The sequence below is a fragment of the Paraburkholderia sp. J11-2 genome, from assembly GCF_905220185.1.
In the GTDB taxonomy this organism is placed as follows: Bacteria; Pseudomonadota; Gammaproteobacteria; order Burkholderiales; family Burkholderiaceae; genus Paraburkholderia.
In genome coordinates, this window is record NZ_CAJMYY010000001.1 from 1 (window position 1) to 115343 (window position 115343).

Consider the following 115343-nt stretch of genomic DNA (forward strand, 5'->3'; position numbering starts at 1 on the left):
TGCTGCACCTGGCTCGAGATCAGGCTCGACAGCTGGCCCGTGCTCAGACCCGCCACCTGACCCGTCGTCAGCGAGGCGATTGCCAGCGTTGCCAGCTGCGCCGTGCTCAGCGCGTTCAGCGCCGTCGTGGTCAGCGACTGCACCTGCGTGCTGGTCAGCGAAGCGATGCCTGCCGTGCCAAGGCCGTTCACGAGCTGGCTCGTGCTCAGCGCCTTGAGGTCAGCCGAATTCAGCTGGCGCACCTGCGTCGAGCTCAGCGCCGCGAGTTGGCCCGTGCTCAGACCCGAAACCTGTGCGCTCGTCAGCAGGTTCACCGACAGCGTCGCCAACTGCGACGTCGTCAGCGCGTTGAGCGCCGTCGAGGTCAGCGATTGCACTTGCGACGAGCTCAGCTGGCCAATGCCTGCCGAACCCAGCGCCTGCACTTCAGCCGTGTTCAGCGCGTTCAGGTCGGCCGTGCTGAGCTGTGCGACCTGGCTGGAAGTCAGCGCTTTGATGCCCGCCGAACCCAGGCCGTTCACGACCTGGTTCGTGCTCAGCGCCTTGATGTCGGCGCTATTGAGCGCATCAACCTGGGCCGAGGTGAGATTCGACAGTTGAGCCGTGCTCAAACTGGCGATCTGGAACGTCTGCAGCGTGCCGATCGCGTCTGTGCCAAGACCGACGATGGCGCTTGCATTGATCGCTGCGATCTGATTCGTCTTCAGCGCGTGCAGCGCCGAAGTGGACAGTCCCGCAAGTTGATCGGAGTGAAGCTGGTTGATCGCTGCGCTGCTAAGCGAAACGATCGCCGATGCACTGATCGCGTTGAGCTGGCCCGAACTGAGGCTGCTCATGTCCGCTGTTGTCAGTGCTGCGACATCGGCCGTAGTAAACGTCGCAAATTGCTGTGTTGACAGCTGCCCGACCTGCGTCGGTGATAGCGACGAGATGATCGAAGTCATGTTTTATTTTCCTTCCGATTGCATCCAGTGAGGTTCGCGTGTGGCCCAACTGCAGCCTTTGCCGCCGACAGTCACACCAAACCAAAAAGTGTCGGCCCTTTGTAAACAATGGCCACTGCCCAAGCTCTCAGCGCTAGAGTGCAGCCTCCGTGCATAACGGCACCGGCCAGGGCGAGTTAAGGGTTTGGAAGAAAAATTTGGTAAGAACTTCAGAATATTGGTAAGGATGTCGATGAGATGACCACTGCCGACAATTTGCGTTGGAGCGGCGCAAACGTTTCAACAGAGAAAATCGATGCTTTCAGAGGGGAAACTGCATGACTGGCGGCCGTTCGGCGGCGATTGCCGAAGGCAAGCACCATGCGATGCCAGGTCGATTCGACACGCTTTCGAAGGCGTGTTCGGCCCTGTCATTTCCGATATATTTGCGGCGGCCGCCCAAGCCGGGCGCGCAGGAACGCCGGCTTCAGGTCATTTTCGCGCCGTAAGTCTTACCAATTACCACCGCAGTAAGTAATACGTGTCGCCGCACGAGTCATCGATGACGGCAATGCGCAGCCACAACCTTACAGTTGAATAACGCGATCGATCATGCGCACTGGAATTGTCACAATACAAAAGAACCGGGCTCCCTGGATTCCGGAATGGATTGCGTTTCATCACCTGGCCGGTTTCAACCAATTTTATTTTTACGCCCACAACTGCACCGACGATACGGCGCAGGTATTGCAGACTTTGGGCCAGTTTTACGACATCAAGTCGTTCACGCTTACCACGGATCAAAATCACGTCCAGCTCAGCGCCTATCAACATGCCTATGAGAATTTCGGGCACGAGTGCGACTGGCTTGCGTTTATTGATGGGGACGAGTTTTTGTTTCCGGTTGCGGACCCAACGATCGGCGCGGCGCTCGACCGATTCAACTACGAGAGGATTTCCGCAATCGGCGCGTATTGGGCGTGCTTTGGAAGTTCAGGCCACGTTGTCGAACCCGCGGGCCTGATCGTCAAGAACTACCGACACCGGTTCGCCCTCGACGCGCCGGCCAACCGGCACGTCAAGAGCATCGTGAGAGGAAGGCAAAATACGTCGGTCGGTCCCAACGCCCACCTTTTCAACACGCCATACGGAACCGTCGATGAAAACATGCGGCCGGTAACCACGGGGGCGGCCCCTTACGATCCCACCCACCAGTATTTCCGGATCAATCACTACGCCTGCCAAAGCCTTGAGTTTTTCCGCAAATTCAAGCAGCGCTCAGGCGCGGCAGATGCAGGCCAGGCATTCGTCAGGCCCGATAGCTGGTGGACCGAATACGATCGCAACGACTGCTCCGACGCTTCGCTGGAGGCGTGGTACCCCCAACTGGAAGCCGAAGTTCAGCGCATCGGCTTCACTGATTTCGCCGGGCGATTTACGCCGCCTTCCGACGCTTGACCTTGGCTCGCGGAGCCGGCGGCGCTTGATCGGCTAACGGCTCGGCAATCGCTTTGACCACGTACTGAAACGCGATGGCGTCCTGCTTCGCCTGTTCCGGGTCGACGCCGGTCGCTTGAGCCATCTGACCAATGGCGGCCAGTACCAGAGGATCGGGCTGATGGAAGATGCGGGCGCGCATATCGACGACCTGGAATCCACTCGAGTGGAACAGATCGATCAGCGTTAGCCGCGTGAACCAGCGAATATGTGTACGGTCCAGCAGCCCCGAGTCCTGATAGATGAACCGGCCCGAGTTCAAGCAAGTCTGCAGACTCCAGTTCTGTGCGTTCGGCACACAGGCGATCACCTCCACAGGACCGCTCGCGTTCTGCCTGATCTTCTTCAGAAGCTTCCACGGATCGTACAGGTGCTCGAGCGCGTCGGCGAATACCCAGCTCTGGGCCGCGGAAAGGTCGCTGAAGGTCTCGTCGTCCAGCTTTTCGACGTTGCCGCAAATCACGTCCGTGCAATGGCGCCTGGATGCCTGCGCATATTCCTCGACAATTTCGATCCCGACGTAGCGGCAATCGGCATTGATCTCGCGATAAGCGCGTGCCAGCGCGCCGCTGCTGGATCCGACCTCCGCCACGCAGGCGGCGTCCTTGCGCATCAAATGAAGGACATCGGCATTGTGAATGTCGTTAATCGGTGTTTGCTGGATGTCTTGAACGGGTTGCACCGCGAACCTCTCGTAGGAGCGACTGGATTGAATAGCGTGTGGGGACTAGGCCTGCGCCGCGCGCTGGGCAGCAAGACGATCGAGCAGACTGGCTCGCATCAGGAAAAAGGCCGTGAGGAATTCTGGATGCCCGGTTTCCGTGGCCGCGCGTTTGAGCGCGTCCATTGCGACGAGATCCAGGGCATTGCCCATTAGCGGAGAGTTGTATGAAAACGGCAGTTTCATTCCGTTGAAACTGCGCACTTTCCATTGCGGCTCAGTCCCGAGGATCAGTGAAGCGATTCGCTCGACGAGAAAAACCTTTGCCGGCGCAGCCTTGTGGTCGTATTTGACATCGCCGCTCAGCAGCCGGCCGAACTCGCTGGTTTCGTCCTCCGCGAGATTGAACAGAAGCTCGCATTTTTCCAGCCAGCGGCGCCAGAACGCCGGCTTCGCGACGAGGTAATTGCAGAAAATCGTGCTGGCTGTGCTCATGACGACGCCATCGACATCAACGCCCGGCGCGACCAGCGCGAGCGCCTGCTTGATGATTTCGTCGCTCCCGGCGTGCAGAAACTTCATCTGCTCGAAAACGTTTAGAAAAAGCGCAGAGTGATCGAAAAATGGCGAAAACGTCACGACATCGACGTCATCGTGAGTTTCCGCGAGAAATTGCATGACCTGCGCGGAACTCAAACCCGTCTTGCCGGCGAATTTGGGTGAAAGAAATCCGTAGCGCGTGTTTTCGTCGAGCGATTCGCGCATCAGAAAACGTCTGATCGGCCAGTATTCGTACCAGTCTGGCCGCTCTCCCGTGTTGTCGAGCGGGAGAAAGCCGGAATCGAGACCCGCGTAAGTTTCCGGAGAATAAAAGATCTGAAAGACGCGATTGTTCATTGCCCGCACGCTCGTCGCCGCGACCGACTCCTGCGGGACGGCTTCTTCCGGGGTGGCGTCCCCGCTCTGGGGGTGGATATCGGACATGGGCAAACTGGCGCTGTTCTGGATGCAATTGGGCTGCGGGGCAGTCTAAGGCATGCCCTTGCGCCGCAATCCTCCAAGCTGGCACCGAGTTCACCGGTAATTCATCGTTTGACGCCGCACCCATGCGCAAGCGCAAGCGAGCTTCCCCGGCAGGCCGGATAGCGGCAAATCTGAAGAGGGAAGCGACGGGCGGGAAAAGCGGTAGATTCTTGGCGCGCCCGGCTGGGATCGAACCAGCAACCCCTGCCTTCGGAGGGGCGGATATCAGGTTCACGGCAGTTTGTCGCAGTTCATAAGCCATTGATTTATAAGCACTAAGGTTCGTGACGATTCACCTCGTTTCACTTAGAATTTCCGTACGGTTTCCGTACGGAGAGAATCTTGAGCACCGCAAGAACCCCCAACATCACCTCTAAAACCGCTCGCTGCGCCCTCGCGCCGAGACGTGAACCCTACTGGAGCCGCCTGAGCGCTGGCGTGTATCTCGGCTATCGCGCCACGGAATCCGGCGCCGGTACGTGGATCGCGCGCCGCCGCAATGACGAGGGCAAGCAGGACTATCACGCGCTCGGACATCACGAGTCATTCGATGACGCGAAGGCCGAAGCCGAGGCATGGGTGCTCTCGGTCAGCCACGGCGTGAGCACAAAGGGCGTGACCGTGAGGCAGGCATGCGCCGACTATGCCGCCGATCTGAAGGTGCGCCGCAGCGTGCAGAGCGGGAAGGATGCCGAGGGCCGCTTTCGCCGCCTGGTGGATAACGAAATGATCGGGAAGCTCACTCTCGACAAGCTGCGCACGACGCACGTCCGGGCATGGCTCCACGTTCAGGTCGACGACGCCGAGGACGCTGACGAGCTTCGCCGCGCGAAGGATTCCGCGAACCGCAACCTTGCGAGCCTGAAAGCCGCGCTCAATTTCGCCCTGAAGAATCGGCTCGTGATGACTGACGCGGGCTGGCGAACGGTTGCCAAGTTTGAGGGCGTAGGACGCCGTCGCGAGGCCGTGCTGACGGCCGATCAGGTCGGCAAGCTGCTCGCCTGTCTGGCTGACGATCTGCGACCGCTCGTTGAAGCACTCGCGCACGCGCCGAGTCGTCCGGGCGAGGTCGCAAACCTGCGCGTGCGCGACTTCGATCCGCATCAAGGCACGCTCGCGTTCGAGGGCAAGACCGGGCGCCGCGTCGTGCCACTGTCTACGGCGGCAGTCGCATTCTTCACGAAGCAGGCGCGAGGCAAGCTTGCGGGGGCGTTGCTCTTCGCTCAGGCGCACGGTGTCGCCTGGAATCGCCACGCGTGGAAAAAGCCGTTTCGCGAAGCCGCCGACTCCGCGGGACTGCCCGATGACGTGGTGATGTACTCGTTGCGGCACACGGCAATCACGAGCCTCGTCGTCGCGGGCATCGATAGCACACTGATTGCGCGTCTCGCCGGGACTTCGGTCGAGATGATCGCGAAGCATTACGAGCACGCCGATGATGGGCGCGTGCGCAACATGCTCGACAACGTACCCGCATTGGTTCGCTAGTGCTCATCGGTGTTAATCTCGGTTCTTGGGAGTGCGTGGAGCCGCGATGTGCACCGATGAGACCTATCAGGAGTACGCCGCCGAGCTTGCGGAAAAGCTCGACCTGCGCGACCACTTACGCCGCATGATCGACGGCGCTAGGCAAACATGGGATTTGCCTATTGGTCCACGGGAAGCGACCGAGTACCTTGCTGCGCTCGACGAGGATATCTGCGCGCTGTCCATGTGGATCTTCGCCCGCGACGCTCAGACCGAGCTCGCCTTGACCGAAGCGCCGACACTATCGCAACGTGCCGCGGGTGAGATTGCCCGCCGACTTTGGACGCCGCCGAGCGAGCGCGCCGATCTGGAGCGCTGGCGCGTGAGCTTCCCTTGCCAACACGAGCGCCCGTTGCGCAAAGCGCTCACGAATACCGAAAAACGCCACATCGAGATCTGTGATGCCGTATGCGCGCGCATCGAGAGGGGCATGACCCGCAATAAGGCAATCGAGGAAGTTGCCCCGCTCTATCATCTTGGCAAGCGCACTGTCGAGCGGGCATACGACGATCAACGGGAACGCGTCAAAGCGATGCGGCAACAGGCCGAACTGATGCGGCAATTTTCCCTCATCGCCAAGAATCAGGGATAAGCCCCCGACAAAAACAAGTCCGCCAAAACGGCGGGCCTTTCCTGTTCGTTTTCAAACCTGACTCCGCTCCCTAGATTCCACTCATGGAGGCTCACTTGAGCTTCTAACAATCGAGGGGAACAAAGTGGAAGCTCAAAACAACTTCACCATCGCCGAATTCTGCGACCTCGTTCGCATTTCGAAGGGCGCCTATTTCAAGCTCAAGAAGCTCGGCCTTGGTCCCGATGAGTTGCATATCGGGCGCCGCGTGATCATCACGCCCGCTGCGCGCGCTGCTTGGGAAGCGAAGATGACCTCGCGCCAGTCCGAAGCCGAAGCCGCTTAAACGGGGGTGTGAGATGACGCTCAAACACCCGTTCCAAGATCAGCGCGTGCGCGTCATCGCCGGCCAGTATGAAGGCCGCACTGGCCGCGTTGTGTGCGTGCGCCTCGACCACGGCGAACATGGCTTCTGCGAGATCGAATTCGATCAGCCTCCTAGCGCGAACCCGACCAAGCGCAAGCTGAAGAAGGCGCTCGAAAACGACCTCGTGCCCTGCCACTACATCGACCGCGCGGGGGTGATCTGATGCTCACCATGCGCGAGATGATGACGGCGCTCTACGCGTCCGGTGGCCCGTACAGCATGTTGGCTGGCGAATGGCTTCAGAGCGAGGACGACATCGATATGACTGTCGAACTCCTATGGGAAGCGCTGGACTCCTACGCGGGCGGCGCTAGCGCTGAAGAGGCGGTCGGAAAGATCGCCCGCGCTATCGGCTATCCGCTCGACGGGGGTGCGACGTGAGCGAACCCATCGCACTGCCTGACGGCACCTTCGCGCCCACGCCTGAAGAACTCGCGGCCGAACGTGAAACGGTGGAGGCCGTGGTCCATCAGAAGATCGCCGACAGCGAGGAAACGCGCCGCGAGATGCAGGACCGCCAAGGCGATCCGCCTGACCCGCTCGCATGCGCGACCGCTGTGGCCGAATTTCAGGACCGCCGCGCGAACGTCGTCGAGATACCCGCGGCTCGTGTGAGCGCTCGCCGCCGCAAGCCGGTGCGCGCCACTATGTCGGAACTGCTCGACGTGCTGGCCGCAGATGATCCGCTCAGCGGTCTCGTGCGCCTCGACGAGATGCGTGGGCGTCTTGTGATTTCCGCCCCGCGGCCGTGGGGCAATGCGCCGTCTCTCTACTGGACCGATGCGGACACAACGAACCTCCGAGCGTATATCGAGCGCCGCTACAAACTCATCGCTTCGAAGGAACACGCGTCAGATGCCGTCCACGTTCACGCGCTGCGCAACCGCTATCACCCCCTGCGCGACTGGCTCAACTCGCTCGTGTGGGATGGCGTCAAGCGTCTCGACGGGTGGCTCATCCACTACTGCGCCGCCGACGATACGGAATATGTGCGCGAGGTAGGGCGCCGCTTTCTGATTTCCGCTGTCGCTCGCGTGCTGTCGCCCGGTTGCAAGGCCGACTGCATGCTCCTGATGGAGGGTCCGCAAGGGTGCGGAAAGTCGATGACGGCACGCACGTTGGCCAGTGATGACTTCTATAGCGACGCCATGCCGAATATGGATGACTCGCGCCACGTGGGCGAAACGGTCGCGGGTGTGTGGATTCTCGAACTGAGCGAACTCGCTGGCCTGCGCAAGCACGAGGTCGAAATCGTGAAGCAGTTTTTGAGCCGCCGCGAGGACACGTTCCGCGCGGCTTACGCGCGTGAAGCGCTAGTGGTCCCGCGCCAGTTTGTCTGCATTGGCACGGTCAACCCGGACGGCGAAGGAACCTACCTTCGCGACGAGACGGGCGGGCGCCGCTTCTGGCCGGTGGCCGTCTCCACGTGCGATATCAACGCGCTGGCCGCAGCGCGCGCGCAACTCTTCGCCGAAGCGGTCGCGGCATATCGCGCGGGTGAGTCTCACTGGATTGAGAGCGCCGACATGCGCGCAACTGCCGCCGCTGAAGCGCAGGCACGCACGGTCAAGAACCCCTGGCTCGGCCACGTAGCCGACTACTTGATGAGCCATCCCGGCATCGCGGAAGTGCGCACGTGCGACGTTTTCGTCGCCAAGACGGCGCGCGCGAGCACGTACCGCGACTCGACCGATCTGCGGTTCATTGCAGGTGCACTTCGCGAATTCGGCTTCACACAACACGAGAAGGCCAAGCTCATCGTGTGGCGTCGCCAGACGGGGGGTGGCGGCCCGTAGCGCGGACCATGACCGCGGACCGTGCGCGCCGTGACGCGCGCTGACGGTGGCCCTTTCGGACTATATGGTCCGCCGCCGCAAACCCACTTCAGCCAAGGCTCGCGACACCACGGCGGACTATGCGGACCATCAAGACTTAGTAGAGAACAGGAGGGGGTAGGGAGTGTGGGTGCGGATAAGAATTTTGGCCCGGTAGCCCCGCCATGCTCCCGCCGCTCGCGCTCGGCCAATGCCGAACCACTGGAGGAAACATGATCGATGGACTGATTTCCGGCTCCCTCGCGAAAGACGTCGAGAGCCGCACGGCGAAGAACGGCAACACGTACGCCCTCGCCTCGTTGCGCGTCCCGGCTGGCGACGGCGTGCTCCTCGCTCGCGTGATGGCCTTCGATGCCCTCGTGCGTGACGAACTGCTCGCGCTGGCAAAGGGCGACTCGGTGAGCGTGACCGGCCCGCTAGAACTCGGCATCTGGAACACCGACAACGGAGAGTCGCGCGTCTCGGTCTCGATGATCGCGCATGCGCTGGTCAGCGCATACCACGTGAAGCGCAAGCGTGCGCAGATCGGCAACGCGCGGACGGTCGCAACCGGGCGCAAGTCCGCGCACGGCAAGGGCTTACGTGCATCAGCTTCGCGTAGCAGCTCACGCAGCAGCGACTCGTTTCACGATGACAGCCTGAACGACCTTTAACCCCCAGCAAGCCCTTGGGAGACCCTAGCATGTCCCTTGCCGATAGCCTTATGCCGCTTGCGATGGCCAGTGCCGATCCGCCTATCAGGGCTTTGATGGCGACGCCTAACCGGAGATCGACGTGACACACCTCGATAAATTCAGCGACCGCCAGCGCGCGGCACTCGACCTGCTGCGCGAGACCGTGCGCCGCTATGCGACGGCGCAGAGCTTCGACGCGATCCACGTGAGCGATCCGCACGCACTAGCGCGCGGGCTGGCCGAAGCTCGCACCATCGTCGCGAGTGATCCGCACTTGCTGCGAGAAGCAGGACGCCAAATGTTCACGCAGTTCGACCTCGCGCCACCCAGCGAGGCTAAGCGCAAGAGCGTGCTCGCCATGTACCACAGCGACGCCGAGCTTTCGCAGTGGACGGTGCTCGCCCTCAAGTGGGTTGCGCAACTTGCCATGGCGATGGCCGACCGTAAGCCGCCGACGATGCAGTGACATTTGCCTCGGCGCACGCCGAGCGCGAGACTACCATTGACAAGCGATTGGCGGAGGCGGCGGGAGGGGCGGGTCAAAAGTCTAACTCGCCTCCGTCGAACACCCCGCCCAATGGTTTATCTTCAGAAATCGCATGTTTTATAGGGGTTGAAAATGCGCAGGACTGCCCACGAACTCAAGGTCATTAACGGCGCTGAACGCACGCCGAAGCGCCCGAAGAAGAGTGCCGTGGCGGGAACCGTACCGCAGGCCGAGACGCTCAAGCCGCCCGACTTTCTCGACGCCATCGCAAAGCGTGAATTCCGTCGCGTGGCAGCGCTGATGGCCGCGAGCGGCTCGCTCTGCGCGCTCGACCTCGCGCTGCTCTCGACCTATGCCGTAGCGTTCTCACGCTGGAAGCAGGCCGAGAGCGAGCTTCGCAACCTATCGCTGACGGTTCGCTCGAAAACCAATGTCGAATTCCAGCGCCCGCTGATCGGCATTGCGAATTCAGCGGCGCGCGTGATGAACGCGGCCGCAAAGGAACTAGGGCTGACGCCGACCGCACGGCGCACGCTCGGCATCGTGCCGAGCGAGCCGAGCGATGCTGCCGACCGCTATTTCTGAAATCCGACACAACGGCAAAAACCGCCGTGCCGGGGCGCGCGTGATGCGATGACGCCCGGTGTACCGGTGACGCGCTGGCCGCGCGTGCGCTGACTGCGTGATGCAGTACCTCTAGCGAACGACCGAAACGTGCCAATGAAGGAGGGATTGCAGGAGAGTCCAAATGGACCTGGAACAATTGAAGGAAGTGACACGCAAGGCGCTCGAAGAACGGGACGCGAAGCTCGAAGAACGCTTTCGCGCAATCGAAATCAACGCAATCGACCTCGGCCAGAAAATCGGTGGCCGCGACGAAGGTGGAACACGCAGTGCTTTGCGTGGCGGCTCGCTGGCGGAACTCATCACGAAAAGCGAACTCATCGACGCATTCCGCCGCAACGGGCAGAGCGCGCAAATGACGCTTGAGGCCGGGAGCCTCGTCAAGGCGGTCGCGCCGATGGTCTCGACGCTGGGCGACGCGGCAAACGGCCTGCCGGTGCCGCCCGCACTGCGCATTGCCGCCGCACTTCAACTGCCGACCTTCTGGCGGGCATTGCAGAGCACGCCGCTCGGCAGTACCAATGCCGTCGAAGTGATCGAGTACGCGCTCACAACTGGTGCAGCCGTGCAGGTTGAAGGGCAATCAAAGGTGGTGGCGGGCAATACGCCGACCGTGCGCACCTGCCCGATCCCGACCGTCGCCATCGTGAAAAAGTGCAGCGAGCAACTGCTCGACGATGTAGGTCAGTTGCAGCAGTTTCTCGACAGCGAACTCAGCAGCGCGGTCGATGTGGCAATTGACAATGAGGTGCTCCACGGCGACGGCTCGACCGGCCACGGCCTCGGACTCGATTCGACGGCTACCGCCTTTGCGCCCACTGCCGACGGCGCCAACATGCTCGACGCATTGTTGCAGGCCATCGGGCAACTGATGGCCGCAGGCGGCTCGCAGATTGTGGTCGGTATCAACCCGATGGACGCCGTGACGCTCGCCACGCTCAAGGCAAGCGGCTCGGGCGAGTACCTGCTCGATCCGTTGAATCCGCAAAAGGCGCTGTGGGGTGCGGCGCTGGCGGCCTCGCCTGCCGTGGCGGCGGGGACGTTCTACGCGGCGGCCTCGCCGCTCGGGGCGTGGATTGCCTCGCGCAACGATATCGTCGTGCGCATGGCGCTGGCCGAAGACGACTTCATCAAAAATCTCGTGAGCTTCCGCGCTGAGGCGCGCGTGGGTCCGGTGACTGAGCACGTCGCGCTGGTGCTCAAGGGCGTTTATACGACGCCGCCCGTCAGCGCGACGAAAACGAAACCCTGATGCGCATAGGCTGCTCCGTTGCCCCGCCTGCGGGCGGGACTTTTTCAACTAATCTGGACCCGCTGTAAATCCAGAGGCCAGAAGAGGTCTTGATCCGGCTCGCAAGGAAGCCAAAGACCCCAATTGGCCTGGCAAAAAAAAATCCCGCCAAGGCGGGATTCATTCTGGCTGCGATGGGTTTCGGGACAATATAGCTTGATTCCCAAGCCCCAAGACATTGACCAATGGGAGGTCGTAACTCGACTTCTGGATTACACCCTTCGAGACCAACTCTTCGAACTGGCGTCGTACTGGCGCAGTCTGCGCTTGCAGGTGAGCGCTACGCTGAAGCATAGCCGCCACGTTATCGGCGATCCCCATTGTCTCTCCTAGTTGAAAACGTTCCGCGCGTGCAACATCGAAGTCCAGCTCTGACGCTGCATATAGTCTACGATAATGTCGTGATACATGTTGATTAGTTCACGTTTCCCATTGTCGTTCGTATAGTCTTCGATCTCTAGCCGCAAGACCTTGCGAAGCGTATTGATCCCAATCATACGTCCGTGAGAGTGCCAGATGCTGTTGTTGCCGAGCTGGTCCGCAATCTCCTTAGCCCTCACCTCCTTCTCTTGGTCGGTAACCGGCTGACCGACAAGCGCTGGAGTCGTGCGATGGTGAGTCCAATTTCGAAACTTGTATTGCACGAGCCACTGCTTCAATAGGTTGACCGACAGATCACGTGCTTGTTCGTATCTTCGCAGCACCGCTAGGTCTTGACTCTGTGCGATAGCGAACTCAACACCAGTAAGTTGCTGGTCGCGGTCCTTCTGAAGCATTTCCTCGAACTTATCGAGATAGCCTAGCGCAGGAACCCAACGCCCGTCCTTTGCTTGCACCTGAGGATCGATAGGCCCCAAGGCTGACGAATAGTCCATATGAATCTTTTCACCGGACATGCAAAAGATGGTGCCAGCGGACATCGCCAAGTGCGGCACGACGAAATGAACCTCCTCGTACCAATGGCGCGTCATCTCGACCATGCGTTCGACCGCCTCCACCTCGCCCCCTGGCGTATTTAACACGATTGCGAGTCGCTGCCGCCGACTGACGTCCGCGGTTGGAATTCGCTCAAGCGTGTTACGAAAAAGGGGGAGAAACACGCTCGCAATCGGACCATAGTACGCCACAATGTCAGCGTCAAAGGTTGCCTCAAGCTCTCCGCGCTTTGCTTCCAGGGCGTTGATGATGACGCTATCAAAGTGGCGCATTGACACGTTCGTAAGTCCGTAGGCTTATTGATTGTTGTTAACGGCCTGCATTTCCAAAAGTGAACCGGCGCAGGTTTCCGTATAAATTCCGTACGCAAGAAAAAAGGGCCAAACGCATTCGCCTTAAGCCCTTGATTTCACAACACTTTCTTGGCGCGCCCGGCTGGGATCGAACCAGCAACCCCTGCCTTCGGAGGGCAGTACTCTATCCATTGAGCTACGGGCGCATTGACTTGCTGGCGCCGCCGTTTGACCGAGGAACCCGGAAAAAGCAGCGCCGAAGAGAGACCGAGAGAATAACCGGTTTCGATTAAACCGTCCACCGCGCGGCCTGGCTGCAGGTTATTCGGGGTCATATTGCACGGCGACTATGCACAGTTACGCTGCATGGCCCCGCCAGCCCTCCCGCTTCGGGTAAACGCCCGCTGAACTACGCCCGCACACGCCCACCAGCCGGAAAACCTTCCGTCTATAATCGTCGGTGTTTGATCCGCCGCATGGCCATTGCCGTCCTGCTGTACCGCTCACCATAAAACCAACGGGAGTCGAGACAAGCATGAGCGAAGCACCCCACGGAGCCCCGATCAAAACGCCCGGCCAGCTGATCGCCGCTGTCATCGCCGGGTTTGCCGTCCCCATCGTCATCATCATTCTGCTCGCGTATTACGTCGACAACACGACGCGCACCGGCGCGGGCACCGACGAACTCTCGACCCAGCAGGTCGCCGCGCGCATCGCGCCCATCGCGCAAGTCAACGTGCGCGACGCGAACGCGCCGCGCGTCTACAAGACCGGCGAGCAGGTCTTCCAGGCTGTCTGTTCCGCATGTCACACGTCCGGAGCCGCTGGCGCACCGAAGTTCGGCAACTCGGGCGACTGGGCGCCGCGCATCGCGCAAGGCTTCGATACGCTGTGGAAAACGGCGCTTTCGGGCAAGGGCGCGATGCCCCCGCGCGGCGGCACGAATCCCGACGACTACAGCGACTACGAAATCGGTCTGGCTGTGGCCTATATGGCGAACCACGCCGGCGCGAACTTCCAGGACCCGCCCAAGCCCGCACCGGGCGCGGCCAATGCGGCTTCGGGTGTGGCTGCCGCTGCGCCGGGTGCAGAGGCATCGGGCGCCGATGCGAACGCGGCCCAGGCGCAAGCCGCCGCGGCGGCGATCGCGGCCATTCCGCAAGCGTCGTCGGCTGCTGCGGCAGGCGGCGACTCGCAAAGCGCCGACGCTTCGCAGGCAGGCAAGGCGCTCTATCAGCAGGTCTGCCAGGCGTGTCACGCCGCGGGCGTGCTGGGCGCGCCGAAGTTCGGCAACAAGGCCGACTGGGCGCCGCGTCTGAAGGACTCGATGGACACCGTCTACAACTATGCGCTGCACGGCAAGGGCCAGATGCCGCCGAAGGGTGGCTCGACCGCGTCGGACGCCGACGTGAAGGCCGCTGTCGACTACATGGTCAGCTCGGTGAAATAAGCCGCCGCAGCGCCAGCGCGCGCAACGATCCCCGCCCGTAGCGATACGGCGCGGGGATTTTTATATCCATCGATAGAAAGGCCGTCGCGCGTCAGCGTACGGGATGCGCAAATGCGAGCGCGAATTCGAACGCACCCGACGCGTCCTGCGCAAGCGCACCGTAACGCGCGGCGAGCTCGCCAGCAGCGAGCCACGGATAGCTCAATCCGTCTTGCAGCCGCTCGAGCCGCGCACCATCCGGGTCGTCGATCACGTCCATCCGCGCGATGTGAATGTGGAATGCCGATACGCGCGGCCTGGCGTCGTTCGCATCGAACGTCCAGCGATAGGTGCCGTGACCGATGCGCAGCGCGCCTGCCGCGTCCTCACGCATCACGACGAGCCAGGGCAGCGCATCGATCGTGCGCTCGCGAACAACGAGTGCATCGGCCGCACCAAGGTAGTACGTGCGGCAGCGCGAATAACGCTCACCGAAATCGCTGACCAGCGTCTTTGCGATCGCCTCTGCGCCAACGCTACGCGCCGGAAACGTGATATTCGGCGTGGCCAGCGAGAACGTCAGTTCTGCATCCGGTGCGAACGCTTCGTGAATCCGTGCGGGCTTCGTGTTGTCCTTCGCGTCGATATACGTCTCGAGCGCGTGACGGTAATGCGGCAATAGTGGGTTTTCCATCGGCGGCAGCGAGCGGAACAGGGGCGTTCACTCTACTGCCGCCCGCGTCCCAATAAACCAAACACCCGCTGCACGTCAGGGTCATCACCCCTTCTGCAACAACGCCTTCAAGCTCGCCAGCCGGTCCTTTGGCGTCATCGGCGCCTCTTCGGCGGTTGGCGGCGGCGCGTCGTCGAGGCCCATTTCCGGAATGAAGCGCGACGCCTCGCACACCACCGTCTCGCGCGCCCGCTTGCGCTTCTTGCACCAGTTCAGATGCAGGCTGCGCTGCGCACGCGTGATCGCCACGTACATGAGGCGGCGTTCTTCTTCGATGCGCCCTTCGTCGATCACGTCGTCTTCCGAGCCGCCGCGGTGCGGCATGATGCCCTCTTCCACGCCTACGAGGAACACGTGCGGATACTCGAGCCCCTTTGACGCGTGCACGGTCGAAAGCCGCACGGCGTCCGGGTCCTCTTCCTTGCCTTCGAGCATCGACATCAACGCGACAGTTTGAATGAGGCCCATGAGGTTCTTGCCGGTGTCGGCGAGACCGTCGGCGTTGTCGTAGCCGGTCGCCTCACTGTCTTCGCCGATCTCCTGCTCGGGCTTCGTGCCCTTGCGCTTGAGCCACTCCATGAATTCGAGCACGTTCTGCCACTTCGACTGCGCCTGGCGCTCGTCGAAGGCGTCGTACAGATACGCCTCGTAGTGAATCGCGTCCATGAGCTCGTCGAGCACGACGGTCGCCGGGTCTTTATGCGCGCGCTCGGCGAGGCGCTGCATGAAGTCGCAGAACACGCGCATCGGCTCGACCTGGCGCGCCGAAAGCCGCGCCTCGATACCGCCCATGTACACGGCCTCGAACAGCGACACCTTCGCCTGCCCCGCGAACGAACCGAGCGCTTCGAGCGTGGTGTTGCCCACGCCACGGCGCGGCGTGGTGATCGCGCGGATGAACGCGGGATCGTCGTCGTGATTGGCGATCAGACGCAGGTAAGCGCAGATGTCCTTGATCTCGGCCTTGTCGAAGAACGACTGGCCGCCCGAGAGCACGTAGGGAATGCGCTCGCGGCGCAGCACCTGCTCGAAAATACGCGCCTGAAAGTTGCCGCGATAAAGAATGGCGTAGTCGCGAAACTGCGCGCGCCGCTCGAACTTGTGCGCCGAAAGCCGGAACACGACCGACTCGGCCTCGTGCTCTTCGTCGTTGCAGGGCGTGACGGTGATGGTGTCGCCCATGCCGTGCTCGGACCAGAGCTTCTTTTCGAAGAGCTTCGGGTTGTTCGCAATGACGTTGTTCGCTGCCGTGAGAATGCGCACCGTCGAACGGTAGTTCTGCTCGAGCTTGATGACGTGCAGCTTCGGAAAGTCCTTGCCGAGCTGCGCGAGGTTTTCGAGCGTGGCGCCGCGCCAGCCGTAGATCGCCTGGTCGTCGTCGCCCACGGCCGTAAACGCCGCGCGCGGGCCCGCCAGCAGTTTCAGCAGCTCGTACTGGCAGGCGTTGGTGTCCTGGTACTCGTCGACGAGCAAATAGCGCAGTTTGTTCTGCCACCGGTCGCGCACCTGCTCGTTCTTCGCGAACAACTCGGCAGGCAGGCGGATCAGGTCGTCGAAGTCCACCGCCTGATAGGCATGCAACGTCGCCATGTAGTTGCGATACACGATGGCCGCCTGGTGCTCGTCCTCGTTCGACGCCGTGGCCAGCGCCTGTTCGGGCATCACGAGACCGTTCTTCCAGAGCGAGACGATCGACTGGATCTTGCGGATGAAGCCTTTGTCCGTCGATCCCACCTGTTCCTGGATCATGGCGAAGCAGTCGTCGGAATCCATGATCGAGAACTGCGGCTTCAGGCCCAGGTGTTCGGCTTCCTGGCGCAGGATCTGCACGCCCAGCGAGTGGAACGTGCAGACGGTGAGCTGGTTGGCCGGCACCTTGCGGCCTTCCTTGCCGGGCGTGGTGAGCGTCTTGCCTTCGAGCAGCTTGCCCACGCGCTCGCGCATTTCGGCGGCGGCCTTGTTGGTGAAGGTGACGGCGGCGATATGGCGCGGCTCGAAGCCTTTCGCTTCGATGAGGTGCGCGATCTTCTGCGTGATCACACGCGTCTTGCCACTGCCCGCGCCGGCGAGCACGAGACAGGGACCGTCGAGATAGCGCACCGCTTCGTTCTGGGCGGAATTGAGGCCTGCGGACATCGTTGCTGGATTGGAAAAACGGGTGGTACGGCTGGGATGCGGGAATTCGTGGCGCCAAGGCTTCGGGTAATAACCGCCGAAGCGCGGCGCACCGCACGGCGCGAGGCGTGCGAACGTCGCAGCGGCCTCTCACGCGGGAGGTGCGATGTTAACACGGCCGGCGTTACGCCGATGCCGCCCCTCATGCTGTGCCACCTGGTCCCTTGCTTCGCCGCCCATCCGTCCCTCGCCGCGTTCCGCACGCTCTGCGCGCCGTGCCACAATAACGGGCTCCCGCCACCCGCACTCGCTGGAAAAAGGAAGCGCTAAATGACTGCACCGCTGCAAATCGGCCTGATGGGCTACGGCTTCGCCGGCCAGACCTTCCACGCCCCCGTGATCGCGCATAGCGGCGCCGCGCAGCTCGCGGCCATCGCAACGAGCCAGGGCGAGCGCGCCCAGGCCGACTATCCCGACGCCGCGATCGTGCCCGACCTCGACGCGCTGCTCTCGATCGACGCGATCGAATGCGTCGTGATCGCCACGCCCAACGACACGCACTACGAACTCGCGCGCCGCACGCTCGAGCGCGGCAAGCACGTGCTCGTCGACAAGCCGGTCACGCTCACTGCCGACGAGGCGCGCACGCTCGCGTCCATCGCGAAGCAGCGCGGCCTCGTGTTCGCGCCGTTCCACAACCGCCGCTGGGACGGCGACTTCCTCACCGTGCGCGAGCTGATCGCGCGCGGTGAACTCGGCCGCGTCACGCACTACGAATCGCATTTCGACCGCTTCCGCCCGCAAGTGAAGCAGCGCTGGCGCGAAGACGCCACGCGCGGCGGCGGCCTGCTCTACGATCTCGGCCCGCATTTGATCGACCAGACGCTCGCGCTCTTCGGCGCGCCCGAGTCGATCACCGCCTTCGTCCACACGCGCCGCGAAAACGCGAGCGCGCCGGACTACGTCCACCTCGTGCTGCGCTATCCGAGCCACGACGCCGTGCTGCACGCCAGCGCGCTCGCCGCGTACGCACCGCGTTTTGCGATTCATGGCACGCGCGGCAGCTATTTGAAGAACGGGCTCGACACCCAGGAAGATCAGCTCAAGGACGGCCTGCGTCCGGGCCAGCCCGGATTCGGCGCGGGCAACGAGGCCGGCCGCCTGCATGTGCTGCGCGACGACGGCCAGGAAGCCGATATCGAAGTGCCCAACGCAGCCGGCAATTACGCCGACCTGTACCGCGCGCTCGCTGCCGCGATCCGTGAGGGCAAGCCGTTCCCGGTGAGTCCGCAGGACGCCATTGACGTCATGGCGCTCATCGAGCTCGCCATGCAAAGCGCGCAGGAAGGCCGCACGCTGGCGTTCGCGCGCCGGTCCTGATCGCCCTGGCTTGCGCCTTCGGCGGCGGCGTCGACCTTGCATGGCGCCGACGCTGCTGAAAGGTCCACACAAATGGTTACATCTGGTTGCCGCTGCCGGGTCATCACGCGGCAATAGCCAGACGTTTGTAGACGTGCAGGCAAAAAGCTGCAACGACAAGACAAAGGAGAGTCTGAATGACCCGCTACACCCACGCGCTACGTTTTATCGCCGCTGGCGCGCTCGTCTCGACCCTCGCCGCGTGCGTGGTGAACCAGCCAGCGCCGCGCCCCGCGCCGCCTGGCCCCGCTGCGGGCCCAAGCGCGCACGAAGTCGCCGTCGATCGCCTGCATCAGGTCGATGGCCGTATCGACAACCTGGGCCATCGCATCGACATGCGCGTGAATCAGGGCTACTACCCGCCGCCGCAGGGCAACGCACTCCATCACCGCCTCGAAACGATCCGCGGTGAGGCGCACGACATGGCCGCACAGCATGGCGGAGGCATTTCGCCCGACGAGCAGCGCGTGCTGAACGAAGAACTCGACACGGCCGCCCGCGCCATCGGCGAGTAAGCATTACACGCGTTGGCGCCCCGGCCTGCAGGCACGGACCGCGCTCGCGGTTCGTGCACCGCTGCGGTCCACATTCGAACCGCCCCCGTTTTTAATCTGCGACGCACAACGCGTGCTGCCACCGGGCGCAAGCCAATGCCAACACGGCTCACGGCCCGCTACCCGCGCCGCACGCAGAATTTTTCCGCATTGACATAGCCCCGAGGCGTCGCGCACAATCGCTGCGCGCGCCGGGAGAGCGCGCCGCTTGTCTTAGCTTGTTTTCGCTAGTGCAATCGGCGCCGCCGAAGGGGCAACCCACAAACTCTCAGGCAAAAGGACCGTGCGCGCCGGACCGCTGATTCGCCGTCTTTGCGCTTTTTGCGCGACATAACGCGAAGCAGCTAATTAGTCCGCAACTCTGGAGAGCGGCAGTAGAACGAACGGCGGCGGAAAATTTCCCCCACGCGTTCAGGCTGCCCACCGAAGGGGCGCGCGCCAGCATCAACGGCGCAATCTCTCAGGTACCGAGGACAGAGGGGCCATGCAAGAACCGACCACGGGCATCGTGCCTGCGGCGCTTCCTGCATGGCCTTTTTCGTTTTCGCGCGACTATTCGCGACCGCCTGAGGCCCCATGACCGAACTCAAACGCACCCCGCTGAACGACACGCACCGCGCGCTGAACGCCCGCATGGTCGACTTCGGCGGCTGGGACATGCCCGTCAACTACGGCTCGCAGATCGACGAGCATCGCGCCGTGCGCACCGACGCCGGCATGTTCGACGTCTCGCATATGTGTGTCGTCGACTTTTCGGGCCCGAAGGCGCGCGAGTTCTTCTCCCGCGCGCTCGCCAACAACGTCGCCAAGCTCACCACGCCGGGTAAGGCGCTGTACTCGTGCATGCTGAACCCCGAAGGCGGCGTGATCGACGACCTGATCGTCTACTTCTTCGCCGACGACCAGTTCCGCACCGTCGTCAACGCCGGCACGGCCGAAAAAGACATCGCGTGGTTCGAAAAGCTCAACGCCGAAGGCGGCTTCGGCCTCACCATCACGCCGCGCCGCGATCTCGCGATCGTCGCCGTGCAGGGCCCGAACGCGCGTGAAAAGGTCTGGCAGGTCGCGCCCTCGTCGCGCAGCGCCACCGAAGCGCTCAAACCCTTCAACGCCGCGAAGATCGAAGCCACGCCGTTTGGCGAACTGATGATCGCGCGCACCGGCTACACCGGCGAAGACGGCTTCGAAATCGTGCTGCCCGACGCCGCCGTGTGCGAATTCTGGGACGCCCTGCAGCGCCAGGGTGTGAAGCCGTGCGGCCTCGGCGCGCGTGACACGCTGCGCCTCGAAGCGGGCATGAACCTCTACGGCCAGGACATGGACGACGGCGTCTCCCCGCTCGACGCAGGCCTCGCCTGGACTGTCGACATGAAGGAGCCGCGTGACTTCGTCGGCCGTGCGGTGCTGGAAGCGAACGGCTCGCGTTCGGCCTTCGTCGGCCTGATCCTGCAGAAGGAAAACGGCAAGGCCGGCGGCGTGCTGCGCGCACACCAGAAAGTGCTCACGCCGCATGGCGAGGGTGAGATCACGAGCGGCACGTTCTCGCCGAGCATGCAGGAATCCATCGCCTTCGCACGCGTGCCGCAAGGCGTGCAGCCGGGCGATGTCGTGCAGGTGCAGATCCGTGACAAAGCCCTTCCCGCAAGCGTGGTAAAACTGCCGTTCGTGCGCAACGGCAAGGTGCTCGCCGCCTGATCCGCGAGGATCCTGCCGCCGCGCACGCCCTCCCCTTTCAAGCAACAAAAACCGAACCACGCACTGGAGCAACCATGAGCATCCCGGCCGATCTGAAATACACCGAATCGCACGAGTGGATCCGCACCGAAGCCGACGGCACGCTGACCATCGGCATCACCGACCACGCGCAGGAAGCGCTCGGCGACATCGTCTTCCTCGAGCTGCCGGAAGCCGGCCGCGCGGTCGCCGCTGGCGACGCCGTTGCCGTGATCGAGTCGGTCAAGGCCGCCTCGGACATCTACGCGCCGGTCGCTGGCGAGATCATCGAAGCCAACACGTCGCTCGTCGACACGCCCGACCAGGTGAACGGCGCGCCGTACGAGTCGTGGCTCTTCAAGATCAAGCCCGCCGCCGACGCCAAGCTCGACTCGCTGATCGACGCCGCCGCCTACGAAAAGGCGATCGGCGCGTAAATCTCAACCGCACCGGCGCGGCGGCGGACTTAGCCAGTTCCGTCGCCCGCGCCAGCAGTAAAACCCGGAACCCCTATGAAGCTCGAACACCCGGATCGTCTGATGAACTCCCCGCTCTCGCTTGCTGCGCTCGAAGCGCACGACGCTTTCGCCGCCCGCCACATTGGCCCCGACACGGCCGACCAGCAGGCGATGCTCGACGCGCTCGGCTTCGCCTCGCGCGCCGCGCTGATCGATGCGGTGATTCCGGCGAAGATCCGCCGCACCGAGACGCTGCCGCTCGGGCCGTTCTCGCAGCCGCGCTCGGAAGCCGAGGCGCTCGCCGCCCTGCGCGCGCTCGCGGACAAGAACCAGGTGTTCCGCTCGTATATCGGGCAGGGCTACTACGACACGCACACGCCGGCCGTCATCCTGCGCAACGTGCTCGAAAACCCGGCGTGGTACACCGCGTACACGCCGTACCAGCCGGAAATCTCGCAGGGCCGCCTCGAAGCCCTGCTGAACTTCCAGCAAATGATCACTGACCTGACGGGCCTCGCGATCTCGAACGCATCGCTGCTCGACGAGGCCACCGCCGCCGCCGAAGCCATGACGCTCGTGCAGCGCGTGGGCAAGTCGAAGTCGAACGTGTTCTTTGTCGCCGACGACGTGCTCGCGCAGACCATCGAAGTCGTGAAGACGCGCGCGAAGCCGATCGGCATCGAGGTGAAGGTCGGTCCGGCCGCTGAAGCCGCTCAAGCGGGCGCCTTCGGCGTGCTGCTGCAGTATCCGGGCGTGAACGGCGACGTGCGCGACTACCGCGCGCTCGCGCAAGCCGTGCACGCCGCCGGCGGCGCGGTCATTGCCGCCGCCGACCTGCTCGCGCTCACCGTGCTCACGCCCCCGGGCGAATGGGGCGCGGACGTGGCCGTGGGCAACTCGCAGCGCTTTGGCGTGCCGATGGGCTTCGGCGGCCCGCACGCCGCATATCTCGCGGTGAAGGACGAATTCAAGCGCCAGATGCCGGGCCGTCTCGTCGGCGTGACCATCGACGCACAGGGCAACCCGGCCCTGCGCCTCGCGCTGCAAACGCGCGAACAGCACATCCGCCGCGAGAAGGCCACCTCGAACGTCTGCACGGCGCAAGCGCTGCTCGCGATCATGGCGAGCATGTACGCCGTCTACCATGGCCCGCAAGGCTTGAAGCGCATCGCGCAGCGCGTGAACCGCGTCGCCGCGATCCTCGCCGCGGGCGCGAAGCAACTGGGCTACACGCTCGTCAACGAAGCATTCTTCGACACGCTCACGTTCGAAGCGGGTCCGCGCACCCAGGCGCTGCACGACGCGGCGCTCGCGCGCGGCATGAACCTGCGCCACGTGAGCGAGACGCGTGTGGGCGTGAGCGTCGACGAAACCACCTCGCGCGCCGATCTGGCCGACCTGCTCGCCGTGTTCGCGCAAGGCGCGTTTGCCGGCGAAGTGCCTTCGCTCGACAAGCTCGACGCCGAACTCACGCAGAACGCCGCTTTGACGTTCCCGGCCGCGCTTGCGCGCGAAAGCGCGTACCTCACGCACCCGGTGTTCAACCGTCACCATTCGGAAACGGAAATGCTGCGCTACCTGCGCAGCCTGTCGGACAAGGACCTCGCGCTCGACCGCTCGATGATTCCGCTCGGCTCGTGCACGATGAAGCTCAACGCGACCTCGGAAATGCTGCCGGTCACGTGGCCCGAATTCGGCCGCATCCACCCGTTCGCGCCGGCTGAGCAAACGGTCGGCTATCGCGAGATGGTCGATCAGCTCGAACAAATGCTCGTGGCCGCTACCGGCTACGCCGCCGTCTCGCTGCAGCCGAACGCGGGCTCGCAGGGCGAGTACGCGGGCCTGCTCATCATCCAGGCGTACCACGCCTCGCGTGGCGAAGCGCATCGCAACGTCTGCCTGATTCCCGCTTCGGCGCACGGCACGAACCCCGCTTCGGCGCAGATGGCCGGCATGCAGGTGGTCGTGGTTGCCTGCGACGCGCAAGGCAACATCGATATCGCCGACCTGAAGGCCAAGGCCGGGCAGCACGCGGCGAAGCTCGCGGCGATCATGATCACGTACCCCTCGACGCACGGCGTGTTCGAAGAGAACGTGCGCGAAGTCTGCGAAATCGTGCACGCGGCGGGCGGCCAGGTGTACGTGGACGGCGCGAACATGAACGCAATGGTCGGTCTCGCGGCGCCCGGCCAGTTCGGCGGCGACGTCTCGCACTTGAACCTGCACAAGACTTTCTGCATTCCGCACGGCGGCGGCGGCCCGGGCGTAGGTCCGGTCGCGGTTGGCGCGCACCTCGCGCAGTTCCTGCCGAACCAGCTTTCGTCGGGCTACAAGCGCGACGACCACGGCATCGGCGCGGTCAGCGCGGCGCCCTATGGCTCGGCTTCGATCCTGCCGATCTCGTGGATGTACATCGCCATGATGGGCGCGGCCAACCTGACCGCCGCGACCGAAAACGCGATCCTCAACGCGAACTACGTGGCAAACAAGCTCGCGGCGCACTTCCCGGTGCTCTACAGCGGCCCGGGCGGCCTGGTCGCGCACGAGTGCATTCTGGACCTGCGCCCCATCAAGGACGCGAGCGGCATCAGCGTGGACGACGTGGCCAAACGCCTGATGGACTACGGCTTCCACGCGCCGACCATGAGCTTCCCGGTGCCGGGCACGCTGATGGTCGAGCCGACCGAGTCGGAGTCGAAGGAAGAGCTGGACCGCTTCATCGACGCGATGGTTGCAATCCGTGAGGAAATCCGCGCCGTGGAAGAAGGCCGCGCGGACAAGGAGGACAACCCGCTGCGCCACGCGCCGCACACGGCTGCCGTCGTGGTCGCCGACGGCTGGAAGCACGCCTACTCGCGCGAGCAGGCCGCATACCCGGTCGCGTCGCTCGTCGCGCGCAAGTACTGGCCGCCGGTTGGCCGCGCCGACAATGCGTATGGCGACCGCAACCTGTTCTGCTCGTGCGTGCCCGTTAGTGAATATGCGGGCGAATATGCCGACGAAACGGCAGGCGAATAAGCCTGGTCCCGGCCGCTGCGTTATCCCCGGATAACGCAGCGGCAGTCATCCCTCTCACATTTGCCGCCGCAAACCGCTAACATCACACACCTGTCAGCCTTGAATCAGGGAGTCGCGCATGGCGCGGAAGGTGGGAACGGATCTACTGCGGGTTCCACTGCGGGACTTGCCGCATACCGCAACGCGCAATTCGGTCCGGCAGACCCGGCACGCGCGCGGCACGTTGCAAAGCCGCCCGCAACGCGTTGCCGCCGCGCTGGCGTTCGCCTGCGCAACGCTTACCGGCACGTTCGCCGGCACAGCCCACGCGGCCATGAACTTCTGCGCGGCACCAGCGCTGCAATCGAGCGAGCGCACCAACGCCGACCCGGGCGTGAAGGCGCTCGTGGCCGAGGTGCTGACGCACGTGAACGACACGCCGCGTCCGCTGGCACGCCTTCACACCGAGGGCACGCTGCCGCACGAGGGTATCTACGATCAGAGCGTCGAGGCCGCGAAGGAACTCGACCTCATGCGCAACGCCGCGCTCGCGTGGCGCGCAACGAGCGACGAACGCTTCCTGAGGCTCGTGGACCGCTTTCTGCTCGCGTGGGTCACCACATACAAGCCGAGCTTCAATCCGATCGACGAAACGCGCTTCGAAGGGCTGATACTCGCCTACGACATGACTGCGAGCGCGCTGCCCGTGAAAACGCGCAATGCGACCATGCAGTTCCTGAACAGCTTCGCGAACGGCTACATCGCGCAGATCGACGCGCAGCCGCGCCCGCTCAAGGGAACTTTCGCGAACAACTGGCAGAGCCATCGGGTCAAACTGGTCGCGATGATCGCGTTCACGCTCGACAACCGAAAAATGATCGCGACGGCGCAGCGGCTTTTCGTGGAGCATCTCGGCGACAACGTCGCGCCCGACGGCTCGACACTCGACTTCACCGAGCGCGACGCGCTGCACTACGTAACCTACGATCTGCAGCCGCTCGTGACGGCCGCGCTCGCCGCGCGACGCCACAACCGCAACTGGCTGACCGAGCGCGCGGCCAACGGCGCCACGCTCGCGGCTGCGCTCGACTGGCTCACGCCCTATGCGCTCGGCCAGAAAACGCACGAAGAATTCGTCCATTCGAACGTACCGTTCGACGCGAAGCGGCGCGAAGCGGGCCTGCCCGGCTACACCGGACAGTGGGACCCGAAGAACGCCGCGGAACTGTTTCACCTGGCCGCGCGGCTCGACGGCCGCTTTGCGCCAGTCGCGCTGAAACTCGCGCCCACGCCACCCGCGTGGCTCGCCGTCTGTCTGCCGTTGCCGGCGCGCTAACAAGCGCACGGGTTGCGGCGGCGGCACGGAACTAACGATGCCGCCAAAAGCGTCGCATCCCCACAAACGTCAGACAAGCAGGAGCAGTACCCATGGCAGTAAGCGTTTTCGATCTCTTCAAAGTCGGCATCGGGCCTTCGAGCTCGCACACGGTCGGGCCGATGCGCGCGGCGCTGATGTTCGCCGAAGGACTCGAGCGCGACGACCTGCTCGCGCGCACCGCCGCCGTGAAAGTCGAGCTGTACGGCTCGCTCGGCGCAACCGGCAAGGGCCACGGCACCGACCGCGGCGTCATGCTGGGCCTCATGGGCGATGCGCCCGACACCGTCGATCCCGACACCATCAACGCACGCCTCGAAGCGGTGCGCACCTCGCGCCTGCTCGCGCTGCTAGGCCGTCATACGATCGGCTTCGTGCCGAAGGAGCATGTGGCGTTTTATCGCCAGGCGCTGCCCGAGCACCCGAACGGCATGAAGCTGCGCGCGCTCGACGCGACTGGCGAAACGCTGCGCGAGAGCACGTATCTCTCGGTGGGCGGCGGTTTCGTCGTCACGGCCGGCGCGCCGAACACGAAGGTGCTCGCCGCCGCGCAACAATTGCCGCATCCGTTCACCACGGGCGCGCAGCTGCTCGCGCTGTGCGCCTCGACGGGTAAGAGCGTCGCGCAGTTGATGCTCGAAAACGAGCGTGTCTGGCATAGCGACGAGCAGATTCGCTCAGGTCTCCTGCGCATTTGGGACGTGATGCAGTCGTGCGTCTCGCGCGGTTGCGGCGTCAACAATCCCGACGCCGACGGCACGCTGCCCGGCCCCTTCGCCGTGAAGCGCCGCGCGCCGCAGCTGTATCGCGCGCTCACCAGCAACCCCGAACGCGCGCTGCAAGACCCGCTCTCGATGATCGACTGGATCAACCTGTACGCGATCGCCGTGAACGAGGAAAACGCCGCGGGCGCTCGCGTGGTGACCGCACCGACCAACGGCGCAGCGGGCATCATTCCCGCCGTGCTGCACTACTACGTGCGCTTTACGCCTGGCGCGAACGAGCAAGGCGTGATCGACTTCCTGCTCACCGCAGCCGCCATCGGCATTCTCTACAAGCTCAACGCGTCGATCTCCGGCGCGGAAGTGGGCTGCCAGGGCGAAGTGGGCGTGGCCTGCTCGATGGCCGCGGGCGCGCTCGCAGCCGTCCTGGGCGGCACGCCGCTGCAAGTGGAAAACGCCGCCGAAATCGGCATGGAACACAACCTCGGCCTCACCTGCGATCCCGTTGGCGGCATGGTGCAGATTCCCTGCATCGAACGCAACGCCATGGCTTCCGTGAAGGCCGTAAACGCCGCGCGCATGGCGCTGCGCGGCGACGGCGCGCACTATGTCTCGCTCGACTCCGTCATCAAGACGATGCGCGAGACCGGCGCCGACATGAAAACGAAGTACAAGGAGACCTCGCGCGGCGGCCTCGCGGTGAACATCGTCGAGTGCTGATGCGTTAAAGCGCTGTCGCCTTGCCTGAGCTATCCAGACGTAATCACGTAACGATTGAAGGAGACTTGACCGCCATGCAGCAGCCGAACGCATCCGCCACCACCGAAGCCACCACCACCGGGGCTCGCCTCGTCGTCGATGCCCTCGTCGCCAATGGCGTCGAGCGCGTGTTCTGCGTACCGGGCGAGAGCTATCTCGCGGTGCTCGATTCGTTATCCGACGAAACCGCGAAGATCGAAACCGTGGTGTGCCGTCACGAGGCGGCGGCGGCGAACATGGCGGAAGCGATCGGCAAGCTCACGGGCAAGCCGGGCGTTGCGCTCGTCACGCGCGGGCCGGGCGCCACGCACGCCTCGATCGGCGTACACACGGCGTTCCAGGACTCCACGCCGATGATCCTGCTGATCGGCCAGGTCGCGCGCGAGCAGATGGACCGCGAGGCGTTCCAGGAGATCGACTATCGACGCATGTTCGGCCAGATGGCCAAGTGGGTCACGCAGATCGACGACGCGCGCCGCGTGCCTGAATATCTGAGCCACGCGTTCCATATCGCGATGTCGGGCCGGCCGGGCCCGGTCGTGCTCGCGCTGCCCGAAGACATGCTGAGCGGCACGATTCCTGCATCCGAAGCGCAACCCATCGCGCCGCCCGCGCAACGCGTGCAGGCCTCGCCTTCGGCCGCGCAGATGGAGCGCGTGCGCGAACTGCTCGCGGGTGCGAAGAAGCCATTCGTGATCGCGGGCGGACATGGCTGGAACACCCAGGCGTGTGCTGATTTCCAGCGCTTCGTCGAAAACTGGCAATTGCCGGTCGGCCTCGCGTTCCGCTTTCAGGACACGCTCAACAACGAGCATCCGAACTACGCGGGCGACGTGGGTCTCGGCGTGAATCCGGCGCTGGCCAAACGCATTCGCGAAGCGGACGTGCTGCTCGCGCTCGGTCCGCGTCTGGGCGAATCGACGACGGGCGGCTACACGCTCTTCGACATTCCCAAGACGAAGCAAACGCTCATTCACGTGCACCAGGGCGCGGAAGAACTCGGCCGTGTGTATGCAGCGGATCTGCCGATCGTCTCCGGCCTCGCGGAAATTGCGGCGCTGCTCGCCGAACTGCCCGCACCGGCTCAACCCGCGTGGGCCGGCAGCGCCGCCGAAGCGCACGAGGCATGGCACGCATGGCGCAAGCCGCTGCCGATGCCAGGCGACGTGCAACTCGGCGAAATCATGCAGCAACTGCGCGCACGCCTGCCCGACGACGCGATCGTCACGAACGGCGCGGGCAACTACGCGACATGGCTGCATCGCCACTTCGCGTATCGCCACTTCCGCTCGCAACTCGCGCCCACGAGCGGCGCGATGGGCTACGGCGTGCCGGCCGCGATCGCCGCGAAGTCGCTCTATCCTTCGCGCACCGTGGTCGCGCTCGCGGGCGATGGCTGCTTCATGATGGCCTCATCGGAACTCGCCACGGCGATGCAGTACGGGCTCAATGTCGTGTTCATCGTCGTGAACAACGCGCACTACGGCACGATCCGCATGCACCAGGAGCGCCACTATCCGAATCGTGTGCACGGCACGCAACTCACGAACCCTGATTTCGCGGCGTTTGCGCAGTCGTTCGGCGCGCATGGCGAAGTCGTCACGGCCACGGCGCAATTCGCAGGCGCACTGGAGCGCGCGCTCACGGCCGGCAAGCCTGCGCTGATCGAAATCCGCGTGACGAAGGAAGCGAGCACGCCTGCGGCGACGCTCGAACAGATTCGCGAGGCGGGCAAGAAAATGCGCGGAGAGTGACTGAAAAGGAATCCTGAATAAGCTCACCTTTCGAGCCGGACGGGTAGTCCTGAGCACACAAACAAAAGCCCCGCAGATCTTTCGATCGTGCGGGGCTTTTGACTTCAGCCGAACGTCAGGCGCTTACTTGCCGCCCACGCTTTGCAGCGTCGTCCACTTGCCGTCGACAACCTTGTACAGCGTGATGCCACCGTTCTTCAGGTCGCCGCGCTGGTCGTACGCGAGGTCCGACGTCGTGACAGCCGGCATGCTCGTCTTCGCGAGGAACGGCAGGTACTTCGCCGGGTCCGTCGAGTTGGCCTTCTTCATTGCCGCGAACATGGCCATTGCGCCGTCATAGGCGTACGGCGAGTACGTCTGGACGTCTTCGCCGAAGCGCTTCTTGTACTTCGCGACGTAGTCCTTGCCACCCGGCATCTGGTCGAGCGGCAGGCCGGCGAGCGATGCCACCGTGCCGTTCGCCGCGTCACCCGCGATCTGCAGGAAGGTCGGCGTGTGCACCATTTCGCCGCCCATCAGCGGAGCCTTGATGCCGAGCGACTTCATCTGCTTGACCATCGGTGCCGCTTGCGAATCCGCGCCGCCGAAGTAGACCAGGTCGGGGTTCATCGCCTTCGCCTTCGTCAGCACCGACTTGAAGTCGACGGCCTTGTCGTTGGTGTACTCGCGGTCGATGATCGTGCCGCCCGCAGCCTTCGCTGCCTTCGAGAACTCGTCGGCGAGACCCTGGCCGTAAGCCGTGCGGTCGTCGATCACGACGATCTTCTTCATGCCCAGGCTCTTCACTGCGAACGCGCCCGCGACCGAACCTTGCTGCGTGTCCGAGGTCATCATGCGGAACGTCGTGTTGAAGCCTTGCTGCGTGTACTCAGGCGCCGTCGCCATGGCGATCTGCGGGATGCCCGCGTTCGCGTAGATGCGCGAAGCCGGGATCGTCGTGCCCGAGTTGAAGTGACCGAGCATGCCCTTGATGCCGTCGTCGACGAGCTTCTGTGCGACCGTCGTGCCCGTGCGCGGGTCAGCCTGATCGTCGGCCGAGTCGAGCACGAAGTGAACCGGCTTGCCGCCGATCATGGGCTTCGTCGCGTTGATGTCTTCGACTGCGAGCGTGATGCCGTTCTGGAAGTCCTTGCCATAGTGCGCCTGCGCACCCGTCATCGGACCGGCGAAACCGATCTTCACGTCTTCGGCTTGTTGTGCGTGCGCAGTCCCCGCCAGCGACAGGGCGGCGACAAGCGTCGCGCCTGCCAGCTGCTTCATCGTGTGTTGCATTGCTTCTCCTTGGTACCAGGTATCGAACGAGCGGCTTCGGATTCGTGAGCCTTGCCGCTTCCTTGTCTTGAGACGACCGACAGTATGGCTTGTGGTTAACCGATCGTCATCAGATTTGCATTACCGCCTGCTGCTGCCGTATTCACGCTGACCGAACGTTCCGCGAGCAGTCGTTCGAGAGCGTAATCTTCATCGCCGTTGGCGAGTGCGTGCGCGGCCACCCCTTGCACCGAGACGATCGGGCCAGGACGCTTCGCCACTTCCTTCACGAGTGCGAGCAGCTCGTCGCTATCGCCTTCGAAGAGGACCGCATCGAAGTCGGCGTCGGCCGTCTTCTTGATCGCCACGTGCGCCTTGAGCGCCGCCGGGAGCGCGTTCACCAGCGCTTCGCCCGCCGCGCCCTGGAACAACGCGCGGTTGCCCGTTGCCAATGCAACGGCGAGTTGTGCGCGTGCGCCCGTTGCCGTGGAAGGCACGCACAGCACGGTGCCGCGCGCCGAAAGCGTGTACGTGTTGCGCTCGCCCGTCGGGCCCGGCAGCACCGCCGTGGCGCCTGCGAGCACGTATTCGAGGTAGCCGTCGCAGCGTGCCGCGAGCGCGGGCTCGCGCTCGGCGATGAGCCAGTCGCGCAGCGTCGTGAGCGCAGTCTGCGCCGATTGCGGCGCGCCGTTGTTGCCTTCTGCAGCTTGCGGCGCATCCACGACGAGCACATCGGCGAGCGACTTCGGCAGACCGGCCGGACGCTTCGCGAGCAAACGCGAGAGATACAGCGCGCCACCCGCCTTCGGACCCGTGCCCGACAGACCTTCACCGCCGAACGGCTGCACGCCCACCACCGCGCCGATGACGTTGCGGTTCACGTAGATATTGCCCACATGCGCGCGGCCGATCACATGCGCGATCGTTTCGTCGATACGCGTGTGAATGCCGAGCGTGAGGCCGTAGCCGGTTGCGCGGATCTGCTCGAGCAGCTTGTCGAGCTGGCTGCGGCGATAGCGCACCACGTGCAGCACCGGGCCGAACACTTCGCGCTTGAGTTCGTCGAGGCTGTCGAGCTCGATGAGCGTGGGCGGAACGAACGTGCCTTGTGCGCAGGTCTCGGGCGTCGGCATCTGCTGAACCTTGCGGCCCTTTTCGCGCATGCCTGCCACGTGCGTATCGATGCCGCGCTTCGCGTCGACGTCGATCACGGGGCCAACGTCGGTCGAGAGGCGGTCGGGGTTGCCCACCGCGAGTTCCTTCATGGCGCCCGTGAGCATTTCGAGCGTGCGGTCCGCCACGTCATCCTGCAGGCACAGCACGCGCAGCGCGGAACAGCGCTGGCCAGCCGAGTCGAACGCGCTTTGCAGCACGTCGGCCACGACCTGCTCCGCGAGCGCCGACGAATCGACGATCATCGCGTTCTGGCCACCGGTTTCGGCGATCAGCGGAATCGGGCGGCCTTCGGAGTCGAGGCGCTCGGACAGCGTCTTGTTGATGAGGCGCGCAACTTCCGTCGAGCCCGTGAACATCACGGCACGCGTGCGGTGATCGGCGACGAGCGCCGCGCCCACGGTTTCGCCGTTGCCCGGCAGCAGTTGCACCGCGCCCGCCGGCACGCCGGCTTCGCGCAGGATGCGCACGGCTTGCGCGGCGATCAGCGGCGTTTGTTCAGCGGGCTTCGCGAGCACCGTGTTGCCGGCTGCGAGCGCGGCGGCCACCTGACCCATGAAAATCGCGAGCGGGAAGTTCCACGGGCTGATACACACCACGGGGCCGAGCGGACGATGCGTGTCGTTCGAGAACTCGTCGCGGATCTGCGTGGAGTAGTAGCGCAGGAAGTCGATTGCTTCGCGAATTTCGGCCACGGCGTTCGGCAGCGACTTGCCCGCTTCGCGCACGATCAGGCCCATCAGCGTGTGCATTTGCGCTTCGAGCAGATCGGCGGCGCGCGCGAGGCAATCGGCGCGCGCTTCGACGGGCGTCGCCTGCCAGATCGGCGCGGCGGCCACGGCATGCGAAAGCGCGGCGCTCACGTGCTCGCTCGTGGCTTCCACGACGGTCCCGACGAGATCGCGATGATCGGCGGGATTGCGCACGTCGCGCGCGGCGCCGTCCGCGATGTCGTTGTCGGCGAGCATCGGCGCGGCGCGCCACGGGTGATGAGCGCTCGCCAGCAGCGCCGACGAAAGCGACGCAAGACGATGCTCGTTCGAGAGATCGAGGCCCATCGAATTGGAGCGCTCGTTGCCGTACAACTCGCGCGGCAGCGCAATCTTCGCGTGCGGCGCGCCGAGCGGCACGACCTTCGCGGCTTCGTCGATCGGGTTCGCGACCAGTTCGCTCACCGGCACGGTCTCGTCGGCAATGCGGTTCACGAACGACGTATTCGCGCCGTTTTCGAGCAGGCGGCGCACGAGATACGCGAGCAGCGTTTCATGCGTGCCGACCGGCGCGTAGACGCGGCACGGACGGTTGAGCTTGCCTTGCGCGAGCGGGCCCGTGACTTCTTCGTACAGCGGCTCGCCCATGCCGTGCAGGCACTGGAATTCGTACTGGCCGGGATAGTAGTTCTGGCCCGCGAGGTGATAGATCGCCGAGAGCGTGTACGCGTTGTGCGTGGCGAACTGCGGATACACGGCATCAGGCGCGCCGAGCAGCTTCTTCGCGCAGGCGAGGTACGACACATCGGTGTAGATCTTGCGCGTGTACACCGGGTAGCCTTCGAGGCCATCCACCTGCGCGCGCTTGATTTCCGTATCCCAGTAGGCGCCCTTCACGAGGCGCACCATGATGCGGTGACGGCTGCGGCGCGCGAGATCGACGATGTAGTCGATCACGAACGGGCAGCGCTTCTGGTAAGCCTGCACCACGAAACCAATGCCGTTCCAGCCCGCCAGTTCCGGGTCGAAGCACAGCGCTTCGAGCAGGTCGAGCGAGAGTTCGAGGCGGTCGGCTTCTTCGGCGTCGATATTGAGGCCGATGTCATAGCGGCGAGCAAGCACGGCGAGCGCGCGCACGCGCGGCAGCAGCTCGCCCATCGTGCGTTCCTGCTGTGCGCGCGAGTAGCGCGGGTGCAGCGCGGAGAGCTTGATCGAGATGCCCGGGCCTTCGTAGATCCCGCGTCCGCCCGCGGCCTTGCCGATGGCGTGGATCGCCTGCTCGTACGATGCGTAGTAGCGCTGAGCATCGGCTTCGGTCGTTGCGGCTTCGCCGAGCATGTCGTACGAGTAGCGGAAACCGCGCGCTTCGAACTTGCGGCTGTTGGCCAGCGCTTCCGAGATGTTCTCGCCCGTCACGAACTGCTCGCCCATCAGGCGCATGGCCATGTCCACGCCCTTGCGGATCAGCGGCTCGCCGCCCTTGCCGATCATGCGCGTGAGCGCCGAAGAAAGGCCGGTTTCGCTGTTCGTCGTGACGAGCTTGCCGGTGATCATGAGGCCCCAGGTCGCGGCGTTCACGAACAGCGACGGCGCATGGCCCACGTGGGACTTCCAGTCGCCCTTGCTGATCTTGTCGCGAATGAGCGCGTCGCGCGTAGCGCGGTCGGGAATGCGCAGCAGCGCTTCGGCGAGGCACATCAGCGCCACGCCTTCCTGGCTCGATAGCGAAAACTCGTGGATCAGGCCTTCCACGCCGCCGCCGGTACCCTTCGCGCGCAGCGTTTCCACGAGCTTGGTGGCGAGCTTCGTGACGTCGCCGGTGAGGTTGACCGGCAGGCGCGCCTCGCCGATCAGGAACGGCACGCACTCCGGCTCCGGGCGGCGGTACGCAGCCGTGATGGCCGCGCGCAGCACCGACTGCGGTTGCACGTTCTGCGCGAATTCGAGGAACGGGTGCGAGGCTGCGTCGTCGTCCTCGGCGGTAGCACCTTCCGCGAGATCGGTCGCACCGACATGCCCGTTGAGTTCGGGAGGCAGCTGGCCGTGCTCGATTTTCTCGAGGTAGGCAAAGATGGCTTGCTTGATGAGCCAATGCGGCGTGCGCTCGAGCCGCGTGGCGGCGTCCTTGAGGCGGGAGCGGAGGAGATCGTCGACTTTGACGCCAAGTGTGGTGCTAGCCATGTTTCCTTCGTATGCCGGCACATCCGCACCGGCGGTGACTAAAAAGTTGGCGAATCGTAACCCTACAAATAAAAAGGTGCAACCACTCTCTCAATATGGTTGCACCACTGTGGAAACCTTGTACAGCCGGGCTTTGCGGCCGATGGCCGCCCACCGGGCCGCGCGGGTTGCGCTCGGTATTTTCCCTGGTCCAGCAACACGCAGGACAACCCTAATCGATTCCGCGGCCGTGCCGTTATACAAACAGAGCGGGGGTTGTTCACAAGAAAGAGCGAAGGGACCGGAAAATGGAAAAGCTGCTGGTAATCGCAGGGATCTGGACGATGTGCGCCATGTGCGCCGTGCTTTTCATGCGCGGCGCGACGGCGCCGGATGAACGCCGCATGAGCTTGAAGCGCGCGGCGCATAGGGACGCGGCCGATACGGTCGGCCAGTAAGGAAGGGAACGGGAAGTCGATGCCGGGTGGCCCCGCTGTTGCCTTAGGGTGCACGTCAGCGGGGCCACGTCCGCGGCTAGATGTCGAGCGGATCGACTTCGAGATTCCAGCGCAGCACGCCGCGCAACGCGCGCAGCGCGGGCTGCCACGCGCGCAGCGTCGCCTGCAGCGCGGCGCGCGACTGGCTTTCCACGAGCAGTTGCGCGCGATGCACGTTCATCACCTTCACGATGGTGAGCGGCACCGCGTCATAGGCCATGACGCGCTCGGCGCCCGGAATCGCGGCGAGCGCTTCTGCTGCCTGGGCGAGAAACGCCAGCGCGGCTTCCAGCGTGCGCCCTTCGGCGCGCAATAACGCCTGATAGACGAACGGCGGCAGGTGCGCATCGCGCCGCTCCGCGATCTGCGTATTCGCAAAACCCACATAGTCCTGGCGCGCCAGCGCGTGATAGAGCGCATGGCGCGGATAGCGCGTCTGCACGAGCACCTCGCCGGGCAGTCCGGCGCGACCCGCACGCCCGCTCACCTGCATCAGTTGCGCGAACAGGCGCTCGCTCGCCCGGAAATCGTGCGAGAAGAGCGCATTGTCGGCGTTCAGCACGCCAACTAGCGACACGCGCTGGAAGTCGTGCCCCTTCGCGATCATCTGCGTGCCCACCAGGATGTCGACTTCGCCCGCGTGCACGTCGGAGAAAAGCGCCTGCGCGCTGCCCTTGCGGCGCGTGCTGTCGGCGTCGATGCGCAGCACCCGCGCTCCCGGCACCGCACTCGCAAGCGCCTCCTCGATTCGCTGCGTGCCGCGCCCCATGGGCGCGATGTCGACGTTGCCGCACTCGGGGCACGAATGCGGAATGCGCGATTCCCAGCCGCAGTGATGGCAGCGCAGTGCGCGCTCGGGCTTGTGCAGCACGACGTAGGCGCTGCAGCGCGGGCAACCCGCCACCCAGCCGCAGGCATCGCACGCGAGCGTGGGCGCGTAGCCGCGACGGTTCAGGAACACGAGGCTCTGCTCGCCGCGTTCGAGACGCGCCTTCATCGCCGCGACCAAAGGCCCGGAAAGCCCCTCGAACGAGGCTCGGCCGCGCCGGCGCTCCTCTTCGAGGTCGATCAGCTTGACGGTGGGCAGCACCGCGTCGGCAATGGCGCGGCGCGTGAGCGTGAGGCGCGTGTAGCGCCCCTGCTCGGCCTGCCACCAGCTTTCGAGCGACGGCGTGGCGGAGCCCAGCACGACCGGCACGCCGAGCTGCTTGGCGCGCCATACGGCGAGATCGCGCGCCGAGTAGCGCAGCCCTTCCTGCTGTTTGTAGGCGGGGTCGTGCTCCTCGTCGACCACGAGCATCTTGAGACGCGGCAGCGAGGCGAGCACCGCGAGCCGGGTGCCGAGCACGATGCGCGCGCGGCCCGTGTGCGCCGCAAGCCAGTTGCGGGCGCGCTCGCCTTCGGCCAGCCCGCTGTGAAGCGTCACGATGGCGTCGCTCGCGAGCATGGCCGCGAAGCGCGTGCGAAAGGCCGCCTCGAACTGCGGCGTGAGATTGATTTCGGGAACGAGCACCAGCGCCTGAGCGCCCGGATCGCGCTCGAGCAGCGCCGCGAGCGCGCGCAGATAGACTTCGGTCTTGCCGCTGCCCGTCACGCCATGCAACAGGAACGGTGCGAAGCCGCTCGCCGCGCCGATCGCCTCCACGGCGTCGGCTTGCTCGTCGCTCAGGCGCGGGATCTCAACAACGGCGGTGGCGTCCGCGGCGCTGCTGGCCATGCTTGCGGCCGAGCCGAACTCGATGCATTCATGCTCGACCCAGCCAGCGTCGCACCAGGCTTCGAGTGTCGCGATCGCCTTGGGATGCAACGCGCGCGCCGCGGCTGCGTCGAGTTCGCCGGCATCGGTTAGCGCCTGCGCGAGACGGCGCAGCGCCTGCGCGCGCGCCGGCAACGCGTCGGGCAGCGCGGCGCGCCCTTGCGGCAACAGCCGGTAGCGCTCCTCCGGGGCGAGGAGACGCGCCCAGCGCGACGGATCGCGCAACGCCTGAGGCAGCGCAGGCAACGCGACCTCGCCCAGGCCCCGCTGATAGTAGTCGGCGGCAAAGCCTGCCAGCGCGAGCCATTGCGCCGAAAGCGGCGGGCAGGCGGCGCACACAGCGCTCGCGTCACGGAGCTTGTTCGCGGGCACGTCGCTGTGAGCGTTCACTTCGCAGATGAGGCCGACCACATCGCGGCGTCCGAACGGCACACGCACCAGCATGCCGGGTTCGGGCGCGGTATCGAGGCTATAGCGATAGTCGTAGAGCGCGTCCAGAGGATGGTCCAGCGCCACGCGCACGAACGGCCCTGTCATGCTGCGCCCCCAGGGAAGTTCCGTACGCTAGCGCACAGACACGCAAACCTAAAGTAATACTTGAGATTTCGCGCTAAGTTTTGGATTCCGCAGAACAATCGCGCCCCCGAATCTGCGCCTGTGGATAACTTTGTTGAGAACTCGCCGGGCGTCGTCGCAGGGCGCCCGCGCAGGCTCGTTATGTGGGATACCGCACAGAGCGCCGTGGAGCGGCGAAAGCCTTGTCTGTCAAGGGTCTGATTGATTCTGCTCAGACTTAAGCGGGCGCCTGCGACAACCTTTCCCTCTTGCGCGCCGCAACGAGGCAAGTGTGCATAAGTCAAGTCTTGACAGGACCGCAATGGCGTCTGGGTGGCCTCTTGAGCCCGGTCATACCCTGATGCCCGGAGCCCAGCTTGATGCGGCGCACCAAAATGTCACGCACCGGCTGCGCGAATTGCGCGGCTGTGACGATGCACTTCGTCCACGAGTTCAGCCACGCTTTCGGGCGGCGTGAACTGCGAAATGCCGTGGCCGAGGTTGAACACGTGGCCCGGGTGCGCGCCAAAGCTGTCCAGTACCGCGCGCGCCTGCTCGCGAATCGCGGCAGGCGACGCGAATAGCACCGTGGGATCGAGGTTGCCCTGCAGCGCCACGCGATCGCCCACGCGTTCGCGCGCACGGCCAAGGTTGACGGTCCAGTCGAGGCCCACTGCGTCCACGCCCGTGTTGGCGATTTCATCGAGCCAGAGGCCGCCGCCCTTCGTGAACGTGATTACCGGCACGCGCTCGCCGTCGTGCTCGCGCTTGAGCTGCGCCACGACCTGAGCGATGTACGCGAGCGAAAAACGCTGATAGACGCCGTCCGCGAGCGCACCGCCCCAGGTGTCGAAAATCATCACGGCCTGCGCGCCTGCTTCGATCTGCGCGTTCAGGTAAGCCGCCACGGCCTGCGCGTTGACTTCGAGAATCCGCTGCATGAGGTCCGGCCGCGCGTACAGCATCGACTTCACCGTGCGGAAGTCGTCCGAGCCGCCGCCCTCGACCATGTAGCACGCGAGCGTCCACGGGCTGCCTGAGAAGCCGATGAGCGGCACGCGCTGGCGCCCTTGCGCATTGGTGAGCGCGCGGCGAATTTCGCGCACGGCGTCGGTCACATAGCCGAGCGTCGCGCCGATGTCCGGCACGGCGAGGCGCGCCACGTCTTCTTCCGTGCGCACGGGGTGCGCAAACTTCGGCCCTTCGCCCGCCTGGAACGAGAGGCCGAGGCCCATTGCATCCGGGATCGTCAGGATGTCGGAGAACAGGATCGCGGCATCGAGCGGATAGCGCTCGAGCGGCTGCAGCGTGACCTCGGTCGCGTAATCAGGATTCTTCGCGAGGCCGAGGAAGCTGCCCGCGCGGCTGCGCGTGGCGTTGTACTCCGGCAGATAGCGGCCTGCCTGGCGCATCAGCCAGATTGGCGTGTACTCGGTCGGCTGGCGCAGCAGCGCGCGCAGGAAGGTGTCGTTCAGGAGAGTGTGGGCCACGTGCTGGATGCGCGAAGTCGCGCCAAGGTTCGAAAGCGAGCGCCCATTTTACCGGAGCGGCCGCCCACCCATACCGCCGATGCCGCTGATGGGCGGCATCAGAAAGCGCAATAACACCGAAGTATAGGTCCTTGCATACCCAGGTAAGTCCGCGCTTATCGGTCAGGGCGCGCGAGGACTATGATCAGACGGCTTTCTAAACAATTACATCAATCAAAACCATAGAAGGAGACACGATGAAAAAAGTCGCCCTCGGCCTGACGATCGTTGGCGCCGCTGTGTTGAGCGCATGCGCCACGAGCCAATCCACCGGCACGCCGACCAACGGTATGCAGGCCGCCGCTCCTGCTACTAACGCTTCACGCCTCGATGAGATCCTCGCGCGCGGCACGCTGCGCGCCTGCACCACTGGCGACTACAAGCCCTACTCGTTCTACAGGCAGGACGGCACGTTCGAAGGCATCGATATCGACATGACGGAGTCGCTCGCGAAGTCGCTCGGCGTGAAGGCCGAGTTCGTGAAGACGTCGTGGTCGAACCTCATGACCGACTTCCTCGCGAAGTGCGACATTGCGGTGGGGGGCGTCTCCACGACGCTCGATCGCCAGAAACGCGCGTTCTTCACCGAGGCGTATCAAGTCGACGGCAAGACACCGATCGTGCGCTGCGACGACGTCAAGAAGTACCAGACCATTGCGCAGATCAACCAGCCTTCAGTGCGCGTGATCATGAATCCGGGCGGCACGAACGAGCGCTTTGCGAAGCAGTTCTTGCCGCATGCGAACCTCATCATGTATCCGGACAACGTGACGATCTTCAAGCAGATCCTCGCAGGCAAGGCCGACGTGATGGTGACCGACGCTTCCGAGACGATGCTGCAGCAAAAGCTCAACCCGGGCCTGTGTTCCGTGCATCCCGACAAGCCATTCCAGTACGGCGAGAAAGCGTGGATGGTGCCACGCGGCGACGTGGTGTTCCAGCAGTATGTCGACCAGTGGCTGCATCTTGCGCGCGCAAGCGGCGAATATCAGGCAATCTCCGACAAGTGGCTGAAGTGACGTGTTGACTCGCGCCACGTTGTTATGGCCCTTCGAATTGCTACGATGAGTTGCAAGACGATGCCGTAACACGAGGCGCGCAAAGTTTGCATTTCGCGCATGCGAGCGATGTCGACGCATTGCGCATGTGCGCAACCGGTAATTCCGTACGAAGCGCGTCACGCGCAAAAGGCCCATGCTGTGGGCCTTTCTTCATGCGATACGAATCCTCTCGCGCGAACGGCGATTCGGGCTGTCAAACCGCCTCGGAAAATAGCGGTAAAAATGACTTCCGTAAAACGCTCAGGATGGCAAAAAGAGGCTCTAAGCCTTATCTGGCGGGCGTTACAACCTGAAACACTTTGTTACCGCGAAGCCATCTTAATTCGCCCACAATGGCTTTCAACGGTTTCAACACGGATGTGGCTCGGTGCCAGTGTGAGCGGACACAAAACACCTGCCGGTCGGCACTACGCCGAAGCCCTCTCGAGGGGCATCCTTGTTGGAGCCGTGACCGGCGTCGCAGACGTTTCATGACCCGGCTCCTCCTTTGGTCTCCTCGCGCTAACCCCGTAGCGTGTGGTTTTTAGCGGGCTCCAGGCCCGCTTTTTTTTCGCCTGTATGTTTCGTTATTCAACAGGCATCGCTACGCACCCACTCCCTCCACCGCCAGATAATCGTTCGGTTTCCCGATTATTTTTGCGCGCCCATGCATCGCGCCGCGACGGGGCGATCTGTCCGCCGCGGCATTACGTCAAACCAGGCGTCAAGCCGTCTTCTGCTCGCTGATCTTGAGTTCGTCGATCATGCGCGCGCGCATCACGAACTTCTGCACCTTGCCTGTTACGGTCATCGGCAGTTCGTCGACGAAGCGGATGTACTTCGGGATCTTGTAGTGCGCAATCTGCCCCTGGCAGAACGCCTGAATGTCTTCAGCTGTTGCCACCTCGCCCGGCCGCAGCACGATCCACGCGCACACTTCCTCGCCGTACTTCGCATCGGGCACGCCGAATACCTGCGCCGATTGCACCTTCGGATGGCGGAACAGAAACTCCTCGATCTCGCGCGGATAGATGTTCTCTCCTCCGCGAATGAGCATGTCCTTCAAGCGGCCGACGATGTTGCAGTAGCCTTCGGCGTCGATCGTGGCGAGATCGCCCGTATGCATCCAGCCGTCGACGATCGACTCTGCCGTCTTCTCCTCATCGCCCCAGTAGCCCTGCATCACCGAATAACCCTTCGTACACAGCTCGCCCGTTTCGCCCACAGGCACGGTGTTGCCGAGCGCATCGACGATCTTGACTTCGAGATGCGGCTGAATGCGGCCCACGGTGGTCGTGCGCTTGTCGAGCGGGTCGGTTGTCGAGCTTTGGAACGACACCGGGCTCGTTTCCGTCATGCCGTAGGCAATCGTGATTTCGGCGAGATGCATCTTCGACACTACGCGCTTCATCGTCTCAATCGGACAAGGCGAGCCGGCCATGATGCCCGTGCGCAGCTTCGAAAGATCGAAGCTCGCGAACTCCGGATGATCGAGTTCCGCGATGAACATGGTGGGTACGCCATGCAGTGCCGTGCACCCCTCTTCCGAGACGGCTGCGAGCGTCGCGCGCGGATCGAAAGCCTCGCCTGGGAACACCATGTTTGCGCCCACCGAAACGCACGCGAGCACCGCGAGCACCATACCGAAGCAGTGATAAAGCGGCACCGGAATGCAGAGCGAGTCTTCCTCCGTGAGGCGCATTGCCTGGGCGATGAAACGCCCGTTGTTGAGCACGTTGCGGTGCGTGAGCGTCGCGCCCTTCGGATTGCCGGTCGTGCCGCTCGTGAACTGGATGTTGATCGCGTCGTCGGGCGATAGCGTCGCATCAATTGCGTCGAGCCACGCCGTGCCGTCGCGGGCAATGCGCTCGCGGCCCATCTCCACGAGTTCGCTGAAGCAGAGCATGCCGGGCGTGGCCGTGTCGCACATACGCACGACCGCACGCAGCTCGGGCAGGCGCGCGGCCTGCAGCTGGCCGGGGGCAGCGGTCGCAAGCTCCGGCGCAAGCGTCTGCAGCATCTCCAGATACTTCGAGGTCTTGAAGCTCTCCGCGGAAACAATGGCCTTGCAACTCACCTTGTTCAGCGCGTATTCGAGTTCGGCGAGGCGATACGCGGGATTGATGTTGACGAGCACCGCGCCGATGCGCGCGGTCGCAAACTGGGTGAGCAACCACTCGACGCGATTGGGCGACCAGATGCCAACGCGATCCCCTTTGACGATGCCTAGCTCGGCGAAACCGGCGGCGAGCACGTCCACTTCGGCGGCAAACTCTCGCCAGTTCCAGCGGATGCCCTGCTCGCGAAATACCGCGGCGGGCCGCTCGGGAAACCGCTTCGCCGTCTCCTGCAGGAAGGTGCCTAGGGTCGCGTCGCTGAGCGGCACGTCGATCGTGCCTCGTACGTATGAAAGCCCGTCTTTCGGCGCGATGAGCGGCTCATGTACACCGGGCGCTGCGGGCGCGCCTGCTGCGTCGATTGCCATGATGGCTGTCTCCTGGGGAGCGTCACTCCCGCGTTTGAAATGAATTTGAAATCCATTGTGCCACCGGCTTTCCCGGGGGCGGCATCAAGTCTTACCCGCGGAGCACGCATCTGGGCCGGCCGCGAACGCATGATTTGGCATTACCTTTCCGTAAACGTCAAGTATGTCAGAGCGTTTTTGTCGACCACCGTGGCTCAGGGCATTTATGCCGCGTTTTTCATCGCAATGCCATCGGGCCGTGCCCGTTCAGCTGCACGCAAATGCAAAAAGGGCTCCCCGATTGGGGAGCCCTTTTTGCTTCGGACTACGCGCCGCAAAGGCGCGTGTACGAGAACCAATTAATGCTGGTTCATCTTGCGCAGGCGCTGGATCGCCGCGAGTTGCGCGACCGCGTAGGCCAGTTCGGCCTGGGCAGTGGCGTACTCGAGGTTCGAGCCGGCGTTCTGCAGCGTCTCTTCAGCGCGCTTGCGCGCTTCCGTGGCCTTCGCCTCGTCGAGGTCCTTGCCGCGGATCGCCGTGTCAGCGAGCACCGTGACGGCGCCCGGCTGCACTTCGAGAATGCCGCCTGCGACGAACACGAACTCTTCACCGCCGTCTTCCGCCACGATGCGCACGGCACCCGGACGAATACGCGTGATGAGCGGCGTGTGGCCCGGCAGAATGCCCAGCTCGCCCGCCTCGCCCGGAAGCGCGACGAACTTCGCCTGGCCGTCGAAGATGTTCTCTTCGGCGCTGACGACGTCTACCTTGATGGTTGCTGCCATATGTGTCGACTCCTGTGAATTGGTTGCGGCGGCGGATAAGTCACACGTGACTTATCCGCCCGTTGGCAACTCAACCCTTACTGGATCTTCTTGGCCTTTTCGAAGGCTTCGTCGATCGTGCCGACCATGTAGAACGCCTGCTCCGGCAGGTGATCGCACTCGCCGCCAACGATCATCTTGAAGCCGCGGATCGTTTCCTTCAGCGGCACGTACTTGCCCGGCGAGCCCGTGAAGACTTCCGCGACGTGGAACGGCTGCGAGAGGAAACGCTGGATCTTGCGTGCGCGGGCGACCGACAGCTTGTCTTCCGGCGACAGTTCGTCCATGCCCAGAATTGCGATGATGTCGCGCAGTTCCTTGTAGCGCTGCAGCGTTTGCTGCACGCCACGCGTGATCGAGTAGTGCTCTTCGCCAATCACGTTCGGGTCGATCTGACGCGAGGTCGAGTCGAGCGGATCGACTGCCGGGTAGATACCCAGCGAAGCGATGTCACGCGACAGCACGACGGTTGCGTCAAGGTGGCCGAAGGTCGTAGCCGGCGACGGGTCGGTCAAGTCGTCCGCAGGGACGTACACGGCCTGAACCGACGTAATCGAGCCCTTCTTCGTGGACGTGATGCGCTCTTGCAGCTTGCCCATTTCTTCAGCCAGCGTCGGCTGATAGCCCACTGCCGAAGGCATACGGCCAAGCAGTGCCGACACTTCGGTACCGGCCAGCGTGAAACGGTAGATGTTGTCGACGAAGAACAGCACGTCGAGGCCTTCGTCACGGAAGTACTCGGCCATCGTGAGGCCCGTCAGCGCGACGCGCAGACGGTTGCCCGGCGGCTCGTTCATCTGGCCGTACACCAGCGCGACCTTGTCGAGAACGTTCGAGTCCTTCATTTCGTGGTAGAAGTCGTTGCCCTCACGGGTACGCTCGCCCACGCCCGCGAACACGGAGAAACCGCCGTGCTCCTTTGCGATGTTGTTGATGAGCTCCATCATGTTGACGGTCTTGCCCACGCCAGCACCGCCGAACAGACCGACCTTGCCGCCCTTTGCGAACGGGCAGATCAGGTCGATAACCTTGATGCCGGTTTCGAGCAGTTCCGCCGAAGGCGACAGATCTTCGAACGCCGGAGCCTTCTGGTGGATCGCGCGCGTGTTTTCGCTAACGATCGGACCGGCTTCGTCGATCGGACGGCCCAGCACGTCCATGATGCGGCCAAGCGTCGGCTTGCCGACCGGCACGCTGATGGGCTTGCCCGTGTTCTTCACCACGGTGCCGCGACGCAGACCGTCCGAAGCGCCCAGACAGATGGTGCGGACAACGCCGTCGCCCAGCTGCTGCTGCACTTCGAGGGTCAGGTCCGATCCTTCGAGAATCAGCGCGTCGTAGATCTTCGGCATGGTCTCGCGCGGGAATTCCACGTCGATCACCGCGCCGATGCACTGTACGATCTTGCCTTCTACCAAAGCAGTTGTACTCATCGATTTTCCTTTAGATACCTGAATTCTTCACTCGCTCACCGGTTCAACACCGGCGCGGTTTCGCAATCGGTTCGCGACTATCAGACGGCTGCTGCGCCGCCGACGATTTCCGAAAGTTCCTTCGTAATCGCGGCCTGGCGGCTCTTGTTGTACGAGAGCTGCAGTTCGTTGATGACCGTCTTCGCGTTGTCCGACGCCGCCTTCATCGCCACCATACGGGCCGACTGCTCCGAAGCCATGTTTTCCGCCACGGCCTGATAGACCAGGGCTTCGACATAGCGCACCAGCAGTTCGTCCACGACGGTTTGCGCGTCCGGCTCGTAGATGTAGTCCCACGCCGACTTCGGCGTCGTGCCGTCGTCGTTCGCTTCGAGACGCTCGGCCGACAGCGGCAGCAGTTGCTCGATCACAGGCTCCTGCTTCATCGTGTTGACGAAGCGCGTGTACGCGAGGTACACGGCGGAAAGCTTGCCTTCCGAGTACTGGTCGAGCTGCACCTTGATCGCGCCGATCAGCTTTTCGAGGTGCGGCGTGTCGCCGAGTTGCACAACGTTCGAGACGACCTTCGCGCGCAGACGGTTCAGGAAACCGAGGCCCTTGCTGCCGATCGCAGTTGCTTCGATCGACGTGCCGGATGCTTCCAGATCCTTGATCTTCTGCAGCGTCGCGCGCAGCACGTTAGTGTTCATCCCGCCGCACAGACCCTTGTCGGTCGTGACGAGAATCACGCCTGCGACCTTCGCACCGGTGTTTTCCACCATGAACGGGTGGCGGTACTCGGGGTTCGCACGGCTCATGTGCGCAGCGATGTCGCGGACCTTGTCGGCATACGGGCGGGCGGCGCGCATGCGCTCCTGGGCACGGCGCATTTTCGACGCCGCGACCATTTCCATCGCCTTGGTGATCTTGCGCGTGTTTTGCACGCTCTTGATCTTGCCGCGAATTTCCTTCATTCCAGCCATTGCTTGCTCCTTTGTCGACCCGAGTCAGCGCTTGCACACTCACTCGGGTCCCAGTCCGATTATCTAGATTGATTCCCGGACGGATCAGTATGCGCCGGACTTCTTGAAGTCCTTGAGAGCCGCGTGGAGCGCGTTCTCGTCGTCCTTCGAAAGGTCCTTCTTGTCCTCGATGCGCGCGACGAGGTCAGCGTGCTTCGACTTCAGGTATTCGCGCAGGCCCTTTTCGAACGGCAGGACGTCCTTGACGTCGATGTCGTCGAGGTAGCCGTTGTTCGCCGAGAACAGCGCAACAGCCAGTTCCCACACTTGCAGCGGCTGGTACTGCGGCTGCTTGAGCAGTTCCGTCACGCGGCGGCCGCGCTCGAGCTGCTTGCGGGTCGCTTCGTCCAGGTCCGATGCGAACTGGGCGAATGCAGCCAGTTCACGGTACTGCGCGAGGTCGGTACGGATACCGCCCGACAGCTTCTTCACGACCTTGGTCTGAGCCGCGCCACCCACACGCGACACCGAAACGCCGGCGTTGATTGCCGGGCGGATGCCTGCGTTGAAGAGGTCGGTTTCCAGGAAGATCTGGCCGTCGGTAATCGAGATCACGTTCGTCGGAACGAATGCGGTCACGTCGCCGGCTTGCGTTTCGATGATCGGCAGTGCGGTGAGCGAACCCGTCTTGCCCTTCACTTCGCCGTTCGTGAACTTCTCGACGTAGTCGGCCGACACGCGCGCGGCGCGCTCGAGCAGACGCGAGTGGAGATAGAACACGTCGCCGGGGTAAGCTTCACGGCCCGGCGGGCGGCGCAGCAGCAGCGAGATCTGACGGTATGCCCAGGCTTGCTTGGTCAAGTCGTCATAAATGATCAGGGCGTCTTGACCGCGGTCGCGGAAGTATTCGCCCATCGTGCAGCCGGCGTACGGCGCGAGGTACTGCAGCGCGGCCGATTCCGAAGCCGAAGCGGCGACGACGATCGTGTATTCGATCGCGCCCGTTTCTTCGAGCTTGCGCAGCACGTTCTGGATCGACGAAGCCTTCTGACCGATGGCGACGTAGATACAGATCAGGTCCTTGCCCTTCTGGTTGATGATCGTGTCGACGGCCACTGCGGTCTTGCCGCACTGACGGTCGCCGATGATCAGCTCACGCTGGCCACGGCCGATCGGCACCATCGAGTCGATCGACTTCAGACCCGTTTGCACCGGCTGCGACACGCCTTCACGCCAGATCACGCCCGGAGCGATCTTTTCGATCGCGTCGGTCATCTTGGCGTTGACCGGGCCCTTGCCGTCGATCGGGTTGCCGAGGGGATCGACCACGCGGCCGATCAGTTCCGGGCCCACCGGCACTTCGAGAATGCGGCCCGTCGTCTTGACGATGTCGCCTTCCGAGATGTGCTCGTACTCGCCGAGAATCACGGCGCCGACCGAGTCGCGCTCGAGGTTCAGCGCGAGGCCGAAGGTGTTGCCCGGGAATTCGAGCATTTCGCCCTGCATCACGTCCGACAGGCCGTGGATACGCACGATACCGTCGGTCACGGAGATCACGGTGCCCTGGTTGCGAACGTCGGCGCTCGCTTCAAGGCCCTGGATCCGGCTCTTGATCAGCTCGCTGATCTCAGAGGGATTGAGTTGCATTATTCGCTCCTGATGTTCAATTCTGTTGCGTGCCAGCCGCCGCGCCCGATTTTTGTAATCGAGGCGCTCAGGCGGTCAACGCCGCCTGCATGCTGGCGAGCCGCGCGCGGACCGAGGTATCGAGCACTTCGTCGCCGACCGTGACGCGCACGCCGCCGATGAGCGAGTTGTCGATCTCGACGGTCGGCTTCAGCTTGCATTTGAACTTGCGTTCGAGGCTGGCGACGAGGTCGTTCAACTGCGCGCCTTCGAGCGGGAACGCGCTGACGATCACTGCGTCAGCAGCACCTGCCTTGGCGTTCTTGAGCGCTTCGAACTGCGTCTGGATTTCCGGCAGCAGTGCCAGGCGATGATTCTCGATCAGCATCTGCACGAGGTTCTTCACCTCGGCCGATTCCTTGACCGGCGACTTCACCGCCGCGAGCAGCAGCTCGACGACCTGGGCATGGCTCACCTTCGGGCTCGTCGCGACCGACTGCACCTCGGGCAAGGCCGCAACCTGTGCCAGCTCCGAAACGAGCGTGGACCAGGCGGCGGTGTCACCAGCTTCGGCCACGCCAAACAGGGCTTCTGCGTACGGGCGGGCGATGGTTGCAAGTTCGGCCATGATCAGAGCTCGGCTTTCAGTTGATTCAGCAGTTCGGCGTGGGCCGACTGATCGACTTCGCGCTTCAGGATCTGCTCGGCGCCTTGCACAGCGAGTGCCGCGACTTCGGAACGCAGTGCTTCGCGTGCCTTGACGACCTGCTGGTCGGCGTCGGCTTTCGCTTGAGCGATGATGCGTGCCGCTTCGGCGTGTGCCTGGGCCTTGATTTCTTCTGCGACGGCCAGCGCGCGCTTTTCGGCGTCGGCGATACGGCTTTGACCCTCGTTACGGGCCGTGGCGAGCTCTTCGCCGACGCGCTTGTGCGCCGCTTCGAGTTCCGCCTTGCCCTTTTCCGCAGCGGCCAGGCCGTCTGCGATCTTCTTCGAGCGCTCGTCGAGGGCGTTGATCAACGGCGGCCACACGAACTTCATCGTGAACCACGCGAGGATCAGGAACACGACCATTTGCGCAAACAGGGTTGCGTTGAGATTCACGGTGTTTCCTTAATCGTTGCTATTCCGGGGAATTGAAACGGCAAGGCGCTCATCGGTTGTGAAACTCGATCAGCGCCTCGTCTCCCGTTCCGCCATGCGCCCACTACCCGTTATAGGTCAGGCGCAACCTTCCAGGGAACTTAGCCCGCGAGCTTCGAGAGCAGCGGGTTAGCGAACGCGAACAGCATTGCAACACCCACGCCGATCAGGAACGCTGCATCGATCAGACCAGCCAGCAGGAACATCTTCGTCTGCAGCGGGTTCATCAGTTCAGGCTGACGTGCGCAGGCTTCGATGTACTTGCCGCCCATCAGGCCGATACCGATACAGGCGCCGATTGCACCCAGGCCGATGATGATGCCGATACCGATGGCCGTGAAACCCTGGATGTTGGCGATGAAAGCTTGCATGATCACTCCTTTGTGAGATTTTCTGGAACTGGGGATTTAAAACTGCAAATCTGGTTTGACGAGCACTTAGTGCTTGTCGTGTGCCTGGCCGATGTACACCAGCGTCAGCATCATGAAAATGAACGCCTGCAGCAGAACGATCAGGATGTGGAAGATCGCCCAGACGCTGCCCGCAATCACGTGGCCGATGAAGCCAAGCACCGTCGTGTCCGCGCCGAAGCTCCACAGACCGCCCAGCAGCGCGATCAGCAGGAACAGCAGCTCGCCTGCATACATGTTGCCGAACAACCGCAGGGCGAGCGAAACCGTCTTGGCGACGAACTCGATGATGTTCAGTGCAAGGTTCGGGATCCACAGCAGCGGATGCGCGCCGAACGGGGCCGAGAGCAGTTCGTGTGCGAAGCCGCCAGGACCCTTGATCTTGAGGTTGTAGTAAATCATCAGCACGAACACGCCGAGCGCGATGCCGAACGTGCCGTTGAGGTCGGCCGTCGGAACGATACGCTGGTGCGGCAGCACTTCGGACAGGCCGAGCCAGCCGATCACGCGCGTGGGCAGATCGACAGGAATGAAGTCGAGCGAGTTCATGAGCGCGACCCAGATGAACACGGTCAGCGCGAGCGGCGCGATGAATGCGCGGTTGCCATGGACGATGGACTTGGACTGGTCCTCGACCATCTCGACCAGCATTTCGATGGCGCACTGGAAGCGGCCCGGTACGCCCGGGGTCGCTTTGCGCGCAGCGAGGCGCAAGATGAGGATCGTCACGACGCCACACAGGATCGACCAGAACAGCGTGTCGATGTTCCAGACGCTGAAGTCGACGATCGACGTCTGGTGCGAGGTCGCAAAGTTCTGCAAGTGGTGAGCAATGTACTCGGACGGACCCGGTCCGCTCGTTCCTTCGCTAGCTGCCATATCGTTAATGCCACCCAAATTGTCGAAAATCGTTTTCGGCCGCTCCCGCCGCAATACTGTATTGCGGGAACGCACCGCCGTGGATCGTGTCTTATCTGCTTCGCTTCGGCCGGCCGACTTCCACCTGCATCGCTTCGACGCCCTGAATTGAGGCGGCGCGATGTTGGTGGATCAGCGCCAGGCGAGCGCGATCCAATATGTCTTTAGTGCGATCAGGTACGTGACGAGCAAGGGAATCCACTGCACGTCGTGATACCAGAACGCGATGGCGACGAACATCGCAATCGTCGCCCCCATCTTGAAAGCTTCACCGAGCATCCAGTTCAGCACGGTGCCTGCACGACTCAACTGCCTGAGGCGTGCCGCGAACAGCGCGCCAGGAAACCAGCAGATCGCTCCGCCCAGGAACGCCGACAACGCAGCACTGCCCGGCGGCTTATAAAACAGCCACCACGCCAACGTTGCAACCAGGGACAAAACCACTTGCGCCGCCACGACACGAAACGGCGTGACGCGCGATGGGCGACTCACCTGCGCGCCGAAGATCTGCTCGGCTTCGGCCCGGGTGAGCGGAACGATGTCGTTATTATCTTGCTGGCTGGCGTCCAGCTCATCCCAGCGCGCGTTGTGATCAACGCGTCCGGAATGTTTTGCCGCTGCATCCTGCCCCCGGCTGGATGCTTCGACTTTGCCCGGCGGAACATCGGGCCCTTCATGCGCCTGCGGCGCTTCGTCTGGCCTCTGACCCACCATCGCTTTATTCCGGAAATTCGCCTGGCACGCTCTTTATTACAGCGCACTTACAGCATCGCCAACCAAATAAATCCGGGCGATTGTAAGCGATAGTTGCAGGCAATTCAAGACTTTAGGCCCTTCAATAACACCTGTGAAATGCGACTTCATGATGCGGGAAACGCGGCGCCGCGAAGGTGTGACCGGTAACTGTAAGGGACGAAGCAAGGAGAAAATAATCGTCAGGATGACCTGGTAATTTCGGGACCATCTGACGCGCAAACCTGACTATGCGCAGGATGTGGGATGTGGCGACGTCAGAACAGATGCAACAGCAGCGCGCCGCCTAGAAAGGCCGCGATCCAGAAAGGCACGGCGATCAGGTGAAACAGCAGCCACACGCCGCGCTCGCCGGAAAGACGCACGGCGATGAGATTCGCCAGCGAGCCGATGGCGACTCCGAAGCCGCCGACGCTCACGCCGAACGCGAGCGCGCGCCAGTCGTGCGTGAAGCCCGCGAGCACAATGGCCGCGGGCACGTTGCTGATAACCTGCGACAGCACCGCACCTGCGGCAAAAGCGCGCATAGGCGTTTGCAGCGACAACGACGTCAGTGCGTGGTGAATGGCGGGCAGCGCGGCCACACTGCGCAGCACGATGAACATCAGCACGAAGATCAGCAGCAGCAGCCAATCGATCTTGAGCACGATGCGAATGCGCCAGATCACGAAACCCGCGGCGACGGCGGCCAGCGCGACGCCTGCGTGGTGTGCATCGGCGAGCAGCACGAACGCGATGAAGAGCACGGCCGCGACGCTCGCCAGCGCGCGATCGACACGCTGCGGCGCGGCGTCTTTCGAGAGATCGAGCGGCGTGGACTTGAAGAGAAACGCGGCGAGCAGGATCAGCATCGCCATGAGAAACGCGCAAAGCGGCGCCAGCCCCACGACGAATCGTCCGAACGACACCCCGCTCACCTGCCAGAGGAACAGATTCTGCGGATTGCCGAGCGGCGTGAGCACCGAGCCCGCGTTCACGGCAAGCGCAATGACGATCACGAGACGTTTGAGCGGCAGCGGTGTGAGCTGGTGGAGCGAAAGCACGAGCGGCACCACGACGAAAAGCGCCACGTCGTTGGTCACGATCATCGATAGCACTGCGGCCAGCACGACGAGCAGCAACGCGAGCCCGCGTTCCGAGTGAATGTGGTGGACGAGCTTGTGCGCGAGCCAGGTCAGCAGTCCTGAATATTCGATGCCCTTCGTCAGAATGAGCAGGCCCGCGAGCGTCATCACCGTTTGCCAGTCGACGAGTGCGGGCAGCGAGGCAACGGGGCGCGGCGCGTAAATCTGCAACGCCACGAACGCCACGACAAGAATCGCGAGCACGGGCTCCGATGCGGCGAATGCGCCGATACGGCGCAACAGGCTGAAGGGCTCGCGCGCGCCCTGCTCCGATTCACGCACCGGCTTTATGCGCCGGCGCGCGGGTATGCCGTGGCGACGCGCATCACGTCGCCGTTTCGCCGCGCAAACGCAGCAGGATGCCGTCGAGCGCGTCGAGGTCGCCAAAGTCGACCGTGAGTTGCCCTCGCCCGCGTCGGCCGAGCTTGATCTTCACCGATGCGGCAAGCAGGTCCGACAACTCCTCTTCGAGGCGGCGCGTGTCGCGGCCACCGTCGTGCGCGGCCTTCGCTTTGACTGCCGGCGCGGCCTTCGTCGTCGCCGAAACGAGCTTCTCCGTTTCACGCACCGACATGCGCTTGTTGACCACCTGGTTGGCCAGCGTGATTTGCGTGGCGGCGTCCACCGCGAGCAGCGCGCGGGCGTGTCCCATGTCGAGATCGCCGGCAAGCAGCATGGTCTGCACGGGCGCCGCAAGATTGAGCAGACGCAGCAGGTTCGACACCGCGCTGCGCGAGCGGCCCACCGATTCGGCCGCCTGTTCGTGCGTGAAGCTGAACTCGTCGAGCAGGCGCTGGATACCCTGCGCCTCTTCCAGCGGATTCAGGTCCTCGCGCTGGATGTTCTCGATCAGCGCCATCGCGGCGGCGGCCTGGTCGGGCACGTCCTTCACGAGCACCGGCACTTCGGTCAGCCCGGCGATGTGCGCCGCACGGAAGCGTCGCTCGCCCGCGATGATTTCGTAGCGCCCCGGCGCAATCGGGCGCACGAGAATGGGCTGCATCAAACCCTGCGCGCGGATGCTCGCGGCCAGTTCCTGGAGCGCGCCCTCGTCCATGCGCGTGCGCGGCTGGTACTTGCCGGCCTGCATCTGCGTGAGCGGCAGCGTGTTAGGCGCGCCTTCGATCTTCACCGCTTCGGTGATGTCCGCGCTGCCGCCGAGCAATGCTTCCAGCCCCCGGCCCAGCCCCTTCTTCCGTGCTACTGCATTCATCGTGCTTCCCCAGTCTCTCGTCAGAGTGCGCGCACGCGCTCGATCATTTCCGCGCCGAACTGCACGTAGGCTTGTGCGCCGCGCGAAGCGCGATCGAATACCACACCCGGCAAGCCGTAGCTGGGCGCTTCGGCAAGTCGCACGTTGCGCGGGATCACGGCGTCGAAGACCTTGTCGCCGAAGTGCTCTTTCAATTGCTCGGAAACCTGCTGCTGCAGCGTGATGCGCGGGTCGAACATCACGCGCAGAAGACCAATCACCTTCAGGTCGCGATTCATGTTCGCGTGGACCTGCTTGATCGTATTGATGAGATCCGAGAGCCCTTCGAGCGCGAAGTATTCGCACTGCATCGGGATCACCACGCCATGTGCGGCGCACAGGCCGTTGAGTGTGAGCAGCGAAAGCGCCGGGGGGCAGTCGATCAGGACGAAGTCGTACTCGGCGTCGACTTCGGCGAGCGCAGCCTTCAGGCGCCGCTCACGCTGCTCGACCGTCACCAGTTCGACTTCGGCACCGGCCAGTTCACGGTTGGCCGGCAACACGTCGTAGCCAACCTGTTCGGGCCGCGTGCGCGCGGTGTTCACCGTGACGCCGTCGACCAGCACTTCATACACCGTGTTCTCGCACGCGGCCTTGTCGATGCCGCTGCCCATCGTGGCGTTGCCCTGCGGGTCGAGGTCGATGAGAAGGACACGTTGTCCCTGCGATGCGAGGCTCGCGGCGAGATTGACCGTTGTCGTCGTCTTGCCGACGCCGCCCTTCTGGTTCGCAACGCAGAAGATTTTTGCCATCTTTCGGGTGTCCCTTTTACTGCCTTAAAAAGTTTGCTTACGTTATGACGCAACCGCCTCGCGCACCACTCGGCCGATTGGCCATCGCCGGGTCGGTTCAGGCCGCGGCGACCGGCTCAACCGACACTTCGATCAGGTGACGCTCCGCATCGAGCATCGGCACATTCAGGCGGATTGTATTCAGCGCCTTGGTGCCCGACGGCAAGCGCTCAATCTCGCCTTCGGGGTGCACACCCTTCATCGCCCAGATCGCGCCGCCGTCCGCAACGAGATGACGGGCCAGTGTAACGAAATCGGCGAGATCCGCGAATGCCCGGGACACGATCAAATCGAATTTTTTTGGTACTTCCACGCCAGGACGCAGCGATTCGACTCGACCGGTCACTACCGCCAGGTTCGCGAGACCGAGTTCGGCCTTGGCTTGCGACTGGAACGCCGACTTTTTCTGCACGATATCGTTGAGCGTGACCTGCCAGTTCGGCCGCACGATCGCGAGTACGATGCCAGGCAGCCCGCCACCAGAGCCGACGTCGAGCACCGTTGCGTCGGCGCGCGCCGGCAGGTGCGGCACGATCGACAGCGAATCGAGAATGTGCTGGATCAGCATCTGACGCGGATCGCGGATCGCCGTGAGGTTGTAGACGGCGTTCCACTTGGCGAGCAGCGCAACGTAGTCGAGCAACTGCTCGTGCTGGCGCTCGGTGAGTTCGACACCCAGCGCCTCTGCGCCCTCTTTCAGCAGACGAGCCAGCGCGTCACGGTCCGCAATACCGGGTTGCCTCGAGCGGCCCGTCATTGCGCCACCGGCGTCGAGTCGGTGCCGCTCTCGTCCGCAGCGCCCGGATTCTGGCGACGGCGGCCAAGGCCACGCTTGAGGTGAACCATGAGCAACGAGATCGCGGCGGGCGTGATGCCGGAAATGCGCGATGCCTGGCCAATCGTCTCGGGACGGAACTGAGTTAGCTTCTGACGCGCCTCAAACGAAAGACCGCGTACTTCCGCGTAATCGATACCCTCCGGCAGACGCGTATTCTCTTGCGCGCCGTTGCGTTCGATCTCGTCGGCTTGACGATCGATATAGCCCTGATATTTGATACCGATCTCGATCTGCTCCTTGATCTGAGCGACCAGAACTTCGTCATCGGCAAGCGGAGCGTCTGGCGCGCAGGCGCCTTCACGCAGACCGCAAACGCCGTCATAGCTCACGCCCGGGCGGCGCAGCAGATCTGCGAGGTTGTACTCGCGATCGATCGACTTGCCGAGGAGTGCCGTTGCTTCTTCAGCCGACAGCGTCTTCGGATTCACCCACGTCGACTTCAGGCGCTCTGTTTCACGTGAAACAGCATCGCGCTTGCGGGAGAATGCGTCCCAACGAACGTCATCGATTACGCCCAGCTCGCGGCCAATCTCCGTCAACCGCATATCCGCGTTGTCTTCACGCAGGCTCAAGCGATATTCGGCTCGGCTCGTGAACATGCGATACGGCTCGGATACGCCACGCGTCACCAGGTCGTCGACCAGTACGCCGAGATATGCCTGATCGCGGCGCGGGCACCATGCGTCCTTGCCCTGCACCTGCAGCCCTGCATTCATGCCGGCCAGCAAGCCTTGCGCTGCCGCTTCTTCATAGCCCGTCGTACCATTGATCTGGCCCGCAAAAAATAGGCCGTTGATCACCTTGGTTTCGAGCGAAGCCTTGAGCCCACGCGGATCGAAGTAGTCATATTCGATCGCGTAGCCCGGACGCAGGATGTGCGCGTGCTCGAGGCCGCGCATCGAGTGCACGAGTTCAAGCTGCACGTCGAACGGCAGGCTAGTCGAGATCCCGTTCGGGTAGAACTCGTTCGTCGTCAGGCCCTCCGGTTCGAGGAAGATCTGATGCGACTCCTTCGACGCAAAGCGGTGAATCTTGTCTTCGATCGACGGGCAATAGCGCGGCCCTACACCTTCGATCACGCCCGTGTACATTGGCGAGCGGTCGAGGCCGCCGCGGATAATGTCGTGCGTGCGCTCGTTCGTATGCGTGACCCAGCACGGAATCTGGCGCGGGTGCTGCTCCGCGCGGCCGAGAAACGAGAAAACCGGCACCGGATCGAGGTCGCCGGGCTGCTCTTCGAGCACCGAGAAGTCGATCGTGCGGCCGTCGATACGCGGCGGCGTGCCCGTCTTCAGGCGCCCCTGCGGCAGTTTCAGCTCCTTCAGGCGCGACGAGAGCGTCACGGCAGCGGGATCCCCTGCGCGGCCGCCCGTGTAGTTGTTCAGGCCCACGTGGATCTTGCCGTCGAGGAAGGTCCCCGCCGTCAGTACGACTGCACGGCTGCGGAAGCGGATTCCCACCTGCGTGACGGCGCCAACGACGCGGTCGCCTTCGACCATTAGGTCTTCCACGGCCTGCTGGAACAGCCACAAATTCGGCTGATTCTCGAGGCGTCGGCGGATCGCCGCCTTATAGAGAATGCGGTCTGCCTGCGCGCGCGTCGCCCGGACCGCCGGACCCTTGGACGAATTGAGAATGCGGAACTGAATCCCGCCCTCGTCCGTCGCAGCGGCCATGGCGCCGCCGAGCGCGTCGACTTCCTTGACCAGATGGCCCTTGCCAATGCCGCCAATCGACGGATTGCAGCTCATCTGGCCGAGCGTTTCAATGTTGTGCGTAAGCAGGAGCGTCTTGACGCCCATACGGGCTGCGGCAAGCGCAGCCTCGGTTCCGGCGTGACCGCCGCCGACGACGATAACGTCAAACTCTGTGGGATAAAGCATGGCGGGACCTCACGCATGGACGGAAACGACCGCGTGAGCCTTCTCAGAAAAAGTGGTATGCGCGAATTATAACGGCTTACGGTTTAAGGCCGTTCACACCCGAGAATCGTTCCACGCAAGGGCAAAAAAAAACGGCGTGTTTCACGTGAAACACGCCGCTCATTTCTACAGCCATAGACGAAGTCAGACCGGTTTCTTCGCCAACCCCAGATACGTTTCGATCACGCGTGGGTTTTGCGCCAGCTCCCCCGCCGGCCCTTCGAGCGCCAGATCGCCAGTTTCCAGTACGTAGCCGTAGTCGGAAATCTGCAGTGCGGCACGTGCGTTCTGCTCGATGAGCAACGTCGCAACGCCGGTTTGCCGCAGCGCGCTGATGATGTGGAAGATTTCCTTCACGATGAGCGGCGCCAAACCGAGGCTAGGCTCGTCGAGCATCAGCAGATCGGGCTTGCCCATGAGCGCCCGGCCGACTGCGAGCATCTGCCGCTCGCCACCCGAAAGCGTGCCAGCCGCCTGGGCGCGGCGCTCCTTCAGGCGTGGAAACAGCGTGAAAACCGGCTCGAGTTGATCGAGGAAATTGCGTTCCCCTGCGCGCTTTCGCCGGTAGGCGCCGAGCACGAGGTTGTCCTCCACCGTCATCGAGGCAAACAACTCGCGCTTCTCCGGCACGAGACACATGCCGCGCGCCACACGCCGCTCAATCGGCAACGCGCCGATCTCGTCACCCATGTAAGCGATACGGCCGCTAGCGTGCCCCGCTACGGGCAGCGCGCCCATGATGGCATTGAGCAGCGTGGACTTGCCCGCGCCGTTCGGACCGATCACGGAAACGATCTGCCCTGCGCCCACCTTGATCGCCGCCTTGTGCAGCGCCTCGATCTTGCCGTAGCGAACGGCAAGTCCCGAGACTTCCAGTACGGGTGTCGTCATCATTCCACCCCGCCCAGGTACGCTTCCAGCACAGCCGGATCCTTTTGCACCTCTTCCGGCAAACCTTCCGCGATGCGCGTGCCGAACTCCATCACCACCAGGCGGTCGGTGAGATTCATCACGAAATCCATGTCGTGTTCGACCAGCAGCACACTCATGCCCTCTTCTCTCAGCTTGCGCAGCAATGCCGCCAACTGTTGCTTTTCCTGGTAACGCAGGCCGGCCGCCGGCTCGTCGAGCAGCAGCAAGGTCGGATCGCAGCACAGCGCGCGCGCAATCTCCAGGATCCGCTGCTGACCGAGTGCGAGGCTGCCCGCTTCGTCATACATATGCTGCTCGAGGCCCACGCGGCGAATTTGCTTCGCAGCCTCGCTCATGAGCCGTCCCTCTTCCGCGGCATTGAGCTTGGCGACGCTGCGCAGCACGCCCGCATGGCCTCGCAGGTGCGCGCCGATGGCAACGTTCTCGAGCACCGTCATCGTCGGCAGCAGTTTGACGTGCTGGAACGTACGGCCAATGCCGCGTGCGACGATTTCACGTGAAGTCAGGCGGTCGATGCGCTCGCCACGGAACGTGATCTCGCCGCTGGTCGGCTGAAGCACGCCGGTCACGAGATTGAAGGTCGTCGACTTGCCCGCGCCGTTCGGGCCGATCAGGCCGATGATCTGCCCCGCCTTGACCTCGAAGCTCACGTCGTTCACGGCCACCAGGCCGCCAAACTGCTTGCGCGCCTTGTTCACCGTCAGCAGCATCTCTCCCGTAGTCGGCTTGCTGCGCTGCGGCAAAGCCTCGGCCTGCTCGGGCACATGCGCCTGCGGGCCGCGCGGGAAGAAGCGCGCCACGAACGGCCAGACGCCGCGCCGCGCATATTGCAGCAGCAGCACCATCAAGATGCCGAATACGATGATCTCGAAGTTGCCGTTCTCGCCCAGCAGCTTCGGAAGCAGCGTTTGCAGCCAGTCCTGCAGCACGGTCAGGATCGCTGCGCCCAGCACCGCGCCCCAGACATGCGCCACGCCGCCCACCACGGCCATGAAGAGATACTCGATGCCGTGATTCAGACCGAACGGCGTCGGGTTCACCGCACGCTGCAAATGCGCGTACAGGAAGCCCGAAACCGCCGCGAGCACGGCCGCATAGACGAAGATCACCACACGCATCCAGCCGGTGTTCACGCCCATTGCCTCGGCCATCATGCCGCCGCCACGCAGCGCGCGAATCGCCCGGCCCATGCGGCTATTAAGCAGATTTTGAACCGACAGCACGGACAGGAGCACCACGACCCAGATCAGGTAATAGATATGGCGGCCCGATTCCAGATCGATGCCCAGCACGTTCAGCACGGGAATGCCATTGATGCCGTCGTACTTGCCGAGCATATCGAGATTGCCGAACAGGAAGAACAGTGCGAGGCCCCAGGCGATCGTACCGAGCGGCAGGAAGTGGCCCGACAGACGCATCGTGACGAGCCCCAGAACGAGCGCCACGAGCCCCGTGATCACCACGCCGACAATAAGCGCGAGCCACGGCGAGACGCCGTACTGCGTCGTCAGATACGCGGTCGCGTAAGCGCCAAGCCCGACGAACGCGGCCTGCCCGAAGCTCGTCATCCCGCCGATGCCGGTGAGCAGCACGAGGCCGATCGCGACGATCGAATAGAGGCCGATATAGTTGAGCAGCGTGATCCAGTATTCGGGCACGTGCACCGGATGAGGCAGCACCGGCAATGCGAACATCACCACGAGGAACAGCCAGAAGAAGCGGTTGTGCATGACGAATCGTTTCATCGCGTCACTCCTCTTCCTCTTCGGCGTGCGGCGTCGAGAGCGAGCGCCACAGCAGCACGGGGATGATCAGCGTGAACACGATCACTTCCTTATAAGAGCTCGCCCAGAACGACGAGTACGACTCCAGCAGCCCCACGAGCACGGAACCTGCCGCAGCCAGCGGGTAGCTCACCAGGCCGCCGATAATGGCCCCGACGAACCCCTTGAGGCCGATCAGGAAGCCCGAGTCGTAGTAGATGGTGGTGAGCGGCGAGACGAGGATGCCGCACAGCGCGCCGAGGCCCGCGGCGAGCGTGAACGCGAGCCGCCCGGCCTGCGTGGTGCCGATGCCGACGAGCCGCGCGCCAAGCCGGTTCACCGAAGTCGCGCGCAGCGCCTTGCCCGAAATCGTGCGGTCGAAATACAGATACAGCGCGACGATCAGCACGGCGGCCGTGCCGATCACCCAGAGACTTTGCCCCGAGATCGACAGGCTGCCGATGTTGAACGTGGCGTCGGAGAACGCGTTCGTGCGCGAGCCTTCCGCGCCGAACATCACGAGCCCGAGGCCCACCATCGCGAAATGCACGGCCACCGCTACGATCAGCAGCAGCAGCGTGGTCGCCTCGGCGATAGGCTCGTATGCGAGGCGATAGACGAACGGCCCCATCGGCACCACGATCGCGAGCGTGAGCGCGATCTGCACGAGCATGGGCAGTGGCTGGCTCGCGACTCCGCGCGTCACCGCATAGAGCGCGATGGGAAAGAGCAGATACTTGCCCGCGAGCGTCACGAGCGTACGCGCGGCGTGGCGCCGCCGTTCGGCGTGCCTCACGAGCCCGGCGGTCTCGACGATGAAGCACGCCGCCCCGAGCGCGACGAGCAGCCAGCACGTGGCCGGAAACTTCTGGGACTGCAGCGCGGCGAGCGTGAGCGCGCCATACGAAACGAACTCGCCCTGCGGAATGAAGATCACCCGCGTGACGGAGAACACCAGCACCAAGGCGAGCGCTAGCAGCGCGTAAATCGCACCGGTGGTGATGCCGTCCTGCGCGAGGATCGCGGCGATCGATAAATCCATACTCCCCTCTTCCTGAAACCTTCTGGAACCTGGAAAACAGCGACGTCGAAAAACGGAAATGCTCGTGCGAACCGTCAGACGCACGGTTCGGGCTTCATGTGTGAAAAGCCGGTGCGCAGCGATGAAGCCATGCACCGGTCATGCTTGTGCGTCATTCTCTGTGGCCAGAATGACGCCGTGACAAGCGCGTGTGTTTCACGGGAAAACGCGCAGCGCTTTCCCGTGCGCCGCACGTCATTCGCTCTGCAGCTTCCACTTGTTGTTGACGATCTCGACGATCACGCGCGCGCGCTGGTCGAGGCCCGCATGATCGGTCGCGCTCATGTTGAAGATGCCATGCGCGCCGGCCACGTCCTGCGAGCTTTCGAGCGCGGCGCGCAGCGCCACGCGGAACGCCTCGGTGCCAGGCTGGCCCGCCTTCAGTGCGATCGGAATTGCGCGCTGGAGCAACTGCCCTGCGTCCCACGCATGGCCGCCGAAGGTCGCCACCGTGCCCACGCCATAGGCCTTCTCATAGGCCGCCTTGTAGGCCAGCGCCGACTTCTTCACAGGGTTCGAATCGGGCAACTGATCGGCCACCAGAATCGGGCCTGCGGGCAGCAACTCGCCTTCGCAGTCCTTGCCGCAAACGCGCAGGAAGTCGTTGTTCGCCACGCCGTGCGTCTGATAGATCTTGCCCTTGTAGCCGCGATCCTTGAGCGTGGTCGCAGGCAGCGCCGCCGGCGTGCCGGAACCTGCGATCAAGATCGCATCGGGGTTCGCCGACATCAGCTTGAGCGCCTGGCCCGTGACCGACGAGTCGGTGCGGTTATAGCGCTCGGTCGCCACGATCTTGAGGTTATGCTTCGCGGCCGCGCTCGTGAACTCCTTGAGCCAGCTGTCGCCATAGGCGTCGGTGAAGCCGACGAAGCCCACCGTCTTCACGCCTTGCTTCTCCATGTAGCTCGCAAGCGCGTCGGCCATCAGGCTGTCGTTCTGCGGCGTCTTGAAGGCCCATTGACGCTTCGCGTCGATCGGCTCGACGATCGCGGCGGATGCGGCGAGCGAGATCATCGGCGTCTTGCCCTGCGCGACGACATCGAGCATCGCGAGCGAGTTCGGCGTGACCGACGAACCGATGATCGCGTCCACGTGATCTTCGTCGATCAGCTTGTGCGTGTTCTGCACGGCCTTGCTCGTGTCCGAGGCGTCGTCGAGCACGATGTACTGCACGCTCTTGCCCGCGATCTCCTTGGGCAGCAGCGCGATGGTGTTCTTCTCCGGAATGCCTAGCGACGCCGCCGGTCCCGTTGCCGAGAGCGTCACGCCAATCTTCACCTGCGCGGCGGCTACGCCCGCCGTGCCCATCAGCGCCGCTGCGAGTGCGGCACTAATCGAGCTCAAAACCCACTTCTTCGTTTTCATTGCGCGTCTCCAAACGCTTGGTCTGCGTGTTGTCGATTGATCCTGCGTCGATTACTAGGATGTTCGTAAATCGGCGCTGGCCTTTGAGTGTAGTAATCGGTTTCGCGCGTGTAATGCATGGTTTTCCCTGCCTGCGGCGCTGCACAAGCCGCCGCATGCCTGGGTGCGCTCGCCGCTTTTATCGACTGCTGAATTGCTGAACTGCTGTACTGCCCTCTTCCCCTGCTGCTGCGAAGCCGTTGTCACGGCAACAAAAAAGGCACCTCGAATGAGCGTGCCTTTTTCGTGTTCCGTGTGTCAGTCAGCCGGCGCTCAATCGCCGGCGAGTTTCCACTTGCCGCCGACGATCTCCACCATCACGCGGGCACGTTGATCGAGGCCCGCGTGGTCGGTCGCGCTCATGTTGAAGATGCCGTGCGCACCGGCCACGTCGTGCGAGCTCTCGAGCGCCGCGCGCAGCGCTTCGCGAAATGCCTTCGTGCCCGGCTGACCGGCCTTCAGCGCAACCGGAATCGCATGCTGAAGCAGGAGGCCCGCGTCCCACGCATGACCGCCGAAGGTCGAGATCGAACCCGCGCCATAGGCCTTTTCATAGGCAGCCTTGTACGCAAGCGCCGATTGCTTGACGGGATTCGAGTCAGGCAATTGATCGGCGACAAGCAGCGGCCCGGCGGGCAGATACGTGCCGTCGCAGTCCTTGCCGCACACGCGCAGGAAGTCGTTGTTGGCCACGCCGTGCGTCTGATAGTACTTGCCCGTGTAGCCGCGCTCCTTGAGCGTTTTCTGCGGCAGCGCGGCCGGCGTGCCTGCCCCCGCGATGAGCACCGCGTCGGGGTGCTGCGAGATCATCTTGAGCACCTGGCCCGTGACGGAAGCGTCGTTGCGCGCGAAGCGCTCGTTGGCGACCACCTTGATGTTCTGCTTCGCGGCGGCTGCGTTGAATTCCTTGTACCAGCTCTCGCCATAGGCGTCCGAGAAGCCAATGAAGGCCACCGTCTTCACACCGTGCGCGGCCATGTGCTGTGCGATCGCGCCGGCCATCAGCGCGTCGTTCTGAGGCGTCTTGAAGACCCACGCGCGCTTCGCGTCCATCGGTTCGACAATGGAGGCCGCGGCGGCCATGGAGATCATCGGCGTGGACGTTTCCGCGGCCACGTCGATCATGGCGAGCGAGTTGGGCACGACGGTCGAGCCGATCAAGGCGTCGACGTGATCTTCGCTCGTGAGCTTGCGCGCGTTTTTCACCGCCTGCGTGGAATCAGTGGCGTCGTCGAGCACGATGTAGTCGACTTTCTGGCCCGCGATTTCCTTCGGCAGCAGCGCAACTGTGTTCTTTTCCGGAATGCCGAGCGAGGCAGCCGGCCCCGTAGCCGACAGCGTCACACCGATCTTCACGTCTGCATACGCCCCGCCGGCCGTCGCCGCGAGCACCCCGGTCGCGACGCAAGCCGCCCCCATCCAACGCAAAACCAACTGCATCTCCACTCCTTCGATATTCGTTTTCTTTATTGCTACGGATTTTGTGGCGCACCGCGGCCGATTACCTCATGCGCGAATCGATAATCCGCTGCGGGAAATCAACGCAAAAATGCTGACCGCATGGTCGGTGATTGGCGAGTGTAGCGGTCTGCGTATTCAGATGGCAAGTGCTTTCCATCAGCTTACAACGCAGGGGATTCAGCGCGCTCTTTGCGTAATGCGCAAACGCTTATGCAGCGGGGGAAGCCGGCCGCATGGACCGATTTGCGTAATTTGGGAAGGGATAATCTGTGCGTGCGAAGCAACGTAAATCGCACGCCACGGCAGCAGGGAAAGATAATCGCCGTGCCGTTGAAAGAAGGTGCGTAGAAATATAAAAAGCGCTGTTGGACTCTCATCCAACAGCGCTTCCTTGTCCGGGCACTTGGTGCCTCAGTTGTCTCCTCGTTCTCCACCTGCAAATTCGGTGCATCAGAACTAGGTGAAACTTTAAACTTCGCCCCCCTCAGCAGCAACTAGCATTTACCCTAGTGGTGCAGTGCGGCACCGAAATGGGGCGCGGTGCCACCGATTTGTCGCACGGCGGGGCGCTCCGGCATGCCGCAACGCGACATGTTTGCCTGCCTTTGCCCGTTCCGCGCAAGGGCCGCTCATTCTATCGCAGTCCAGAGCAGTCATGGCACGCCACTTCGTCACGCGCGCAAGGGCCGCACGCGCGCCACGATCTCGCCGACAATGCCGCGCCGGAACGCCAGCACGCAGGCAATGAAGATGATGCCCGTGACGATCGTTGTGGACTCACCGAGTGAGCGGAACCACTCCACGCCCGTCCCTCTTGCGAGCGCCGTGCCGATATCACCCAGCCGGTCTTCCAGCGCGACGATCAGCGTTGCGCCAAGCAGCGGCCCGAACAGCGTGCCCATGCCGCCCACGAGCGTCATGAGGATCACGAGGCCAGACATGGTCCAGTACGCGTCGCCGAGCGTTTCGAAGCCGAGCACGAGCACCTTGAGCGCACCGGCCAGCCCTGCGAGCCCCGCCGACAACACGAACGCGAGCAGCTTGAAACGGTCGGTGTCGTAGCCGAGCGAAACCGCTCGCGGCTCGTTCTCCTTGATCGCGACGAGCACCTGCCCGAACGGCGAATGCACAATGCGCACGATCAGACCAAACGCCAGCACCATCACCACGAGCACGACGTAATAGAGCGTGAGATCGGAATCGAGCGAAACCACACCGAACAGCTTGCCGCGCGGCACGCCTTGCAGACCGTCCTCGCCATGCGTGAACGGCGCCTGCAGGAACACGAAGTAGACCATCTGCGCGAGCGCGAGCGTGACCATCGAAAAGTAGATGCCCTGCCGCCGAATCGCGAAGATACCCACCACCAGGCCGATCAGCGTGGCCACCGCCGTGCCCGCGAGCACGCCCAGTTCGGGCGTGAAATTGAGCGACTGGATCGCGTAGCCGGCCGTGTAGCCCGCGCTCGCGAGAAACATCGCGTGGCCAAACGAAAGCAGGCCCGTATAGCCGATCAGCAGGTTGAAGGCCGCAGCAAACAGCGCGAAGCACAGCACCTTCATGACGAAGAGCGGATAGGCGCCGGCAAACGGCGCGACGATCAGCCCGATCAGCAACAACCCATAGAGCGCTTTTCTTTGCATCATCGTTCCTTGCCGAAGAGGCCAGCGGGGCGAATCAGCAGCACGATCGCCATGATTACGAACACCACGGTCGCCGAGGCTTCGGGCCAGAACACCCGCGTGAAGCCTTCGATCACGCCGAGCATGAGGCCGGTGAGAATCGAGCCCATGATCGAGCCCATGCCGCCGATCACGACCACGGCGAACACGGTGATGATCATCGACTGCCCCATGAGCGGCGACACCTGGATCACAGGCGCGGCCAGCACGCCCGCGAACGCCGCGAGCGCCACACCAAAGCCGTAGGTAAGCGTGATCATGAGCGGCACGTTGATGCCGAACGCCTCGACGAGCTTGGGGTTCTCCGTGCCCGCGCGCAGATACGCACCCAGGCGTGTTTTTTCGATCACGAACCAGGTGGCGAAGCACACGGCAAGCGAAGCGACCACGACCCACGCACGATAGTTCGGCAGATACATGAAGCCGAGATTGGTCGCGCCCGCGAGCAGATCGGGGACGTTATAGGGCTGCCCGGACGAACCGTAGATCGAGCGGAACACGCCTTCCACCACGAGCGTGAGCCCAAAAGTCAGCAGGAGTCCATATAAATGATCGAGCCGATACAACCAGCGCAGCATCGTGCGCTCGATCACGATGCCGAACGCCCCGACCACGAGCGGCGCGACGACGAGCATCGCCCAGTACGGCAGATCGAAGTACGCGAGCCCCATCCACGTGAGCATCGCGCCGAGCATGAACAACGCGCCATGGGCGAAGTTGATCACGTTGAGCATGCCGAAGATCACCGCGAGGCCGAGGCTCAGGATCGCGTAGAACGAGCCGTTCACGAGCCCAAGGAGCAACTGGCTCAGCATTGCCGGAAGCGGAATGCCAAAAATCATCATGAAAGCCGCCCATCGAGGCATTGACGCATTAACGGATTACGCAATCGCGCCGCGCCCGGCACACCCAACTCGGGGCGCCGGGCGCGGCATACGACTGCGGCATTTACGCGCTCGCGCTTACTTCCACAGCGCGCACTTGCTCTCCTGCTTCGTCGTGTAGGCCTGCTCGCCCGGAATCGTCTGCAGCACCTTGTAGTAGTCCCACGGCTTCTTCGACTCGGACGGCTTCTTCACCTCGACCAGATACATGTCGTGAATCAGCACGCCGTCCTGGCGGATATAGCCGCCCTTGGTATAGAAGTCGTTGACCTTCGTCTTCTTCAGTTGCTCCATGACCTTGTCGGAATCGGTCGTGCCGGCCGCCTGCACCGCCTTCAGATACGTGGTCACCGCCGAGTAGTCGGCGGCCTGCAGTTCGGACGGCATCTTCTTCGTCTGCTCGAAGTAGCGCTGCGCCCACTTGCGCGTGTCGTCGTTCTGGTCCCAGTACCAGCCGGTCGTCAGCACGAGGCCCTGCGTGGTGTCGAGCCCGAGGCTGTGCACGTCGGGCAGGAACATCAGCAGCGCCGCGGTCTTCATCGACTTGTTGATGCCGAATTCCTTCGCGGCCTTGATCGCATTGACCGTGTCGCCGCCCGCGTTCGCGAGGCCGAGAATCTGCGCCTTCGACGACTGCGCCTGCAGCAGGAACGACGAGAAGTCCGAAGCCGACAGCGGATGGCGCACTTCGCCGAGCACCTGGCCGCCGTTTGCCTTCACGACGTCCGCGGTGTTCTTCTCGAGCGACTTGCCGAACGCGTAGTCGGCGGTCAGGAAGAACCAGGTCTTGCCGCCCTGCTTGAGCACCGCGAGGCCGGTGCCCTTTGCGAGCGCGACCGTGTCATAGCCATAGTGGACCGTGTACGGCGTGCACTGCTCGTTCGTCAGCGCGTCCGTGCCCGCGCCCGTGTTGAAGTACACCTTCTTCTTCTCTTGCGCGACCTGGTTCATCGCCAGCGCCGTTGCCGAGTTCGTGCCGCCGAGCAGCATGGTGAGCCCGTCACGGTCGAACCATTCGCGCGCCTTCGAAGCGGCGATGTCGGCCTTGTTCTGGTGGTCGGCGTACTCGATCTGGATCGGCTTGCCGAGCACCTTGCCGCCGAAGTCCGCGACCGCCATCTTGATTGCCGTGAGGCCGCCCTGGCCGTCGTCGTCGGCGTAAAGGCCGGACATGTCGGTGATGAAGCCGATCTTCACCGCGTCGTCGGCGGCCTGCGCGCTCCCCGCGCTGAACGCCATCGCAGCTGCCGAGGCGGCAAATAGGCCCGCGAGCCGCGCGAACGTGGTTTTCTTCATTGCAGTCTCCTTCCTTGGTTGCGTAGTTATTCAGGAACACTCCATGAACACTGGAGGCAAAGCGATTCGCGCCGCGCCCGTGCAACGCCGCGCAAAATCAGACCGAAAATTAAACGCCCAGCAGGTCGTGCAGCACCGGCATCTTCCCCTCGAGCTCGGCAGTGCCGAAGTGCTCGACGATGCGCCCGTGCTCCATCACGTAAAAGCGGTCCGCGAGCGGCGCCGCAAAGCGGAAGTTCTGCTCGACCATCACGATCGTGTAGCCGCGCGCCTTCAGGGTGAGGATCATGCGCGCGAGCGTTTGAACGATCACTGGCGCGAGACCTTCGGATATCTCGTCGAGCAGCAGCAGATTCGCGCCCGTGCGCAGAATGCGCGCCACGGCCAGCATCTGCTGCTCGCCGCCGGAAAGCCGCGTGCCCTGACTGTGGCGACGTTCAGCGAGATTGGGGAACATCGCGTAGATCTCGTCGAGCGACATGCCCTCGGCCAGCTTCGCGCCTTTCGCGCCGATATGCGGCGGCAGAAGCAGATTTTCTTCGCACGAAAGGCTCGAGAAAATGCCGCGCTCCTCGGGGCAATAGCCCACGCCACAGTGTGCGATGCGATACGTCGGCATCTGGACAGTCTCTTGTCCGCCAATGCGGATCGACCCCGTGCGCCGCCCGGTGAGTCCCATGATGGCGCGCAGTGTCGTGGTGCGGCCCGCGCCGTTGCGCCCGAGCAGCGTCACGACCTCGCCGCGCCCAACGGACAGATCCACGCCGTGCAGAATGTGCGATTCGCCGTACCACGCCTGCAGCCCCGCGATCTCCAGCGCCTTCGCGCTATCGGCTGCGCCGGCAGTGGCGGCCGCCTCGCGTTCGGTGACCGTGTTCATGCGTGCGCCCCCGTGAGCGCCGCGTCCGCGCTGCCCATATAGGCTTCGGCGACGAGCGGGTTCTTCGAGACTTCGGCGTAGCTGCCTTCGGCGAGCACCTCGCCGCGCTGGAGCACCGTGATGGTGTCGGAGATGCCGGCAATCACGTTCATGTTGTGCTCGACCATGAGGATCGTGCGGCCACTCGAGACTTTCTTGATCAGCGCCGTCACGCGGTCCACGTCTTCGTGGCCCATGCCCTGGGTCGGTTCGTCGAGCAGCATCAGCTCGGGCTCCATGGCGAGCGTCGTGGCGATTTCCAGCGCGCGCTTGCGGCCGTAGGCCAGTTCGACCGTGGGCACATCGGCGAAATCGGTCAGGCCCACTTGCGTGAGCAGATCCATGGCGCGGTCGTTGAGCTCCGCGAGTGTGCGTTCGCTTTTCCAGAAGTGGTAAGCGGTGCCGAGCGAGCGCTGCAGCCCCACGCGCACGTTCTGGAGCGCCGTGAGGTGAGGAAACACGGCGGAGATCTGGAACGAGCGGATAATGCCGCGCCGCGCGATCTGCGCGGGCCGCTCGTGCGTGATGTCGATCCCGTTGAAGACGATGCGCCCCGCGCTGGGCACGAGGAATTTGGTGAGCAGGTTGAAGCAGGTGGTCTTGCCTGCGCCGTTCGGTCCGATCAGCGCATGGATCGAGCCGCGGCATACGCGCAGGTTCACGCCGTTCACGGCCGTAAAGCCCTTGAACTGTTTCGTGAGGTCGCGCGTCTCCAGAATCGTGTCGCCGAGAATCATGTCCCCTTCCGAGCGTGGTAAGGCGTAACACTGCAGACCGTCCGTGACTTGTGGTGCACGGTCAGGTCCGGCGCGGACGGTGCGGCGCGCCTCCCGATGCGCGCAACGCGCGCCTGCCGACTGTCGCGTCATTGTCTCGCCAATGATGCAGCGCAATCATTGGGATTTGCACTTAAGGGAGCGTCACAAGGACAGTGAACGCTTAAATCGACAATTGACGACAGTTCGATGAAAATTAGCCGCACGTTAGCCGCACAATCGGCGCAAACCCGCCTCTGACAGACGTACAGAAACACGCGCGCGGAAGCGCTTCCGCGCGCGTCTACTATCGCTGCCTGAACGACGCTATCTTGCGCGCCGCTCCATGCCCTCAGGCAGTCGTCAACGTCGCACCGGCGGCGGCCTCCGTTTGCGCACGTGCACCTTCGCGACGATCGGCGCGCAGCATCTCGGCGGCGCGCTCTGCGATCATCAGCGTCGGCGAATTCGTGTTGCCCGAAGTAATGGTCGGCATGACCGAAGCGTCCACCACACGCAGGCCCTCCACCCCGCGCACGCGCAGGCGCGCGTCGACCACGGCGTCCGGATCGTCGGCGCGGCCCATGCGGCACGTGCCGACCGGGTGAAAGATCGTCGTGCCGACGTTGCCCGCAGCCTCGCGCAGTTGCTCCTCGCTCTGAAATGCGAGCCCGGGCAGGATCTCTTGTGGCTCGTAACGCGCAAGCGCTGCGCTGGCCGCGATGCGCCGCGTCAGCCGTATCGAGTTCGCCGCCACGCGCAGGTCGTGATCGGTCGAAAGATAATTGGGCGCGATGGCGGGCGCTTGCGCCGGGTCCGCCGAAACTGCGTGGATACTGCCGCGCGACGTGGGCCGCAAATTGCACACCGACGCCGTGAACGCATTGAAGCGATGCAGCGGCTCGCCAAAGCGGTCGAGCGAGAGCGGCTGCACGTGATACTGGAGGTCGGGCCGCGTAAGCGCGGGATCGTTCGGGTCCGACTTCGCGAACGCGCCGAGCTGCGAGGGGGCCATCGACATGGGCCCGCTCTGGAAGAACGCGTACTCCATGCCGATCATCAGCTTGCCCCACCAGTGCGCGGAAAGCGTGTTGAGCGTGCGCACGCCGTTCACGCGAAACGCCATGCGCAATTGCAGATGGTCCTGCAGGTTCTCGCCCACGCCGCGCAGATCCTGCACCACGCCAATGCCGAGCTGCGCGAGCCGCTGTGCGTCGCCGATGCCGGAAAGCTCGAGCAGTTGCGGCGAATTCACAGCGCCGGCGCTCAGGATGACTTCGCAACGCGCGCGCGCCACGTAATCCACATCGCTGCGATACTCCACGCCCACGCAGCGCTTGCCTTCGAAAATCACGCGCTGAGTGAGCGCGCCGGTCACGACCGTCAGGTTGGGTCGCTTCATCGCCGCGCGCAGGAACGCCTTCGACGCGTTCCAGCGCACGCCGCGCTTCTGGTTCACTTCGAAATAGCCCACGCCGCTGTTGTCGCCGCGATTGAAGTCGTCGGTGGCGGCAACGCCCTGCTCCTGCGCCGCGTGCGCGAACGATTCGAGAATCCGCCACTTCAGGCGCTGCTTCTCCACACGCCAATGGCCGCCCGCGCCGTGAAACTCGCTCGCGCCGCCGTGATGATCTTCGCTGCGGCGGAACACAGGTAGCACACTGTCCCACGACCAGCCGGAGTCGCCCGTCTCGCGCGCCCAGTTGTCGTAGTCTTCGCGCTGGCCGCGCATATAGATCATGCCGTTAATCGACGACGAGCCGCCCAGCACACGCCCGCGCGGATACGAAAGCGCGCGTCCGTTGAGGCCTTTTTCGGCGGCGGTCTTGTAGAGCCAGTCGGTGCGCGGATTGCCGATGCAATACAGGTAGCCGACGGGAATGTGGATCCAGTGATAGTCGTCCGTGCCGCCCGCTTCGATGAGCAGCACGGAAACGTCGGCGTCTTCGGTCAGGCGGTTGGCGAGCACGCAGCCCGCTGTGCCCGCGCCAACGATCACATAGTCGAATTCGCCTTCGAGGCGGCGCGCGGGCGCGCCGCGTGCTCCTTGAGCTTCACTCGGTGCAGGCATGTTGTGTCTCCAGCCACTACGTTTTCTTGGTGTTGTGATTTTCGAACTGCGATTGCGGCGCCGGGCGGCACAGAATATTTCGTCATGCTTGATAAACCACCCGGCTCCTGCCCACCTATTTCGCCACCGGCATCGTGAACTCCGCGCCCTTGGCGATGCTGTCAGGCCAGCGCTGCATGATGCTCTTGTAGCGCGTGTAAAAGCGCACGCCTTCCTCGCCATAAGCATGGTGGTCGCCGAACAGCGAACGCTTCCAGCCGCCGAACGAATGCCACGCCATCGGCACCGGAATCGGCACATTGATGCCCACCATGCCCACCTTGATCTGGCGCGAGAACGCGCGCGCGACGCCGCCGTCCGAGGTGTAGCACGACACGCCGTTGGCGAATTCGTGCGCGTTGATCAACTCGACGGCGCTCGCGAAATCGGGCACGCGCACGACCGAAAGCACCGGGCCAAAGATCTCTTCCTTGTAGATCGTCATATTGGTCTTCACATCGTCGAACAGCGTGCCACCGAGGAAGAAGCCGTCCTCATGGCCGTCCACCTTGTGGCCGCGCCCGTCCACCACGAGCCTCGCGCCCGCCGCCACGCCCGCCTCGATATAGCCCTGCACCTTCGCGCGATGCACGCCCGTGACAAGTGGGCCCATTTCCGAGGCGCCGTCCATGCCGCTGCCGATCTGCAGCGCCTTCACGCGCGGCGTGAGGCGCTCGACGAGTTCGTCCGCGATATGGCCCACGGCCACCGCCACCGAAATCGCCATGCAGCGCTCGCCGGCCGACCCGTATGCCGCGCCGATCAGGGCGTCGACCGCCTGGTCGAGATCGGCGTCCGGCATCACGACGAGGTGATTCTTCGCGCCGCCCAGCGCCTGCACGCGCTTGCCGTGCTTCGTGCCTTCCGTGTAGATGTACTCGGCGATCGGCGTCGAGCCGACGAACGACAGCGCCGTGACCTCGGGATGCACGAGCAGCGCGTCCACGGCCACCTTGTCGCCGTGCACGACGTTGAACACGCCGTCGGGCAAACCCGCTTCCTTGAGCAGTTCGGCAAGGCGCACGGAAGCCGAGGGATCGCGCTCCGAAGGCTTGAGCACGAACGTGTTGCCACACGCGAGCGCGATGGGGAACATCCAGCACGGCACCATCATCGGGAAATTGAACGGCGTGATGCCCCCCACGACGCCAAGCGGCTGGCGCAGATTCCAGTTGTCGATGCCGCCGCCGATCTGGTCGGTAAAGTCAGTCTTCAGCAGGTTGGGAATGCCGCACGCGAATTCGACCACCTCGATGCCGCGCATCACCTCGCCCTTCGCATCGGAGAACACCTTGCCGTGTTCGCGCGTGATCAGTTCGGCGAGTTCGTCGTGATGCTGGTCGAGCAGATCCTTGAACTTGAAGAGAATGCGTGCGCGCTTGATGGGCGCCATCTCCGCCCACTCGGGAAACGCCGCGGCCGCGGCAGCGACGGCCGCGTCCACTTCGGCCACCGTGGCAAGCGGCACGCGCGCGCTCACCTTGCCAAACGCCGGATTGAATACGTTGCCGTAACGCTCGCTCGTGCCGTCCAGCGGCTTGCCGTTGACGAAGTGCGTGAGCGTACGCACGCCTGCATCGCTCTGATGTGTCTCGCCCATGTCTGTGCCTCTTCTGTCGTGAAGCCTCGATCCAGCTAGCGTAATCGGCAGGCCGGGGCGCGATCCAATGATTAATGCTCAACAGCGATATAAGGCGGTTTAATATCAGGATATGGACCTGACCTTGCTCCGAGCGTTCGTCACGGTCGCGCGCGAGGGCAACCTCACGCGCGCGGCCACCCACCTGCATCTCACGCAGCCGGCCGTGAGCCTGCAGATCAAGCATTTGCAGGAGGCCCTTGGCGTCGCGCTCTTCACGCGCACCTCGCACGGCCTCGCGCTCACGCGTGACGGCCAGGCACTGCTGCCGCATGCCGAACGTGCGCTCGCCGCCGCCGGCGACGTGCAGCGCGCCGCTGCCGCGCTGCGGCACGAGGTGCGCGGGCGCTTGCGCATCGGCACCATTCTCGATCCGGCGTTCCTGCGTCTGGGCGGCTTTCTGCGTCAACTCGTCGAAACCTGGCCGCAGATCGAAACGGCGCTGCGCCACGGCATGTCCGGCTGGGTGCTCGACCAGGTGCGCTCGCGCGAACTCGACGTCGGCTACTACATCGGCCAGCCCGCACCCGACCCCGACATGTTCCATGTCATCACGCTCACACGCTTTCAGTACCGCGTGCTCGCGCCCGCGGGCTGGAAGGACCGCGTGAAGGACGCGCGGGACTGGCGCGCGCTCGCCGCGCTGCCGTGGATCTGGACGCCGCCCGCCTCCGCGCACAATCGCCTGCTCACCACGCTGTTCGAGGCCGCGAATGCGAAACCCGTGAAGGTGGCCGAGGTGGACCAGGAGCCGTCGATGCTCGATCTCGTGAAGTCGGGCGTGGGGCTCACGCTCGCGCGCGATTCCACGGCTCTCGCCGAAGCGCACGCGCACGGGCTCACCATCGTCGAAGGCGTGACGGTGCCCACGGAACTCACCTTTATCACGCTCGCCGCGCGGCGTGACGAGCCGACCATTGCGGCGGCGCTCAAGTCGATCGAAACGCAATGGGCGATATGAGCCGCGCTCATGAAGACGCGCGCGCGACGGTCAGGTCGGACGTGAGCGCAGACCGGGTCGCGTAACAGCGCTGTCACACAAGTTTTGATAGATTGGGAATTCGCTCCGCGTTTTCGGCACGCCTGACGGCGTGCTCACCCTGCGCGGCGCGTTTCCAGCCTCTCCGATCGTTCCGCTTGTTCCCCTTGTTCCCTTCGTTCGACAGGAGCCTTGCATGGCCCGCAACATCGAAATCAAAGCCCGCGCCCGTCAATTCGACGCCCTGCGCGAGCGCGCTTCCCAGCTCGCATCCGATGCGCCCCTGATCTTTCGCCAGCAGGACTTCTTCTACGATGTACCGCGCGGCCGCCTGAAGCTGCGCCAGTTCGACGACGGCACGCCGCCCGAGCTGATCTTTTATCAGCGCGACGATCGCGACGGCCCGAAGGCCTCGTACTACACGCGCAGCCCTGTGACCAATGCCGAGGCCATGCACTCGCTGCTCGCCACGGCGCTCACCACGCGCGGCATCGTCTCGAAGGAGCGCCACGTGTATCTGGCGGGCCGCACGCGCATCCATCTGGACCGCGTGGACGGCCTGGGCGACTTTGTCGAGCTGGAAGTGGTGCTCGGCCCCGAGGACGACGAGCAAGGCGGCGAAGCCGAGGCGCACGCGGTGTTCGCGAAGCTCGGCGTGGACGAAAGCGATCTCGTCGCGGTGGCTTACGTGGATCTGCTCAATACGGCAACTGCGGCCTGATCGGTTTAATCAGCAAACGGGCCCTTGCGGCCCTTATCCACCCTTTGCGGCCCTACGCTCACGCAGCCGGCGCGCCCGGCTCCAGATGACCCAGCGGCAGCGGCCCGTTGCGCTTGAACGTGGTGAGCACGATGTTCGAGCGCACGCTGTCCACGCCGGGCACGCGCATGAGCTTCTTCATGACGAAGGTCGAAAGCGCGTTCAGATCGGGCGCGACGATACGCAGCAAATAGTCGGCGTCACCCACCACGGCATGACATTCGAGCACTTCGGGCAGCACGTCGATCTGCTGCTGGAACTGCTCGATGATCGAATCCCCGTGATGCTTGAGCTTCAGGCTCGTGAACGCGGTCACGCCCAGCCCGAGCTTTTCGGGCCGCAGCACCACGCGATAGCCGTCGATCACCCCCGAGGCCTCGAGGCGCTGCAGCCGCCTGCCGATCTGCGAGGGCGAGAGCGGCACCTGCTCGCCAAGCTGCTGGTGCGTAGCGCGGCCAAAGCGCTGCAGCACGTCGAGGAGCGCCAGATCGAAATGATCGAGTTCGAGCATGAATGAAATCCGCATTGATTGACTTGATAACGCTCGATTATTGCATATCATAGACTAATTTCGTTCAATACGCGCACATGCCGCGCGCCATCCGCTCTAGACTTGCACAACAGCAAGCCTTTTTAGTGGAGCGTTACGAACATGGCCGCCGCCACCGCGAAACTGCAGGAGCAGTTCGACGCGGGTCTCACCACCCGTCCCGATTTCACGATAGACCAGCCGCTCGAGCGCTATGGTGCGGCCGATCACGCCGTATGGGACCAGCTCTACCGGCGTCAGCACGCGCTGCTCGAAGGCCGCGCCTGCGAGGCGTTCCTTGAAGGCGCCACGCGCATCGGCCTGAACGTTTCCCACGTTCCTTCCTTCGAGCAGGTGAGCGAGCGTCTGATGGCGGCAACCGGATGGCGCATCGTGGCGGTGCCGGGCCTCGTGCCGGATCGCATCTTCTTCGAGCACCTTGCGAACCGTCGCTTTCCGGTCACCTGGTGGATGCGCCGTCCCGATCAGCTCGACTATCTGCAGGAACCCGACTGTTTCCATGACCTGTTCGGCCATGTGCCGCTGCTCACCGACCCCACTTTCGCCGATGCGATTCACGCCTATGGCCGCGCGGCGCTTGCCGTCGAGGAGCGCGCGCTGCCGTTGCTCGCGCGGCTCTACTGGTACACGGTGGAGTTCGGTTTGATGCGCGACGCGAGCGCGCCAGACGGCGTGAAGATCTACGGCGCCGGCATCGTGTCGAGCAAGGGCGAGACGCTCTACAGCGTGGAAAGCGCGGCGCCGAACCGGCTGGCGTTCGACCTCGACCGCGTGCTGCGCACGCGCTATCGCATCGACACGTTCCAGAAAACCTACTTCGTGATCGACTCGTTCGCCCAGCTATTCAAAGCGCTGGGTGCGGGCATTGCGTCGCGCCTCGCCGACCCGGCGGCGCTCATCGCGGCGCAGCCTCACGCGGCGGGCGACGTGCTGCACAGCGACACGATCATCACGCGCGGCACGGGCGAGGGCTGGCTCGATGACGGCGATGTCTGAGCGCAAGGCGGCCGGGCAGCGCAACCAGTAGACGCAACTCCCAGCGAACGCCGACGCAAGATCGGACGCAATACGGGACGCAACTGCGCTTTGCGCCGCAACATGCGCACGTTCCTTGACCGGGCCGCTCGCACACGCGTCCCATTAGTGAAAAAATGGCTGATCGGCTAACGGCGCACGCCAGGCCCCAAGCTCAACACAGGTGCAACGATGATCAACCGACTCACATCCGAAGAGCGCGCATCGCAACTCGCCGACCTGCGCGGCTGGCAGGCCGTCGCCGGCCGCGACGCGATCCAGCGCCACTTCCGCTTCGCCGACTTCAATGAAGCATTCGGCTTCATGACGCGCGTGGCGATCAAGGCGCAGGAAATGAACCATCACCCCGAGTGGTTCAATGTGTACAACCGCGTCGAAATCACGCTCTCCACCCACGAAGCCGACGGCCTCACCTCACGCGACATCGAACTCGCGCGCTTCATCGACTCGATCGCACCTGGACCGCTCAGCGCATAAGCAGCAGTACCAAGCATGGGTACGCTGTGCGCACGGCGAGTGCACACAACGCGCGCGCAGCGTGCCGTGAAAGCATAATGCAGGGTAGCGGGCCTTCAAACCTTCAGCTTTGAAGGCTATTCTTGATGGATACGTAAGACTCCCAGGCAGCGCGGGCAATCGGGTCTAAACGTTCCGGTGATATGGCGTTCTGACGCTGTACAATCAGCAGCGCATAAGGCTTGGAGAGCGCACTCGCCTCCTGGCACAACGCGAGTTCGTCGCCAATCGAAGGCGAGCGGTTGCGCCAGAAGTTGATCGCGGCTTCGAGTTCGGTGATCGAAATATCGGACATGTGGATCGTGATCGCGCAACCGTCGGGCTATGCCGTAATGTCAGCAAGCGACGCTTCGCGAACTGCGTGCCTGAACGCTAAAACCCATTGTACTTGAGCGAATCCCATGCGACTCCTTCTGATCGAAGACGACCGCCCTATCGCACGCGGTATCCAGTCCAGCCTCGAACAAGCCGGCTTCACGGTCGACATGGTCCACGACGGCATCTTCGCCGAACAGGCCCTCACGCAGAATCGCCATGAACTCGTGATCCTCGATCTCGGCCTGCCGGGCATCGACGGCATGACGCTGCTTTCGCGCTTTCGCCAAAGCAACCGGCACACGCCCGTTATCGTGCTCACCGCGCGCGACGAACTGAACGACCGCGTCCAAGGCCTGAATTCCGGCGCCGACGACTACATGCTCAAGCCGTTCGAGCCGGCCGAGCTCGAAGCGCGCATTCGCGCCGTGATGCGCCGCAGCGGCCCGCACGGCGACGTGCCGCGCCCCGAAGTGTCGCTCGGCGGCGTGCGCCTGTCGGGCGTCGATCGCCGCATCTTCAACGACGACAAGCCGCTCGAACTCTCGCCGCGCGAGTTCGCCGTGCTCGAAATGCTGCTGCTGCGTCACGGCCGCGTGGTGAGCAAGGCGCAACTGCAGGACCACCTCACGCACTTCGGCGGCGACCTCGGCGACACCGCGATCGAAGTCTACGTGCACCGCGTGCGCAAGAAGCTCGAGAACTGCCGCGTCGAAATCGTCACGGTGCGCGGCTTCGGCTATCTGCTGCAGGAAATCCGCCAGGCAGCCTGATTCGCCTCGCTTCCTGAGCCAGCCAACGGCGGCGGATCACTCCGCCGCCGTTTGCGCTTGATGGCCCGTCACTGGCACGTCAGTGGCACGCGAATGCCCCATCGATGGGACTTCAGCCGCCGCGCCCGCGGCCCGCGTACAATGGATCGGTCCCGTGCGGCGCACGCCGCCGCACCCACGATCCATCATTCGCCCCGAAGCCATCATGTCCTCACCTGCCGCAACGAGTCTGCGGCGCACGCTGCTAAGGCGCCTGGCCGCCCCGCTTTCGCTGCTCGCGCTGATGAGCGGCCTGATCGCCTATTGGCTCGCCTGGCAGTACACGCAGCACGTAGTGGACCGCTCGCTCGCCGACCTCGCCACGGCCATTTCCCGGCAGATCCAGATCGCCGGCGACGATGCCCCCAATACCGTCCCGCCGCTCGCGCAGGCGATGTTCTCCGACCCGGTCGAGCATCTCATCTATCGCATCAGCAACGGCGAAACGGAAATCGCGGGCGACCACGATCTGCCGCTGCAGGGCACTAACGTGCGCCGCATGCACTACGCGTACGTGTTCGAAACGATCTACAAGGGCGTGACCGTGCGCGTCGCCCAGGTGCGCGTGCCGCAAACACACGGTAATCCGATCGTCGTGGAAGTCGGTCAGCCTGTGCATCATCGCTTTCGCATCGCGGCCGAATTTCTCGTCGCGATCATGATGCCGTTGCTGCTGCTGCTGCTTGCCGGCTGGGTCATCGTGTGGCGCGTCGTCAACCAGCAGCTCAACCCGCTCACCGCGCTCGCCGACTCGCTGAACCGCCAGACGCACACGTCGCTCGAGCCCGTGGACGAGACCTATGTGCCCGTCGAGATCCGTCCGCTCACCGGCGCACTCAACGCGCTGCTCGGCCGCCTGAAGACCGCGCTCGACGCGCAGCGCAAATTCATCGCCGACGCGGCCCACCAGCTGCGCACGCCGCTCACCGCGGTCAAGCTGCATGCCGAGCAGGCCGTGAACGCGCGCGAGCCGCAAAAGGTCAGCGACGCCGTGCGCGAGTTGCGTGCGGCCGCCGATCGCGCGGTGCGTCTGTCCAATCAGCTGCTCTCGCTCGCGCGCGCGGAGCCGGGCGAGCAAGCTGCGCGTTTCGTCGATATCGACATGGCCGCGCTCGCGTTCGAGACCGGCGCCGAATGGGTGCCGCGCGCGCTGGCGAATCACGTCGACCTCGGTTTCCAGCGCCTCGACGACCCCGAGAACGACACGCCGTTGATGGTGCGCGGCAACCCCGTGCTGCTGCACGAGGTCATCGCGAATCTGCTCGACAACGCGCTCAAGTATTTGCCGCCTGCGCGGCTGGAAGGCGGCCGCATCACCGTGACTGTTTCGCAGTCCTCCGTTGACGGCACGCCGATGGCCGAGATCGTCGTGGAAGACAACGGCAGCGGCGTGCCCGCTTTGCAACAAGCGGATCTCTTCAAGCGCTTCTTCCGCGGCGACGCTCAAAGCGAGAACGGCGTGGACGGCGGCGCGGGCCTCGGTCTTGCGATCGTGCACGACATCATGGCGCTGCATCGCGGCAGCGTGCATTACGAAGATGCACCGGAAGGCGGTGCGCGCTTCATCGTGCGCGTGCCGCTCGCGACTGTCCGCACGCCGGTACGCACAGACGCCAAAGACAAGCGGGACAGCAAGGAAGGCAGCGCCGCTGAAACCGTGCAGCGCGAGGCGGTCAAGTCAGACGAACCGCCGCGCGAGAAGAAACCGGCTCATCAGGCGAGCATCGATCTCTAACGCTGCGCCTGCCACGAAAACGACAAGGGCCGCTCTCATGCGGCCCTTGTGCTTCATGCGACGCGACGCGCGTTGCGCCGCTTACTTCTTCTTTTTGCCCTTGCCCTTCGAGGCCTTGGCACCCTTCGCAGACTTGTCGTCGTCGGGCGGTGCGAGCATCGTGCCGCGGCATTTGCGGGCGCCGCAACGGCATTCGTATTCGCGCTTGAGCTTCTTCGTCTGCTTCGCGTCGATCACGAGACCGTAGTCGTAGAAGAGTTCCTCGCCCTCTGCGATATCGCGCAGCGCGTGAATATAAACGTGTCCTTCGATTTCCTCGGCTTCGCAGTTCGGCGCGCACGAATGATTGATCCAGCGCGCGCTGTTGCCCTTCACCTTGCCGTCGATCACGTCGCCGTCGTCGAGCGCGAAATAGAACGTGTGATTCGGTTCGTCAGGATTATGCGGATGACGCCGCAGCGCTTCCTTCCAGGAGATGCGCTCGCCCTTGTATTCGATCAGTCGTTCGCCGGTCGCAATGGGGACCGCCGCAAACACGCCCTTGCCGTGCACGCCCGACTGGCGCACGACGATCCTGCGTTCACTCATTGATGAATCCTTGTGAAGTACTGGGGGAGACTGTCCCGGCCATGACAGGCGGCCTGGAAGACATCCTCTCGCGCGCCGCCTGCAGCTCTCTCATGAAGCCGTGCCCGACGGTCTGCCTGGCCTTGCATCGGCCCTTGCATCAAACTTCGCGTCCTGCCTCGTCGCGGTCCGTACGCAAACGCGGCGCCGATTGGGCGCCGCGCTCATGCGACGCCCGGCGCGCCACAGACGGCATCGTACACGCTCGCGCCTCTTTCGTTCAACCCATATGCGCCGTGAGACAAGCGCCGCGCGCAGCGTATCAGCGCTGGCCGAGCGTTGTCTCGCCGAACAGCTTCTTCAACTCGCGCGGCTGCGAGCGCCAGTATTGCGGCGGCGCGTTCACGCTCGCTCCGAGTTGTGCCGCGGCGTGCCACGGCCAGCGCGGATCGTAGAGCATCGCGCGCGCCATCGCGATCATGTCGGCTTCGCCGTCTTCGACGATCTGGTTGGCCTGCAAGGCGTCGGTGATGAGGCCCACCGCAATCGTCGTCATGCCGGTTTCGGCCTTCACCTTGCGTGCGAACGGCACTTGATAGCCAGGTTCGAGCGGAATCTTTTGCAGCGGTGACACACCGCCCGACGACACGTCGATCCAGTCCGCGCCGCGTGCCTTGAGCGCTTGCGCGAAGACGACCGTGTCCTCGGGCGTCCAGCCGCCTTCAACCCAGTCCGTTGCCGAAACGCGCACACCGATCGGGCGATCGGCGGGAAATTCGGCGCGCACGGCGTCGAACACTTCGAGCGGAAAACGCATGCGGTTCTCGCGCGAGCCGCCGTACTCGTCGCTGCGCTGGTTCGCGATCGGCGAGAGGAACTGGTGCAGCAAATAGCCATGCGCCGCGTGTATTTCAAGCGCGTCGATACCAAGACGCGCAGCGCGGCGCGCCGTGGCCACGAACGCATCGCGCACGCGATTCAGACCCGCGACGTCGAGTGCGAGCGGCGGCGCCTCGCCCTCCTTGTGCGCGAGCGCCGAAGGCGCGTGCGGCAGCCACCCGCCTTCGGCAACCGGAATCAGTTGGCCGCCCTCCCAGGGCACATGGCTCGACGCCTTGCGCCCCGCGTGCGAGATCTGCATGGCGATGCGGATCGGCGAATGGCGGCGGACAGCAGCGATAACGGGCTCGAGCGCGGCTTCGGTCACGTCGTCCCAGAGGCCGAGATCGCCCGGCGTGATACGGCCGTCGGGTTCGACGGACGTCGCTTCGATGCAAAGCATCGCGGCGCCCGACAACGCCAGGTGGCCGAGATGGATCATGTGCCAGTCGTTGGCCTCGCCACGCTCGGCGGAGTACTGGCACATCGGTGAAACGACGATGCGATTGGCGAGCGTCACGCCACGCAGTTCGAGCGGAGTGAAGAGCTTGCTCATGGGAGGTCCACGGACGGATGGCAGAAGCGTCCGAGAATAGCACGCGCTTTTTTCGCGCGTTCGACAGGGAACACGGCGCGTACGCGACGTGCGCCCGCGCGAAGCGGATCAGGCCGGGTTCAGGGTTGGCGCGCGGCCATGCGGGCGTCTACAGCGTCCAGCCATTCGCCGAACATGCGGCTCGCCTGCGCTTCGAGCGTCGGCCCGTGGCGCGCCGTGTCGTCGCGCAGCGCGTTCACGTCCACGCCCGCGGTGGCGATTTCGGCGGCGTTTCCGATCAGCCAGGGCTCGAAGCGGTCGGCGCGCACTTCAGGATGGCATTGCAGCCCGAGCACGTGGTTGCCCCACGAAAACGCCTGGTTCTCGCACAGCGGCGTGGAAGCGAGACGCGTCGCGCCCTGTGGCAGATCGAAGGTATCGCCATGCCAATGCAGCATGGAGGTGAGCGCGCCGTCGATGTGCTGCAGCGGCGAGGCGCGGCCCGCGTCGGTGAGCGTGAGCGGCGTCCAGCCGATTTCCGGCTGCGGCCCGGCATACACGCGCGCACCGAGCACGCGAGCGATGAGTTGCGCGCCGAGGCAGATGCCGAGCGTGGGCAGACCGGCCGCGACGCGCTTTTCGATCATCGCAGCGAGGGGAACGAGGGTGGGATAGCGTGCGTCGTCGCACGCATTGATCGGACCGCCGAGCACGACCATGAGCGACGCCGACAAGGGATTGAGCGCGCCAACGCGGGCGAAGCCGACGTCGACGTAGCGCACGGGGCGTCCACGGTTGCCGAGCACGCGCTCGAAGCTGCCGAGGTCCTCGAAATAGACATGGCGCACAGCCAATACTTCGCGATTCATCGGCAGATTCCCGGGTCGGCTGTGGACGGCTTGCACGTTACCGCCTGTGTACGGCGCGTGTGCACGTTTGCGCCTGCGGTCGTGACAAAAACGTGTAGCAAATACTTGCGAGAACTACACAAATTACCACGCACACAATCCCGGCACGCAATCGACATTGCGACGCTTTGCATTACCGTAAATTACATGCATGACGCGCGCGGGCGTCAACGCGCGCCGCCCGCTCCGGGGCGGCGGCGCAGCTGTCGCCTTAAACCGCGAAGATCTTCCAGTTTTTCTTCTGGGTCGTCACGTCGGCCTGTTCGTAGACCGAGCAATCGAGACGCAGATCGGTGTCAGCCATATCGATGTTCAGAAGCTGGCAGTGATGCGGCGTCTTCTTCGGGTTCTTGCTCGGCTCGAAATGCGAGCAGGTCAGGCACATGCGGTGTTGCGGGCTGGTTTCCTGCGCTTCGAGCAGATAAACCGTCTTGAGCAGCGTGCGATAAAGCGTGGACTGTTCGTCCGCCTTCAGCGTGCCGACCGCCTTCGAGAGGAAGTCAGGCCACTGCGAGGCCTTCTTCGCCGCCGTGCGGCCGCGCGAGGTCAGACGCACCGCGAGTGCGCGGCCGTCGTCGAGCGCGCGACGCTTTTCGACAAGCCCCTTGGTTTCGAGCGTGCTCACCGCATCGCTCGTGGTAGCGGCCGTGAGGGCCGTTTCACGTGCGATCTCGCCGAGGCGCATCGGCCCCTTACGCTGCATCAGCAGCACGAGAATTTCGCCCTGGGTAGGCGTGAGTCCTGCCCCTTCGGCCCAGTCCCACGCCTGGCTCCGCATAGCCGTGCTAAGTCGCAGCAGGCTATGGGTCACCCGCCCGGCTGCCTGCTCTCCGTATACGCCTTCGCTCATAGTCTTTCGCTGGTTATTTGGCAGCTTGCGCTGCATCGTCAGCCGCCGCTTTGACCGACGGCCTGTGGGAACGCTGGCGCCCGGTTCCCGAGCGCCGCACCATCTCAAAAAAACCTGCTACGCGCACGCCAAGGTGTACGTAGCACTGTCATTTTTCTTGCCGCAGACCCCGAAAACATCCTTCAAGTTCCGATGCCAGTGCAGCAAACCGACATTCTATGCGAGAGCGGCAAATCGCACAGCTAACTTATCCAACGCGAATTGTGGATAACCCGTTGATAAGCACGCTATTGCTATGTGCACAGGTTCTTGACCGCTCGCAATCGTCGCTGCATGACCCATGCAGGTTATCGCGGATTTCTGTCTCAAACGCAACAGGAATCTGCCCGATTGTGGCTAACCAATCATTACGTAGTCCATTGAGTTTGCAGGGAAATCGAAGGTTACCCACAGCGGTGTGGGGCCACTTGTCCATGAATATGGACCATGTCGGGACCCAGGTCAAAAAAATAAGAACCCCCAGGTACCTTGAAGCCGGCAAAAAAAATTTTCTCCACCTCGAAAAAAGTGGCGCGCGGAACCAACGCGACCCGTTTTTGGCGTGCTTATCGGCCGGTTTTTGTCCGCTCCCCTTACCTCGCTTTTTACCCGCTTCTTACCCGCGTCTTACCTGCTTCTCACCTGTTTCCCAGCCCCGAAAGCACGAAGGGCAGCCCGAAAGCTGCCCTTGCATCCTGCTTTGCCTGCGCGGAGCGCTTCTGGCACCCCGCGAAAATCGGTCAGTGGTCCTGTGCGTCCGCCGGCTCCACTTTTTTGATTCCGGTCAGGCGCGCCAGCGCAGGCACTGTTGCCGGACGGCTTCGTGCAGCGACTTTTCCTCGGCCACCACGCTACGCAGCCAGGTGGCGTCGTTGTTCTGCGCGCGGGCGATCGTGCCGATTTCGGTGAGCGCGCGCGTCGATCCGAGCGCCTCGCCGTGCGGCGCGATCCGGTCCAGCGTGTCGAGAATGTCTTCGGAAATCGTGCGCCGCTCCCCCGTCTGCGGATTCACGCAGGTGCCGGCGAGACCAAAACGGCATGCCTGGAAGCGGTTGAACGTGTACACGAGATAGTCGTCCTCGAGCGGCGCAATCGGCCGGTCGGTGAGCAAATGGCGTGCAAGCGTCTGGATGTAGCAGGCGATCGCCGCGGCGCGCTCCACCGAAAGCGGCGTGTCCATCACGCGCACCTCGATCGTGCCGAAACCGGGTTTCGGACGGATGTCCCAGTAAAAGTCTTTCATGCTGTTGACAACGCCCGTGTGCACCATCTTCGAGAAGTACTCCTTGAACTCCTCCCAGCTCAGCACGAACGGCGCGCGGCCCGACAGCGGAAACGCGAACACGGAATTCAGTCGTGCCGAATGAAATCCGGTGTCCACGCCCTGCACATAGGGCGACGACGCCGAGAGCGCGATGAAATGCGGAATGAAGCGCGAAAGCGAATGGAGCAGGAAAAGCGCGCTGTCCGCATCCGGGCAGCCGATATGCACGTGCTGGCCGAACACCGTGAATTGCTTCGCAAGGTAGCCGTACAGCTCGGAAAGATACTGAAAGCGCGGGGTATCGACGATGCGCCGGTCGCTCCACTGCTGGAATGCGTGTGTGCCGCCGCCGCACAGACCGACATTGAGACGATCGGCCGCAGCGACGAGCACGTCGCGAATCTTGCGCAGATCGGCCACGGCCTGCTCGTGATTCGTGCAGATTCCGGTGGAAAGTTCGATCATGCTTTCGGTGATTTCGGGCGTGATGTTGCCCGGAATCTCCTGATCTTTGACGAGGCGCATGAGGTCGCTACCCGCCTTGGTCAGATCGTAGTCGTGCGTGTTGACGATCTGCATTTCGAGTTCGATGCCGAACGTGAACGGCTTCGAATCGACAAATGTTTCGAGTGACATGGCGTCCCCTATCAGGGCGTCGCGCGCAAGCCGCCGGCCGCGCGCGACGCGGGTTTCATGCTTCGCCGCGTTCGCCGACGAGGGCAAGCGCGCGATAGACCAGCCAGGGTCCGAAAAGCTGCAGCACGACGATCGAGCAAAGAATGATCGCGCGCAGGCGCGGATCGAACGTCGGATAAAGCTCGTAGGTGTCCTCGACGAGCAGCAGCGCGAGCGCCGACATAGGCGTCAAGGCAATGCCGAGCGCGATACCCTGCTTCCAGTGCAGCCCGCTCGGTTTGGCGAACATCAGCACGCCGACGAGCTTGGCCACGAGGCGCGCGACGATCAGCCCCGCCGCGGCCGCGCCGCCCACGAGAATGTCGTGCCACTCGAAGGTCGTGAGCGTGAGCACGAACAGAATCACCGTCAGCAGCCATCCGGCCGTGCCGAAGTGCTGCGGCCACAGTTGCGGACGCGGCTCCAGATTCTTCACGATGATGCCGGCGGCAAGCAGGCTCAGGATCGTCGAAAGCTTGAGCAGGTGCGCCATGGCGATCGCCAGCAGCACGAGACCGAAGAGCGCGACAAACGAGTGCTCGTCCTGCGGACTCAACCGCCGGTAAAACAGCGTGCACGCACGGGCGAGCACGAACGCGAGAACCAGCGAGCCGATCAGCAGATAGAGCGGCTGGAGGATCGTCGCGAACACGTTGCCGTAGATTTCCTGGTGCAGCCAGCTTGACGCGAGCTTTTCCACGATCACCGCATACATGCTGTTGAGCGCCGTGAGCGTGAGCAAGCGCTGCGTGACCTGGCCTTCCGCCCGCAACTCGGTCTTGAGCTGGATCACCATGCCAGGCGACGTCGCCATGGAGATCGCGGCCACGACGAGCGCGATCATCGTCGGCACGGAAAGGAACAGCAGCACTCCAAGCACGAGCACGAAGGTCAGCGAGGCCTCGGCGAGACTCGAAAGGATGAGCCAGGGGTTGCGGCGAATCCAGCGCAAGTCGAGCCGGCTGCCCAGTTCGAACAGCAGCAGGCCGAGTGCGACGTCGAGCAGCGGCCGTGCGGACGTACCGACATTGGCGTCGACCACGCCAAACCCGGCCGACCCGGCAATGAGCCCGATCACCCCATAGCCCGAGATCCGCGGCAAGCGCCACGCCCGATAGCAAAGCTCGCCGCACAAACCGGCGGCGAGCAGCGCGAGCCCGGCCCAGAAAATACCGTCGAGCGGCAACGGCCAGGCGGGAAAAAACGAAAACGCCGACTTCATCGTGGTGGCTTCTCCTTGGCAACGACATCTTGCGTGGGAACGAATCCGGCTGTCCGACGTTAGATCGACATGCGGCTGACAATCCGGCAGACCGCAGGCAGACCGCAGGCAAACCGCGTGCCGCACGAGGCGAACGACACCTCTACTCGCCGTCTGGTGCGTGCCTGCTCTGCGCCTCGCGCGGTTCGCGCCCGCCGATGCAGCCGGCAGGGTCAACGATCTGACGACATGGCGAACTGGCGCGAATTAGCGCTTCCTGCGGCGAGTGCGGGCAAACAGTGCGGCAAACGCGATGGCAAACGCAATGGCGAACGCTACGGCAAAGCAGTGCGCCGGCACATAACGGTGCGGCGAACAGCCGGTACGGGCGCCTTGCGTGTGGTGTGGCTGCGCCCGCGTTGGATGAACGAACGCTGCCGTCTTCCCTGAGCACTCAGATTCAGGATGAGGGGCAACCGTTCCTTGGAAGCGTCAACCGTCTGATGCGGCATGTGACGCGGAAAGAACGGCGATTGTGCCATAGCTTTTTTGCAATTGTCCCCCGCTCTCCGAAAGCATCGACAAAGACGGTAATAGCGTCCGTATTGTGCGCTTTTAGCGGCGTATGCGGAAAAAATGACCGCGTCGGCAGGCGGCATTCGTCGGGGGTTTCACGCTCTGGTTGGGTCGTGCTTGCCGGTAGCGGTGGCGTTAGCTTCGGGTTTACGGTTTACCGTATGTATACGTAGTAGAAGTTAACAAGGGCCTGGGTTTCCTGTGGATAACCCCGGTTTACCGAAAGGAATCCGTGAGTTGGCGCTCGCACAACCGCGCGCAAAGTGTGTGCGGTCCGCGAGCGCTTCGAAGAACAACTTTTTGGCCTGGAACGGGACGTGCCGAGTTACCCCGTTTACGTCCACACCGGTTCCACACTCCATTCGCCGGCAATTCGCGCGGTTATCCACAGATTTGCGTGGATAACCTGGGCGCCCTTTTCCACCCTGTTCCGTGCGGCGCGCTCAAAGACTGCGCTGGCGCAAGGCACGCTGAAGAAAGCGCGCCGGATCCAGCTGGTCGGCAAGTTCGCGCTCCAGTGGCCACGGCTCGCCTTCGAGCTGCGACGCGATCAGCTCCGCTCCCAGCCCCGCCCACACGAGTCCGCGCGAGCCGAACGCGTACGCGCCATAAAGGCCACTTGCGCGCGGCAGGTCGAGCGGCCACGCGCCGGCCAGACGTTGCGCGTCGCGGCGGGCGGCTTCTTCGTCGGCGAGCGGGCCGAGTATCGGCATGCGGTCGCTGGTCACGCAGCGAAACGCCACGCGGCCGGCGAAATCGCGCTCGCCTTGTGCAGCCGCAAGCTCCGGGAGCATGTGCGCGACGCGTTCGATATTCTCGACGTGGCCGGCGGCGCGCAGCGCGTCGTCGGCGTCGTCGACTTCGTACGTGGCGCCGGCGAGCGTCACGCCGCCGTCGAGCGGCACCGCATAGCCTTCGCCGATCACGGGCACGCGCAGGTTCGCGAGTGGGCTGGGGTCGACGAGCGTGAGCTGGCCACGCACGATGCGCGTGGGCGCATGGGCGAGCGCCGCGGCCCGCGAGGCATCCTGAGCGTTGGCGAAGATCACCGCGGCCGCCTGGGCGACGAGTCGTCCGGTGTCGTCGAACACCTGCCATTCGTCGGATTCTCGATCGCCTGCGCGAGCGATGTGACCGATACGCACACCGAAACGTGTTTCGACCTGGGCGCCTGGCAACGCGGCGGCGAAAGCGCATTGCGCGCGGCAAAGCGATGCCGGATCGATCGCGCCGCCTTGCGGATAGAACCACCCGCCCTGATTGAGCGCGACGCCGGCCAACGCCTGCGCTTGCTCGCGCGTGACGGCGCTCACGAATGCTTCGGGATAGCCGAATGAATCCAGGGCGGCGGCGACGGCGCGCGATTCGTCGTCGGTGGCGAGATGGAGCAAGCCGGCGTGCGAGCGCACCGGCGCATGGCCAGCGGCTTCGAGCGCGGCCCAGCGTTGCAGCGCGTAGAGAAACCCCGCGCGCGTGATGCGTGACGCGCTGCTGTCGTCACGGGAAATCAGCGGATGAAACACGCCGGCCGGATTGCCGGATGCTTCGAGCGCGGGCGCGGCATTGCGTTCGATGAGCGTCACGCGCCAGCCGCGCACGGCCAGCCGCTCGACGAGCGCGCAGCCGGCGAGTCCCGCTCCCACGACAACGGCGTGCCGCTCGCGCAACGCAAGCGGCAGGGGCGGCTCGTAGCGGCGCACGCGCCAGCGCGGCGCGAAGCGCCCGACCAGCATCGTCCACTTGCCGTTGAAGCCTGGCACCTTGCGGTATTCGAAGCCGCTTTGCTCGAGCGCGCGCTTCACCTCCCCGGAACTGCTCCACGTCGCGAAGGTGGCGTCCTCGCCGGCAATGCGTGCAAGCGCCTTGAAAATGGCGGGAGACCAGAGCTCGGGATTCTTCGAAGGGGCGAAGCCGTCGAGGTAGATCGCATCGGCGCGCATCCACATTTTGGGAAATACCTCGAGCGCATCGCCGAAAACGAGCGTGAGCGTGACGCGTCCGCCCTCGAATTCCAGGCGGTGCGTGCCTGGCACGAGCATCGGCCATGCGTTCACGAGTTCGCGCGCGAGCGGCGCTTCGCGTGCGTGCGCAACGACTGCGTCGAGTGCGCGTTGCAGGTCGTTGCGCGCGAACGGATGTTTTTCCACCGAGACGAAATGCAGGCGTTCGCAGCGCGCCGGATCGTCGCGCCATGCCGCCCACGTGGCGAGAAAGTTCACGCCCATGCCGAAGCCGGTTTCGACCACGGTGAAGATCCGCCGGTTTTGCCAGCGCTGTGGCAACGCGTTGCCGTTCAGAAAGACGGCTTGGGCCTGCGCGAATGCGCCTCCGGTGCTGTGATAGATGTCGCCATAGACAGGCGAAAACGGCATGCCGTCTTCCCGAAAAACGAGCGTGGCGGGTGTCAGGGTGGCGGTCATGAGGAACGCGAAGCCAGAGATGAGGAAGAAACGAGAACGGAGCGAGGCTGGAAAAAGCGTGTGGCGAAGCCTGGTCGCATCGCCGCAAACGCTTGCCAGGCAGGCGTTTGCGCGCATGCTGCGTTGGCGCGGCGCAACGCGTGCGCCGGCAAAAACGCCGCAGCCGGAGGGATTTGCGGGGGTGGATACCCTTAAAACGTCTGCAAGCCCCAAAAAACCGGCATATCCTGCGCGAAATCTTCGAAACCCTTGTCGTTATTGGGTTTGCGCTGCGCTATCATAGCAAGCGCCGCCCAGGGAAGCGGCAGCACGGACGTTGCGGCAGCAGACACACGCTAGCCGCCGCAACGCGAAAACGCCGGGGTGCTCCGGGTCCGTCGCTGCTCGACGGCGCGGCACGCGTCCGTATAATCGGCGCGTTCGCGCTGTTCGTGTCAACCTAAACACAGAAAGGAACTTCTCAATGAATAAACAGGAACTGATCGACGCCGTCGCAGCACAGACGGGCGCTAGCAAGGCACAAACCGGCGAGACGCTGGACACGCTCCTCGAAGTGGTCAAGAAGGCTGTGTCGAAGGGTGACGCGGTCCAGCTGATCGGCTTCGGCAGCTTCGGTTCGGGCAAGCGCGCAGCCCGTACGGGCCGTAACCCGAAGACCGGCGAAACCATCAAGATTCCCGCAGCCAAGACCGTCAAGTTCACGGCTGGCAAGGCGTTCAAGGACGCCGTCAACAAGCGCTAAGGTATTGCCGCTTTAAGTTGACACCCGCCCCTGGCGGGTTTTTTTTCGCCTGCGCGGTTCACGCGGCGCGGGCGAAAAAGCAAACGGCGCCGCAATCATGCGGCGCCGTTGTTCATTGGGCGCGTCGCTCTCGTGACTCGGGACACTTAGGGGCGATGGACGATTTCGCCGTGATCGCCGTGATCATGATCGTGGTCATCGTCGTCCAGCTCCCACGACGGGAACGGGTCGGCGTAGTGCAGCCAGGCTTCGGGGCCTGCTGCGTACTCCGCATCGGTGAGAAGGCAAGCATCGAGCTTTGCGCGCCAGGCTTCGGGCTCGAGATCCACACCGATCATCACGAGTTCCTGGCGACGGTCGCCGACGCTCGGGTCGTCGAGATCGCCCTGCCAGTCGGCGGCGATTTCCTGTTCGAGTTCGGCGTCCTGCGGCCATTCCTCGCGCGGCAGTGCCGCCCACCACGTGCCGGCCGGACCGTGGCGGCACACGCCGCCTGCCTGCGAGAGCGTGCCCGTCACGTCGTTACGCGTGGCGAGCCAGAAGAAGCCCTTCGAGCGCAGTACGCCCTTCCACTCCTGGTTGAGCAGCGCCCAGAAGCGCTCGGGATGAAACGGACGGCGCGCGCGGTAAACGAAGTTACTGATGCCGTACTCGTCCGCGTCGCTGCGCGGCGCATGCGTGTGCGCCGGATCGTGGCAATGCGCCGGGTCGTCGCAATGGTCATGGTCGTGCAGCGACGCGAGCCAGCCCGGCGCGCTCGACGCCGCATCGAAATCGAAGCGGCCGGTATTGATGACCTCCTCGAGCGGCACATCGCCGAAGCGGCTCACCACCTGCACGGCGCGCGGATTGATGCGCGCGAGAATGTGCTGCAGGCGCGCCAGTTCGTCGCCGCTCACGAGGTCGGCCTTGTTGAGCACGAGCACGTCGCAGAACTCCACCTGATCGACGAGCAGTTCCACGATCGCGCGGTCGTCATCCTCGCTCGCCGCCACGCCCCGCTCAGCGAGCTGGTCGGCGCTCGCGTAGTCGCGCAGGAAGTTGAATGCGTCGACGACCGTGACCATCGTGTCGAGGCGCGCGAACGCGTCGAGCGCGACGCCGTCCTCGCCCGCGAACGTGAAGGTTTCCGCGATCGGCATGGGCTCGGCCACGCCGGTCGATTCGATCACGATGGCGTCGAAGCGCTGGCCGGCGCGTGCCGGGTCGGCGAGGCGCTGGATCTCGGTGAGCAGGTCGTCGCGCAGCGTGCAGCAAATGCAGCCGTTCGACATTTCGACCACGCGCTCTTCCACTCGCGAGAGCGCCGAGGCGTCGCGCACGAGCGCGGCGTCGATGTTGACGGAGGCGAGGTCGTTGACGATCACCGCCACGCGCAGGCCCGCGCGGTTCGAAAGGATATGGTTGAGCAGCGTGGTCTTGCCCGCGCCCAGAAAACCCGAGAGCACGGTGACGGGCAGTGGCGGCTGGTTCATCGCAGTTGGGGTGCAGAAAGTGAGTCGGGAGGTCCGCCGCGCGAAAGGATCGAAATCCTCGTAAGGGTGCGGCGCCAGCCAGCATTTTGCACCATGCACGCGAGAGGCGCAGGCGCACGCGTGCCGCCGCTTTCAGGGCGCGAGCAGGCGGCACGCGCGCAAGCGAGCTACTGCACGGCTACGGGATGACTACGGGATGACTACTGCATGAGATGCCACTTGCGCAGAATGTCGGCGATTTGCTGCGCGTACTGGTCGCGCAGCGTTGGCGTTTCGGAATGGTATGCGCCGACGGCGGCCCACGTGTTGCCGTACTTGTTCATCTTCTGGCGCAGATGCCACGCGGCGATATAGACGTTCTTGCACGGCTCCATGAGCGTGCTTTGCGAGATGCCGTACTGCGAGAGCACGGGCAGATGCACCGAATTGATCTGCATGACGCCGTAATCGATCGAACCGTTCGCATTCCTGTGTACCGCGTCGGGCCGGTTGTGCGACTCCTGCCAGGCGATGGCGCGCAGGATCAGCGGATTGACCTTCTGGTAGCGCGCGGCCTCGTCGAAACAGTCCGCGTGCGCGAGCGTGCTGGCGCTCGCGGTGACGAGCACCACAGCGGCGGCAAGCGTAGCGGACCAGATGTTTTGCATGGCGACTCGCGCGGAAGCTGACAAAAGGGCAAACGAAGAGGCGAACGTTGCTGCCTGAAGGATGACGCAATCTCTCGCTGGCCGCCCTGTTTTCTGGCGAACAATGCGGGAATTCCCACATAAAGAAGGCGGGAAAGTGCGTTGGCCATCGTTCGGGCCGCTCGTATGATACCGGTCACCGATGACGCGTCAAGCTGGCCGCCCGGACAAGACGCCCGCATGCTTACAAATAGCTTGGGATTGAAGGCTGGCGCGGCTCGGGGATTAGAAGAATTCCCCGGAGACCCATTTTTTGTGACAAATTCGACATGAAAAACTGCTACTGTTCCATCTTTTGTTGACTAACGGACGTCCGGGCTGAGGAGAGCCGGCGCCGGCACTAGCCGGAAGTTAGTCAGAAAAGCACAGGCGAGTCGGCCCCACAGCCGTACGTCGAGGACGAATAGCCGCGCGCGTCTGCCGCTGGCTTCGATAAGACACCCATGAGAAGAAATCGTATGGCTTTGCGTCGCGTCGCCACGGCGCTGCTCGTGAGCGGACTCATTACCGCACAGCTTGCCTATGCGCAGGTCACGCTCAATTTCGTCAACGCCGACATCGACCAGGTGGCGAAGGCAATTGGCGCCGCCACCGGCAAAACCATCATCGTCGACCCCCGCGTGAAGGGGCAGCTCAATCTCGTCTCCGAGAATCCCGTACCCGAGGACCAGGCCCTCAAGACCCTGCAGTCGGCGCTGCGCATGCAAGGCTTCGCGCTCGTGCAGGATCACGGCGTACTGAAGGTCGTGCCGGAAGCCGACGCCAAGCTGCAGGGCGTGCCGACTTATGTCGGCAATGCGCCTACCGCGCGTGGCGATCAGGTGGTGACCCAGGTGTTCACGCTGCGGCACGAGTCGGCGAACAACCTGCTGCCCGTGCTGCGCCCGCTCATCTCGCCGAACAACACGATTGCCGCCTACCCGGGCAACAACACGCTGATCGTGACCGACTATGCGGACAACGTGCGCCGCATCGCTTCGATCATCGCGGGTGTGGACTCGGCCGCCGGCCAGCAGGTGCAGGTCGTGCCGCTGCACAACGCCAATGCGCTCGACATCGCGCCGCAAATCGCGAAGATGCTCGACCCCGGCGCGATCGGCGCCACGGACCCGTCGCTGAAGGTTTCGGTTGTCGCCGACCCGCGCACCAACTCGCTGATGCTGCGCGCCTCGAACGCGCAGCGCTTGGCCTCCGCCGTCCAGCTCTCGAAGCAGCTCGACGCGCCGACCAGCATGCCCGGCAATATTCACGTCGTCCCGCTGCGCAACGCCGACGCCACGCAGCTCGCCAAGACGCTGCGCGGCATGCTCGGCAAGGGCGGCAACGATACGTCGTCGTCGGGCAATGCGAACGGCTTCAACCAAAGCGGCAACAGCGGCGGCGGCAGCACGTCGACGGGCACCTCCGGCACGCCACCGCTGCCGTCGAGTTCGCTCGGCGGCGGCACGTCGTCGGGCAGCTCGCTCGGGGGCAGTTCATACGGCAGCAGCGGCGGCAGCAACGAAGCGCCGTTCCTCGGCGGCGACAAGGACAAGGGCGACGACAATCAGCCGGGCGGCATGATCCAGGCAGACCCGGCGACGAACTCGCTGATCATCACGGCGCCGGACGCGGTGTACCGCAATCTGCGCTCCGTCATCAACCAGCTCGATGCGCGCCGCGCACAGGTCTACATCGAGGCGCTGATCGTCGAGCTGAACTCGACGACCAACGCCAACCTGGGCATTCAGTGGCAGGTCGCGAGCGGCAATGTGTACGCAGGCACCAATCTGGCCACCGGCAGCGGCAACAGCATTGTCAACCTGACGGCGCAAGCGGCAGCGGACGCCACCACGGGCGGTCTCGCCAGCGCGCTCGCGGGTCAGAGCCTGCAGCAGGGCCTGAATGTGGGCTGGATCAAGAACATCTTCGGCGTGCAGGGCCTTGGCGCATTGCTGCAGGCGCTCTCGCAAACGGCCGACGCGAACGTGCTGTCCACGCCTAACCTCATCACGCTCGACAACCAGGAAGCGAAGATCGTCGTGGGTACGAACGTGCCGATCCAGACGGGTTCCTATTCGAACCTGACGAGCGGTACGGCGAGCACGGCGTTCAACACCTTCGACCGTGTGGACGTCGGCTTGACGCTGCACATCAAGCCGCAGATCACCGACGGCGGCATCCTCAAGCTGCAGCTCTACACGGAAGACTCGGCGATCGTGACGGGCACGACCAACGCGACGACCAATCCGGCCGGCCCCGAGTTCACCAAGCGTTCGATCCAGTCGACCGTGCTGGCCGACAACGGCGAGATCATAGTGCTCGGCGGCCTGATGCAGGACAACTACCAGGTCGCCAACAGCAAGGTGCCGCTGCTCGGCGATATTCCGTGGATCGGCCAGTTGTTCCGCTCGGAAAACAAGACGCGCGAGAAGACGAACCTGATGGTGTTCCTGCGTCCGGTGATCATCAACGATCGCGACACGGCGCAAGCGGTCACGTCGAACCGCTACGACTATATCCAGGGCGTGACGGGCGCATATAAGTCCGACAACAACCTGATCAAGGATAAGGACGACCCGGTCGTGCCGCCGATGCCGCTCGGCCCGAGCCAGGGCGGATCGGCGCTGAACCTGTTCGATCTCGACCAGATGCGGCGTCAACAGGCGGTGGGCGTGCAGCCCGCGAAGCCGGCCAGCGCCGTGCAGATGCAGCCCGCCGAACCGGTGCAAACCATGCCCGTGGAAACCACGCCGGTGCAACAGGCGGCGCCTGCCACGACGCGGGTGCAGCCGTGAGCACGCCTCACGCGCCTGCGGCCACCAGCGGGGCGGACCGCGAGCCGCCCTCGCCGCTCGCCGCGCGCCTCGTGCCGTACGGCTTCGCGCGCAGCGGTCAGATTCTCGTGGCCCAGCAGCGCGCAGAAGGCCTCGAGGTGTGGATCAGCGAGCGCACGTCGCAGGCCGCCATCGCCGAAGTCGCGCGCAACTTCGGCGCGTTCGCACTTGTGCGCGTGCCGGCCGACGAACTCGCGCAGGCCATCAATCAGGCTTACGCGCGCCAGGACGGCAGCGCCGCGCAGGTGGTGGGCGAAGTGGAAGGCGAAGTCGATCTCTCGCGCCTCATGCAGGACATTCCCGAAGTGGAAGACCTGCTGGAGTCCGAAGACGACGCGCCGATCATCCGCATGATCAACGCGCTCCTCACGCAGGCCGCGCGCGAGCAGGCATCGGACATTCACATCGAGCCGTTCGAGAATGCCTCGGTGGTGCGCTTTCGCGTGGACGGCACGCTGCGCGATGTCGTGCGCCCGAAGAAGGCGCTGCATGGCGCGCTCATCTCGCGTATCAAGATCATGGCGCAGCTCGACATCGCCGAGAAACGCCTGCCGCAGGACGGCCGCATCACGCTGCGCGTGGGCGGGCGTCCGGTGGACGTGCGCGTCTCCACGCTGCCCACGGGTCACGGCGAGCGCGCGGTGCTGCGTCTGCTCGAAAAAGACGCGCAGCGCCTGAACCTCGAAGCGCTCGGCATGGCGAGCGACACGCTCGGCAAGTTCGACCAGCTGATCGCGAAGCCGCACGGCATCGTGCTCGTGACCGGCCCGACGGGCTCAGGCAAGACGACCACGCTCTACGCATCGATGTCGCGGCTCGAAACGGCCACGACCAACATCATGACTGTGGAAGACCCGATCGAGTACGACCTCTCGGGCATCGGGCAGACCCAGGTGAACGAGCGCATCGGCATGACGTTCGCGCGCGCGTTGCGCTCGATCCTGCGCCAGGACCCGGACATCATCATGATCGGTGAAATCCGCGATCTCGAAACCGCGCAGATCGCCGTGCAGGCCTCGCTCACGGGCCACCTCGTGCTCGCTACGCTGCACACCAACGACGCCGCTTCGGCGGTGACGCGTTTGACCGACATGGGTGTCGAGCCGTATCTGCTCGCCTCCTCCCTGCTCGGCGTGCTCGCGCAGCGCCTCGTGCGCCAGCTCTGCCCCGTCTGCAAGGAAGAGCGTGTGGAAGACGACGGCAGAAAACGCTGGCATCCGGTGGGCTGCGATCGTTGCGGTCATTCGGGCTACTCGGGGCGGCGCGGCGTGTACGAACTGCTGCTCATCGACGAGCCGATTCGCGCGCTCATCCACCGCAATGCCGCCGATGCGGAGATCTTCGAGGCCGGCCGCGCGCAAGGCATGCGCACGCTGCGCGAAGACGGCGAGCGCTGGATCGACGCGGGCAGGACTTCGCTCGAAGAAGTATTGCGCGTGACGGGCGGCGCATGATGGGCCGCAAGATGAACCACCAGATGGACGCTCATTAAAAGCGAGGGCGATCAGCAACATGCCGGCATTTCGCTTCGAAGCCATCGACGCCACGGGCAAAGCGCAAAAAGGCGTGCTCGACGCGGACAGCGCGCGCGGCGCGCGCGCGCTGCTGCGCGGCCAGGGTCTCACGCCGCTCGTGGTCGAAGCCGCCGCGAGCCGCACGCGCGGCGCGCGAGCGCAGCGGCTCGCGCTCGGGCGCAAGCTCTCGCAGCGCGAGCAGGCCATCCTCACGCGCCAGCTCGCCAGTCTGCTGGTAGCGGGTTTGCCGCTCGGCGAGGCGCTTGCGGTGCTCACCGAGCAGTCCGAGCGCGACTACATCCGGGAACTGATGGCGGCCATTCGCGCCGAGGTGCTCGGCGGCCATTCGCTTGCCAGCGCGCTCGAGCAGCATCCGCGCGACTTCCCGGACATCTACCGCGCGCTCGTGGCCGCGGGCGAACACACCGGCAAGCTCGGCATCGTGCTTTCGCGTCTGGCCGACTACATCGAGCAGCGCAACGCGCTCAAGCAGAAGATCGTGCTCGCCTTCACGTACCCGACGATCGTCACGATCATCGCGTTCGGCATCGTCACGTTCCTGTTGAGTTATGTGGTGCCGCAAGTGGTGAACGTGTTTGCGAGCACCAAGCAGCAACTGCCCTTCCTCACCGTCGTGATGATGGCGCTTTCGGGCTTCGTGCGGCAGTGGTGGTGGGCGGTGCTGATCGCCGTGGCCGTGGTGGCGTGGATCGTGCGCGCGACCTTGCGCCGGCCTGGCCCGCGTCTCGCGTTCGACCGCTGGATGCTCACTGCGCCGCTCGCGGGCAAGCTCGTGCGCGGCTACAACACCGTGCGCTTCGCGAGCACGCTCGGCATTCTCTCCGCCGCGGGCGTGCCGATCCTGCGCGCGCTGCAGGCGGCCGGAGAGACGCTTTCGAACAAGGCGATGCGCACGAACATCGACGAAGCCATCGTGCGTGTACGCGAAGGCACGTCGCTTTCTCGCGCGCTGGGCAATACGAAGACGTTTCCGCCCGTGCTCGTGCACCTGATCCGCTCGGGTGAGGCGACCGGCGACGTGACGACCATGCTCGACCGCGCAGCCGAAGGTGAAGCGCGCGAACTGGAGCGGCGCACGATGTTCCTCACGAGCCTGCTCGAACCGCTCCTGATTCTGGCGATGGGGGGCGTGGTGCTCGTGATCGTGCTAGCGGTGATGCTGCCGATCATCGAGCTGAACAACCTTGTGCAGTAAGGCGTACGAACTGCGCGAGACGCCCGGCAAGAAGCCCGGCGCGCGCAACTCAGCGCACGTAGATGGTGGGACCGGCTGCGTTGGGCGGCAGGAAGATTTCGGAGTGCACGCCGTGGCGGTCGATGACGATCGAGCGGGGGCGCACTTCGAAGAGTTTCGAGTTCTGGTCGATCGGGCCGCCGAGCGAGATGGCTCGCGGGGGTTCGCCGCCGACGCTCACGATGGCCGCCGCGCCCTGCGCGAGCGCGAGGATGCCGAACAGGTGAATGTCCTGCACCGGGTTGCGTTCGAGCCTGCCGCCGAACAGCGTGCCAGCCTGATCGAGCGAGACCGGCGGCTGGGCGGCGGCGGCCTGCACTGGCGCCGCGCGGTTCGTGGCGAGGGTGATCGTCCACCACGTGGCCGTGGCGCAGAACACCGCAAACGCGGCGAGGGAAAGAAGGCGGATTTGCAGTGGGTTCATGAGCCCATTGTACGAAGGTTTATGGAATTTTTGATGTACGCGTTTGCCATGCCCGCGAGGCGTCGGAAAGGCGTCATCGTGTGACATTACAATGACCCGTCATGCGAGCGAGGGACCCGCCGGTTCAAGCGGCGGGTTCGATTGCAGGCAGGACGAAGCGCGGCGCACAAGTGCACCGCAACCCTATCTAGCGAGAGAGGAAAGAACTCATGTCCATGTGGGCGAAATTGTGCACCAAGCGCCGTGCCGAAATGGAAGTCACGCGCGCGCGCCGCCAAGGCGGCTTCACGCTCATCGAAATCATGGTCGTGATCGCGATTCTCGGCATTCTTGCCGCGTTGATCGTCCCGAAGATCATGAGTCGTCCCGATGAAGCGCGCCGCGTCGCCGCGCGCCAGGACATCGGCACGATCATGCAGGCAATGAAGCTCTATCGCCTCGACAACGGCCGCTATCCGACCCAGGACCAGGGGCTGCAGGCGCTCGTGCAAAAGCCGACCACCGACCCCGTGCCGAACAACTGGAAAGACGGCGGCTATCTGGAGCGCCTGCCCAATGACCCATGGGGCAGTGCGTACCAGTACCTGAACCCGGGCGTGCACGGCGAGATCGACGTATTCAGCTATGGCGCCGACGGCAAACCCGGCGGCGAAGGCAACGACGCCGACGTCGGGTCCTGGCAATAAATCATCCGCCACGCAGCATCCATGCAAACGAGCCGCCCTTACCCTTGCGGGGACCGCCGATCGTCACGCACCTCGCGCGCGTCACGCGCGGGTACGCGTGCGCGCGCGGCGGGCTTCACGCTGCTCGAGATGCTCGTGGTGCTGCTGATCGCGGGGATTCTCATCTCGCTCGCTTCGCTCACGCTCACGCGCAATCCGCGCACCGACCTGAATGAAGAAGCGCAGCGGCTCGCGCTCCTGTTCGAGTCGGCGGGCGACGAGGCGCAGGTGCGCGCGCGCGCCATTGCATGGCAGCCACTCGCGGGCGGCTTCCGCTTCGATGTGCATACGGAAGACGGCTGGCGTCCGCTGCGCGACGATCTGCTCGGACCGCGCCAATGGGAAGGCGGCGTGACCGGCGTGGCGATCACCTACCCCGGCGGCAACGACACGCAGGCAAACCGGCTCATCTTCGGCACGGAGGCCGTGGACGTGCCGGTGCAGGTCACGCTCTTTTCGGCCGCCGGCAGCGCGACGATCGTCGGCACCGGCACTGGCCGCTTCGAGGTGCGCTGAGATGCGGTTCTCGATGCGTGGGGGAAAGCGCGGCCACGGCGCTCGCCTGGATCGACAGCGTGGTCCGGTGCGCGAGCGCGGCTTCACGATGATCGAAGTATTGGTTGCGCTCGCAATCATCGCGATTGCGCTGGCCGCTTCGTTGCGCGCCGTGGGCAGCCTCGCCGCGAGCGAAGCCGACCTGCACGACCGCCTGCTTGCGGGCTGGAGTGCGGACAACACGCTTGCGCAACTGCGCCTCGTGCACGCGTGGCCGGACCTTGGCGAGAGCAGTTTCGACTGCTCGCAGGGCAATCTGCGGCTGACTTGCACGCAGCACGTCGCGGCGACGCCCAACCCCGTTTTTCGGCGCGTGGAGGTGTCGGTTGCGACGCCCGGCCGCTCCGGCAATCTCGCGCAACTCGTCACGGTGCTCGCCAATGAGACGAACCGCTCGTTGTGACCGCGTGCGCGTCGCCTCGTCAGCGCGCGGCTTCACGCTGATCGAGCTGCTCGTTGCGATCGCCATCATGGCCGTCGTGGCCATCCTCTCGTGGCGCGGCCTCGACGAGATCGTGCGCGGGCGCGAGACCATTACGCGCTCGATGGCGCAGGAGCGGGTGTTCGCGCAAATGTTCGACCAGATGCGCATCGACTTGCGCGAAGCCGCCTCCGACGACGAAGCGGGCGGCGTCGCTATCTCGCTCGACGGCGGCGCGCTGCAGATCGTGCGCGCGTTCGCGATGCCGCCGGGCGCGGCGCCCCGCCTGCAAGTGGTGCGTTACCGCGTGTCGGGCGGCCAGGTGGTGCGCTATGCGTCGCCGCCTCTCGCCGATCTCGGAGCGTTACGGCGTGCGCTGCGCGGCGGCGAAGGCGACAACTGGGGCGCGTTGCCGATGATGAGCGGCGTGGACGTTATCAACGCGCGCCTGTACGTGCCGAAGACGGGCTGGACCGCGAACATGCAGGACGTGCGCTCGCAGGTCACGGGCAACAACAACGATCTCAAGGTGCCGCAACTCGGCAACGCGCCGCTGCCGCGCGCGGTGACGGGGGTGCAGGTGAGCGTGGGCTCGCATGCGCTCCAGCAGCCGGTGACCCGCGTGTTTCTGGTGGGGGAATGACGTTGCGCACACAACGAACCTCCGCACGGCACACCCGGCAAGGTAGACGATCCAGCCGTTCCACGCGCGCACGGCGCGGGGCGGCCATCATCAGCGCGCTGCTCGTCGTCGCGCTTTCGGCGATCATCGTCTCGGGCATGTTGTGGCGCCAGCAGGTGCAGTTGCGGCGCATCGAGAATCAACGGCTGCTCGCGCAGGCGCAATGGATCGCGCGCGCCTCGCTCGACTGGACGCGCCTCGTGCTGCGCTCCGAAGCGGATACGTCGGCGGGCATTACGTATCTCGGCGGCGCGTGGGGCGTGCCGCTCGCGCGAACGCGGCTGTCCGACTTTCTCGGCCAGATCGGCGAAGCGCACGCGCAACAGGGCGCGGACACCTGGCTTTCGGGTTCGATAGAAGACGCCCAGGCGCGCTTCAATCTGCGCGATCTCGTGGCGACCAGCGCGCCGGGCTCGTTGCAGCTGAACGTGACGGAGATCGAGGCATTCGCGCGCCTGTTGCAGATTCTCGGCCTCGACCAGTCGCTTGCGAAGAACACTGCGGTGTACCTGCGCTCTGGGCTTGCCTACTCGGCAACGCGCTTCCAGACGCAAACCACCACGACGAACACCGGTTCGCAAACCGAGGTGCTCGCAGGCGGCGGGACGACTGGCGGCGGCAACTACACCGACAACCCCGGCCTCTCGGAGTCCGACAACGACAGCGGCGTCGCCCCGCTCATGATGACGAGCGTCGATTCGCTGCTCGACGTGCCCGGCTTCACGGCCGACGCCGTTGCGCGGCTGCGCCCGTTCGTGACGATCCTGCCCACCGTGACGCCCGTGAACATGAACACGGCGAGCGCAGAGGTGATCGCTTCCGTCGTGACGGGCATGAGCCTTTCGAACGCGCAGGCCCTCGTCGCGCATCGCCAGAGCGTGTTTTTCCGCAACGTGAGCGACGTGCAACTCGCGCTCGAAGGTGTGGGAGTGAAGCAAGTCTCGATCGACACCACGCAAATCGACGTCAACACGAGTTACTTTCTGGTACATGGGCGCGTGCAGCACGAGCGCGCCGAGGTGGACCGCACGACGCTTGTCTGGCGCGATCCGCTCACCCATACGACGCGCATCGTGCGCGTTAGCGACGAACCATGAATCCGTCCCCGACCAACATCGAAAAGAGGTGCGTTTGAGCACGCTGATCGTTCTCATGCCGCCCCGCGACCCGGCGGTCCACTCGCAGGAATGGCAGCTGCCGGAACTGCCGTTCGTGCTGCTCGACAAGACGGGCAACACGCAACGCGCGGGCCGTTCGGCGCTCGGGCTGTTGCCGAAGGCCTCGACCACCATTCTGCTGATCGCCGCGCGCGACCTGCTCATGCTCGCCGCCACCGTGCCGCCGCTCAGGGGGCCGCGGCTGCGTCAGGCGCTGCCGAACGTGGTCGAGGATCATCTGATCCAGGATGCACAGACCTGCCATCTCGCACTCGACCCAAAGCGCCTGGCCGATGGCCGCCAGGTCGTGGCTGCCATCGATCGGGGCTGGTTCCGTTTTCTCCTGGAAGGCTTCACCGCCGCAGGGCACCGCAATCTGCGCGCGGTGCCAGTGGCGCGCTGCCTGCCTGCTGCGCAGGCGGTGGAGGCTGTGGAGTCGGTGGAGGTGGCCCAAGAGGCTCGAGCCGCTGTGCCTGCCGGGCGCGCGGAGCCGGGCGTCACGTCCGATGCCGCGGCTCCCGCCGCGCCTGTGATCGAACCCGTGACGGCATGCGTGCTCGGCCATGTTGTCGCGACCGCCCCCGCGCTGCTACCCGGCGTTGCGCCGGAGCCAGCGGCCGCCACGTCGGAAGCGCCGCTCGAACTCGCGATCGTGCGCGGCGTGCTCGCCGACGGCTTCGCAGTGCCCGCCGCGAGCGTGGCCGCCACCGTCACGGCGCTCGCCGGCGGCGCGCCGGTTTCGGGCTACGTCCTCACCAACCTGCCGGGCGAGCCCGCGAGCGCGGCTGCACGCGCGTCGCTCGCCGCCGCGCTGCCGGGTGCGCAGACGCTCACGTTCGAGGCGCTCGCGCGGCGCGCGCTTGCCTGCCGCTTCGACCTCTGCCAGTTCGAGTTCGCCTCGCAGCCGTGGCGGCTCGACCGCGCGACGGTGCGCCGTCTGCGCGTGCCGATCGGGCTCGTGGCCGCGTCGCTCGTCGTCGCGGTCGTCGGCGCGAATATCGAGTGGCTCATGATGGCGCGCCAGCGCGACGCCATCAGCGCGCAGATGACCGAGCTGCTCCTCAACGCGTTCCCGAAGACGACCGTCGTGCTCGACCCCGCGGGACAAATGGCGCGGCAGTTGCAGCAGTTGCGCCTCGCCGCGGGCGAACCCTCGCGCGACGACTTCCTCGCGCTCTCCGACGGCCTCGCGCGCGCGCTCGGTCCGGTGCCCGCGAACGGCATCGCGGCACTCGACTATCACGACCGGCGTCTGGACGTGACCTTCAAGCCAGGCGTCAACGTCGACGCCGATCTCGCGAAACGCCTCGCGGGCAACGGCCTTGCGGGCACGGTGGATGCCAGCACGGGCAAATGGACCATCAGGAGCGCATCGTGAAGACAACGGCTATGAGCGGCGCCTGGGCCGAGGCCTGGGCGACCTTCTGGGAAGCGCGCACCACGCGCGAAAAGGCGCTGCTCACGTGGGGTGGCGCGGTGCTTGCGCTGGCGATCGGCTGGTCGGTGCTGTGGCAGCCGGCCGCCGACGGCCGCGCGCGCCTGCGCGAGAGCCTGCCCGGCATGCAGCGCCAGCTCGCGCAGATGACGGCCGAGGCCGACGAGGCGCGCTCGCTTGCGGGGGCTGCCGCGAGCGTGGCGCCGGGCGGCCAGGCGCTCAAGGACGCGGTCACTGCTTCGCTTGCCGATCACGCGCTCACGGGGGCGCAGATTCAGTTGATCGGCACGACGGTGCAGGTGCAGATGAAGAATGCGTCGTTTCCGGCGTGGGCCGCGTGGCTCGACGACGTGCGCAAGCAGTTCAAGGTGCAGGTGGTCGAGGCGCACATCACCGCGCTGAAGACCGATGGTCAGGTCGACTTGACGGCCTCGCTGCAACCGGCGAATACGCACTAAAAAGAAAAAGCGCGCATTGACCAGCGCGCACTGAGAATCGCCGGAGAAACAAGCAATGAGTTACTGGATGCGGCGCTTGCGCGCCGTGTTGCCCTGGCTGATCGTGGGCCTGCTGTCGAGCGCAGCCGTGTTGCTCGCCCGCCTGCCCGCGGCCTGGATCGCGCCGCAGTTCGCGCGCGCGACTCAGGGGCACGTGAATCTGATCGATCCGGAAGGCTCGCTCTGGCACGGCTCCGCCACGTTGATGCTCGCCGCGGGCCAGGACGCGCGCGGCGCGACGCTGCTGCCGGGTCGCATTGTGTGGCGCACGGCGTTCTGGCCGCTTTTCGTCGCGCGTGTGCGCATGGAAATGCTGCAGACCGAGGCGATGCCCGACGCCGTTACCGTGGATGCGACGTTGCGCGGCGCGAACGTGAGCGCGGGCACGATTGCCGTGCCGGCCTCGCTGCTAGCGGGTCTCGGCGCGCCCTTCAACACGCTCGATCTGGACGGCAAGGTGCGGCTTGCGTGGAGCCCGTGGCGCGTGTTCGGCACGGATGCGTTCGGACGGCTGACCGTGTCGCTCGCCGACATGAGTTCGCGCGTTTCGCTCGTGAAGCCTCTCGGCACGTATCAGGTCGTGTTGCAGGCGCAAGGGGCGACGTCGACGCTCAATCTCTCGACGCAAAAAGGCCCGCTCATGCTCGAGGGACGCGGCTCGTTCTCGCGCGCGTTCGCCTCGTTCCAGGGCACCGCGAGCGCGGCGCCGGATCAGCGCGACAACCTGGCAGGCCTCTTGAATCTGCTGGGCCGCCCGATCGGGCCGGGAACCGTCGCGCTGACCTTCATGCGCTGACGTTCGCGGCTTGAGCGTGCGCCCGCCTGAGCGGGCGCGTACGCATTACTGCGGCTGGGCGGCCGCAACCGCCGGCGCGGACGCTGCTGAAGCCGCGACCGGCGCGGCCACGCTGCCCGTCTCGCGATCCATCTGCGCAGCATCCCAGCCGCCGCCCAGCGCCTTCACGAGCCCCACCGACGACACCATGCGCTGCCCGCCGAGGCTCACGAGCTTTTGCTGCGCGGTGAAGGCCGTGGCCTGCGCGGAAAGCACGTTCTGGAAATCGGTCGTGCCGGCTTTGTATTCGTTCGTGACGATCGAGAGTGCATGCTGCGCCGAATCCACCGCCTGCTGCTGCACGACGATTTCTTGCCCCAGGATGCGCTGCGAAGCGAGGTTGTCCTCCACGTCCTGGAACGCGGCCAGCACGGTTTGCCGGTAGGTGGCCACCTGCTGATCGTAGGCGGCGCGCGCGGCCTCGGTCTGCGCTTTACGCAGCCCGGCGTCGAAGATCGTGCCAGCAAGCGACGGCCCGAGGGTCCAGAAGCGCGACGGCAACTGCAGCAGCTGTGACATCACCGAGCTTTCAAAACCGCCACTTGCGGAAAGCGTGAGCGTCGGGAAGTACGCCGCGATGGCGACGCCGATCTGCTCATTGGCGGAGGCCGCCTTGCGCTCTGCCGAGGCGATGTCGGGCCTGCGCTCGAGCAACGCAGACGGCATGGCGAGCGGCACCGTGGGCGGCGTGGCGGTGAGCGGCGACGGCGGGATCGAGAACGTGGAGGCGGGCTGGCCGACCAGCACGGCGATCGCGTGCTCGTCCTGCGCGCGCGCCACGCCGTTGTCGATTGCCGAAGCCTGGGCAGACTGCAATTGCGTTTGCGCCTGGATCACATCGGCGCGGCCCGCCACGCCCTGGGCATACTGATTTTGCGTGAGCTGCAGCGACTTCTGGTACGCCACAACCGTGTCGTCGAGCAGCTTCTGCTGCGCGTCGAGCGAGCGCAACGTGAAGTAAGTCTGCGCAAGCGTGGCCTGCGCCGATAGACGCGCGTTTGCGAGATCGGCGGCGGCGCCCTGCTGGCTTGCCTCCTGCGAGCTGACGGTGCGGCTCACCTTGCCCCAGAGGTCGGGTTCCCAGGTGGCGTCGAGCCCCAGGCTGACGTTGTTGTTGATGGTGCCGCTCGACAAGCCGCCGCTCGAGTTGGCTACGCGCGTGGGCGTGTACGAGCGTGTGCCCGAGAACGTACCGCTGATCACCGGAAAGTACGCTGCGCGTGCCTCGCCCACGAGCGCACGCGCCTGGCGATACGCGGCAGCGTATTGCGCAACGGTCTGATTGCTGGTGTTGAGCTGGTCCATCAGCGCATTGAGCTGCGCATCGTCGTAGATCAGCCACCAGGCGCCGCGGTCGGCGGTATCGGCGGGTTGCGCGACCTTCCATCCCTCGGGCGCTTCCTTGAACGAAGCGGGTACGGCGGCGCTGGGCCGGTGATAGTCGGGGCCGACTGCGCAGCCTGCCAACTGGAACGCGAGCGCGGCGGCTGCGGACAGCGCCAACGTGGAAAGCGACGTGGGCGCGCGGCGCGCCAAGGACCCGGCGGATCCCGTGGAGGCGCCGGGGCGGACGAAACGGCAATGCATGCAAGGATTCCTGTCGATGCAACCGGCGCGCAGTCGGGCGGCCGGGCGCGCACGGGGTTGTCGCGTTGCGGCAATGGTAGCGTACGCGCGAGTGATTACACGGAATCCGAAAGCTTACGCGTTGGAAGGGTTGGCGGGTGTTACGGCGTGCGACGCGCAGGTTACGCGTCGTTACGGCGGCGCTTCGGTGCGCGGCAGGCGAGCTGGGTGCCTGCGCACGCGGGTGCGGCACTCGCCGCTGTCGCCGCTGTTGCCTTCGCGGGCGTGGCCGGCACGCCCGCCCCCGCCGCTGCGGGTTCTTGCCGCGTGCGCCGACGCTGCGCCCACACCACGGCCACAACCGCGATCGAGCCGCCCGGCAGCGCAAACATGGCCGCGTACAACGCGAGCTTGCGCGAGCGCGCCCACCACGAACCCGCGCTAGCCTTCGTGAAAGCCAGGCGGGCGGTGTCGGTGACGGAACGGCCAAGGCCGCCAAGCGCGTTGATCAGGTAAAGCATGATGCCCAAACGGGTGAACGTAGAAGAATGAAACTGGTTGCCTGTCATAATATTGACTATGCAACCAAATCACAACATACTTTGCAGCGCATCAATGCAACTGTTGTTTTTACGCGCCGATCACTGCGGCAGAGACGGTTGCGGTGCGCGACGAGATTTATCTGCCTGAGCAGCGAAGTAACCCGTTATAATTCGCTCGTTTTTTGAGAGGCTGCAAAGCGAACTGCGATGAGCGACGGTCCTTTCGTCCCGACAAGGCTGGGCGTCGAGCCAAGTCTCGGCTATTTCCTCTCGACTGCGCGCAATGTGCTGGCCGGGCGCATCGACCGGGCGGTTGCGCCGCTCGGGCTCACATCGTCGCAAATTGGTGTGATTCTTTTATTGTGGTTCGAGCGCGCCAGCACGCCGAACGAGATGTCGCGCGCGCTCTCGTACGACACCGGCTCCATGACGCGCATGCTCGACAGGCTGGAGAAGAAGGGCTTTCTCGAGCGGCGGCGCAGCCAGGCGGATCGCCGGGTCGTGGAGCTGGCGCTGACGGATCAGGGGCGCACGGCGGCGCAGCAATTGCCCGACCTGATCGCCGCGGAGATGTCCGAGCAGTTGCGCGGCTTCGCACCCGAAGAAGTCGCAACGCTCGTCCATTTGCTGCAGCGCTTCATCGCGAATGACGGCTCGACCACGCCGCTATGCGCATCGACGAACGACAGCGGTAAAGACGCGCAAGCGCCGACGCAGGAACGCGGCGACTAGCAACGTTGTACGACGCGCCGCAGCGCAGCATTGGGTGTAGTTTGATCCAATCACTGTCTGGGCAGAAAATGCACAGACACGGAATAGAAAGCCGGTGTGCGCTGCGCTTCGGGTGCAGAACCGGCCGACCCAACAAGGACACGCAACATGGCAGCTTCCTCCGCGGTGCCCGCGCAGGCCGGACCCGCACCGTTTTCCGGCGGCACGCTCGCGCTCCTCACGGTCGGGCTCGCGCTCGGGACCTTCATGGAGGTGCTGGACACCTCGATCGCCAACGTGGCGGTGCCGACCATCTCGGGCAACCTGGGTGTCGCCAACAGCGAAGGCACGTGGGTCATCTCGTCGTATTCGGTTGCCTCGGCGATTGCCGTGCCGCTCACCGGATGGCTCGCGCGCCGCGTGGGCGAAGTCCGCCTTTTCACGATCTCCGTGCTGCTGTTCACGCTGGCCTCGGCCGCGTGCGGCTTTGCGACGAACTTCGAGACGCTCATTGCATTCCGTCTCGTGCAAGGGCTCGTTTCCGGGCCGATGGTCCCGCTGTCGCAGACCATCCTCATGCGCTCCTACCCGCCTGCCAAACGCGGGCTCGCGCTCGGGCTCTGGGCGATGACCGTGATCGTCGCGCCTATCTTCGGACCGGTCATGGGCGGCTGGATCACCGACAACTACACGTGGCCGTGGATCTTCTACATCAACGTGCCGATTGGCCTGTTCTCGGGCATCTGTGCCTACTTGCTGCTGCGCGGACGCGAGACGAAGACGACGAAGCAGCGCATCGACGCCGTGGGCCTCGCGCTGCTCGTGATCGGCGTGTCGTGCCTGCAGATGATGCTCGACCTCGGCAAGGACCGCGACTGGTTCAACTCGACGTTCATCGTCACGCTCGCGATCATCGCGGTGGTTGCGCTCGCGTTCATGCTTGTGTGGGAGGCGACGGAAAAGGAGCCCGTGGTCGATCTATCGCTCTTTCGCGACCGCAATTTCGCGCTCGGCGCGATGATCATCTCGTTCGGCTTCATGGCGTTCTTCGGCTCGGTGGTGATCTTCCCGCTCTGGCTGCAAACGGTCATGGGCTATACCGCGGGCCTCGCGGGTCTGGCCACCGCGCCGGTGGGCCTGCTCGCGCTCGTGCTTTCGCCGCTCATCGGACGCAACATGCATCGGCTCGATCTGCGCATGGTCGCGAGCTTCGCATTCGTCGTGTTCGCGCTCGTTTCGCTCTGGAACTCGACGTTCACACTCGATGTGCCGTTCAATCACGTGATCCTGCCGCGTCTCGTGCAGGGTATCGGCGTGGCCTGCTTCTTCGTGCCGATGACGACCATCACGCTTTCGAGCGTTCCTGACGAGCGGCTCGCGAGCGCCTCGGGCCTTTCGAACTTTCTGCGCACGCTTTCGGGCGCGATCGGCACGGCGGTGAGCACGACGTTCTGGGAAGACGCGGCGATTTATCACCATGCCGTGCTCTCGGAATCGGTGAGCCAGTATTCGCCGAACACCATCGCCTACAAGGACGCGCTCGCCAGCCTGGGTTTTGCAGGCCAAAGCCTGACCGCCAAGCTCAACGACGTCGTGACGACGCAGGGCTACATGATGGCCACCAACGACTTCTTCCGCATCTCCTGTGCGATGTTTGTCGTGCTGGCCCTGCTGGTGTGGGTGACGAAGCCGAAAAAAGGCGCGGGACCGGCAATGGGTCATTGACGGTCCCACGAAAGGCCGCCCGCATGAAGCTGCGGGCAACTGGGTGCGCGTTGCGCGCGGCGTTACCAACGCCCCATTTATTGACGCTGCGTAATGCCGCTCGTTTCGATCTCGACGCGACGGTTCTTCGCGCGGCCCTCAGGCGTGGCGTTCGACGCGACCGGCTTCGCGAAGCCGTAGCCGTGCACTTCGTACTGGCTCGCGTGCAGGCCGTGCGACTGCAGATAGTTGCGCACCGTTTGCGCGCGGCGCAGCGAGAGGCGGTCGTTATAAGCCTTCGAGCCGACCGAGTCGGTGTAGCCGCTGATCACGATTGCGCCGATGTTCACATTGCTGCTTTCCTGGATGAACTGGTCGAGCGTCTGCTTGCCGCCGGGCAGCAGATCGGCCTTGTCGAACGCGAAGTTGGCGTCGGCATTGAGCGTGATCGTGCGCGGCTGGACCTGCGGAGCCGGAGGCGGCGTTTCGACGACCGGCGCCGGCGGCGGGGCCGGCGGCTGCGGCGTCTGACAGATGAACGTGATTTCGCGCGGATCGTCTTCCGGCTTGAACCCGGCAGCGGCGCGGTCCACCGACGAGACGCGCAGCGGCGTCTTGGTGCCGCAGACCTCGTTGACCTTCGCCATGCAGGTCTTGGAGCTTTCGAGCAAGCCGAGACACTGCACGCGGTACGCCTGTGAGCCGTTGGCCAGGGTGACGACGTCGAGATTGTGGGTGGGACCTGAGGCGGTAGTGCAGCCTGCGGCGGCGACGATTACGGCAGCCGCGGCACTGGTGGACAGAAGGCGCAGTTTCATTGTCGATTCGAGTTGTGGATGAGGATGAACGGCCCAGACCACGCAGGCCGAAGCCAGCCCAAGATACGGGCTCCCCAATCCCTCGCTCAATCAGACAATGCCTAAATCCGCAATAGACGCCATTCGAAAGTCATCGTCGTGAAGCGACCGCTCTGAGCGCGCGCCAGCGCTACCTACGCCTCGCGCGACCAGAGCCATATGCAGCGATCGACACAGAGGTCAATGCGCAGAGGTCAATGCGCGCTCGAAGCCGGCTCGGCCACCGCCGCGCCAGTCACGCCGGCCGTGTCGCCGCCTGCGCCGGTGGTCGTGTCGCCGGGAATGGGCGCGTCGACGCCCGTGCGCACGTACTGCTTGAACGCCGCGCCCGCCGACCACGGGTTGGGCTTGCAGCCGAGCGAGCTGTCGCAGTGCGCGGCGAAGCCGATCGTGGCCGTGCCGTCGGGGTTGGCCGACTTCGTGATTTCATAGGCGAGCAGGCGCCGGCCGCCGCCCGGGCCCGAGGTCTGGATCAGCGTGTCGGTCACGGTCTGCACTTCGTACTTCGAATGACTGCGCACCCAGCCCTCTGCGCGTTGCCACCAGAGATCGCATTCCGCCTTGTTCGAGCAGGTGAGCGGCGCGGTCGCGATCTGCATGACGTCGGGATCGACCTGCCCGCGCGACGCGCAGGCCGCAGCCGTTGCGCACAGCAGGATCGCAAGCGTTCGTTTCATGGTGTGGATTCCTCCCGGAGTGAGCCGCATGGCGCGCGACCCGTGCATTTTTGGTGTTTTCAGTATCACTTGCCCGTCGTCCGCGCAGGCCGGTAATGCGGCGCCTACCCTGGTTGGACCGCATCTGCACGCTGGCGTTGCGAGCAAATGCGGTGCCCGAGGCAAACTGCGAGGGGATGGGTACGCCGCAACGGCGCACTGGCTTGCCGCTCGAACGCGGCCTCGACGCTCTACTCAGACGCTGAAGCGATTGAGCGTATATGCGCGATACGCGGCGACGAACGCGTCGAACGATCCGACTTCGTCGCGCTCGAGTTGCGCCTGCTCTGCGAGCGATTCGCTCGCGAGCGTTTCGAACTCAGCCGTGACCGCCGTGTCGAGCGGACGCGCGAGAAATTGCGCGGCGTGGCGCTCGCTTTGTGCGAGTGCGAATTGCAGGAAGGACTGCTTGTTATCGCGCATGGTTTGCAGCACGCGCGCCGAAGGCGTGAGCGACGGGTCGGCCAGCTTCACGCGTTGTGCCGCGAGCGAGCGGGTATGCTCGTCGCTGCCGTGCGCCGCGTCGAGCACGGCGGCTGCGTGGCCGATTTTCTCGAACAGCTCCTGCGCCCACTCGTGCAGCGAGACGTCCTTGTTCTCGCGCTTGAGCGCGAGACCCGGGCGGCGCCCTTCTTTCGTTACGAGGCCAAAGTTTTCATTCGATTCGGCGTAAGCGTCGGCAGGCAGGAGCGGGCTTTCGTCCAGTGCGCACGCGAGCAGGTAGGCGTCGAGAAACCGTGCGGTTTCGAGTGAAATGCCGATGGGTTCGAACGGATCGATGTCCATACAGCGTACCTCGACGTACTGCACGCCACGCGCGGCGAGCGCATGCAGCGGCCGCTCGCCCGGATGCGTTACGCGCTTGGGGCGAATCGTCGAGTAGAACTCGTTCTCGATCTGCAGCACGTTCGTGTTGATCTGCACCCATTCGCCGTCGCGATGCGTGCCGATCGCCTCGTAAGGCGGATACGGCTGGCTCACGGCTTGCGCGAGCGCGTCGAGATAGCCTGCCAGCGTGTCGTAGTCGGCGCGCAAGGCGGACTGGCCCGTCGTGTTCGAGTAGCCGAGATCGCTCATGCGCAGGCTCGTCGCGTACGGCAGATAGAGCGTGTCGGCGTCGAACGCTTCGAGCTTGTGCTCGCGGCCGCGCAGGAAGCGCGCGTCGAGCGCGGGCGACGCGCCGAACAGATACATGAGCAGCCAGTTCGTGCGGCGGAAATTGCGGATCAGCGCGAGGTAGCGCTCGGACTGATAGTCGGTGAGCGACGCCGTGGACTGATGATGCGCGTGCAGCACGCGCCACACTTCGTCGCTCAGCGAATAGTTGTAGTGGATGCCGGCGATGCACTGCATGGTGCGGCCGTAGCGCAGCGCAAGACCCATGCGATACACGTACTTCAGGCGGCCGATGTTCGAGCTGCCGTAGCGCGCGATGGGAATGCCGTCGTCGGTGTCGGGCAAGAGGCCCGGCATCGATTCGTTCCAGAGCATTTCGCCGTCACGCGCAAGCACGGCGTAGACGTAGCGATGCAACTCGTCGAGCTTCGCGAGCGTGATCGACGCATCGGTCTCGGCAGGCGTGATGATCTCGATCAACGCTTCCGAATAGTCGGTGGTCAGCGACGGATGCGTGAGCGCCGAACCGAGCGCCGCGGCGTGCGGCGTCATGGCGAGGCGGCCGTCGCGCGTTACGCGCAGGCTTTCCTTCTCGATGCCGCGCAGACCGCGCGTGAGCGCGCCGCGATGTGGCCCGTCGCCCAGCACGGAAAGGCGCTGTGCGAGAACGTCGTTCGTGCGTGTTGAGATCGTGTCTGACATTGAGGCAAGTCGGGCTCGGGCCGGCTGCGCGGTGCTGCGAGCGCTCGCCGGCCGGGATTCTTTTCGGTAGCGGGCACTTTAACATCTCGCCGAAAGACCTGCTTGGGCTTGCCTCGGTCGGGGTTTTGGCCCGCCGGCACGCGCTTCCCCGGGGGCGGCGCCCGGTCCCTTGCCCTTCCTTGCCTCGCCCTAGCCGCCGCGCGCCGCACCCGCTCGATCGGCGATTTCGTTCCACAAATGCATGGCGGCGTACGCGCGCCAGGGGCGCCATGTGTCGGTGCGGGTGCGCTGTTGGGTCGCGCGCACGAGCGCCGGATCGCGCGCCGCGATGGCCTGCATCAGCACGAGATCGGTCGCGGGCCACGCGTTCGCGTCGCGCCACGCGCGCATTGCGACGTATTCCACGGTCCACGGCCCGATGCCGGGCAACGCGAGCAGTGCGGCGCGCATCGCGTCGAGGTCGGCGGCCTCTGGCGCAATAGTGTCGATTTGTCTGTTTTGGCGCTTGCTGCGCGGCTTTTCCTGATCTTTTTCTGCTTTCTCTGCGTAGGCGCGTTCGATTTTCACCACACCGCTCGCCACGGCCTGCGCGAAGCCCTGCAGCGCGGCCACGCGCTTGCCCGGCATGCCGATGCCCGCAAGATCGGCGGCGGCGAGCGCAGCGGGCGTGGGAAAGCGCCACGCTGTGCGCGCGTGCGCGTGGCCGTCGATGCGCTTGCCCACGCGTTCGACGAGGCGCCCGACAATGGTCGTGGCCGCTTTCACGCTGACTTGCTGCCCGACGATCGCGCGCACCACGAGTTCGAAGCCCGACCACGCGCCGGGTACGCGAAGCCCCGGCACGGCCGCGACGAGCGGCGCAAGCCATGGATCGCAGCTCAGATGCGCGGCGACTGCAGCAGGATCGGCGTGCACGTCGAACATGCGTGAGAGCGGCGCGGCAAGCGCCGCCGCGTGCGCGCTGACGGGCCCATCGACCTGCACGACGAGGCAATGCTTGCGCGCGTGACGGCGTACGGCGAGCGTGCCGCTCGCGCCGTTGAAGTCGATCGCGCGCAGCCACGCGCCGTCCTCCACCGCTTCGACGCCCGGCGTTGCGCGGCCGCTGAAAAAGCGCAGGACGCGCGGCCAGTCGTAGGGCGCGCGAAACGGCAGTTCGAGTGTGGCGCTCGGTGTCTGCGACTCGGTTTGTGCTTCGGGTTGTGGGGCGATGACACTCAAGCAGCGGTCTCCGGTGTTTTGGCGCGGTTCGAGGTCGAACGGTTGTCTTTCGTGCTTTTTGTGGATCGCGTGGTTCCCTGCGATGCACGGATCTCGCCGGCGCGCGATTCAGCGTCGATCAGCGCCGCCTTGCGCTCGAGCCCCCAGCGATAACCCGCGAGCGAGCCGCCCTTCTGCACGACGCGATGGCACGGAATCGCCAGCGCCACCGGATTCGACGCGCACGCGCTAGCCACGGCCCGCACCGCGCGCGGTGCGCCGAGCGTTTCGGCGATCTGCGTGTAGCTGCGCGTCTCGCCGTAGGGAATGCGCTGGAGCGCGTCCCACACGCGCTGCTGGAACGCCGTCGCGGCAATGTCGAGCGGCAGATCGAAACGCTCGCGCCGGCCATGCAGATACGCGTCGATCTGCGCGGCGAACGGCGCGACCGCGGCCTTGTCCTCAATGCACTGCGCGTTCGCGAAATCGGCCGTGAGCGCGGCGGTGAGCGTCGTGGCATCGTCGCCGAACGCAATCCGGCAAATGCCCTTTGCCGTTGCCGCGATCAGCACGAAGCCGATCGGTGTGGGCGTGGCGGCGTAGTGAATCGTCAATCCCGCGCCCTTGCGGCGATACGCGGAAGGCGCCATGCCCAGCTCGCCCGGCACGCTGTGGTAGAGCCGCGACGACGAGCCGAAGCCGGCGTCGGCGCTTGCGCGCGTGACGTCGGCGCCCTCGCCCAGCGCGTCGCGCAGCACGGCCCCGCGGCGCGCCGCCTGATATTGGCGCGGCGAGACGCCCAGCACGCGCTTGAAGAGGCGCTGCAGATGAAATGGGCTCAAATGCACGGCTTCGCCCAACTGCGCGAGCGTGAGCCGTTCTTGCGGGTCGGCGTCGAGCGCCGCACAGGCGCGCCGCACGATTTCCAGCTCGCGCGGCAGGCCGCCCGGGCGGCAGCGCTTGCATTCGCGATAGCCGGCGGCGCGTGCGTCGTCGGCCTCGACGAAGAATTCGATGTTTTCGCGCCGCGGCAGCCGCGACGCGCACGACGGGCGGCAGAACACGCCGGTCGTGCGCACGGCGTAGAAGAATGCGCCGTCGGCGCGGGCGTCGCGCGACGTGACGGCTTGCCAGCGGTCGGTGTCGTTCGTCCACTCGCGCGCGGGCGTGTCCTTGGCTTTTGCAGGTTTCATCGCTGGTTTCATTTCAGGGACGGCGCTCATTTGAGGGCTCCTCGTGGTGCCTGTCTGTATGCCCTCACTCTAGCTTCGCGTACGGACGATAGCGCGCCGGATCTTGCGCTGTCATTGCGGTTGGCATGGGCCATGAGCGTGCCCTTGCCGGGTACTTATCTGGCACTTTTATGGCCCTCGGTGAATCCCTGGTGGCGCGTTGCCGATTCCCGTGCGACAAAATAGTAACTTTGCGGGTTTTCCCTTAAAAAGTTGTTGCATCGCGTCAGCCGACTCGGTATAGTGGTTCCTGTCTCCTCCATGTCTCCTCCTGATATGGATTAAGCCCGCTCACAGCAGCGGGCTTTTTTTCGTCCAGCGTTTCCCCTCCCTCACCCGCTATTCTCCGCCGATTGCCGTTCGCGAGGCCCGCTGCCATGCGCGCATTCTGCGCAGCCCTGCGTCCACAGGTTCATCATGGAAGCCCTGCACGACCCCGAGGACGCCATGCGGATCAAGATTCGTGAGATCGACCACGTCGTCATTCGAACAGCCGATCTGGCCGCCATGACGCGTTTCTATTGCGAAGTGCTCGGCTGCGAGCCGGAGCGTGAGCAGCGCGATCTCGGGCTCACGCAGTTGCGCGCAGGACGCTCGCTCATCGACCTCGTGACGATCGGCGGTCCGCTCGACCGGGGCGCCGGCGCGCCGCCTGCTGGCGCAAGCGGCAACATGGATCATCTCTGTTTGCGTGTGGAGCCGTTCGATGCCGAGGCGCTCACGTCACATCTGGCGCAGCATGGCGCGCGCCCCGGCAATGCCGTCGAGCGCTATGGGGCGGAGGGTTTGGGGCCGTCGCTGTATCTGTTCGACCCGGAAGGCAACATGGTGGAACTCAAGGGGCCGCCGCACGCCTGAACGCGCGCGCAGCCGGCTTTCACACGTTTTCGGGGGCCTTGAACACGCTCCATTCGACCGCCACGGGCTCGGCGCTCGTATTGCCGATCCAGGCCGCGCCGTCCTGCACCGTGCATTGCAGGCGCATGGTGCGCTCGGCCAGCGCGCCAAGCGACGCGGCAACGCCCTCGCCCAGCGACCAGACCGTGACGTTGCGCAGGCGCTCGACCTTGTTGCGCACGCCTTGCCACCAGATGTCGGAGGTCCGCCCTCCGTAGGCGATCACGATGACCTCGTCCGCGCGGCCGCTCGCCTTGGCAATACGGCGTTCGTCGGGCTGGCCCACCTCGATCCACGTTTCGATCGCGCCCGTGTAGTCCTTGCACCAGAGGTCGGGTTCGTCCGTATCGGAGAGGCCTTTGCAGAACTCGAGCCGCTCGCCCGCAAAGAGCGCAAACGCGGCGATGCGGACCATCATGCGGTCGTCGGTTTCG

At 64.4% G+C, this 115343-nt stretch carries 98 protein-coding genes, 1 tRNA gene, 2 pseudogenes and 2 riboswitches (1 of these 103 running past the window's edge); of the genes and pseudogenes, 43 read left to right on the forward strand and 58 right to left on the reverse strand.

Annotated features, from left to right (window positions below; translation table 11 throughout):
- Positions 1–836 (reverse strand): annotated as a pseudogene (locus U5A57_RS00005) (heme utilization protein); the annotation flags it as partial.
- 699 nt (positions 837–1535) lie between these two features.
- Between U5A57_RS00005 and U5A57_RS00010 the strand changes: the two are divergent.
- The gene (locus U5A57_RS00010; protein ID WP_321907118.1) at positions 1536–2381 is read left to right on the forward strand and encodes a glycosyltransferase family 2 protein; all 846 of its coding nucleotides are present in this window, start codon (positions 1536–1538) and stop codon (positions 2379–2381) included.
- Here the strand turns inward: U5A57_RS00010 and U5A57_RS00015 are convergent.
- Both U5A57_RS00015 and U5A57_RS00020 read right to left on the reverse strand, forming a co-directional pair.
- Positions 2359–3102 carry a class I SAM-dependent methyltransferase gene (locus U5A57_RS00015; protein WP_321907119.1) on the reverse strand — a complete coding sequence of 248 codons (744 nt, stop codon included), beginning with the start codon at positions 3100–3102 and terminating at the stop codon, positions 2359–2361. The genes U5A57_RS00010 and U5A57_RS00015 overlap by 23 nt on opposite strands.
- Positions 3103–3147: 45 nt before the next feature.
- Positions 3148–4065 (reverse strand): hypothetical protein, encoded by a 918-nt coding sequence (locus U5A57_RS00020; RefSeq protein WP_321907121.1) that lies wholly within the window; start codon positions 4063–4065, stop codon positions 3148–3150.
- Positions 4066–4446: 381 nt separating this feature from the next.
- Here U5A57_RS00020 and U5A57_RS00025 point away from each other — a divergent pair, with 381 nt between their 5' ends.
- The 10 genes from U5A57_RS00025 to U5A57_RS00070 all read left to right on the forward strand — a co-directional run bounded on the left by U5A57_RS00025 (position 4447) and on the right by U5A57_RS00070 (position 11501).
- Entirely contained in the window at positions 4447–5592 is a 1146-nt protein-coding gene (locus U5A57_RS00025) for a site-specific integrase (protein ID WP_321907123.1), read from the forward strand.
- Between the two features lie 46 nt (positions 5593–5638).
- On the forward strand, positions 5639–6223 hold the full coding sequence (locus U5A57_RS00030; RefSeq protein ID WP_321907125.1) for a hypothetical protein: 585 nt from the start codon (positions 5639–5641) through the stop codon (positions 6221–6223).
- 124 nt (positions 6224–6347) lie between these two features.
- Entirely contained in the window at positions 6348–6548 is a 201-nt protein-coding gene (locus U5A57_RS00035) for a hypothetical protein (RefSeq protein ID WP_321907126.1), read from the forward strand.
- A 13-nt stretch (positions 6549–6561) separates the two neighbouring features.
- The gene (locus U5A57_RS00040) at positions 6562–6792 is read left to right on the forward strand and encodes a KOW motif-containing protein (RefSeq protein WP_321907127.1); all 231 of its coding nucleotides are present in this window, start codon (positions 6562–6564) and stop codon (positions 6790–6792) included.
- A complete protein-coding gene (locus tag U5A57_RS00045; RefSeq protein WP_321907129.1) occupies positions 6792–7010 on the forward strand; it encodes a hypothetical protein in 219 nt (72 codons plus the stop codon). Before U5A57_RS00040 ends, U5A57_RS00045 begins: the two co-directional genes overlap by 1 nt.
- Positions 7007–8425 (forward strand): virulence-associated E family protein, encoded by a 1419-nt coding sequence (locus tag U5A57_RS00050; RefSeq protein ID WP_321907132.1) that lies wholly within the window; start codon positions 7007–7009, stop codon positions 8423–8425. The genes U5A57_RS00045 and U5A57_RS00050 overlap by 4 nt, the downstream gene beginning before the upstream one ends.
- A 251-nt stretch (positions 8426–8676) precedes the next feature.
- Entirely contained in the window at positions 8677–9117 is a 441-nt protein-coding gene (locus U5A57_RS00055) for a single-stranded DNA-binding protein (RefSeq protein WP_321907133.1), read from the forward strand.
- Positions 9118–9238: 121 nt separating this feature from the next.
- A complete protein-coding gene (locus tag U5A57_RS00060) occupies positions 9239–9604 on the forward strand; it encodes a hypothetical protein (protein WP_321907136.1) in 366 nt (121 codons plus the stop codon).
- A 153-nt stretch (positions 9605–9757) separates the two neighbouring features.
- The gene (locus U5A57_RS00065; protein WP_321907138.1) at positions 9758–10210 is read left to right on the forward strand and encodes a phage terminase small subunit P27 family; all 453 of its coding nucleotides are present in this window, start codon (positions 9758–9760) and stop codon (positions 10208–10210) included.
- Between the two features lie 163 nt (positions 10211–10373).
- The gene (locus U5A57_RS00070) at positions 10374–11501 is read left to right on the forward strand and encodes a phage major capsid protein (RefSeq protein ID WP_321907140.1); all 1128 of its coding nucleotides are present in this window, start codon (positions 10374–10376) and stop codon (positions 11499–11501) included.
- Positions 11502–11869: 368 nt separating this feature from the next.
- Here U5A57_RS00070 and U5A57_RS00075 read toward each other — a convergent pair whose 3' ends face one another.
- Positions 11870–12748, reverse strand: coding sequence for an SDH family Clp fold serine proteinase (locus tag U5A57_RS00075; protein ID WP_321907141.1), 879 nt, complete (start codon positions 12746–12748; stop codon positions 11870–11872).
- Positions 12749–12899: 151 nt separating this feature from the next.
- Positions 12900–12975: transfer RNA gene (locus U5A57_RS00080), tRNA-Arg, on the reverse strand.
- Between the two features lie 329 nt (positions 12976–13304).
- Here U5A57_RS00080 and U5A57_RS00085 point away from each other — a divergent pair.
- A complete protein-coding gene (locus U5A57_RS00085; protein ID WP_321907143.1) occupies positions 13305–14219 on the forward strand; it encodes a c-type cytochrome in 915 nt (304 codons plus the stop codon).
- A gap of 91 nt (positions 14220–14310) precedes the next feature.
- On the opposite strand, the gene U5A57_RS00090 is transcribed toward U5A57_RS00085, so the two are convergent.
- A complete protein-coding gene (locus tag U5A57_RS00090; RefSeq protein ID WP_321907145.1) occupies positions 14311–14892 on the reverse strand; it encodes a hypothetical protein in 582 nt (193 codons plus the stop codon).
- An 84-nt stretch (positions 14893–14976) separates the two neighbouring features.
- Complete coding sequence (locus U5A57_RS00095; protein ID WP_321907146.1) at positions 14977–17067, reverse strand: UvrD-helicase domain-containing protein; 2091 nt, start codon at positions 17065–17067, stop codon at positions 14977–14979.
- A 309-nt stretch (positions 17068–17376) separates the two neighbouring features.
- Between U5A57_RS00095 and U5A57_RS00100 the strand changes: the two genes are divergently transcribed.
- From U5A57_RS00100 to U5A57_RS00135, 8 genes are all read left to right on the forward strand, one after another.
- Positions 17377–18426: an oxidoreductase gene (locus U5A57_RS00100; RefSeq protein WP_321907147.1), complete on the forward strand. Its 1050-nt coding sequence runs from the start codon at positions 17377–17379 to the stop codon at positions 18424–18426.
- A gap of 176 nt (positions 18427–18602) precedes the next feature.
- The gene (locus tag U5A57_RS00105; protein ID WP_321907149.1) at positions 18603–18980 is read left to right on the forward strand and encodes a hypothetical protein; all 378 of its coding nucleotides are present in this window, start codon (positions 18603–18605) and stop codon (positions 18978–18980) included.
- A gap of 221 nt (positions 18981–19201) precedes the next feature.
- Positions 19202–19312, forward strand: a riboswitch (glycine riboswitch).
- 58 nt (positions 19313–19370) lie between these two features.
- Positions 19371–19506: riboswitch (glycine riboswitch) on the forward strand.
- An 89-nt stretch (positions 19507–19595) separates the two neighbouring features.
- A complete protein-coding gene (gcvT, locus tag U5A57_RS00110; protein WP_321907151.1) occupies positions 19596–20714 on the forward strand; it encodes a glycine cleavage system aminomethyltransferase GcvT in 1119 nt (372 codons plus the stop codon).
- A 74-nt stretch (positions 20715–20788) separates the two neighbouring features.
- A complete protein-coding gene (gene gcvH / locus U5A57_RS00115) occupies positions 20789–21169 on the forward strand; it encodes a glycine cleavage system protein GcvH (protein ID WP_321907153.1) in 381 nt (126 codons plus the stop codon).
- Positions 21170–21244: 75 nt separating this feature from the next.
- Positions 21245–24208, forward strand: a complete 2964-nt coding sequence (gene gcvP / locus U5A57_RS00120) for an aminomethyl-transferring glycine dehydrogenase (RefSeq protein WP_321907154.1) — start codon at positions 21245–21247, stop codon at positions 24206–24208.
- Between the two features lie 313 nt (positions 24209–24521).
- Positions 24522–25523, forward strand: coding sequence for an alginate lyase family protein (locus U5A57_RS00125; protein ID WP_321907782.1), 1002 nt, complete (start codon positions 24522–24524; stop codon positions 25521–25523).
- 92 nt (positions 25524–25615) lie between these two features.
- Positions 25616–27004 carry an L-serine ammonia-lyase gene (locus tag U5A57_RS00130; RefSeq protein ID WP_321907155.1) on the forward strand — a complete coding sequence of 463 codons (1389 nt, stop codon included), beginning with the start codon at positions 25616–25618 and terminating at the stop codon, positions 27002–27004.
- Positions 27005–27078: 74 nt separating this feature from the next.
- Positions 27079–28797, forward strand: a complete 1719-nt coding sequence (locus tag U5A57_RS00135; RefSeq protein WP_321907157.1) for a thiamine pyrophosphate-binding protein — start codon at positions 27079–27081, stop codon at positions 28795–28797.
- A gap of 123 nt (positions 28798–28920) precedes the next feature.
- Here U5A57_RS00135 and U5A57_RS00140 read toward each other — a convergent pair whose 3' ends face one another.
- Together U5A57_RS00140 and putA are read right to left on the reverse strand one after the other, a co-directional pair.
- Entirely contained in the window at positions 28921–30069 is a 1149-nt protein-coding gene (locus tag U5A57_RS00140; protein ID WP_321907159.1) for a branched-chain amino acid ABC transporter substrate-binding protein, read from the reverse strand.
- A gap of 95 nt (positions 30070–30164) precedes the next feature.
- Positions 30165–34112 carry a trifunctional transcriptional regulator/proline dehydrogenase/L-glutamate gamma-semialdehyde dehydrogenase gene (gene putA, locus U5A57_RS00145; protein WP_321907161.1) on the reverse strand — a complete coding sequence of 1316 codons (3948 nt, stop codon included), beginning with the start codon at positions 34110–34112 and terminating at the stop codon, positions 30165–30167.
- 287 nt (positions 34113–34399) lie between these two features.
- Between putA and U5A57_RS00150 the strand changes: the two genes are divergently transcribed.
- A complete protein-coding gene (locus U5A57_RS00150) occupies positions 34400–34549 on the forward strand; it encodes a hypothetical protein (protein ID WP_321907162.1) in 150 nt (49 codons plus the stop codon).
- A gap of 76 nt (positions 34550–34625) precedes the next feature.
- On the opposite strand, the gene U5A57_RS00155 is transcribed toward U5A57_RS00150, so the two are convergent.
- Both U5A57_RS00155 and hemE read right to left on the reverse strand, forming a co-directional pair.
- The gene (locus tag U5A57_RS00155; protein ID WP_321907164.1) at positions 34626–36881 is read right to left on the reverse strand and encodes a primosomal protein N'; all 2256 of its coding nucleotides are present in this window, start codon (positions 36879–36881) and stop codon (positions 34626–34628) included.
- A 416-nt stretch (positions 36882–37297) separates the two neighbouring features.
- Positions 37298–38389, reverse strand: a complete 1092-nt coding sequence (gene hemE, locus U5A57_RS00160; protein WP_321907166.1) for a uroporphyrinogen decarboxylase — start codon at positions 38387–38389, stop codon at positions 37298–37300.
- A gap of 236 nt (positions 38390–38625) precedes the next feature.
- Here hemE and U5A57_RS00165 point away from each other — a divergent pair, with 236 nt between their 5' ends.
- A complete protein-coding gene (locus tag U5A57_RS00165) occupies positions 38626–39447 on the forward strand; it encodes a transporter substrate-binding domain-containing protein (protein ID WP_321907168.1) in 822 nt (273 codons plus the stop codon).
- A 745-nt stretch (positions 39448–40192) separates the two neighbouring features.
- On the opposite strand, the gene U5A57_RS00170 is transcribed toward U5A57_RS00165, so the two are convergent.
- The 27 genes from U5A57_RS00170 to U5A57_RS00300 all read right to left on the reverse strand — a co-directional run bounded on the left by U5A57_RS00170 (position 40193) and on the right by U5A57_RS00300 (position 71792).
- On the reverse strand, positions 40193–41953 hold the full coding sequence (locus U5A57_RS00170; RefSeq protein WP_321907170.1) for an AMP-binding protein: 1761 nt from the start codon (positions 41951–41953) through the stop codon (positions 40193–40195).
- A 338-nt stretch (positions 41954–42291) separates the two neighbouring features.
- Positions 42292–42717, reverse strand: a complete 426-nt coding sequence (locus tag U5A57_RS00175; RefSeq protein ID WP_158758930.1) for a F0F1 ATP synthase subunit epsilon — start codon at positions 42715–42717, stop codon at positions 42292–42294.
- A 77-nt stretch (positions 42718–42794) separates the two neighbouring features.
- Positions 42795–44189 (reverse strand): F0F1 ATP synthase subunit beta, encoded by a 1395-nt coding sequence (gene atpD / locus U5A57_RS00180; protein ID WP_321907171.1) that lies wholly within the window; start codon positions 44187–44189, stop codon positions 42795–42797.
- 80 nt (positions 44190–44269) lie between these two features.
- Positions 44270–45151 (reverse strand): F0F1 ATP synthase subunit gamma, encoded by an 882-nt coding sequence (atpG, locus tag U5A57_RS00185; RefSeq protein ID WP_233883441.1) that lies wholly within the window; start codon positions 45149–45151, stop codon positions 44270–44272.
- 84 nt (positions 45152–45235) lie between these two features.
- Positions 45236–46777: a F0F1 ATP synthase subunit alpha gene (atpA, locus tag U5A57_RS00190; RefSeq protein ID WP_069264448.1), complete on the reverse strand. Its 1542-nt coding sequence runs from the start codon at positions 46775–46777 to the stop codon at positions 45236–45238.
- 67 nt (positions 46778–46844) lie between these two features.
- Positions 46845–47384: a F0F1 ATP synthase subunit delta gene (locus tag U5A57_RS00195; protein ID WP_158758934.1), complete on the reverse strand. Its 540-nt coding sequence runs from the start codon at positions 47382–47384 to the stop codon at positions 46845–46847.
- Between the two features lie 2 nt (positions 47385–47386).
- Positions 47387–47857 carry a F0F1 ATP synthase subunit B gene (locus U5A57_RS00200; RefSeq protein ID WP_133183351.1) on the reverse strand — a complete coding sequence of 157 codons (471 nt, stop codon included), beginning with the start codon at positions 47855–47857 and terminating at the stop codon, positions 47387–47389.
- 140 nt (positions 47858–47997) lie between these two features.
- Positions 47998–48267, reverse strand: a complete 270-nt coding sequence (gene atpE / locus U5A57_RS00205; protein WP_028203308.1) for a F0F1 ATP synthase subunit C — start codon at positions 48265–48267, stop codon at positions 47998–48000.
- A gap of 66 nt (positions 48268–48333) precedes the next feature.
- Complete coding sequence (gene atpB, locus U5A57_RS00210) at positions 48334–49185, reverse strand: F0F1 ATP synthase subunit A (protein ID WP_042265988.1); 852 nt, start codon at positions 49183–49185, stop codon at positions 48334–48336.
- Between the two features lie 171 nt (positions 49186–49356).
- Positions 49357–49938 (reverse strand): ATP synthase subunit I, encoded by a 582-nt coding sequence (locus U5A57_RS00215; RefSeq protein ID WP_321907176.1) that lies wholly within the window; start codon positions 49936–49938, stop codon positions 49357–49359.
- 296 nt (positions 49939–50234) lie between these two features.
- The gene (locus U5A57_RS00220) at positions 50235–51383 is read right to left on the reverse strand and encodes an SLC13 family permease (RefSeq protein WP_415774565.1); all 1149 of its coding nucleotides are present in this window, start codon (positions 51381–51383) and stop codon (positions 50235–50237) included.
- A 43-nt stretch (positions 51384–51426) separates the two neighbouring features.
- Entirely contained in the window at positions 51427–52314 is an 888-nt protein-coding gene (locus U5A57_RS00225) for a ParB/RepB/Spo0J family partition protein (RefSeq protein ID WP_321907178.1), read from the reverse strand.
- Positions 52315–52334: 20 nt separating this feature from the next.
- Entirely contained in the window at positions 52335–53105 is a 771-nt protein-coding gene (locus U5A57_RS00230; RefSeq protein ID WP_321907181.1) for a ParA family protein, read from the reverse strand.
- Between the two features lie 97 nt (positions 53106–53202).
- Positions 53203–53901, reverse strand: a complete 699-nt coding sequence (gene rsmG, locus U5A57_RS00235; RefSeq protein WP_321907183.1) for a 16S rRNA (guanine(527)-N(7))-methyltransferase RsmG — start codon at positions 53899–53901, stop codon at positions 53203–53205.
- Entirely contained in the window at positions 53898–55865 is a 1968-nt protein-coding gene (mnmG, locus tag U5A57_RS00240) for a tRNA uridine-5-carboxymethylaminomethyl(34) synthesis enzyme MnmG (RefSeq protein ID WP_321907185.1), read from the reverse strand. The genes rsmG and mnmG overlap by 4 nt, the downstream gene beginning before the upstream one ends.
- A 183-nt stretch (positions 55866–56048) precedes the next feature.
- Entirely contained in the window at positions 56049–56798 is a 750-nt protein-coding gene (locus tag U5A57_RS00245; RefSeq protein ID WP_321907187.1) for an ABC transporter ATP-binding protein, read from the reverse strand.
- Positions 56795–58582, reverse strand: coding sequence for a branched-chain amino acid ABC transporter ATP-binding protein/permease (locus tag U5A57_RS00250; RefSeq protein WP_321907189.1), 1788 nt, complete (start codon positions 58580–58582; stop codon positions 56795–56797). The genes U5A57_RS00245 and U5A57_RS00250 overlap by 4 nt, the downstream gene beginning before the upstream one ends.
- A 4-nt stretch (positions 58583–58586) precedes the next feature.
- Positions 58587–59642, reverse strand: coding sequence for a branched-chain amino acid ABC transporter permease (locus U5A57_RS00255; RefSeq protein ID WP_321907191.1), 1056 nt, complete (start codon positions 59640–59642; stop codon positions 58587–58589).
- Between the two features lie 234 nt (positions 59643–59876).
- Complete coding sequence (locus tag U5A57_RS00260; protein WP_321907193.1) at positions 59877–61046, reverse strand: ABC transporter substrate-binding protein; 1170 nt, start codon at positions 61044–61046, stop codon at positions 59877–59879.
- Positions 61047–61358: 312 nt separating this feature from the next.
- Positions 61359–62525, reverse strand: coding sequence for an ABC transporter substrate-binding protein (locus tag U5A57_RS00265; RefSeq protein ID WP_321907195.1), 1167 nt, complete (start codon positions 62523–62525; stop codon positions 61359–61361).
- Between the two features lie 692 nt (positions 62526–63217).
- Entirely contained in the window at positions 63218–64189 is a 972-nt protein-coding gene (locus U5A57_RS00270) for a branched-chain amino acid ABC transporter permease (protein ID WP_321907787.1), read from the reverse strand.
- Positions 64189–65073 (reverse strand): branched-chain amino acid ABC transporter permease, encoded by an 885-nt coding sequence (locus U5A57_RS00275; protein WP_321907196.1) that lies wholly within the window; start codon positions 65071–65073, stop codon positions 64189–64191. The genes U5A57_RS00270 and U5A57_RS00275 overlap by 1 nt, the downstream gene beginning before the upstream one ends.
- A gap of 117 nt (positions 65074–65190) precedes the next feature.
- Positions 65191–66408, reverse strand: a complete 1218-nt coding sequence (locus tag U5A57_RS00280; protein WP_321907198.1) for an ABC transporter substrate-binding protein — start codon at positions 66406–66408, stop codon at positions 65191–65193.
- A gap of 109 nt (positions 66409–66517) precedes the next feature.
- On the reverse strand, positions 66518–67288 hold the full coding sequence (locus U5A57_RS00285) for an ABC transporter ATP-binding protein (protein WP_321907200.1): 771 nt from the start codon (positions 67286–67288) through the stop codon (positions 66518–66520).
- Positions 67285–68064, reverse strand: a complete 780-nt coding sequence (locus U5A57_RS00290; protein WP_028203291.1) for an ABC transporter ATP-binding protein — start codon at positions 68062–68064, stop codon at positions 67285–67287. Before U5A57_RS00290 ends, U5A57_RS00285 begins: the two co-directional genes overlap by 4 nt.
- A gap of 370 nt (positions 68065–68434) precedes the next feature.
- Positions 68435–70153: a GMC family oxidoreductase gene (locus U5A57_RS00295; protein WP_321907201.1), complete on the reverse strand. Its 1719-nt coding sequence runs from the start codon at positions 70151–70153 to the stop codon at positions 68435–68437.
- A gap of 115 nt (positions 70154–70268) precedes the next feature.
- Entirely contained in the window at positions 70269–71792 is a 1524-nt protein-coding gene (locus U5A57_RS00300) for a CoA-acylating methylmalonate-semialdehyde dehydrogenase (RefSeq protein ID WP_321907203.1), read from the reverse strand.
- A 112-nt stretch (positions 71793–71904) separates the two neighbouring features.
- Between U5A57_RS00300 and U5A57_RS00305 the strand changes: the two genes are divergently transcribed.
- Positions 71905–72792 (forward strand): LysR family transcriptional regulator, encoded by an 888-nt coding sequence (locus U5A57_RS00305; RefSeq protein ID WP_321907204.1) that lies wholly within the window; start codon positions 71905–71907, stop codon positions 72790–72792.
- A gap of 214 nt (positions 72793–73006) precedes the next feature.
- Positions 73007–73531, forward strand: a complete 525-nt coding sequence (locus tag U5A57_RS00310; protein ID WP_321907206.1) for a class IV adenylate cyclase — start codon at positions 73007–73009, stop codon at positions 73529–73531.
- Positions 73532–73589: 58 nt separating this feature from the next.
- On the opposite strand, the gene U5A57_RS00315 is transcribed toward U5A57_RS00310, so the two are convergent.
- Complete coding sequence (locus U5A57_RS00315) at positions 73590–74081, reverse strand: Lrp/AsnC family transcriptional regulator (protein ID WP_028203286.1); 492 nt, start codon at positions 74079–74081, stop codon at positions 73590–73592.
- A 141-nt stretch (positions 74082–74222) separates the two neighbouring features.
- Here U5A57_RS00315 and phhA point away from each other — a divergent pair, with 141 nt between their 5' ends.
- The gene (gene phhA, locus U5A57_RS00320) at positions 74223–75116 is read left to right on the forward strand and encodes a phenylalanine 4-monooxygenase (RefSeq protein ID WP_321907207.1); all 894 of its coding nucleotides are present in this window, start codon (positions 74223–74225) and stop codon (positions 75114–75116) included.
- Positions 75117–75317: 201 nt separating this feature from the next.
- A pseudogene (locus U5A57_RS00325) lies at positions 75318–75632 on the forward strand (4a-hydroxytetrahydrobiopterin dehydratase); the annotation flags it as partial.
- A 103-nt stretch (positions 75633–75735) separates the two neighbouring features.
- Here U5A57_RS00325 and U5A57_RS00330 read toward each other — a convergent pair.
- A complete protein-coding gene (locus U5A57_RS00330; RefSeq protein ID WP_028203283.1) occupies positions 75736–75966 on the reverse strand; it encodes a DUF3717 domain-containing protein in 231 nt (76 codons plus the stop codon).
- 106 nt (positions 75967–76072) lie between these two features.
- On the opposite strand from U5A57_RS00330, the gene U5A57_RS00335 reads away from it, so the two are divergent.
- Together U5A57_RS00335 and U5A57_RS00340 are read left to right on the forward strand one after the other, a co-directional pair.
- Positions 76073–76759 (forward strand): response regulator transcription factor, encoded by a 687-nt coding sequence (locus tag U5A57_RS00335; RefSeq protein ID WP_027815974.1) that lies wholly within the window; start codon positions 76073–76075, stop codon positions 76757–76759.
- 205 nt (positions 76760–76964) lie between these two features.
- On the forward strand, positions 76965–78533 hold the full coding sequence (locus tag U5A57_RS00340) for a sensor histidine kinase (protein ID WP_321907208.1): 1569 nt from the start codon (positions 76965–76967) through the stop codon (positions 78531–78533).
- Between the two features lie 81 nt (positions 78534–78614).
- Here U5A57_RS00340 and U5A57_RS00345 read toward each other — a convergent pair whose 3' ends face one another.
- The 7 genes from U5A57_RS00345 to mnmC form a co-directional block, all read right to left on the reverse strand.
- Entirely contained in the window at positions 78615–79121 is a 507-nt protein-coding gene (locus U5A57_RS00345; RefSeq protein WP_321907210.1) for an SET domain-containing protein, read from the reverse strand.
- A 301-nt stretch (positions 79122–79422) separates the two neighbouring features.
- Positions 79423–80535, reverse strand: coding sequence for an NADH:flavin oxidoreductase/NADH oxidase (locus U5A57_RS00350; protein WP_321907211.1), 1113 nt, complete (start codon positions 80533–80535; stop codon positions 79423–79425).
- A gap of 119 nt (positions 80536–80654) precedes the next feature.
- The gene (locus U5A57_RS00355; protein WP_321907214.1) at positions 80655–81383 is read right to left on the reverse strand and encodes a glutamine amidotransferase; all 729 of its coding nucleotides are present in this window, start codon (positions 81381–81383) and stop codon (positions 80655–80657) included.
- 250 nt (positions 81384–81633) lie between these two features.
- Entirely contained in the window at positions 81634–82272 is a 639-nt protein-coding gene (locus U5A57_RS00360; protein WP_321907216.1) for a MarR family winged helix-turn-helix transcriptional regulator, read from the reverse strand.
- An 823-nt stretch (positions 82273–83095) separates the two neighbouring features.
- Positions 83096–84211: a YbdK family carboxylate-amine ligase gene (locus tag U5A57_RS00365; protein ID WP_321907217.1), complete on the reverse strand. Its 1116-nt coding sequence runs from the start codon at positions 84209–84211 to the stop codon at positions 83096–83098.
- Between the two features lie 55 nt (positions 84212–84266).
- On the reverse strand, positions 84267–85472 hold the full coding sequence (locus tag U5A57_RS00370; protein ID WP_321907219.1) for a cation:proton antiporter: 1206 nt from the start codon (positions 85470–85472) through the stop codon (positions 84267–84269).
- A 998-nt stretch (positions 85473–86470) separates the two neighbouring features.
- Complete coding sequence (gene mnmC / locus U5A57_RS00375; RefSeq protein ID WP_321907221.1) at positions 86471–88447, reverse strand: bifunctional tRNA (5-methylaminomethyl-2-thiouridine)(34)-methyltransferase MnmD/FAD-dependent 5-carboxymethylaminomethyl-2-thiouridine(34) oxidoreductase MnmC; 1977 nt, start codon at positions 88445–88447, stop codon at positions 86471–86473.
- 463 nt (positions 88448–88910) lie between these two features.
- Here mnmC and U5A57_RS00380 point away from each other — a divergent pair, with 463 nt between their 5' ends.
- Entirely contained in the window at positions 88911–89189 is a 279-nt protein-coding gene (locus U5A57_RS00380) for an HU family DNA-binding protein (RefSeq protein WP_027815965.1), read from the forward strand.
- 146 nt (positions 89190–89335) lie between these two features.
- On the opposite strand, the gene U5A57_RS00385 is transcribed toward U5A57_RS00380, so the two are convergent.
- Together U5A57_RS00385 and U5A57_RS00390 are read right to left on the reverse strand one after the other, a co-directional pair.
- Positions 89336–90664, reverse strand: coding sequence for a GTP-binding protein (locus U5A57_RS00385; protein ID WP_321907222.1), 1329 nt, complete (start codon positions 90662–90664; stop codon positions 89336–89338).
- A gap of 200 nt (positions 90665–90864) precedes the next feature.
- On the reverse strand, positions 90865–91311 hold the full coding sequence (locus tag U5A57_RS00390; RefSeq protein ID WP_321907224.1) for a lytic transglycosylase domain-containing protein: 447 nt from the start codon (positions 91309–91311) through the stop codon (positions 90865–90867).
- A 497-nt stretch (positions 91312–91808) separates the two neighbouring features.
- Between U5A57_RS00390 and gspD the strand changes: the two genes are divergently transcribed.
- The 3 genes from gspD to gspF are packed head-to-tail and all read left to right on the forward strand — an operon-like array spanning position 91809 to position 96896.
- A complete protein-coding gene (gspD, locus tag U5A57_RS00395; protein WP_321907226.1) occupies positions 91809–94127 on the forward strand; it encodes a type II secretion system secretin GspD in 2319 nt (772 codons plus the stop codon).
- Positions 94124–95620 (forward strand): type II secretion system ATPase GspE, encoded by a 1497-nt coding sequence (gene gspE, locus U5A57_RS00400; protein ID WP_321907227.1) that lies wholly within the window; start codon positions 94124–94126, stop codon positions 95618–95620. Before gspD ends, gspE begins: the two co-directional genes overlap by 4 nt.
- A 58-nt stretch (positions 95621–95678) precedes the next feature.
- Positions 95679–96896 carry a type II secretion system inner membrane protein GspF gene (gspF, locus tag U5A57_RS00405; protein WP_321907229.1) on the forward strand — a complete coding sequence of 406 codons (1218 nt, stop codon included), beginning with the start codon at positions 95679–95681 and terminating at the stop codon, positions 96894–96896.
- 49 nt (positions 96897–96945) lie between these two features.
- Here the strand turns inward: gspF and U5A57_RS00410 are convergent, their stop codons facing one another.
- Positions 96946–97359: a hypothetical protein gene (locus U5A57_RS00410; protein WP_321907231.1), complete on the reverse strand. Its 414-nt coding sequence runs from the start codon at positions 97357–97359 to the stop codon at positions 96946–96948.
- A gap of 251 nt (positions 97360–97610) precedes the next feature.
- Between U5A57_RS00410 and gspG the strand changes: the two genes are divergently transcribed.
- The 8 genes from gspG to U5A57_RS00450 are packed head-to-tail and all read left to right on the forward strand — an operon-like array spanning position 97611 to position 103627.
- Complete coding sequence (gene gspG / locus U5A57_RS00415) at positions 97611–98045, forward strand: type II secretion system major pseudopilin GspG (RefSeq protein WP_321907789.1); 435 nt, start codon at positions 97611–97613, stop codon at positions 98043–98045.
- Positions 98046–98066: 21 nt separating this feature from the next.
- A complete protein-coding gene (locus U5A57_RS00420) occupies positions 98067–98600 on the forward strand; it encodes a GspH/FimT family pseudopilin (RefSeq protein WP_321907234.1) in 534 nt (177 codons plus the stop codon).
- 13 nt (positions 98601–98613) lie between these two features.
- Entirely contained in the window at positions 98614–99042 is a 429-nt protein-coding gene (gene gspI, locus U5A57_RS00425; protein WP_321907791.1) for a type II secretion system minor pseudopilin GspI, read from the forward strand.
- Positions 99020–99703, forward strand: a complete 684-nt coding sequence (locus U5A57_RS00430; protein WP_321907236.1) for a type II secretion system protein J — start codon at positions 99020–99022, stop codon at positions 99701–99703. Before gspI ends, U5A57_RS00430 begins: the two co-directional genes overlap by 23 nt.
- Positions 99700–100839, forward strand: coding sequence for a type II secretion system minor pseudopilin GspK (gspK, locus tag U5A57_RS00435; RefSeq protein WP_321907237.1), 1140 nt, complete (start codon positions 99700–99702; stop codon positions 100837–100839). The genes U5A57_RS00430 and gspK overlap by 4 nt, the downstream gene beginning before the upstream one ends.
- 34 nt (positions 100840–100873) lie before the next feature.
- Positions 100874–102277 carry a type II secretion system protein GspL gene (gene gspL, locus U5A57_RS00440; protein WP_321907238.1) on the forward strand — a complete coding sequence of 468 codons (1404 nt, stop codon included), beginning with the start codon at positions 100874–100876 and terminating at the stop codon, positions 102275–102277.
- Positions 102253–102792, forward strand: coding sequence for a type II secretion system protein M (locus U5A57_RS00445; RefSeq protein WP_415764944.1), 540 nt, complete (start codon positions 102253–102255; stop codon positions 102790–102792). The genes gspL and U5A57_RS00445 overlap by 25 nt, the downstream gene beginning before the upstream one ends.
- Before the next feature lie 55 nt (positions 102793–102847).
- On the forward strand, positions 102848–103627 hold the full coding sequence (locus tag U5A57_RS00450) for a type II secretion system protein N (protein ID WP_321907239.1): 780 nt from the start codon (positions 102848–102850) through the stop codon (positions 103625–103627).
- A 45-nt stretch (positions 103628–103672) separates the two neighbouring features.
- Here the strand turns inward: U5A57_RS00450 and U5A57_RS00455 are convergent, their stop codons facing one another.
- Both U5A57_RS00455 and U5A57_RS00460 read right to left on the reverse strand, forming a co-directional pair.
- Positions 103673–105253, reverse strand: a complete 1581-nt coding sequence (locus tag U5A57_RS00455; protein ID WP_321907240.1) for an efflux transporter outer membrane subunit — start codon at positions 105251–105253, stop codon at positions 103673–103675.
- A 161-nt stretch (positions 105254–105414) separates the two neighbouring features.
- On the reverse strand, positions 105415–105753 hold the full coding sequence (locus U5A57_RS00460; protein ID WP_321907242.1) for a hypothetical protein: 339 nt from the start codon (positions 105751–105753) through the stop codon (positions 105415–105417).
- A 228-nt stretch (positions 105754–105981) separates the two neighbouring features.
- Here U5A57_RS00460 and U5A57_RS00465 point away from each other — a divergent pair, with 228 nt between their 5' ends.
- Together U5A57_RS00465 and U5A57_RS00470 are read left to right on the forward strand one after the other, a co-directional pair.
- Positions 105982–106506 carry a MarR family transcriptional regulator gene (locus U5A57_RS00465; RefSeq protein WP_321907244.1) on the forward strand — a complete coding sequence of 175 codons (525 nt, stop codon included), beginning with the start codon at positions 105982–105984 and terminating at the stop codon, positions 106504–106506.
- Between the two features lie 147 nt (positions 106507–106653).
- A complete protein-coding gene (locus U5A57_RS00470) occupies positions 106654–108210 on the forward strand; it encodes a DHA2 family efflux MFS transporter permease subunit (RefSeq protein WP_321907245.1) in 1557 nt (518 codons plus the stop codon).
- A gap of 77 nt (positions 108211–108287) precedes the next feature.
- Here the strand turns inward: U5A57_RS00470 and U5A57_RS00475 are convergent, their stop codons facing one another.
- From U5A57_RS00475 to ada, 5 genes are all read right to left on the reverse strand, one after another.
- Positions 108288–109007 carry an OmpA family protein gene (locus U5A57_RS00475; protein ID WP_321907247.1) on the reverse strand — a complete coding sequence of 240 codons (720 nt, stop codon included), beginning with the start codon at positions 109005–109007 and terminating at the stop codon, positions 108288–108290.
- Between the two features lie 233 nt (positions 109008–109240).
- Positions 109241–109723 (reverse strand): hypothetical protein, encoded by a 483-nt coding sequence (locus U5A57_RS00480; protein WP_321907249.1) that lies wholly within the window; start codon positions 109721–109723, stop codon positions 109241–109243.
- A 234-nt stretch (positions 109724–109957) separates the two neighbouring features.
- Positions 109958–111580: a glutamate--cysteine ligase gene (gene gshA / locus U5A57_RS00485; protein WP_321907250.1), complete on the reverse strand. Its 1623-nt coding sequence runs from the start codon at positions 111578–111580 to the stop codon at positions 109958–109960.
- Positions 111581–111769: 189 nt separating this feature from the next.
- Positions 111770–112792: a DNA-3-methyladenine glycosylase family protein gene (locus U5A57_RS00490; protein WP_321907795.1), complete on the reverse strand. Its 1023-nt coding sequence runs from the start codon at positions 112790–112792 to the stop codon at positions 111770–111772.
- A 5-nt stretch (positions 112793–112797) separates the two neighbouring features.
- Positions 112798–113973 carry a bifunctional DNA-binding transcriptional regulator/O6-methylguanine-DNA methyltransferase Ada gene (gene ada / locus U5A57_RS00495; RefSeq protein WP_321907251.1) on the reverse strand — a complete coding sequence of 392 codons (1176 nt, stop codon included), beginning with the start codon at positions 113971–113973 and terminating at the stop codon, positions 112798–112800.
- 486 nt (positions 113974–114459) lie between these two features.
- Here ada and U5A57_RS00500 point away from each other — a divergent pair, with 486 nt between their 5' ends.
- Entirely contained in the window at positions 114460–114870 is a 411-nt protein-coding gene (locus tag U5A57_RS00500; RefSeq protein WP_321907797.1) for a VOC family protein, read from the forward strand.
- A gap of 19 nt (positions 114871–114889) precedes the next feature.
- Here the strand turns inward: U5A57_RS00500 and U5A57_RS00505 are convergent, their stop codons facing one another.
- On the reverse strand, positions 114890–115343 hold the 3' portion of the coding sequence (locus U5A57_RS00505; protein ID WP_321907254.1) for a YaeQ family protein. 101 nt of this gene lie beyond the right edge of the window; only the last 454 of its 555 coding nucleotides appear in the window; the start codon falls outside the window, past its right edge; its stop codon occupies positions 114890–114892.

What these genes read in the sequence shown, in the direction of transcription:
- U5A57_RS00010 (WP_321907118.1), top strand. Translation starts at nt 1,536, where the DNA reads ATGCGCACTGGAATTGTCACAATACAAAAGAACCGGGCTCCCTGGATT.
- U5A57_RS00020 (WP_321907121.1), bottom strand. Translation starts at nt 4,065, where the DNA reads ATGTCCGATATCCACCCCCAGAGCGGGGACGCCACCCCGGAAGAAGCC.
- U5A57_RS00030 (WP_321907125.1), top strand. Translation starts at nt 5,639, where the DNA reads ATGTGCACCGATGAGACCTATCAGGAGTACGCCGCCGAGCTTGCGGAA.
- U5A57_RS00040 (WP_321907127.1), top strand. Translation starts at nt 6,562, where the DNA reads ATGACGCTCAAACACCCGTTCCAAGATCAGCGCGTGCGCGTCATCGCC.
- U5A57_RS00045 (WP_321907129.1), top strand. Translation starts at nt 6,792, where the DNA reads ATGCTCACCATGCGCGAGATGATGACGGCGCTCTACGCGTCCGGTGGC.
- U5A57_RS00055 (WP_321907133.1), top strand. Translation starts at nt 8,677, where the DNA reads ATGATCGATGGACTGATTTCCGGCTCCCTCGCGAAAGACGTCGAGAGC.
- U5A57_RS00065 (WP_321907138.1), top strand. Translation starts at nt 9,758, where the DNA reads ATGCGCAGGACTGCCCACGAACTCAAGGTCATTAACGGCGCTGAACGC.
- U5A57_RS00070 (WP_321907140.1), top strand. Translation starts at nt 10,374, where the DNA reads ATGGACCTGGAACAATTGAAGGAAGTGACACGCAAGGCGCTCGAAGAA.
- U5A57_RS00075 (WP_321907141.1), bottom strand. Translation starts at nt 12,748, where the DNA reads ATGCGCCACTTTGATAGCGTCATCATCAACGCCCTGGAAGCAAAGCGC.
- U5A57_RS00085 (WP_321907143.1), top strand. Translation starts at nt 13,305, where the DNA reads ATGAGCGAAGCACCCCACGGAGCCCCGATCAAAACGCCCGGCCAGCTG.
- U5A57_RS00090 (WP_321907145.1), bottom strand. Translation starts at nt 14,892, where the DNA reads ATGGAAAACCCACTATTGCCGCATTACCGTCACGCGCTCGAGACGTAT.
- U5A57_RS00095 (WP_321907146.1), bottom strand. Translation starts at nt 17,067, where the DNA reads ATGTCCGCAGGCCTCAATTCCGCCCAGAACGAAGCGGTGCGCTATCTC.
- U5A57_RS00100 (WP_321907147.1), top strand. Translation starts at nt 17,377, where the DNA reads ATGACTGCACCGCTGCAAATCGGCCTGATGGGCTACGGCTTCGCCGGC.
- U5A57_RS00105 (WP_321907149.1), top strand. Translation starts at nt 18,603, where the DNA reads ATGACCCGCTACACCCACGCGCTACGTTTTATCGCCGCTGGCGCGCTC.
- gcvT (WP_321907151.1), top strand. Translation starts at nt 19,596, where the DNA reads ATGACCGAACTCAAACGCACCCCGCTGAACGACACGCACCGCGCGCTG.
- gcvH (WP_321907153.1), top strand. Translation starts at nt 20,789, where the DNA reads ATGAGCATCCCGGCCGATCTGAAATACACCGAATCGCACGAGTGGATC.
- gcvP (WP_321907154.1), top strand. Translation starts at nt 21,245, where the DNA reads ATGAAGCTCGAACACCCGGATCGTCTGATGAACTCCCCGCTCTCGCTT.
- U5A57_RS00125 (WP_321907782.1), top strand. Translation starts at nt 24,522, where the DNA reads ATGAACTTCTGCGCGGCACCAGCGCTGCAATCGAGCGAGCGCACCAAC.
- U5A57_RS00130 (WP_321907155.1), top strand. Translation starts at nt 25,616, where the DNA reads ATGGCAGTAAGCGTTTTCGATCTCTTCAAAGTCGGCATCGGGCCTTCG.
- U5A57_RS00135 (WP_321907157.1), top strand. Translation starts at nt 27,079, where the DNA reads ATGCAGCAGCCGAACGCATCCGCCACCACCGAAGCCACCACCACCGGG.
- U5A57_RS00140 (WP_321907159.1), bottom strand. Translation starts at nt 30,069, where the DNA reads ATGCAACACACGATGAAGCAGCTGGCAGGCGCGACGCTTGTCGCCGCC.
- putA (WP_321907161.1), bottom strand. Translation starts at nt 34,112, where the DNA reads ATGGCTAGCACCACACTTGGCGTCAAAGTCGACGATCTCCTCCGCTCC.
- U5A57_RS00150 (WP_321907162.1), top strand. Translation starts at nt 34,400, where the DNA reads ATGGAAAAGCTGCTGGTAATCGCAGGGATCTGGACGATGTGCGCCATG.
- U5A57_RS00155 (WP_321907164.1), bottom strand. Translation starts at nt 36,881, where the DNA reads ATGACAGGGCCGTTCGTGCGCGTGGCGCTGGACCATCCTCTGGACGCG.
- U5A57_RS00165 (WP_321907168.1), top strand. Translation starts at nt 38,626, where the DNA reads ATGAAAAAAGTCGCCCTCGGCCTGACGATCGTTGGCGCCGCTGTGTTG.
- U5A57_RS00170 (WP_321907170.1), bottom strand. Translation starts at nt 41,953, where the DNA reads ATGGCAATCGACGCAGCAGGCGCGCCCGCAGCGCCCGGTGTACATGAG.
- U5A57_RS00175 (WP_158758930.1), bottom strand. Translation starts at nt 42,717, where the DNA reads ATGGCAGCAACCATCAAGGTAGACGTCGTCAGCGCCGAAGAGAACATC.
- atpD (WP_321907171.1), bottom strand. Translation starts at nt 44,189, where the DNA reads ATGAGTACAACTGCTTTGGTAGAAGGCAAGATCGTACAGTGCATCGGC.
- atpG (WP_233883441.1), bottom strand. Translation starts at nt 45,151, where the DNA reads ATGGCTGGAATGAAGGAAATTCGCGGCAAGATCAAGAGCGTGCAAAAC.
- atpA (WP_069264448.1), bottom strand. Translation starts at nt 46,777, where the DNA reads ATGCAACTCAATCCCTCTGAGATCAGCGAGCTGATCAAGAGCCGGATC.
- U5A57_RS00195 (WP_158758934.1), bottom strand. Translation starts at nt 47,384, where the DNA reads ATGGCCGAACTTGCAACCATCGCCCGCCCGTACGCAGAAGCCCTGTTT.
- atpE (WP_028203308.1), bottom strand. Translation starts at nt 48,267, where the DNA reads ATGCAAGCTTTCATCGCCAACATCCAGGGTTTCACGGCCATCGGTATC.
- atpB (WP_042265988.1), bottom strand. Translation starts at nt 49,185, where the DNA reads ATGGCAGCTAGCGAAGGAACGAGCGGACCGGGTCCGTCCGAGTACATT.
- U5A57_RS00215 (WP_321907176.1), bottom strand. Translation starts at nt 49,938, where the DNA reads ATGGTGGGTCAGAGGCCAGACGAAGCGCCGCAGGCGCATGAAGGGCCC.
- U5A57_RS00225 (WP_321907178.1), bottom strand. Translation starts at nt 52,314, where the DNA reads ATGAATGCAGTAGCACGGAAGAAGGGGCTGGGCCGGGGGCTGGAAGCA.
- U5A57_RS00230 (WP_321907181.1), bottom strand. Translation starts at nt 53,105, where the DNA reads ATGGCAAAAATCTTCTGCGTTGCGAACCAGAAGGGCGGCGTCGGCAAG.
- rsmG (WP_321907183.1), bottom strand. Translation starts at nt 53,901, where the DNA reads ATGACGGGCCGCTCGAGGCAACCCGGTATTGCGGACCGTGACGCGCTG.
- mnmG (WP_321907185.1), bottom strand. Translation starts at nt 55,865, where the DNA reads ATGCTTTATCCCACAGAGTTTGACGTTATCGTCGTCGGCGGCGGTCAC.
- U5A57_RS00245 (WP_321907187.1), bottom strand. Translation starts at nt 56,798, where the DNA reads ATGATGACGACACCCGTACTGGAAGTCTCGGGACTTGCCGTTCGCTAC.
- U5A57_RS00250 (WP_321907189.1), bottom strand. Translation starts at nt 58,582, where the DNA reads ATGAAACGATTCGTCATGCACAACCGCTTCTTCTGGCTGTTCCTCGTG.
- U5A57_RS00255 (WP_321907191.1), bottom strand. Translation starts at nt 59,642, where the DNA reads ATGGATTTATCGATCGCCGCGATCCTCGCGCAGGACGGCATCACCACC.
- U5A57_RS00260 (WP_321907193.1), bottom strand. Translation starts at nt 61,046, where the DNA reads ATGAAAACGAAGAAGTGGGTTTTGAGCTCGATTAGTGCCGCACTCGCA.
- U5A57_RS00265 (WP_321907195.1), bottom strand. Translation starts at nt 62,525, where the DNA reads ATGCAGTTGGTTTTGCGTTGGATGGGGGCGGCTTGCGTCGCGACCGGG.
- U5A57_RS00270 (WP_321907787.1), bottom strand. Translation starts at nt 64,189, where the DNA reads ATGCAAAGAAAAGCGCTCTATGGGTTGTTGCTGATCGGGCTGATCGTC.
- U5A57_RS00275 (WP_321907196.1), bottom strand. Translation starts at nt 65,073, where the DNA reads ATGATGATTTTTGGCATTCCGCTTCCGGCAATGCTGAGCCAGTTGCTC.
- U5A57_RS00280 (WP_321907198.1), bottom strand. Translation starts at nt 66,408, where the DNA reads ATGAAGAAAACCACGTTCGCGCGGCTCGCGGGCCTATTTGCCGCCTCG.
- U5A57_RS00285 (WP_321907200.1), bottom strand. Translation starts at nt 67,288, where the DNA reads ATGAACACGGTCACCGAACGCGAGGCGGCCGCCACTGCCGGCGCAGCC.
- U5A57_RS00290 (WP_028203291.1), bottom strand. Translation starts at nt 68,064, where the DNA reads ATGATTCTCGGCGACACGATTCTGGAGACGCGCGACCTCACGAAACAG.
- U5A57_RS00295 (WP_321907201.1), bottom strand. Translation starts at nt 70,153, where the DNA reads ATGCCTGCACCGAGTGAAGCTCAAGGAGCACGCGGCGCGCCCGCGCGC.
- U5A57_RS00300 (WP_321907203.1), bottom strand. Translation starts at nt 71,792, where the DNA reads ATGGGCGAGACACATCAGAGCGATGCAGGCGTGCGTACGCTCACGCAC.
- U5A57_RS00305 (WP_321907204.1), top strand. Translation starts at nt 71,905, where the DNA reads ATGGACCTGACCTTGCTCCGAGCGTTCGTCACGGTCGCGCGCGAGGGC.
- U5A57_RS00310 (WP_321907206.1), top strand. Translation starts at nt 73,007, where the DNA reads ATGGCCCGCAACATCGAAATCAAAGCCCGCGCCCGTCAATTCGACGCC.
- U5A57_RS00315 (WP_028203286.1), bottom strand. Translation starts at nt 74,081, where the DNA reads ATGCTCGAACTCGATCATTTCGATCTGGCGCTCCTCGACGTGCTGCAG.
- phhA (WP_321907207.1), top strand. Translation starts at nt 74,223, where the DNA reads ATGGCCGCCGCCACCGCGAAACTGCAGGAGCAGTTCGACGCGGGTCTC.
- U5A57_RS00330 (WP_028203283.1), bottom strand. Translation starts at nt 75,966, where the DNA reads ATGTCCGATATTTCGATCACCGAACTCGAAGCCGCGATCAACTTCTGG.
- U5A57_RS00335 (WP_027815974.1), top strand. Translation starts at nt 76,073, where the DNA reads ATGCGACTCCTTCTGATCGAAGACGACCGCCCTATCGCACGCGGTATC.
- U5A57_RS00340 (WP_321907208.1), top strand. Translation starts at nt 76,965, where the DNA reads ATGTCCTCACCTGCCGCAACGAGTCTGCGGCGCACGCTGCTAAGGCGC.
- U5A57_RS00345 (WP_321907210.1), bottom strand. Translation starts at nt 79,121, where the DNA reads ATGAGTGAACGCAGGATCGTCGTGCGCCAGTCGGGCGTGCACGGCAAG.
- U5A57_RS00350 (WP_321907211.1), bottom strand. Translation starts at nt 80,535, where the DNA reads ATGAGCAAGCTCTTCACTCCGCTCGAACTGCGTGGCGTGACGCTCGCC.
- U5A57_RS00355 (WP_321907214.1), bottom strand. Translation starts at nt 81,383, where the DNA reads ATGAATCGCGAAGTATTGGCTGTGCGCCATGTCTATTTCGAGGACCTC.
- U5A57_RS00360 (WP_321907216.1), bottom strand. Translation starts at nt 82,272, where the DNA reads ATGAGCGAAGGCGTATACGGAGAGCAGGCAGCCGGGCGGGTGACCCAT.
- U5A57_RS00365 (WP_321907217.1), bottom strand. Translation starts at nt 84,211, where the DNA reads ATGTCACTCGAAACATTTGTCGATTCGAAGCCGTTCACGTTCGGCATC.
- U5A57_RS00370 (WP_321907219.1), bottom strand. Translation starts at nt 85,472, where the DNA reads ATGAAGTCGGCGTTTTCGTTTTTTCCCGCCTGGCCGTTGCCGCTCGAC.
- mnmC (WP_321907221.1), bottom strand. Translation starts at nt 88,447, where the DNA reads ATGACCGCCACCCTGACACCCGCCACGCTCGTTTTTCGGGAAGACGGC.
- U5A57_RS00380 (WP_027815965.1), top strand. Translation starts at nt 88,911, where the DNA reads ATGAATAAACAGGAACTGATCGACGCCGTCGCAGCACAGACGGGCGCT.
- U5A57_RS00385 (WP_321907222.1), bottom strand. Translation starts at nt 90,664, where the DNA reads ATGAACCAGCCGCCACTGCCCGTCACCGTGCTCTCGGGTTTTCTGGGC.
- U5A57_RS00390 (WP_321907224.1), bottom strand. Translation starts at nt 91,311, where the DNA reads ATGCAAAACATCTGGTCCGCTACGCTTGCCGCCGCTGTGGTGCTCGTC.
- gspD (WP_321907226.1), top strand. Translation starts at nt 91,809, where the DNA reads ATGGCTTTGCGTCGCGTCGCCACGGCGCTGCTCGTGAGCGGACTCATT.
- gspF (WP_321907229.1), top strand. Translation starts at nt 95,679, where the DNA reads ATGCCGGCATTTCGCTTCGAAGCCATCGACGCCACGGGCAAAGCGCAA.
- U5A57_RS00410 (WP_321907231.1), bottom strand. Translation starts at nt 97,359, where the DNA reads ATGAACCCACTGCAAATCCGCCTTCTTTCCCTCGCCGCGTTTGCGGTG.
- gspG (WP_321907789.1), top strand. Translation starts at nt 97,611, where the DNA reads ATGGAAGTCACGCGCGCGCGCCGCCAAGGCGGCTTCACGCTCATCGAA.
- U5A57_RS00420 (WP_321907234.1), top strand. Translation starts at nt 98,067, where the DNA reads ATGCAAACGAGCCGCCCTTACCCTTGCGGGGACCGCCGATCGTCACGC.
- gspI (WP_321907791.1), top strand. Translation starts at nt 98,614, where the DNA reads ATGCGTGGGGGAAAGCGCGGCCACGGCGCTCGCCTGGATCGACAGCGT.
- U5A57_RS00430 (WP_321907236.1), top strand. Translation starts at nt 99,020, where the DNA reads ATGAGACGAACCGCTCGTTGTGACCGCGTGCGCGTCGCCTCGTCAGCG.
- gspK (WP_321907237.1), top strand. Translation starts at nt 99,700, where the DNA reads ATGACGTTGCGCACACAACGAACCTCCGCACGGCACACCCGGCAAGGT.
- U5A57_RS00445 (WP_415764944.1), top strand. Translation starts at nt 102,253, where the DNA reads ATGGACCATCAGGAGCGCATCGTGAAGACAACGGCTATGAGCGGCGCC.
- U5A57_RS00450 (WP_321907239.1), top strand. Translation starts at nt 102,848, where the DNA reads ATGAGTTACTGGATGCGGCGCTTGCGCGCCGTGTTGCCCTGGCTGATC.
- U5A57_RS00455 (WP_321907240.1), bottom strand. Translation starts at nt 105,253, where the DNA reads ATGCATTGCCGTTTCGTCCGCCCCGGCGCCTCCACGGGATCCGCCGGG.
- U5A57_RS00460 (WP_321907242.1), bottom strand. Translation starts at nt 105,753, where the DNA reads ATGCTTTACCTGATCAACGCGCTTGGCGGCCTTGGCCGTTCCGTCACC.
- U5A57_RS00465 (WP_321907244.1), top strand. Translation starts at nt 105,982, where the DNA reads ATGAGCGACGGTCCTTTCGTCCCGACAAGGCTGGGCGTCGAGCCAAGT.
- U5A57_RS00470 (WP_321907245.1), top strand. Translation starts at nt 106,654, where the DNA reads ATGGCAGCTTCCTCCGCGGTGCCCGCGCAGGCCGGACCCGCACCGTTT.
- U5A57_RS00475 (WP_321907247.1), bottom strand. Translation starts at nt 109,007, where the DNA reads ATGAAACTGCGCCTTCTGTCCACCAGTGCCGCGGCTGCCGTAATCGTC.
- U5A57_RS00480 (WP_321907249.1), bottom strand. Translation starts at nt 109,723, where the DNA reads ATGAAACGAACGCTTGCGATCCTGCTGTGCGCAACGGCTGCGGCCTGC.
- gshA (WP_321907250.1), bottom strand. Translation starts at nt 111,580, where the DNA reads ATGTCAGACACGATCTCAACACGCACGAACGACGTTCTCGCACAGCGC.
- ada (WP_321907251.1), bottom strand. Translation starts at nt 113,973, where the DNA reads ATGAAACCTGCAAAAGCCAAGGACACGCCCGCGCGCGAGTGGACGAAC.
- U5A57_RS00500 (WP_321907797.1), top strand. Translation starts at nt 114,460, where the DNA reads ATGCGGATCAAGATTCGTGAGATCGACCACGTCGTCATTCGAACAGCC.